The 115,343-nt window shown below is 64.8% G+C and carries 97 protein-coding genes (2 of these 97 cut by a window edge); 82 read left to right on the forward strand and 15 right to left on the reverse strand.

The window, feature by feature from the left end; genetic code table 11:
- Positions 1 to 632 carry the 3' portion of an amidohydrolase gene (locus J2S45_RS03790; RefSeq protein ID WP_307634591.1) on the forward strand. It extends 586 nt beyond the left edge of the window, so only the last 632 of its 1,218 coding nucleotides appear in the window; the start codon falls outside the window, past its left edge; it ends in the stop codon at positions 630 to 632.
- Positions 633 to 635: 3 nt separating this feature from the next.
- The gene (locus J2S45_RS03795; protein ID WP_307634592.1) at positions 636 to 2,225 is read left to right on the forward strand and encodes an MFS transporter; all 1,590 of its coding nucleotides are present in this window, start codon (positions 636 to 638) and stop codon (positions 2,223 to 2,225) included.
- 219 nt (positions 2,226 to 2,444) lie between these two features.
- Here the strand turns inward: J2S45_RS03795 and J2S45_RS03800 are convergent, their stop codons facing one another.
- Positions 2,445 to 3,251, reverse strand: a complete 807-nt coding sequence (locus J2S45_RS03800) for an alpha/beta fold hydrolase (RefSeq protein WP_307634593.1) — start codon at positions 3,249 to 3,251, stop codon at positions 2,445 to 2,447.
- Positions 3,252 to 3,674: 423 nt separating this feature from the next.
- Between J2S45_RS03800 and J2S45_RS03805 the strand changes: the two genes are divergently transcribed.
- Complete coding sequence (locus J2S45_RS03805; RefSeq protein WP_307634594.1) at positions 3,675 to 8,171, forward strand: glycosyl hydrolase family 95 catalytic domain-containing protein; 4,497 nt, start codon at positions 3,675 to 3,677, stop codon at positions 8,169 to 8,171.
- A 100-nt stretch (positions 8,172 to 8,271) separates the two neighbouring features.
- On the opposite strand, the gene mgtE is transcribed toward J2S45_RS03805, so the two are convergent.
- Positions 8,272 to 9,624 (reverse strand): magnesium transporter, encoded by a 1,353-nt coding sequence (gene mgtE / locus J2S45_RS03810; protein ID WP_307634595.1) that lies wholly within the window; start codon positions 9,622 to 9,624, stop codon positions 8,272 to 8,274.
- Here mgtE and J2S45_RS03815 point away from each other — a divergent pair.
- The 7 genes from J2S45_RS03815 to J2S45_RS03845 all read left to right on the forward strand — a co-directional run bounded on the left by J2S45_RS03815 (position 9,623) and on the right by J2S45_RS03845 (position 15,891).
- Positions 9,623 to 9,766, forward strand: a complete 144-nt coding sequence (locus tag J2S45_RS03815; RefSeq protein WP_296929311.1) for a hypothetical protein — start codon at positions 9,623 to 9,625, stop codon at positions 9,764 to 9,766. The two genes, mgtE and J2S45_RS03815, sit on opposite strands and share 2 nt — an antisense overlap.
- Positions 9,767 to 9,978: 212 nt before the next feature.
- On the forward strand, positions 9,979 to 10,947 hold the full coding sequence (locus J2S45_RS03820; RefSeq protein ID WP_307634596.1) for an aldo/keto reductase: 969 nt from the start codon (positions 9,979 to 9,981) through the stop codon (positions 10,945 to 10,947).
- A gap of 158 nt (positions 10,948 to 11,105) precedes the next feature.
- The gene (gene tig, locus J2S45_RS03825; protein WP_296929315.1) at positions 11,106 to 12,665 is read left to right on the forward strand and encodes a trigger factor; all 1,560 of its coding nucleotides are present in this window, start codon (positions 11,106 to 11,108) and stop codon (positions 12,663 to 12,665) included.
- A gap of 188 nt (positions 12,666 to 12,853) precedes the next feature.
- On the forward strand, positions 12,854 to 13,480 hold the full coding sequence (locus J2S45_RS03830; protein ID WP_270974088.1) for an ATP-dependent Clp protease proteolytic subunit: 627 nt from the start codon (positions 12,854 to 12,856) through the stop codon (positions 13,478 to 13,480).
- Positions 13,481 to 13,490: 10 nt separating this feature from the next.
- The gene (locus J2S45_RS03835; protein ID WP_270974089.1) at positions 13,491 to 14,162 is read left to right on the forward strand and encodes an ATP-dependent Clp protease proteolytic subunit; all 672 of its coding nucleotides are present in this window, start codon (positions 13,491 to 13,493) and stop codon (positions 14,160 to 14,162) included.
- A gap of 135 nt (positions 14,163 to 14,297) precedes the next feature.
- The gene (gene clpX / locus J2S45_RS03840; RefSeq protein ID WP_307634597.1) at positions 14,298 to 15,563 is read left to right on the forward strand and encodes an ATP-dependent Clp protease ATP-binding subunit ClpX; all 1,266 of its coding nucleotides are present in this window, start codon (positions 14,298 to 14,300) and stop codon (positions 15,561 to 15,563) included.
- Between the two features lie 31 nt (positions 15,564 to 15,594).
- On the forward strand, positions 15,595 to 15,891 hold the full coding sequence (locus J2S45_RS03845; protein ID WP_270974093.1) for a chorismate mutase: 297 nt from the start codon (positions 15,595 to 15,597) through the stop codon (positions 15,889 to 15,891).
- Positions 15,892 to 15,930: 39 nt separating this feature from the next.
- Here J2S45_RS03845 and J2S45_RS03850 read toward each other — a convergent pair whose 3' ends face one another.
- Together J2S45_RS03850 and valS are read right to left on the reverse strand one after the other, a co-directional pair.
- A complete protein-coding gene (locus J2S45_RS03850; protein WP_296929322.1) occupies positions 15,931 to 17,757 on the reverse strand; it encodes an AMP-dependent synthetase/ligase in 1,827 nt (608 codons plus the stop codon).
- 104 nt (positions 17,758 to 17,861) lie between these two features.
- Positions 17,862 to 20,492, reverse strand: a complete 2,631-nt coding sequence (gene valS / locus J2S45_RS03855; RefSeq protein ID WP_307634598.1) for a valine--tRNA ligase — start codon at positions 20,490 to 20,492, stop codon at positions 17,862 to 17,864.
- 81 nt (positions 20,493 to 20,573) lie between these two features.
- Between valS and J2S45_RS03860 the strand changes: the two genes are divergently transcribed.
- Complete coding sequence (locus J2S45_RS03860; RefSeq protein WP_270974097.1) at positions 20,574 to 21,107, forward strand: hypothetical protein; 534 nt, start codon at positions 20,574 to 20,576, stop codon at positions 21,105 to 21,107.
- Positions 21,108 to 21,134: 27 nt separating this feature from the next.
- Here J2S45_RS03860 and proC read toward each other — a convergent pair whose 3' ends face one another.
- Positions 21,135 to 21,953: a pyrroline-5-carboxylate reductase gene (proC, locus tag J2S45_RS03865; protein ID WP_307634599.1), complete on the reverse strand. Its 819-nt coding sequence runs from the start codon at positions 21,951 to 21,953 to the stop codon at positions 21,135 to 21,137.
- Positions 21,954 to 22,062: 109 nt separating this feature from the next.
- Here proC and J2S45_RS03870 point away from each other — a divergent pair, with 109 nt between their 5' ends.
- The 19 genes from J2S45_RS03870 (at position 22,063) to J2S45_RS03960 (ending at position 47,881) form a co-directional block, all read left to right on the forward strand.
- Complete coding sequence (locus J2S45_RS03870) at positions 22,063 to 23,154, forward strand: alpha/beta hydrolase (protein WP_296929330.1); 1,092 nt, start codon at positions 22,063 to 22,065, stop codon at positions 23,152 to 23,154.
- 10 nt (positions 23,155 to 23,164) lie between these two features.
- On the forward strand, positions 23,165 to 23,434 hold the full coding sequence (locus J2S45_RS03875; protein ID WP_296929332.1) for a hypothetical protein: 270 nt from the start codon (positions 23,165 to 23,167) through the stop codon (positions 23,432 to 23,434).
- A gap of 197 nt (positions 23,435 to 23,631) precedes the next feature.
- The gene (locus tag J2S45_RS03880) at positions 23,632 to 24,366 is read left to right on the forward strand and encodes an SDR family NAD(P)-dependent oxidoreductase (RefSeq protein WP_307634600.1); all 735 of its coding nucleotides are present in this window, start codon (positions 23,632 to 23,634) and stop codon (positions 24,364 to 24,366) included.
- Positions 24,367 to 24,716: 350 nt separating this feature from the next.
- Positions 24,717 to 27,917, forward strand: a complete 3,201-nt coding sequence (ileS, locus tag J2S45_RS03885) for an isoleucine--tRNA ligase (protein ID WP_307634601.1) — start codon at positions 24,717 to 24,719, stop codon at positions 27,915 to 27,917.
- Entirely contained in the window at positions 27,914 to 29,452 is a 1,539-nt protein-coding gene (locus J2S45_RS03890) for a bifunctional folylpolyglutamate synthase/dihydrofolate synthase (protein ID WP_307634602.1), read from the forward strand. The genes ileS and J2S45_RS03890 overlap by 4 nt, the downstream gene beginning before the upstream one ends.
- A 56-nt stretch (positions 29,453 to 29,508) precedes the next feature.
- Positions 29,509 to 30,660 (forward strand): AAA family ATPase, encoded by a 1,152-nt coding sequence (locus J2S45_RS03895; RefSeq protein ID WP_307634603.1) that lies wholly within the window; start codon positions 29,509 to 29,511, stop codon positions 30,658 to 30,660.
- Positions 30,657 to 31,244 carry a hypothetical protein gene (locus J2S45_RS03900; protein WP_307634604.1) on the forward strand — a complete coding sequence of 196 codons (588 nt, stop codon included), beginning with the start codon at positions 30,657 to 30,659 and terminating at the stop codon, positions 31,242 to 31,244. Before J2S45_RS03895 ends, J2S45_RS03900 begins: the two co-directional genes overlap by 4 nt.
- Before the next feature lie 46 nt (positions 31,245 to 31,290).
- Positions 31,291 to 31,704 carry a nucleoside-diphosphate kinase gene (gene ndk, locus J2S45_RS03905; protein ID WP_068538445.1) on the forward strand — a complete coding sequence of 138 codons (414 nt, stop codon included), beginning with the start codon at positions 31,291 to 31,293 and terminating at the stop codon, positions 31,702 to 31,704.
- Complete coding sequence (locus J2S45_RS03910) at positions 31,679 to 32,101, forward strand: hypothetical protein (RefSeq protein WP_307634605.1); 423 nt, start codon at positions 31,679 to 31,681, stop codon at positions 32,099 to 32,101. Before ndk ends, J2S45_RS03910 begins: the two co-directional genes overlap by 26 nt.
- Positions 32,094 to 32,930 carry a hypothetical protein gene (locus J2S45_RS03915; protein WP_307634606.1) on the forward strand — a complete coding sequence of 279 codons (837 nt, stop codon included), beginning with the start codon at positions 32,094 to 32,096 and terminating at the stop codon, positions 32,928 to 32,930. Before J2S45_RS03910 ends, J2S45_RS03915 begins: the two co-directional genes overlap by 8 nt.
- 30 nt (positions 32,931 to 32,960) lie before the next feature.
- Positions 32,961 to 36,536, forward strand: coding sequence for a chromosome segregation protein SMC (smc, locus tag J2S45_RS03920; protein ID WP_307634607.1), 3,576 nt, complete (start codon positions 32,961 to 32,963; stop codon positions 36,534 to 36,536).
- A gap of 127 nt (positions 36,537 to 36,663) precedes the next feature.
- The gene (locus J2S45_RS03925) at positions 36,664 to 37,290 is read left to right on the forward strand and encodes a hypothetical protein (RefSeq protein ID WP_307634608.1); all 627 of its coding nucleotides are present in this window, start codon (positions 36,664 to 36,666) and stop codon (positions 37,288 to 37,290) included.
- A 129-nt stretch (positions 37,291 to 37,419) separates the two neighbouring features.
- Positions 37,420 to 38,880: a C4-dicarboxylate transporter DcuC gene (gene dcuC / locus J2S45_RS03930; protein ID WP_307634609.1), complete on the forward strand. Its 1,461-nt coding sequence runs from the start codon at positions 37,420 to 37,422 to the stop codon at positions 38,878 to 38,880.
- A 12-nt stretch (positions 38,881 to 38,892) separates the two neighbouring features.
- The gene (locus J2S45_RS03935) at positions 38,893 to 40,218 is read left to right on the forward strand and encodes an amidohydrolase (protein ID WP_296930161.1); all 1,326 of its coding nucleotides are present in this window, start codon (positions 38,893 to 38,895) and stop codon (positions 40,216 to 40,218) included.
- Positions 40,219 to 40,627: 409 nt separating this feature from the next.
- Complete coding sequence (locus tag J2S45_RS03940) at positions 40,628 to 42,196, forward strand: thiol-activated cytolysin family protein (protein ID WP_307634610.1); 1,569 nt, start codon at positions 40,628 to 40,630, stop codon at positions 42,194 to 42,196.
- A 119-nt stretch (positions 42,197 to 42,315) separates the two neighbouring features.
- Positions 42,316 to 43,530 carry a signal recognition particle-docking protein FtsY gene (ftsY, locus tag J2S45_RS03945; protein ID WP_307634611.1) on the forward strand — a complete coding sequence of 405 codons (1,215 nt, stop codon included), beginning with the start codon at positions 42,316 to 42,318 and terminating at the stop codon, positions 43,528 to 43,530.
- An 82-nt stretch (positions 43,531 to 43,612) separates the two neighbouring features.
- Positions 43,613 to 45,157: a signal recognition particle protein gene (gene ffh / locus J2S45_RS03950; protein ID WP_307634612.1), complete on the forward strand. Its 1,545-nt coding sequence runs from the start codon at positions 43,613 to 43,615 to the stop codon at positions 45,155 to 45,157.
- Positions 45,158 to 45,371: 214 nt separating this feature from the next.
- Complete coding sequence (locus J2S45_RS03955; RefSeq protein ID WP_307634613.1) at positions 45,372 to 46,814, forward strand: CPBP family intramembrane glutamic endopeptidase; 1,443 nt, start codon at positions 45,372 to 45,374, stop codon at positions 46,812 to 46,814.
- The gene (locus J2S45_RS03960) at positions 46,814 to 47,881 is read left to right on the forward strand and encodes an amidohydrolase family protein (protein WP_307634614.1); all 1,068 of its coding nucleotides are present in this window, start codon (positions 46,814 to 46,816) and stop codon (positions 47,879 to 47,881) included. The genes J2S45_RS03955 and J2S45_RS03960 overlap by 1 nt, the downstream gene beginning before the upstream one ends.
- A gap of 43 nt (positions 47,882 to 47,924) precedes the next feature.
- On the opposite strand, the gene J2S45_RS03965 is transcribed toward J2S45_RS03960, so the two are convergent.
- On the reverse strand, positions 47,925 to 48,869 hold the full coding sequence (locus J2S45_RS03965) for a cation diffusion facilitator family transporter (protein ID WP_307634615.1): 945 nt from the start codon (positions 48,867 to 48,869) through the stop codon (positions 47,925 to 47,927).
- 305 nt (positions 48,870 to 49,174) lie between these two features.
- On the opposite strand from J2S45_RS03965, the gene rpsP reads away from it, so the two are divergent.
- The 12 genes from rpsP to J2S45_RS04025 all read left to right on the forward strand — a co-directional run bounded on the left by rpsP (position 49,175) and on the right by J2S45_RS04025 (position 58,294).
- Entirely contained in the window at positions 49,175 to 49,630 is a 456-nt protein-coding gene (rpsP, locus tag J2S45_RS03970) for a 30S ribosomal protein S16 (RefSeq protein ID WP_270974133.1), read from the forward strand.
- A complete protein-coding gene (locus tag J2S45_RS03975) occupies positions 49,630 to 49,866 on the forward strand; it encodes an RNA-binding protein (RefSeq protein WP_296932071.1) in 237 nt (78 codons plus the stop codon). Before rpsP ends, J2S45_RS03975 begins: the two co-directional genes overlap by 1 nt.
- A gap of 86 nt (positions 49,867 to 49,952) precedes the next feature.
- A complete protein-coding gene (gene rimM / locus J2S45_RS03980) occupies positions 49,953 to 50,492 on the forward strand; it encodes a ribosome maturation factor RimM (protein WP_270974137.1) in 540 nt (179 codons plus the stop codon).
- 1 nt (position 50,493) lies between these two features.
- A complete protein-coding gene (trmD, locus tag J2S45_RS03985; protein WP_307634616.1) occupies positions 50,494 to 51,849 on the forward strand; it encodes a tRNA (guanosine(37)-N1)-methyltransferase TrmD in 1,356 nt (451 codons plus the stop codon).
- A gap of 119 nt (positions 51,850 to 51,968) precedes the next feature.
- A complete protein-coding gene (gene rplS, locus J2S45_RS03990) occupies positions 51,969 to 52,319 on the forward strand; it encodes a 50S ribosomal protein L19 (protein WP_270974141.1) in 351 nt (116 codons plus the stop codon).
- 266 nt (positions 52,320 to 52,585) lie between these two features.
- Complete coding sequence (gene lepB, locus J2S45_RS03995) at positions 52,586 to 53,347, forward strand: signal peptidase I (RefSeq protein WP_307634617.1); 762 nt, start codon at positions 52,586 to 52,588, stop codon at positions 53,345 to 53,347.
- Positions 53,334 to 54,002 carry a ribonuclease HII gene (locus J2S45_RS04000; protein WP_300047249.1) on the forward strand — a complete coding sequence of 223 codons (669 nt, stop codon included), beginning with the start codon at positions 53,334 to 53,336 and terminating at the stop codon, positions 54,000 to 54,002. The genes lepB and J2S45_RS04000 overlap by 14 nt, the downstream gene beginning before the upstream one ends.
- A complete protein-coding gene (locus J2S45_RS04005; RefSeq protein ID WP_270974144.1) occupies positions 53,999 to 54,310 on the forward strand; it encodes a DUF2469 domain-containing protein in 312 nt (103 codons plus the stop codon). The genes J2S45_RS04000 and J2S45_RS04005 overlap by 4 nt, the downstream gene beginning before the upstream one ends.
- A 108-nt stretch (positions 54,311 to 54,418) precedes the next feature.
- Positions 54,419 to 54,778 (forward strand): YraN family protein, encoded by a 360-nt coding sequence (locus J2S45_RS04010; protein WP_270974145.1) that lies wholly within the window; start codon positions 54,419 to 54,421, stop codon positions 54,776 to 54,778.
- Complete coding sequence (locus J2S45_RS04015) at positions 54,775 to 56,298, forward strand: YifB family Mg chelatase-like AAA ATPase (RefSeq protein WP_307634618.1); 1,524 nt, start codon at positions 54,775 to 54,777, stop codon at positions 56,296 to 56,298. Before J2S45_RS04010 ends, J2S45_RS04015 begins: the two co-directional genes overlap by 4 nt.
- Positions 56,295 to 57,395, forward strand: coding sequence for a DNA-processing protein DprA (gene dprA, locus J2S45_RS04020; RefSeq protein ID WP_307634619.1), 1,101 nt, complete (start codon positions 56,295 to 56,297; stop codon positions 57,393 to 57,395). Before J2S45_RS04015 ends, dprA begins: the two co-directional genes overlap by 4 nt.
- Positions 57,392 to 58,294 carry a tyrosine recombinase XerC gene (locus J2S45_RS04025; RefSeq protein WP_307634620.1) on the forward strand — a complete coding sequence of 301 codons (903 nt, stop codon included), beginning with the start codon at positions 57,392 to 57,394 and terminating at the stop codon, positions 58,292 to 58,294. Before dprA ends, J2S45_RS04025 begins: the two co-directional genes overlap by 4 nt.
- A gap of 56 nt (positions 58,295 to 58,350) precedes the next feature.
- On the opposite strand, the gene J2S45_RS04030 is transcribed toward J2S45_RS04025, so the two are convergent.
- Positions 58,351 to 58,854, reverse strand: coding sequence for a M23 family metallopeptidase (locus tag J2S45_RS04030; RefSeq protein WP_270974152.1), 504 nt, complete (start codon positions 58,852 to 58,854; stop codon positions 58,351 to 58,353).
- A 217-nt stretch (positions 58,855 to 59,071) separates the two neighbouring features.
- A complete protein-coding gene (locus tag J2S45_RS04035; RefSeq protein WP_296932096.1) occupies positions 59,072 to 59,797 on the reverse strand; it encodes a trimeric intracellular cation channel family protein in 726 nt (241 codons plus the stop codon).
- A 322-nt stretch (positions 59,798 to 60,119) separates the two neighbouring features.
- On the opposite strand from J2S45_RS04035, the gene rpsB reads away from it, so the two are divergent.
- The 6 genes from rpsB to J2S45_RS04065 all read left to right on the forward strand — a co-directional run bounded on the left by rpsB (position 60,120) and on the right by J2S45_RS04065 (position 65,216).
- Positions 60,120 to 60,947, forward strand: a complete 828-nt coding sequence (rpsB, locus tag J2S45_RS04040) for a 30S ribosomal protein S2 (protein ID WP_307634621.1) — start codon at positions 60,120 to 60,122, stop codon at positions 60,945 to 60,947.
- Between the two features lie 17 nt (positions 60,948 to 60,964).
- Positions 60,965 to 61,804 (forward strand): translation elongation factor Ts, encoded by an 840-nt coding sequence (gene tsf, locus J2S45_RS04045; RefSeq protein ID WP_296932102.1) that lies wholly within the window; start codon positions 60,965 to 60,967, stop codon positions 61,802 to 61,804.
- Between the two features lie 192 nt (positions 61,805 to 61,996).
- Positions 61,997 to 62,749 (forward strand): electron transfer flavoprotein subunit beta/FixA family protein, encoded by a 753-nt coding sequence (locus J2S45_RS04050; protein WP_307634622.1) that lies wholly within the window; start codon positions 61,997 to 61,999, stop codon positions 62,747 to 62,749.
- Positions 62,750 to 63,604: an electron transfer flavoprotein subunit alpha/FixB family protein gene (locus J2S45_RS04055; RefSeq protein WP_307634623.1), complete on the forward strand. Its 855-nt coding sequence runs from the start codon at positions 62,750 to 62,752 to the stop codon at positions 63,602 to 63,604.
- 17 nt (positions 63,605 to 63,621) lie between these two features.
- Positions 63,622 to 64,914, forward strand: a complete 1,293-nt coding sequence (locus J2S45_RS04060) for an FAD-dependent oxidoreductase (protein ID WP_307634624.1) — start codon at positions 63,622 to 63,624, stop codon at positions 64,912 to 64,914.
- An 11-nt stretch (positions 64,915 to 64,925) separates the two neighbouring features.
- Positions 64,926 to 65,216 (forward strand): ferredoxin family protein, encoded by a 291-nt coding sequence (locus J2S45_RS04065; RefSeq protein ID WP_270974163.1) that lies wholly within the window; start codon positions 64,926 to 64,928, stop codon positions 65,214 to 65,216.
- Between the two features lie 47 nt (positions 65,217 to 65,263).
- Here the strand turns inward: J2S45_RS04065 and J2S45_RS04070 are convergent, their stop codons facing one another.
- A complete protein-coding gene (locus J2S45_RS04070) occupies positions 65,264 to 66,754 on the reverse strand; it encodes an MFS transporter (RefSeq protein WP_296932114.1) in 1,491 nt (496 codons plus the stop codon).
- Positions 66,755 to 66,969: 215 nt separating this feature from the next.
- Between J2S45_RS04070 and J2S45_RS04075 the strand changes: the two genes are divergently transcribed.
- From J2S45_RS04075 to J2S45_RS04125, 11 genes are all read left to right on the forward strand, one after another.
- Positions 66,970 to 67,350 (forward strand): RNA-binding S4 domain-containing protein, encoded by a 381-nt coding sequence (locus tag J2S45_RS04075; RefSeq protein WP_270974166.1) that lies wholly within the window; start codon positions 66,970 to 66,972, stop codon positions 67,348 to 67,350.
- Between the two features lie 30 nt (positions 67,351 to 67,380).
- A complete protein-coding gene (pyrH, locus tag J2S45_RS04080; RefSeq protein WP_270974168.1) occupies positions 67,381 to 68,103 on the forward strand; it encodes a UMP kinase in 723 nt (240 codons plus the stop codon).
- Positions 68,104 to 68,110: 7 nt separating this feature from the next.
- Positions 68,111 to 68,668: a ribosome recycling factor gene (gene frr / locus J2S45_RS04085; RefSeq protein ID WP_296932116.1), complete on the forward strand. Its 558-nt coding sequence runs from the start codon at positions 68,111 to 68,113 to the stop codon at positions 68,666 to 68,668.
- On the forward strand, positions 68,668 to 69,552 hold the full coding sequence (locus J2S45_RS04090; protein WP_270974171.1) for a phosphatidate cytidylyltransferase: 885 nt from the start codon (positions 68,668 to 68,670) through the stop codon (positions 69,550 to 69,552). The genes frr and J2S45_RS04090 overlap by 1 nt, the downstream gene beginning before the upstream one ends.
- Before the next feature lie 11 nt (positions 69,553 to 69,563).
- Positions 69,564 to 70,844: a 23S rRNA (adenine(2503)-C(2))-methyltransferase RlmN gene (gene rlmN, locus J2S45_RS04095; RefSeq protein WP_296932121.1), complete on the forward strand. Its 1,281-nt coding sequence runs from the start codon at positions 69,564 to 69,566 to the stop codon at positions 70,842 to 70,844.
- Positions 70,841 to 71,386 (forward strand): cell division protein DivIVA, encoded by a 546-nt coding sequence (locus tag J2S45_RS04100; protein ID WP_296932124.1) that lies wholly within the window; start codon positions 70,841 to 70,843, stop codon positions 71,384 to 71,386. Before rlmN ends, J2S45_RS04100 begins: the two co-directional genes overlap by 4 nt.
- Entirely contained in the window at positions 71,386 to 72,600 is a 1,215-nt protein-coding gene (gene dxr / locus J2S45_RS04105; RefSeq protein WP_307634625.1) for a 1-deoxy-D-xylulose-5-phosphate reductoisomerase, read from the forward strand. Before J2S45_RS04100 ends, dxr begins: the two co-directional genes overlap by 1 nt.
- Positions 72,601 to 73,893, forward strand: coding sequence for a M50 family metallopeptidase (locus J2S45_RS04110; RefSeq protein WP_296932129.1), 1,293 nt, complete (start codon positions 72,601 to 72,603; stop codon positions 73,891 to 73,893).
- A gap of 47 nt (positions 73,894 to 73,940) precedes the next feature.
- Complete coding sequence (ispG, locus tag J2S45_RS04115) at positions 73,941 to 75,101, forward strand: flavodoxin-dependent (E)-4-hydroxy-3-methylbut-2-enyl-diphosphate synthase (protein WP_307634626.1); 1,161 nt, start codon at positions 73,941 to 73,943, stop codon at positions 75,099 to 75,101.
- The gene (locus J2S45_RS04120; RefSeq protein WP_307634627.1) at positions 75,101 to 75,952 is read left to right on the forward strand and encodes a GNAT family N-acetyltransferase; all 852 of its coding nucleotides are present in this window, start codon (positions 75,101 to 75,103) and stop codon (positions 75,950 to 75,952) included. Before ispG ends, J2S45_RS04120 begins: the two co-directional genes overlap by 1 nt.
- A 96-nt stretch (positions 75,953 to 76,048) precedes the next feature.
- Positions 76,049 to 77,836, forward strand: coding sequence for a proline--tRNA ligase (locus J2S45_RS04125; RefSeq protein WP_296932135.1), 1,788 nt, complete (start codon positions 76,049 to 76,051; stop codon positions 77,834 to 77,836).
- Positions 77,837 to 77,848: 12 nt separating this feature from the next.
- On the opposite strand, the gene J2S45_RS04130 is transcribed toward J2S45_RS04125, so the two are convergent.
- A complete protein-coding gene (locus J2S45_RS04130) occupies positions 77,849 to 78,685 on the reverse strand; it encodes a hypothetical protein (protein ID WP_270974183.1) in 837 nt (278 codons plus the stop codon).
- Between the two features lie 39 nt (positions 78,686 to 78,724).
- Here J2S45_RS04130 and J2S45_RS04135 point away from each other — a divergent pair, with 39 nt between their 5' ends.
- From J2S45_RS04135 to J2S45_RS04190, 13 genes are all read left to right on the forward strand, one after another.
- Entirely contained in the window at positions 78,725 to 79,174 is a 450-nt protein-coding gene (locus J2S45_RS04135; protein ID WP_307634628.1) for a ribosome maturation factor RimP, read from the forward strand.
- A gap of 8 nt (positions 79,175 to 79,182) precedes the next feature.
- Positions 79,183 to 80,205 (forward strand): transcription termination factor NusA, encoded by a 1,023-nt coding sequence (gene nusA, locus J2S45_RS04140; protein ID WP_307634629.1) that lies wholly within the window; start codon positions 79,183 to 79,185, stop codon positions 80,203 to 80,205.
- A gap of 82 nt (positions 80,206 to 80,287) precedes the next feature.
- A complete protein-coding gene (locus J2S45_RS11125) occupies positions 80,288 to 80,518 on the forward strand; it encodes a YlxR family protein (protein ID WP_407702465.1) in 231 nt (76 codons plus the stop codon).
- Between the two features lie 127 nt (positions 80,519 to 80,645).
- A complete protein-coding gene (gene infB, locus J2S45_RS04145) occupies positions 80,646 to 83,402 on the forward strand; it encodes a translation initiation factor IF-2 (RefSeq protein WP_307634630.1) in 2,757 nt (918 codons plus the stop codon).
- 75 nt (positions 83,403 to 83,477) lie between these two features.
- Positions 83,478 to 83,963, forward strand: coding sequence for a 30S ribosome-binding factor RbfA (gene rbfA / locus J2S45_RS04150; RefSeq protein ID WP_307634631.1), 486 nt, complete (start codon positions 83,478 to 83,480; stop codon positions 83,961 to 83,963).
- A complete protein-coding gene (truB, locus tag J2S45_RS04155; protein ID WP_307634632.1) occupies positions 83,963 to 84,982 on the forward strand; it encodes a tRNA pseudouridine(55) synthase TruB in 1,020 nt (339 codons plus the stop codon). The genes rbfA and truB overlap by 1 nt, the downstream gene beginning before the upstream one ends.
- Positions 84,979 to 85,767 carry a sensor histidine kinase gene (locus J2S45_RS04160; protein ID WP_307634633.1) on the forward strand — a complete coding sequence of 263 codons (789 nt, stop codon included), beginning with the start codon at positions 84,979 to 84,981 and terminating at the stop codon, positions 85,765 to 85,767. The genes truB and J2S45_RS04160 overlap by 4 nt, the downstream gene beginning before the upstream one ends.
- Positions 85,764 to 86,450: a response regulator transcription factor gene (locus J2S45_RS04165; RefSeq protein ID WP_307634634.1), complete on the forward strand. Its 687-nt coding sequence runs from the start codon at positions 85,764 to 85,766 to the stop codon at positions 86,448 to 86,450. Before J2S45_RS04160 ends, J2S45_RS04165 begins: the two co-directional genes overlap by 4 nt.
- Before the next feature lie 127 nt (positions 86,451 to 86,577).
- Positions 86,578 to 87,984, forward strand: coding sequence for an MFS transporter (locus tag J2S45_RS04170; RefSeq protein WP_296932155.1), 1,407 nt, complete (start codon positions 86,578 to 86,580; stop codon positions 87,982 to 87,984).
- Between the two features lie 34 nt (positions 87,985 to 88,018).
- Positions 88,019 to 90,469: an extracellular solute-binding protein gene (locus J2S45_RS04175; RefSeq protein ID WP_307634635.1), complete on the forward strand. Its 2,451-nt coding sequence runs from the start codon at positions 88,019 to 88,021 to the stop codon at positions 90,467 to 90,469.
- A complete protein-coding gene (locus J2S45_RS04180) occupies positions 90,442 to 91,485 on the forward strand; it encodes an ABC transporter ATP-binding protein (RefSeq protein WP_307634636.1) in 1,044 nt (347 codons plus the stop codon). Before J2S45_RS04175 ends, J2S45_RS04180 begins: the two co-directional genes overlap by 28 nt.
- A gap of 142 nt (positions 91,486 to 91,627) precedes the next feature.
- Positions 91,628 to 91,810 carry a hypothetical protein gene (locus tag J2S45_RS04185; RefSeq protein ID WP_296932164.1) on the forward strand — a complete coding sequence of 61 codons (183 nt, stop codon included), beginning with the start codon at positions 91,628 to 91,630 and terminating at the stop codon, positions 91,808 to 91,810.
- Entirely contained in the window at positions 91,811 to 92,794 is a 984-nt protein-coding gene (locus J2S45_RS04190) for a bifunctional riboflavin kinase/FAD synthetase (RefSeq protein WP_307634637.1), read from the forward strand.
- A 202-nt stretch (positions 92,795 to 92,996) separates the two neighbouring features.
- On the opposite strand, the gene J2S45_RS04195 is transcribed toward J2S45_RS04190, so the two are convergent.
- Together J2S45_RS04195 and J2S45_RS04200 are read right to left on the reverse strand one after the other, a co-directional pair.
- Positions 92,997 to 94,391: an MFS transporter gene (locus J2S45_RS04195; RefSeq protein ID WP_307634638.1), complete on the reverse strand. Its 1,395-nt coding sequence runs from the start codon at positions 94,389 to 94,391 to the stop codon at positions 92,997 to 92,999.
- A complete protein-coding gene (locus J2S45_RS04200) occupies positions 94,388 to 97,549 on the reverse strand; it encodes a glycoside hydrolase family 2 TIM barrel-domain containing protein (protein ID WP_307634639.1) in 3,162 nt (1,053 codons plus the stop codon). The genes J2S45_RS04195 and J2S45_RS04200 overlap by 4 nt, the downstream gene beginning before the upstream one ends.
- Positions 97,550 to 97,687: 138 nt before the next feature.
- Here J2S45_RS04200 and J2S45_RS04205 point away from each other — a divergent pair, with 138 nt between their 5' ends.
- From J2S45_RS04205 to J2S45_RS04220, 4 genes are all read left to right on the forward strand, one after another.
- Positions 97,688 to 98,704, forward strand: coding sequence for a LacI family DNA-binding transcriptional regulator (locus tag J2S45_RS04205; RefSeq protein WP_296931656.1), 1,017 nt, complete (start codon positions 97,688 to 97,690; stop codon positions 98,702 to 98,704).
- A 186-nt stretch (positions 98,705 to 98,890) separates the two neighbouring features.
- Complete coding sequence (locus J2S45_RS04210; protein WP_296931658.1) at positions 98,891 to 99,310, forward strand: hypothetical protein; 420 nt, start codon at positions 98,891 to 98,893, stop codon at positions 99,308 to 99,310.
- A 276-nt stretch (positions 99,311 to 99,586) separates the two neighbouring features.
- A complete protein-coding gene (rpsO, locus tag J2S45_RS04215) occupies positions 99,587 to 99,856 on the forward strand; it encodes a 30S ribosomal protein S15 (RefSeq protein WP_270974213.1) in 270 nt (89 codons plus the stop codon).
- Between the two features lie 166 nt (positions 99,857 to 100,022).
- On the forward strand, positions 100,023 to 102,368 hold the full coding sequence (locus tag J2S45_RS04220; protein WP_270974215.1) for a polyribonucleotide nucleotidyltransferase: 2,346 nt from the start codon (positions 100,023 to 100,025) through the stop codon (positions 102,366 to 102,368).
- Positions 102,369 to 102,424: 56 nt separating this feature from the next.
- Here the strand turns inward: J2S45_RS04220 and J2S45_RS04225 are convergent, their stop codons facing one another.
- Positions 102,425 to 103,123: a hypothetical protein gene (locus J2S45_RS04225; protein WP_307634640.1), complete on the reverse strand. Its 699-nt coding sequence runs from the start codon at positions 103,121 to 103,123 to the stop codon at positions 102,425 to 102,427.
- A gap of 630 nt (positions 103,124 to 103,753) precedes the next feature.
- On the opposite strand from J2S45_RS04225, the gene J2S45_RS04230 reads away from it, so the two are divergent.
- The 3 genes from J2S45_RS04230 to J2S45_RS04240 are packed head-to-tail and all read left to right on the forward strand — an operon-like array spanning position 103,754 to position 108,981.
- Positions 103,754 to 105,052, forward strand: a complete 1,299-nt coding sequence (locus J2S45_RS04230; RefSeq protein WP_270974216.1) for a M16 family metallopeptidase — start codon at positions 103,754 to 103,756, stop codon at positions 105,050 to 105,052.
- A gap of 9 nt (positions 105,053 to 105,061) precedes the next feature.
- Positions 105,062 to 105,805 (forward strand): 4-hydroxy-tetrahydrodipicolinate reductase, encoded by a 744-nt coding sequence (gene dapB / locus J2S45_RS04235; protein WP_307634641.1) that lies wholly within the window; start codon positions 105,062 to 105,064, stop codon positions 105,803 to 105,805.
- Positions 105,802 to 108,981 carry a DEAD/DEAH box helicase gene (locus tag J2S45_RS04240; RefSeq protein WP_307634642.1) on the forward strand — a complete coding sequence of 1,060 codons (3,180 nt, stop codon included), beginning with the start codon at positions 105,802 to 105,804 and terminating at the stop codon, positions 108,979 to 108,981. The genes dapB and J2S45_RS04240 overlap by 4 nt, the downstream gene beginning before the upstream one ends.
- Positions 108,982 to 109,029: 48 nt before the next feature.
- Here J2S45_RS04240 and J2S45_RS04245 read toward each other — a convergent pair whose 3' ends face one another.
- Positions 109,030 to 109,614: a GNAT family N-acetyltransferase gene (locus J2S45_RS04245; protein ID WP_296931092.1), complete on the reverse strand. Its 585-nt coding sequence runs from the start codon at positions 109,612 to 109,614 to the stop codon at positions 109,030 to 109,032.
- 76 nt (positions 109,615 to 109,690) lie between these two features.
- Between J2S45_RS04245 and dapA the strand changes: the two genes are divergently transcribed.
- Positions 109,691 to 110,587, forward strand: a complete 897-nt coding sequence (gene dapA / locus J2S45_RS04250; RefSeq protein ID WP_296931091.1) for a 4-hydroxy-tetrahydrodipicolinate synthase — start codon at positions 109,691 to 109,693, stop codon at positions 110,585 to 110,587.
- Positions 110,588 to 110,632: 45 nt separating this feature from the next.
- Positions 110,633 to 112,309 (forward strand): ribonuclease J, encoded by a 1,677-nt coding sequence (locus J2S45_RS04255; RefSeq protein WP_296931090.1) that lies wholly within the window; start codon positions 110,633 to 110,635, stop codon positions 112,307 to 112,309.
- Here the strand turns inward: J2S45_RS04255 and J2S45_RS04260 are convergent.
- Complete coding sequence (locus tag J2S45_RS04260; protein ID WP_296931088.1) at positions 112,306 to 113,208, reverse strand: NAD(P)-dependent oxidoreductase; 903 nt, start codon at positions 113,206 to 113,208, stop codon at positions 112,306 to 112,308. The two genes, J2S45_RS04255 and J2S45_RS04260, sit on opposite strands and share 4 nt — an antisense overlap.
- A 131-nt stretch (positions 113,209 to 113,339) precedes the next feature.
- On the opposite strand from J2S45_RS04260, the gene J2S45_RS04265 reads away from it, so the two are divergent.
- Positions 113,340 to 115,343: the 5' portion of an FtsK/SpoIIIE family DNA translocase gene (locus tag J2S45_RS04265; protein ID WP_307634643.1), read on the forward strand. 573 nt of this gene lie beyond the right edge of the window; 2,004 of the gene's 2,577 nt are visible here — the first part of the coding sequence; its start codon is at positions 113,340 to 113,342; its stop codon lies beyond the right edge, outside the window.

Genomic DNA, 115,343 nt, shown 5'->3' on the forward strand with positions numbered 1-115,343 from the left:
CTTCAATCAAGGTGACTTTGCACGGCAAGGGCTCCCACGGTTCGATGCCGCACCTGGGCGTGGATCCGGTGGTTCTGGCATCGGCTATCGTCCTGCGGCTGCAGACGGTGGTCTCGCGTGAGATCAACCCGTTCGACATGGCCGTGCTGACGGTAGGCTCGGTTCAGGCCGGATCGAAGTCGAACATTATTCCCGACTCGGCGCAACTCCTGATTAATATCCGTGCTTACGACATGGCCGTTCGTGAGCAGCTACTGGCCGGCATCAAGCGCGTCGTCGTCGCTGAATGCGAAGCCGCCAACTGCCCTCAGGCTCCCGAGTTTGAGCTCTACGATTCCTACCCGCTGACCGACAACGACGTCGAGACTACCGAGAAGGTGACGAAGGCGTTCGTCGATCACTTCGGCGCGGATCGTGTGATGGACTGCGGCGAGGTATCCGCGTCGGAGGATTTCAGTTTCATCCCTGACGCGTTCGGCGTCGACTACTGCTACTGGGGCTTTGGCGGTTTCGAAGCCGGAGCCCAGACCTACCCCAACCACAACCCCGCGTTCGGGCCGGTCATGCAGCCGACTCTGCGCACGGGAACCGAAGCGGCGATTGTCGCGTGCCTGGCATGGCTGAAGGAGTGAATGATGACAACTACGACCGAAAAAACCGGCTACCAGGGCACTGAGAAGCTGCTTTGGGGCATTGTGCTTGCGGTGGTGACGTTCTGGCTGTTTGCCGGTACCGCGGCCACCGTTGCGCCGAACATCATGGCTGACATCGGTACAGACAATATCGATGCGGCGGGCATGAATCTGGCGGTGTCGATCACCGGCCTGTGCTCGGGCCTGTTTATGGTGCTGATGGGCGGCCTCGCCGACCGGATCGGGCGTGTCAAGATTACGCTCATTGGCATTGTGTTGAACGCTACCGGTTCGTTGCTCACCGTCTTCGCCTCGGGTGGCTTGGCGCTCCCGCTACTGCTGTCCGGTCGCGCGATTCAAGGCCTCGGAGCGGCCTGTATCATGCCGGCTTCGATGGCTCTGGTGAAGGCGTATTGGGATGGCCCTGCCCGTCAGCGTGCGGTGTCGATGTGGTCCATTGGTTCGTGGGGTGGCTCAGGCCTGGCCGCGATCTTCGGTGGTTCCGTCGTCAACTTCGTAGGCTGGCGAGGCATCTTCATCGCATCGATCATCATCTCGGCCATTGCGTTCGTGATGATCCTCGGTACTCCTGAAAACAAGGTCGCCGAGCCTACCCACAAGAAGTTTGATGCGCCCGGCCTAGCGCTGTTCATCGTTGGCACGCTTGGCCTGATGATCGTGCTGCTCTACGGTTCCAAGCTGGGCTGGTCCAGCCTCACCACGATTGGCCTGGCGTTGATGGCGGTCGTGGCATACGTCTTGTTCGTCCAGTGGGAGCGGAAGCAATCCAACCCGTTCATCGACTTCGCCCTATTCAAGAACACCACGTTCACCGGTGCCACGATCTCAAACTTCCTGGTCAACGGCACTATCGGCATGCTGATCATCAGCCAGCAGGTCATCCAGCTGGCGGGGCACAAGGCCGACGGGTCCCTGTACACGCCGTTTGATGCGGGTCTTCTCTCGCTTGGCTACGGTGTGTGTATCATCGCTTTCATCCGAATCGGCGAAAAGCTGCTGCAGCGCTTCGGACCGCGCAAGCCGATGATCTGGGGCTGTCTGATCACCATCGTGTCGTGCGTGATGCTGATGATGACCCATCTGCTCATTGGACAGTACGTCATTCTCGCAATCATCGCCTACTGCCTCTTCGGCCTCGGCCTGGCCTTCTACGCGACGCCGTCAACCGATGCCGCGCTGGCAAACCTGCCTGCCGCCCAGGCCGGTTCCGGCGCTGGTATCTACAAGATGGCGTCCTCGCTCGGTGGCGCAATCGGCACCGCTATTTCGCTGGCGGTCTTCTACGGGCTGCAGGGCGCCGAGGTGCCCGAGCTGATTGCCATGACCGGGCGCAGTGACAACGTCTCCCTACGACTCGCCGCGATGGTGGCACTCGGCGTTTCGCTGATATTCCTGTTGACGGCGATCGTCTCCATCACCACCACCGTCCCGAAGGGCGGCGGATCTGCTAACGGACCCGAGGAAACTCCGGATCCCGAACCGCAGGCGGTTCCCGACGACGAGCGTCAAGAGATCCTCGACCGGCTGGCTGAGCTCCCGATTGAGGAGCTCAGGAAGCTGGCTCGTTCCTAGTACGCTCAACACGTATAGATGTCGGGTGCATGAACCTAACAAACGGATTCATGCACCCGACGTCCCATTTACTGAGGCACTCAAGGGGTAGCCTTCAGGCCGCCTCGCCCGAGAATCTCGGGCACGCGAGCATCTTTGACGGCATGCGAGCACCTTTGGCGGCATGCAAGCGTCGTTCACTGCCTGCAACGCTTCATCGAGAGGCGAACTCGTCAACGCCTAGCCCCGCGCCGTCGTGCCGAATTGCGTCAGCCACTCTTCCAACACTCGTTGATACTCTTCAGGTTTACTCAGGCGCACCCCATGGCCAGTTCCGCCAATAACAGCGGTTTCAATACGGGGATTTGCCAGCTCGGCGATTGCCTTGACACCTTGGGTGCCAACGAGCACCTCCTGCGTGTCAGAGGTGACTACTAACGTGGGCACGGTGATAGCTCGCGCAATGTCACGCCACGGCGGTGAAAAACTCACGATGCCAGTGGCGAGTAGACGAGGGTCAACCAAGGCTTTACCGAATGCCCAACCGTAGTGCGAGGCTGCGTCCCAGCCAGGGCGCTGGTCGACATTTCCGGCAACCGTTCCAGCGGCGTCCCTGCGCCACAGATGAGCACTCGTTGCTACCTGTTCAGGGGCGCGCTCCACATACCCCGCCGCCTGTTCCTCATTCAGCCATGCGGGATCCTCAAGGAAAAGACCGCGAATGAGGTCTGGTCTGCTCACTGATAGATACGATGAGATGGCGGCGCCCATCGAGTGGGCAATGACAATCGGCGTCTTTCCATAGAGCGTGCGAAGATGCTCGATCGCACGTTCCAGCTGGTGTGCCGAAGCTTCGCCTGGCTGACGAAGCTCTTCATCTGTGAGGCGGCGGGAAGTGCCGTGGCCGAGGGAGTCGAAAGCGATCACCAGGTAACGGTCGGCGAGTCGATTTATCAGGTCTACCCACGCAACACCCGAATCACACACTCCGTGAACGAGTGCCACCATTGGTGCATCGGGATCACCCGCCGCATAATACGACAGCATGTAGAGACTCCTTTCGCCGGCATACAGCCTCGATGTTTTCGCCTTGTTCTTTCCTATTTTGCACGGCGTCGCCCTCATCGTCCACGCTCACTCGGAGAAACTGAATCCTTCGCAGACCTCGTCTTGCAAGCCTCGGCCGTCGCAGTCGGCGTCGTGGCGGTGCAACCTCGATCGAACCGTCCGCCCTATGACGTTCGCCGGCCTTGCCTAGAGCCGCGCCTCTAGCGGCCCGCGCCTCAAGGCTGGTGCCTAGAGCGACTTGAGCCTCAAGGTCCGAGCCTCGAGGCTCAGGCCCGCGGGGTGAATAGAGCGTTTGCCCTGATCAGATGCACAAAATCGGTGGCGGGTCCGGCGCGATTTCAATAGAGTTGAGCGTACACATGTCATTGGGTTGCATCCACGCAAAGGAGCTGTGAACGCCTCATGCGTATAAGAAGTCGCATTGCCGCAGTCGCAACGATTGCGCTAATACTGAGCGCAGGGAGCCTGCCTGCGCTCGCCGCTACGACCGAGAAGGATCTCTCAGCCGCAGCGGACACCACGTTGCAGGCGTGGGCGTCGGAGAAGATGCAGACAAACGCCGGAAAGCCGTACATCGGTACGTTGCATCCGACGCGCGGGGGAGCCTCGACCCCCAATCAGCCCTACGGGCTCTTCGGTGAAGGATTTGTCTCCGCTGACGTCTCGGATCAGACCGACGCGAAGATGGGGATGATCTCCTTCGACCTGGGCTCGCTTCTCAAGGCCCCGGAGCAGGCAACCCTTCAGCTGACGTACATTGGGCACGTCGTGAACAACTTGCAGGGCACGGAGCAGGCGCAGGTCGGCGTCGCCCTCGTCGATACCGCCACCTGCACGAACGGCGCGACGAACTGCGCGACTGACGCGGCGACGTGGGCAACCCGTCCGAGCTTTACCCTCACCGCCGACGACGTGGCCTACGCCGACGAATTCCCGGTCGCCGCGGCGGGCCGCTACACTTCGGACACAATGACAATCCCCGCGGACAAGCGCAAGGCGGTGACGATCGACGTCACGGACATGGTTCGCTCGGCATTCGAAGCCGGTGACCGCCTTCTGACCTTCGCGATCGGTGAGACGAAGGGGATGGAGCTCCGTTTCGCCTCCACCGAGGGCATCGCGGCCCTGGGCGGGTTGACGGCGGCCGACGCCCCAACCTTGCGCGTGAGCGGCGAGTTCGAGTCCGAGCCGCAGGCGCCGGAGGGCCCGCGCGCGTGGGACGAGCAGGTGGCGGCGATGGCCGACGACGACGTGTTGTGGTACAACCAGCCCGCCTCCGACACCGCCGCGGGCTGGGTTGGCACGGGTAATCACCTTCAGTCGGGCGGCAAGGACGACCGCTGGCAGCGCACCACGCTCCCGATCGGCAACGGTAAGGTCGGGGGAACGGTCTGGGGTGAGGTCGGCTCGGAGAGGATCACCTTCAACGAGGAGACGCTGTGGACGGGCGGACCCGCCAAGGGGCGCACCTACGTGGGTGGCAACGAAGCCGGCCGCGGGCGCAACGGCGCAGCCCTACGCGCGCTCAACCGTGAGCTAGACGGCGGCGCAACTACGGTGGCCAACACGAGTGGTCTCACCGGTGGCTTCGACGCGCGCCAGCAGGGATCCTTCCAGAACTGGGGCGACCTGACGATCACGTCGAACATCCCCGACAACGCTGACGTCTTCTACTTCCAGCGTTCACTCGATCTGACGACGGGCGTGGCAAACGTCCACTTCAACTACGACGGCACGGACTACACGCGCGACTACTTCGTCTCCAACCCCGACGACGTCATGGTCGCCCATCTCGAGGCCGTCGGTGACAATAGGTTGGGCTTCGACGTGGCGTTGCCTTTGAACGAGGGGTGGAGCAAGTCGGGCGCGTCGGTGCGGGTCGACGGCGACACGCTCACCTCCTCGGGTGCGCTCGCCAACAACGGGCTACTCTACAACGCGAAGATCCGTGCGGTCGTCGAAGGAGATGACGCCACGGTCACGCCGTCCGCGGGTAATAACGCGCTGACGGTGTCCAACGCGACGAAGGTCACGCTCTACGTGGCGGCGGGCACCGATTACAAGGCGAGCTACCCGGCATACCGCACCGGGGAAACTGCACAGCAGCTCGATACGCGGCTGGCCGGCGTCGTGAACGCGGCGGCGGCGAAGGGCTACGACGCCGTTCGGGCGTCTCACGTCGCGGATCATTCGGCGCTTTATGGGCGGGTCAAGCTCGATCTGGGGCAGGCGGCAAGCTTCGGCGAGGGCGCCAAGCCCACTGACGCGCTCCTCACCGCCTACAAGCAGGACAGGGCGAGCAAGGCTGAGAAGCGCACGCTGGAGACCCTCGTCTACAACTACGGGCGCTACCTGACGGTGGCGTCGTCGCGGCAGAACAGCCAGTTGCCCTCCAACCTCCAGGGCATCTGGTCCTCCACGGCCGACGACAACGCCCACGGACGCACCCCGTGGGGCGCCGACTTCCACCTCAACGTCAACCTACAGATGAACTACTGGCCGACCTACTCATCCAACCTGGAGAAGTCGGCGCTGCCGCTCCTTGACTACGTGGAGGGCCTCGTGGAGCCGGGCCGTGTCACGGCGAAGGTGTACGCCGGTGCGCAGACGGAGGCAGGGACGAAGATCGGCGAGGGTGCGGGCTTTATGGCCCACACCGAAAACACGGCATACGGTTGGACGACGCCGGGCGAGGCGTTCTCGTGGGGTTGGAGTCCGGCGGCGGTGCCGTGGATCCTGCAGAATGTCTACGAGTACTACGAGTACACGGGCGACGAGGCGGCCCTGCGCGATCGGATCTACCCGATGCTGAAGGAAGAGGCGAACTTCTACGTCAATTACATGCTCAAGAAGGGCAACATTGACGCCGCCGACGGCAAGCCTCGCCTGACCACGGGCGTGGCCTACTCGCCCGAGCACGGCCCGTTGGGCACTGACGGCAACACCTACGAAAGCTCCCTCGTGTGGCAGCTGCTGCAGGACGCGCAGGAGTCCGCGAAGGCGCTCGGGGTGGATTCGGACCTGGTAAATGCGGAGGGGCAGTGCTCGGTGGACAACTGGCGCAAGGACGATTCCGGCGCGTTCGTGGCAGACGCCAACCGCTCGTGGTCGTGTGCTCAGAGCCTACTGAAGCCCATTGAGGTGGGCAATGACGGCCAGATCAAGGAGTGGTTCTTCGAGGGTGGCCTCGGCAAGGACAAGGCCGGCCGGCCGATCTCGGATTACCAGAGTGGCCACCGCCACCTGTCCCACATGCTGGGGCTCTTCCCGGGCGACCTCATCACGGTCGACAACGCCACCTACATGGATGCCGCGAAGGTTTCACTCAACCAGCGTGGCGACGACGCGACCGGCTGGGGCGTTGGTCAGCGCATCAACTCCTGGGCACGCACCGGCGACGGCGACCGCGCCTACCTGCTCATCACCAAGCAGCTGAAGAACGCGATGTATCCCAACCTGTTTGATGCTCATCCGCCCTTCCAGATTGACGGCAACTTTGGCAATACGTCGGGCGTCAATGAGATGCTCGCACAGTCGAACTCGACATTTGAGAAGGACGGAGTGGCCTATCACAACTACATTCACCTGTTGCCGGCGCTACCGAGCGCGTGGGCGGACGGCAGCGTGTCGGGCCTGAAGGCGCGCGGCAACTTCGACCTCGACTTCACGTGGGCCGGGGGCAAGGTGAAGACCGTCGCTGTGACGTCCAACAAGGGCGGCGACGCCGTGCTCGCCTTCGACGGGGCCGACCAGTTTAAGTCCGTGATCGTTGACGGGAATGCGGACTCGGGAGAGCGCATCGCGCTTACAAATCTCGATGCCACCCACGTCTCCTTCGCCACCGAGGCGGGGCATAGCTACACCCTGTCTGCGCTTGACGTCCCGCGCCCGGAGAAGCCGGAGGCGAAGGTTGAGGTTTCGCAGTGGAAGGATACGACCCCGAATGTGGAGGATCGGACGTTTAATCAGGAACGGACGGTGACCACCACCGACTACGTGTGGGACGGTGAGAAGTGGGTTGCCGGTGACCCGGTTGTGACCACTGAGTCTCAGACGCGGCCGATGACGGCGCAGGAGATCGCCAAGCTGGTGCCGGGGCAGTGTCAGGTGATGGATCGTCCGGTGTCGCCGGCGCGCGGGAGTGGCGTGTTGGGTGATGCTACGGGTGATCGTTTTGCTGACTTGTGGTCGGTAGATGAGTCTGGGGCTATCCATTTCTACGTCAACGATGGCACGGGCGGGTTCTACCATAAGGGCATCGTGGGCTGCGCTGAGCGGCCGATCACGGACATCAGCGCGATCCGGGACCTTGATGGTGACCTGCGCGCCGACCTCCTGGTGCGCTACGACAACGGAGACCTGTACTACTTCCACTCGCAAGGTGATGGGTTCTTGACCAAGGGCGTTCAGGCGGGCCATGGCTGGAATGGTATGGACAATATTGTCTATGCCGGCAAGCTTGGTGCTTCGAGGGCGGATTATGTGGTGGCCCGTGAGGTGGCTAGTGGTGACTTGTACCGTTACCAGGTCGGTGATGGTGGCTTGTTTGGGGGGACGAAGATTGGTCATGGCTGGTCGGCGATGACCACGATTTTGGCCCCGGGCCAGTTCGTGGGCAGCTCTTACAGTGACCTGGTGGCGATCAGTGCCGATGGGGTGATGTATGCCTATGCGGGTAATGCTGATGGCGGGGTCTATGGTGTGGGCCAGATTGGTCATGGCTGGGATTCCTTCGTCCAGGCCACCATCCCCGGTGACGTGGATGGTGATGGGCGCCTGGATCTGATCGGTATCCGCGAGGATGGGAAGATGTTTGCCTACAAGAACCAGGCCAATGGCTGGTGGGGTGTTGCCCGCCAGGTTGGTCATGGGTGGTCTGCGATGGTTGCGATCAGTTAGCGGACCGGTGGCAGGGCCCACGAATGGGCCCTACCCGCCATGCTAGATACGTGTGGGCCCGGAGGGAATCCCGGGCCCACACCCACACCCGCCACTCCTATCAGATCCCCAGCACTGCTTTGGCGATGAGGAAGTAGACGATCAGCCCACTGGCATCGACGAAGGTGGAAATGAAGGGGTTGGAGAACACGGCGGGATCCGTCCCGAGCTTCTTGGCGATCATGGGCATGACGCCGCCGATGCTCGCCGCGATCGTACACACGGCCAACAGCGTCAGCCCGATCGTCACGCCGATGGAAAGGCCGAAGATGACGCCGGTGATGACGGCCCCGAGTGTGCCGAGCAATGCGCCGAGGGTGAGTCCCACCGTGAACTCTCGCCCGAGTACGCGCAGCAGATCCGAACCGCGGACGTCGCCGAGGGCGAGCGCGCGCGTGACCGTGGTCGCCGCCTGGTTGCCCGTGTTGCCACCCGTGCCGATCAGCAAGGGCACGAAGAGTGCGAGGGCCGTGACCTGCTCGAGCGTCGTTTCGAAGATGGACAGGACGTGAACGGTCAGGGCGGCCCCGACGGCGAGGACGGCCAACCACACGATCCGGGAACGCACAAGCGAGCACACCGGGGTGGAGAAGTAGGGGCGCCCGAGCGGCTCCACGCCACCCTGCATGGCCGTGTCCTCCGTCTCGGCGTGTTCGATGATACGACCGGCGTCGTCGACGGTGAGGATCCCGAGGAGGCGCCCCTCGCTGTCGACGATCGGCATGGCAAGCAATCGGAGCTCGAAGCAGAGGCGGGCGGCGTCCTCGGCGCAGTGGTAGGCGCTGGCCACGTGGACGGCGGACATGAGATCGCGGATCATCACCTCGGGCGTGGCCCCCAGTAGCTGACGCAGGCCGACGACGCCGACCACGCGCCGTGCGTCGTCGACCACCGGGATTGTGTAGATGGTCTCGGCGTCCTCGAGGCGGCTCTTGATCCGCGCGAGGGTCTGGCCCACGGTGTAGGTCTCCCGGGTGGAGACAACGTGCGGGGACATGCGCCGGCCAATCGAGCCCTTGGGGTAGCCGAGGAGGTCGGTGGTGTGGCGGCGCTTGTCGCCGCTCAGGCCTCTCAGGAGCCGGGTGGAGAGGTTGGCGGGTAGCTCGTCGAGGAGGAGTGCGCGGTCGTCGGGGTCAAGGGAGTCGAAGATTTCCACGACCTCGCGGTTTTGCAGCCCTTTGATGAGGTCGGACTGCTGGCGAGGGCTCAGGATGTCGAAGACGGCGAGGGCGCGGTCCTTGGGCAGAAGCCGGTAGAAGACGGGCTGCTGGCGCTCGGGCAGACGCTCGAGGATGTCGGCGGTTTGGGCCGGGCTGGCGAGGGAGACGTGCTCAACGACGGCAGCGAACTTGCCCGCAGACAGCTCGGGCTGGATCGTTTCGAGGACGGAGTTGACGTCAACGTTCTGGCTCATGGTGCTTCCTTACGTGGAGGAGCCGGTGGCATGGCTCAACTCACCACGTCCCCAGGTGCCGACGATCAGCGGCTGCGGCGCTCAGAACGACGACGCGCGGGAGCCGCCGTCGGGCAGGGAGGACGTGGTCTTGCTTCGGTGACGAGAACTGTCACTGTTCACGGGTCCTCACCTCACTTTCGGCGGTCGGCGTCGGGGCGAGACCAGTGTAGCCGCATTCTCCGGGCTTGGCCATTACCGCCGCCACACCTCGTTTGCGGTGGAGCCGACGCCGGGCCTCGCCTTGCGGCTTCGCTGTCAGCCATGATCCTCGCCCACGTCCCGGGCGCACCGTAGACTGATGGGGAACTCGACATGAGCGGAGGAGACATGGAATGCAGGCGCATGGGGGAGTCGGGGCTGACCGTCTCCGTTTTGGGTTACGGTGCCAACAACCTGGGTCGGGCCGGGACGATGAGCGAGGACGAGAAGGGCGCGGCCGCCGTCGTGAACGCGGCGCTGGAGGCCGGGATCACCTACTTTGATTCGGCCAATGTGTACGGCAAGCGCACGGGACTGTCGGAGAAGTTGCTGGGCAAAGCGCTGGGGGCCCGGCGCGAGGAGGTCGTGATCGCCACGAAGTTCGGCATGCGGCTCAAGGAAGACTCACCGGTCAGCGCGCGCGGTTCGCGCGGGTACATGCTGTCCTGTCTCGAGGACTCGCTGCGCCGGCTCGACACTGACTACATCGACCTGTATTACTATCATTCGCCCGATCCTCGCACGCCCCTCGAGGAGACCGTCGACGCGTTGGAAAGCGCCGTCGATCAGGGCAAGATCCGCTACTACGCCGTGTCTAACATGGCTGGCTGGCAGACGGCGGCCACCGCGCAGCTTGCCAGCCGCGGCAAGCTCGTGGCCACCCAGAACCACTACAACCTCATCGACCGGCGCGCCGAGCAGGAGATCCTGCCAGCTGCCCGCTACTACGGCCTTGGTGTGGTGCCCTACTTCCCGCTGGCTGCCGGACTGCTGACCGGCAAGTACACCGACGCCGTCCCTGAGGGTGGGCGGCTGAAGGCGGGCGATCCCAAGCTGGAGGCGGCGGATATGGACCAGCTGCGCCGCTACCGTGGCTTTTGCGAGGAACGCGGTTTTGCCCAGGCCGACCTCGCCATCGCCTGGCTCGCCCATCAGGACCCGGTGGCCTCCATTATCGCCGGCGCGACCAGGCCGGAGCAGATCGCCTCCAACGCCAAGGCGGTGGACATTGAGCTCGACGACGCCGACCTCGCCGCACTCGACGAGATTTTCCCGCCGGCAGGTAAGGTCGCGCTCTTCTAGGCGCCGTCAGTGCGCGCAACCGCGCCGTTCTGTGGTTCCTTTCATGGTGGGTAATGCGGGCAAGAGCGCGCAGGTGAACTATGATAATCGGTGGTGTGTGCTGTGGGCACACGTGTAGCTATAAACGGACATGTTGTCCCTAACTCGAGTGGAGTACTGTGAAGCAGATCGTAGAGAACATCAGCGAGACCCGCGCCAAGCTGAGCGTGGAGGTCCCTGCCGAGGAATTTGATTCGGATTACGAGAAGGCCGCCAAGGAGCTGTCCAAGCAGGTCGCGATCCCCGGATTCCGTGCCGGCAAGGCTCCGCGCCGCGTGGTCGAGTCGAAGATTGGCCGCGGCTACATTATCGAGCAGGCCATCAATGACAACCTGGACAAGTACTACCAGGCCGCCGTCAAGGAGACGGGCATCGTTCCGATGTCGCGCCCCGAGGTGGAGATCAGCGAGGTCCCGGAGATGAAGGGCAAGGCGGACACCTCGGCCCTGAAGTTTACGGTTGAGGTGGACGTGCGCCCGGAGATCTGGATGCCGAACCCGGCCGACTTCTCTGTTGAGGTCCCGGCGGTCGAGGTGACGGACGAGGACGTTGAGGCTGAGCTCGAGGCTCTGCGCGAGCGCTTCGCCACCCTGACCACGGTTGACCGCGCGGCCGCCGAGGGCGACTACGTCAACATCGACCTCGTGGCCAAGATCGGCGAGGAGGAGGTGGACGACGTCGCTGGCGTGTCCTACCGCATCGGCGACGCCAACATGCTCGAGGGTCAGGACGAGGCGCTCACGGGTGCCACTGCGGACTCGACCGTTGAGTTCACCGCCAAGCTTGCCGGGGGCGAGCACGAGGGCGAAGAGGCGAACGTGACCGTCACGGTTCACTCCGTGAAGGAATCTGTGCTTCCCGACGCCGACGATGACTTTGCGCAGATGGCCTCCGAATTCGACACGATCGAGGAGCTCAAGGTCTCGCTTCGCGAGAGCGCGGCCAAGTCGAAGGCTGACTCGCAGCTCTCGGGTGCCTACCAGGCGCTCGTTGACCAGCTGATCGAGGCCTCGGACTTCCCGCTTCCCCAGGGCCCGATCGAGGAGGAGATCGCCAACCACCTGCGCAACGAGGGCAAGGAGGAAGGCGATCCGCACGGCGAGGAGATCCGCAAGGATGTCGAGGACTCGCTGCGCACCCAGCTGCTGCTCGACACCTACGCCCAGGCCTTCAAGGTCAAGGTGGGCCAGGAGGAGCTGCTCGACTTCCTCATGACGCAGGCCCAGATGTACGGCATGGATCCGAACCAGTTCATCCAGGCCGCCGTCTCCACCGGTCAGCTCAATGCGTTCGCCGGCGAGCTCGCCCGTAACAAGGCTGTCATGGCCGCACTGCGCCTGGCCCAGGTTAAGGACGAGAACGGCAACGCCGTGGACGTGGACGCGATCCTCGGCGAGAAGCCCGAAGACGAGGTTGTTCCCGAGTTCACCGCCAAGCCTGCGAAGGTAGCAGCCAAGGCAGAGAAGAGCGAGAAGTCCGAGAAGAAGGCCGACGCCGATGCCGCGGCCGAGGACGGCGGCGAGGCTCCTGCTGGCGATATCTTCGACCCGGCCGACCACAAGGTTGACGAGGTTCTCGCCTACGTCGAGGGCGCGGACGAGGCCGAGAAGGCTCGCGTGCTCGAGGCTGAGAAGAACGGCAAGGCTCGCAAGACCCTCATTTCCAAGCTCGAGGCTTAAACCATACGCGCGGGGGCGGGAGCGGCCAGGCCGCTCCCGCCTTTGTATGTGCCAACAGCGAAAAGTCGGTGCTTCGGGAATGGCCGGGGGAGCGGGCTTCGTTAGGATCGATTGAGTGAAGCGCGCCGCCGCCACGGGCGGACGCATCTATCATCTACATCCGCCCATGGGGGCGAAGGAGGGGCGTCATGCCACAATCAGCCGGGCCAGGCCAACTCGCACTTGGCGACTCGATCTTTAATCGGCTCCTAAAGGAAAGGATCATCTGGCTGGGTGATCAGGTGACGGACGAGCTGGCGAACATGATCTCCGCACAGCTCCTGCTGCTCGCAGCCGAGGATCCGGACAAGGACATTTACCTTTACATCAACTCGCCGGGCGGCTCCGTCACGGCGGGGATGGCCATCTTCGACACGATGCAGTACGTCAAGCCGGACGTGGCGACTGTGGGCATGGGCCTTGCGGCGTCGATGGGACAGTTCCTGCTCACCGCCGGCGCGAAGGGCAAGCGCTACATTACCCCGCACACCCGGGTCCTCATGCATCAGCCGCTCGGCGGAGTGCAGGGAACTGCCACCGATATCCGCATCAACGCTGACCTCATCCTCAAGATGAAGGAGGAGCTTTCGGCGCTGAACGCGAAGCACACCGGAAAGTCGGTGGAGCAGATCCTCGCGGATTCGGACCGCGATCGGTGGTTCACCGCCCAGGAGGCTCTCGAGTACGGTTTCGTGGACCACATTATCGAAAGCTCGTCGGCCGTCGTCGGCGGCGGCGGCGTGGATCGCGGCGCTTCCACCGCGGCAGAGAACTAAGGAGCGGATTATGTACGGACTTTCACTTCCCTCATCCCAGCTCGCCGGTGGCATGGCTCCGCAGATGCCGTCCAACCGCTACGTCCTGCCCAGCTTCGAGGAGCGCACGCCCTACGGCTATAAGCGCCAGGACCCGTACGCGAAGCTATTCGAGGATCGCATCATCTTCCTCGGAGTCCAGGTCGATGACGCGTCCGCCGACGACGTCATGGCTCAGCTCCTCGTGCTGGAGTCCCAGGATCCGGAGTCGCCGATCACGATGTACATTAATTCCCCGGGCGGCTCTTTTACGGCGTTGACCGCGATCTACGACACGATGCAGTACGTCAAGCCGGAGATTCAGACGGTGTGCCTCGGCCAGGCGGCCTCAGCCGCGGCGGTTCTGCTCGCCGGCGGCTCGCCGGGACGCCGCCTCGCGCTTCCGAACGCGCGCGTGCTCATCCACGAACCCGCGATGCAGGGCGCCCAGGGCCAGGCCTCGGATATCGCGATCATCGCCGAGGAGATGGACCGCATGAACCAGTGGCTCATCGACACCCTCGCTCGCCACACCGGCCAAGAGGCGGCCACGATCGAGAAGGATATCTCGCGTGACAAGATCCTCACGGCCGAACAGGCCAAGGACTACGGGATTGTCGACCAGGTGCTCGTCTCCCGTAAGGCTACGCGCCAGCAGGGTTAAGGCCTTCCTGAGGCTTGGTGCGTGGGGGCGGCGCTTCGGCGCCGCCCCCACGCACGTAGCATGTATGGCGCGCCGCACTGGCTATGTGCGGCGTTTTGGTGTGGAATTGAGGGTATAGAGGAAAGAGGTTGCCAGATGACTCGTACCGCAGACGCGGCCGACATGCTCAAGTGCTCGTTTTGTCAAAAGAGCCAGCGCCAGGTTCGTAAGCTGATCACTGGCTCGGGTGTCTACATCTGCAATGAGTGCATCGAGCTGTGCAATGAGATCATCGCCGAGGAGTTCGGTGCCGCGGACGGTGGCGACCAGCCCCAGGCGGAGCTGCCCACCCCGCGGGAGATATATGACTTCCTCAACGAGTATGTGATCGGCCAGGATTCCGCCAAGCGCACGCTCGCCGTCGCGGTCTACAACCACTACAAGCGCATCCGCTCCCTGACCTCGGTGGCGGACGCGAAGAAGGAAGACCACGTCGAGATCGGCAAGTCCAACATCCTCATCATTGGCCCCACCGGCACGGGCAAGACGTACCTGGCCCAGACACTGGCGAAGATCCTCAACGTGCCCTTCGCGATCGCGGACGCGACTGCGCTGACGGAGGCGGGATACGTGGGTGAGGACGTGGAGAACATCCTCCTCAAGCTCATCCAGGCCGCCGACGGCGACGTGTCGCGCGCCGAGCAGGGCATCATCTATATCGACGAGATCGACAAGATTTCCCGCAAGTCCGAGAATCCCTCCATCACGCGTGACGTCTCCGGCGAAGGCGTGCAGCAGGCGCTGTTGAAGATCATCGAGGGGACGGTGGCGGCCGTACCCCCGCAGGGCGGACGTAAGCACCCTCAGCAGGAATTCATCGAGATCGATACCTCGAACATCCTCTTCATCGTCGCTGGCGCGTTCGCGGGCATGGAAGAGATCGTGTCCTCGCGCACGGGTAAGCGCGGCATCGGCTTCGGCTCCTCCCTCCATGAGGCGCAGGACTCCGGGGCGTTGCTCTGTCAGACCACCCCGGAGGACCTGCACAAGTTCGGCCTCATCCCCGAACTCGTCGGCCGACTGCCTGTCCTCGCCACAGTCAACGACCTGACGGTGGAGGACCTCGTCCAGATCCTGAAGACCCCACGCAACGCGCTGATCAAGCAGTACCAGAAGATGTTCGAGCTGGATGGCGTCAAGCTCGAGTTCACCGACGCGGCCGTGGAAAAGATCGCCTCGGAGGCGATCGAGCGCGGCACGGGCGCACGCGGGCTGCGCTCCATCATGGAAAACCTCCTGCGCGAGCTCATGTTCGACATCCCCTCGCGTGACGACGTGGAGAAGGTCCTCATCGACGCCGACGTCGTGGACGGGACGGGGGAGGCGCTCGTCGTCACCAGCCGGAAGAACAGGACCGCCTAGCACGCCCTCGGTGCAGAGCGAAGGAGAAGCCATGGAGATCCCCGACCAGCTCGGCGTCTACCGCAAGACGATCGACAATCTCGACGCCGCGCTCATCCATATCCTCGCCGAACGCTTCCGCTGTACTCAGCAGGTCGGTCTGCTCAAGGCCGAGCACTCGCTACCTCCCTCGGACCCGGAGCGCGAGAAGCGCCAGGTAGAGCGGCTCCGGCGCCTGGCGGAGGAAGCAGACCTCGACCCGGTCTTCGCCGAGAAGTTCCTCAAGTTCATCGTGGCCGAGGTCATCCGACACCATGAACGCATCGCGGCGGAAAAGAAGGACGCCTAGGCGAGGACGCTCCCACGCGCGGAAGGCAGGGCGGCGGGCTTACTTGGTGTAGATCTCCTCGATCGCTGAGTCGAAGTCACGGATCACGGCGGTGCGCTTGACCTTGAGCGACGGCGTCAGGTAGCCATTCTCAATGGTGAAATCCGCGGGCAAGATCTTGAACTTGCGGATGGACTCGGCACGCGAGACGTGTTCGTTCGTGCGCTTGACGGCGCGGTCAATCGCGGCGATGACCTGCGGGTCGTTGATCGCCTCAGTGACGGACATCGCGGGAAGGCCGCGATTGGACAGCCACTGGGGCAACGCCTCGGCGTCGAGGGTGACGAGGGCGGCGACGAAGGGCTTCTTGTCACCAACCACCACCACCTGGGAGATGAGCGGGTGTGAGCGCAGCCGGTCCTCCAGCTCGGCGGGGGCGACGTTCTTGCCGCCCGCCGTCACGATCAGCTCCTTCTTCCGGCCGGTCACCCACACGAACTCGTCCTCATCCACGCGGCCGATGTCGCCCGTGCGGAACCAGCCGTCCTCCGTGAAGACGGCGGCCGTGGCCTCCGGGTCGTTGTGGTAGCACTTGAAGACGTGGTCGCCCTTGACGAGAATCTCCCCATCCTCGGCAGCCTTGACGTAGCAACCCGGGTAGGCCGGGCCAACCGAGCCAAGGCGGGTCTTATTCACGCGGTTGACCGCGGTGGGGGCGGCAGTCTCCGACAGGCCGTAACCCTCGAGGACCTGGATGCCGGCGCCGGTGAAGAAGGCCGCGAGCCGGTTTCCGAGCGGGGCACCGCCGGAAATGGTGTACTTGACCTTGCCACCCATGATCTCGCGCAGGTTTGAATAGACGAGGCGGTCGAAGATGCGCTGCTGGGCCTTGAGCTGGGCCGACGGACCCTCCGGCGTCTCCAGTGCCCGACCGTAGGCGATCGCCACCTTCGCCGCGGTGCGGAACATCTTGAGCTTGATGCCCCTGCCCGCCTTCGCGTCCGCCGCGTTGTAGATCTTTTCAAACACGCGCGGTACGGCCAGCACGTAGGTAGGCTTGAAGGACTGCATGTCAGCTACCAGGTTGCGCGTGTCCGGGCTGTAGCCGATCTCGGTGCCCACGTAGAGCGCAAGGACGTTGATGAAGCGGGCAAAGACGTGGGCCATCGGCAGGAACAGGAGCGTGCGGGCGTCCTTGCGTGAGACCACGTCCATGAGGCCCTCGTCCACCGGGCCGTTGATGACGACGTGGAGCAGGTTGCGGTGAGTGAGGACCACGCCCTTCGGCCGGCCCGTCGTTCCCGAGGTGTAGATGATCGTCCACACGTCGTCGGCCTTCTGGGCGTCGATGCGCCGGTCGATCTCGTCGTCGTCGTGCAGGGAACCCATGGCGGAGATGCGGCCCTGGGCGTCGTCGGCGATGACGAAGATCTGCTCGAGCACGTCCCCCTTAAGGAGCGGGCTCATCATGGTCTCCATCGCCTGACTCTCGACGACGGCAAAGCGGCAACCGGCGTCGTTGACGATCCACTCGGCCTGGTCGAGCACGGAGGTCTCGTAGATTGGCACGGCGTAGCCGCCCGCGAACTGGATCGCCAGGTCAAACAGCGACCATTCGTAGGAGGTGTGCGCCATGATCGCCACGCGGTCGCCGGGCTTCAGGCCGAGGGCGATGAAGCCACGCGCGAGGGCTCGGAGCTCATCGTAAAGCTGAGACCACCCGACCCCGATCCACTGGTTACCCATGGTCGACTTGCGGTAGAGGGCCGTCTTCTTCGGCATTTCCAGCGCACGACGCCGGATCAGCGCGGGGACCGTCATCTGGTCCGTGACTTCCATCTTGCCGGGGACGAATGACACTCCCTCTTCTTCGATGTATTCGCTCACCGAATCTCCTTCGTATCGACGATAAAGCTACGGTACCGTAGCCGGCGTAAGAAGCGGCGGATTTCAGGCCCACCCGGCCATGAAATCCGCCACTAGGGTGAACGTTACGCGCTGAATTCGAAGGCTGTGACCTGCGGTTCTACCACGTCGGCCTCGACCACCGTCAGCTCGCCTTCGACGTGGGCGGCGGAGAGGATCTCGGCGCGCACCAGCTCGAGCGACTCGGCGGTGCCAGCGGGGATCTCCAGCGTGACGGAGGAGAAGGCTGTGCGCTGGGAGACCTTCTGCTCGGACTTGACCTTGCGAAGCGCCGCCAGCGCGGTGCCGGCCAGTGCTACCAGCTCGGGATCGCCCGAAGTGGCCAGCGACTCAGGCGTGGGCCACGCGGCGCGGTGGACCGAGCCCTCGCGGTACCAAGACCAGACTTCCTCGGTGGCGTAGGGGAGCACCGGGGCGAAAAGACGCAGGAAGGTGTCGACCGCCAGGTTGAGGGCCACACGCGCTGAACGGACCCGCCCCGCGTGCCCGGCGGCGCTGTAGGCCCCGTCACGATCGTAGGCGCGGTCCTTGACCAGCTCGAGGTAGTCATCGCAAAACGTCCAGAAGCAGCTTTCGGTCAGCTCCAGGGCGCGAGTGTGGTCGTAGGCCTCGAAGCTAGCCGTGGCGCGCTCGACGACGTTGGAAAGCCCGGCGAGCATCGCCCGGTCAAGCGGCTCCGTGACGGCGCCAAGGTCAAGATCGACCCGGCCCTGCCCGCCCATGCCAAGCGCGAACTTGGAGGCGTTGAGCACCTTCATTGCCAGGCGACGCCCGATCTTCATCTGCTGCTCGTCGAAAGCGGCGTCCGTGCCGAGGCGGGCGGAAGCTGCCCAATAGCGCACCGCATCCGAACCGTGCTTCTCCAGCAGGCTCATCGGGGTCACCACGTTGCCCTTCGACTTCGACATCTTCTTGCGGTCCGGGTCGAGGATCCAGCCCGAAATCGCCGCGTGCTTCCACGGCAGGCCGCCGAACTCGAGGTGGGCGCGCACCACCGTGGAGAACAGCCACGTGCGGATGATGTCCTGGCCCTGCGGGCGAAGGTCCATCGGGTAGACCTGGCTAAACAGCTTCTCGTCCGTCAACCAGCCGCCCGCTACCTGCGGCGACATCGAGGAGGTCGCCCACGTGTCCATGATGTCCACCTCGCCGACGAAGCCGCCCGGCTCCCCGCGCTGAGATTCGTCAAATCCCGGGGGAGTATCGGAGGACGGGTCAACCGGGAGCATGTCCTCGGTGGGCAACAGCACGGCGTCGTAATCGACGTCGCCCGCCTCGCTCACCTTGTACCACACCGGCAACGGGACGCCGAAGAAACGCTGGCGAGAGATCAGCCAGTCGGTGTTCAGGCCCTCCACCCAGTTGTTGTAGCGCACCCGCATGAAGTCGGGGTGAAAGTCCAGCTGCTCGCCGCGCTCGAGCAGGTTCTCGCGCAACTCCTTGCCATTCGACTCGGTGTAAGCCCGGCCGCCGTTGCGAATGTACCACTGGCGGGAGGGAACGATCTCGAGCGGCTTGTCGCCCTTCTCGAAAAAGTTCGTCATACGGGTGGTCGGCTTGACCTCGCCGATCATCTCTCCCGTCTCCTGCAACGTTTCGACCAGCACCTTACGCGCGGTGAACGTGGTGGCCCCGGCCATCGCGGCGAAGGTCTTCCGGCCAAGATCCGAGGTAATCCACTCCGGCGTCTCGCGCACGAGGCGCCCGTCCTTGCCCAGGACCGTGCGCATCGGCAGGCCAAGCTCGCGCCACCACTGCACGTCGGTCAGGTCGCCGAACGTACAGCACATGACGATGCCCGAGCCCTTGTCGATCTCCGCCATCGGGTGAGGAAGAATCGGCACCTGCACGCCGAAGACCGGCGTGATCGCAGTCTTGCCGAAGAGGTGCTGGTAGCGCTCGTCGTCGGGGTGGGCGATAACGGCCACGCACGCGGGCAACAGCTCGGGGCGGGTGGTCTCGATGGTGACGTCCCCGTCCGGGGTGTGGAACTGGAGCGAGTGGTAGGCACCCGGATACTCGCGCGCCTCAAGCTCGGCCTGGGCAACCGCGGTCTGGAACGTGACATCCCACAGGCCCGGCGCCTGCGCCTGGTAGGCCTCCCCGCGCTGAACGTTGCGGATGAAGGCAGCTTGGGCAACCTTCTGGGCCTTCATCCCGATCGTCTGGTAGTTCTGTTTCCAATCCACCGACAGGCCGAGGTAGCGCCACAGCGCCTCGAACTGCTTCTCGTCAGCCTCGGTCAGCTTCCAGCACAGCTCGATAAAGTTACGCCGCGAGATGGGCAACTGATCGGCGTACTTGATCGACTTGCCGTCCCCGCCGTCGTGCGGGGGAACAAAATCCTCCACATAGGGCAACGACGGGTCGCAGCGCACACCGTAGTAGTTTTGCACGCGACGCTCGGTGGGCAGCCCGTTGTCATCCCAGCCCATCGGGTAGAAGACATTCATGCCGCGCATGCGCTTATAGCGGGCGAGGACATCCGTGTGCGTGTAAGAGAAGACGTGACCGACGTGCAACGAGCCCGATACCGTGGGCGGAGGGGTATCGATCGAGTAAACCGCCTCCCGGGTGGTCTCCGTGTCGAAGGAGTAGGTGCCCTCCTCGTCCCAGGCCGTGCCCCAACGGTTCTCAAGGCCGTCCAGGCTCACCTTGGCCGGCACGTGGGCTGATGTGCGCAGTGATTCAGTCATAACGATATTCTTCCACGATCGGCGAGGCCCGGTCACGTTCGCCGGTGTGAGGTTAGGCGGTGCGGGCGTTATAGTTCGGGCATGACTTCACTGCAGGCCGTGGCGGTACCCGGCATCCCGACACTGACCAGTGGCGACGACGTCGCCGCCGTCATCTCACCCCACCTCGCGGGGCTGACCTGGCCCGACGGCTCGACCGGCTTGCGCGGGGAGGACATCGTGGTCATCGCGGGCAAGATCGTGGCCAAGGTCCAGGGGCGGTGGCACCGGGCGGGTGAAGAGCCCGACGGTTTTCGCACACGCGCCGGCATTCCCGACCAACTCGGCCTCAAGGCGCCCGTCGACCTGAAGAGGGAAGCCGGCCTGATCCGCCGCGGCCTCGCCGCACGCTTCGGCGGCCGCCCCGGTGTCATCATCGCCGGCTCGGCCAGGACCAGCGAGCCGGGAAGGGGAGTGCTCGACGTCGCCCTCGCCGCGGCCGGCATCGACGCGAAGCGGGAGGGCGGGGAATCCGTCATCGACGCGGTGGCCGCGGCCGCGGGCGTGTTGACGAGGCCGGGCTGCCCGGTCGTCGTCGTGCGCGGGGTCACAGACGTGTTGACCTGGGAAGACTAGCGCGGTTGGCGCACAGCGCTTGACGCTTTAGGCGGGCTTGACGCTTGAGGCCTGGCCAAGTTCGGCGTCGCGGGCGATGGCGGCGTTCACGGCGTCGATCACAGCCGGGGTGAAGCCGGAGGCTTCCATGGCGATCAGGCCCGCGATCGTGGTGCCGCCGGGAGAGGTGACCTGGTCGCGCAGGTCGGAGGGCGTGTGGCGGCCAAGCTGGTCAAGAACGAGCTGGGCCGAACCGAGCACCGCCTGGGCGGCGATCCGCCGCGCCTCATCGAGCCGCATGCCGGCCGCAAGGGCGCCGCGGGCGAGGGCGTCGATGTAGGTGTAGGTCCACGCCGGCGAGCAGCCGGCTATGGCGGAGAACGCGGCGAAGTCCTTCTCCGCGATGCGGGCGGTGAGACCCACCGCGGCGAATACCTGCTCCACGGCGGCCAGCTGTTCCTCGGTCACGGCGTCGTTCGCGCACAGCGCACTCATTCCGGCGCCGATCTGGCTGTTGACGTTCGGCATGACCCGGACGATCGGGGACCCTGCGGGGGCGTGGGCAGCGAGCGTGGCCAGGTTCAGGCCCGCCGCCACCGACACGATGACCTTCCCCTTGGGCTTGCCCAGCTCCGAGAGCACCTTCGCCACCGCGTGCGGCTTGACGGCGAGGATCACAATGTCGGCGCCCTCGTAAACCTCTCGCGCGCTGGCGACGAAGCGCGCCCCGGTCTCATGTGCCTGGGCCTGCCCCATCTGTGCGTTTGTGCGGGTGAAAATCACCTCATCGGGGGCGAGGACGCCCGCGGCGAGCACGCCGCGCAAAATTGCCCCACCCATGTTGCCGGTACCAACAAAACCGATCATAGCTACCTCCCGTGTCTATCTCGCAGACTACTACGGATGCCGGCGCGGGGCCCGATACCCACCTACGGTCTGATCGCGAGATCAAGCGGGGGCGATTAGGGTGTGCTCTGTGAATCTTTTAAACGGTTGGGTGGTGCTAGGAATCGCCGCGTTCGCTATCGTTGCTGCCGCGGCTGGCTTCGCCTTCGTATCGATCCCCGGCAAGGGGTTTTGGCGGGGAGCCGCGCGCCTCCTCGTCATCGCTGTCGCGCAAGTGTGCGTGCTCGTCATGTTCGCTACCTTCGTCAACTACCAGTTCGGCTTCTTCCGCAACCTCACCGAGGTGGCATCCTTCGCCAGCGGTAGCCCGGCCGAGGGCAAGGTTGAGCCGGTGAAGACCGACCCGACCACCACGCCATCCGAGCCGACGCCGGACCCGCGCTACGTCCTTTCCTGGGAGGAGTCCTCCGACCCCGGAATGGTTTCCGCGACTCTGGACGGGCCCGAATCCGGCATCACGGCCGAGATGCGAGCCTGGGTGCCGCGCGGCTACCCGCAGCCCGGAGTCGAGTACAACGTCATGCTCCTGTTGCCCGGCACGCCCGGCAACGCATCGGCCATCGCCCCGGCGATCGGAGCGCCCGAGGAGCTTCAGAAGGCCATCGACGACGGGCGGCTTGCACCCACCATCCTCATCACCTCGGACATGAACTTCGGAGGCCGCGTTGCTACCTGCGCCGACGTCGTCGGCGGTGACAAGGCCGAGACCTGGTTTGTTCGGGACGTGCCTGCCGCGATCCGAGCCAACTTTCAGGTCACCGACGACGCCACCGGCTGGAGCGTGGTCGGGCCATCGATGGGCGCCTACTGCGCGGCCAGGATCGGCATCCTCCACCCGGACGTCTACGGCAGCGCGGTGTGGCTTCACGGCATAGACCTCCCGCTGGAGGACTCCTTCCCGAAGACGCCGGGGGTGTTGGAGAGCCAGCGCCTGTCGGCCCTCATCGCGGACGTGCCGCGCCAGGGCAACCTCATGTTCGTCTCTTCCACCGAGGATCCCGGCACCATTGGGGACGCCCAGGCTGTGGTCGACGCCGCACCCGACCCGTCCAAGATTTACCACGACATGCGCACGAGCGGCTCACACGGCTGGGTTGTGTGGGTGAGGGAGTTTCCCGACGTCGTGGACTGGCTATCGACCGTCCAGAACGCAAGCAAGTAAGGAGCAAACGATGTGGGAAGCGGGAAGCCCCTTTGGCCTGACGAGCCTCAAGCTGCTGGCAATCGTGGTCGCGGTCGGGGTGGCGTGCATCGTCGCTCTCCTGTGGCGGGCAAACCGAAGCGAGCGCCCGCGCCGCCGTTCGCAGGCCCTCGACGCCCTGCTCTACACGGGCGCAGTGGTACTGCCGGTGATGGCCGTGTTCATGCTGATTAATCGGCTTGGCGACTTCTATAACTCCTTCTCCGAGTTGGCCAACCAGATCGCCGAGCTCGCCGGGTAGCCCTCGCTTCGAGGGTTCTGTTGTGAGCCTCTGTCGGCGGTTCTCCCGAGGATTTTGCCGAAAAGGCCCTAAAGGCGAACGGGAAACGGCAGGCTCATGCCCCGTGAACGCCCGGTCAGCTCTCGGCGTCGTGTGCCACGGCTCGTCCACGCGGAGGTCTGCCGCGCGGTAGGCTTGCCTTGAGGAAAGGAGTGGCCATGACATCAGCACTGGTGACCGGAGCGTCGTCGGGAATTGGGGCGGCGGCAGTGCGTGCGCTTACCAAGGACGGGCTGCGCGTGATTGCCACCGCGCGCCGTGAGGATCGGCTACGCGCGCTGGCGGAGGAGACCGGCTGTGAGTACGTGGCGGGTGACCTGCTCGCCGACGGCGTGGATGCGATCGGAGCCTACCTGGCCGAGCACGGCCCGGTGGACGTGCTCGTCAACAACGCCGGGGGAGCGCTCGGCACCGACCCCGTCGGTGAGGGCAATGTGGAGGAGTGGCGGCGCATGTACGAACTCAACGTCCTTGCGAGCCTGAAGGTTACCCAGCTTGTGCTGCCCCACATGGAGGAAAGCGGCGGCACCCTAGTCTACATCACGTCGACGGCGGCTCATGACACCTACCCCGGCGGTGCGGGATACACCGCGGCCAAACACGCTGAGCGCATGATCCCGAACACTCTGCGCCTGGAGCTGGTGGGCAAGCCGGTCCGGATCGTCGAGATCGCGCCCGGGATGGTTCACACCGAGGAGTTCTCCCTCAACCGTTATCACGGCGACCAGGCCGCGGCGGACAGAGTCTATGCGGGTGTGGAGGCTCCGCTCACGGCCGAGGACGTGGCGGAGGCGATTCGCTGGTGCGTCAGTCTCCCGCCGCACTTCAACGTCGACTCGATGATCATCCGGCCGGTCGCGCAGGCCTCGAACACGGTGGTGGCACGCACGTAGCACGGTTCTCGCCCGCGCGCCCGCGGAGGGGAGAATCGACGGTGTTCTTTCCCGTGAGAGCAGGCGTACGCGGCCAAAATCACGTCCACCGCCCGGGCGTGACATGGCACCTTTGGGCGTGCCTGACTAAGATTGGTCGTGGCTTTGATCCGGCTATCACCGGGGAGCTTCCGGAAGAACGGCCCGAGCGGGCTCAGTAGAACCGGGCGGGTGGATCCGTCATCGTCCCCAATAAGCGGCGCAGCGAAGACTGTGCAAGCGAGGTGGTACCGCGGCGCAAGTCGCCCTCGCCGAGTAACTTCAGGAAGAACTGGAGTGCGTCGGCGGGCGTGCTCCAGGTGAGGAGAGAAATGACCAGCCGAAAGTACCCCTTGCATCGTGATGGCGAGGCCGTGGCCTCCCCGAATTTCCCCCAGCTTGAGGAAGATGTCCTCGCCTACTGGGAGAAGGATGACACGTTCCAGGCCTCCATCGACCAGCGCACCGGCGACGAGTTCGTCTTTTACGACGGCCCGCCGTTCGCCAACGGCCTGCCCCACTACGGCCACCTCTTGACCGGATACGTCAAGGACGTCGTCGCCCGCTATCAGACCCAGCGGGGCAAGAGGGTTGACCGCGAATTCGGCTGGGATACCCACGGTCTGCCCGCCGAGCTTGAGGCAGAAAAGGTGCTCGGCATCGAGGACAAGTCCGAGATCGAGAAGATGGGCATCGAGAAGTTCAACGATGCCTGCCGAACCTCGGTGCTGACATACACCAAGGAGTGGAAGGAATACGTCACCCGCCAAGCGCGCTGGGTCGATTTCGACAACGGCTATAAGACGCTCGACCCCACGTTCATGGAGTCGGTCATCTGGTCCTTTAAGACGCTATGGGATAAGGGCCTCGTCTACGAGGGCTATCGCGTGTTGCCCTATTGCTGGAACGACCAGACCCCGCTGTCCAACCACGAACTGAAGATGGACGACGACGTCTACCAGGATCGTCAGGATCAGACCGTGACGGTGGGCTTGCGCCTCGAGTCGGGCGAGTTGGCCCTCATTTGGACGACGACGCCGTGGACGTTGCCGTCCAACCTTGCCATCGCCGTCGGCCCGGAGATTGACTACGTGTGCGTGCGCCCCGCAGATGGTCCGCTTGCCGGGCAGGACGTGCTGCTGGCAAAGGCGCGCCTCGCCGCATACGCCAAGGAACTTGGCGAGGAGCCGCAGGTAGTGGCCGAGTACAAGGGCGCTGACCTGCAGGGCAAGAAGTACTACCCGATCTTCGATTACTACACGCGCGAGGGCGACAAGCCGGGGCCGAACGCCTGGCAGATCCGCACGGCGGACTATGTCTCCACCGAGGATGGCACCGGTCTGGTCCACATCGCCCCCTACGGTGAGGACGACATGTTCGTGCTTGCCGAGGCGGACATCAAGGTGGTCGAGACCGTCGACCCGGCGGGCAAGTTCTTCCCCAATATCAGCGACTACGCCGGGCTTAACGTCTTCGATGCCAACCGCCCGATCATGAACGATCTGCGCGATGGCACAGGCTCCCAGGAGCGCATCCCGGCCGAGCGCCGCTCGGTGCTGGTGCGCGAACAGTCCTACGTGCACTCCTACCCGCACTGCTGGCGCTGCCGCAAGCCCCTCATCTACAAGCCCGTAACCTCCTGGTTTGTGGCCGTCACCCAGTTCCGTGACCGCATGGTCGAGCTCAACCAGCAGATTACCTGGCAGCCGGAGCATATCAAGGACGGCATTTTCGGTAACTGGTTGGCTGGCGCCCGCGACTGGTCGATCTCCCGAAACCGCTACTGGGGCACCCCGATCCCCGTGTGGAAGTCGGACGATCCGGCCTACCCGCGCATCGACGTATACGGTTCGTTTGCCGAGCTGGAGGCCGACTTCGGTCGCCTCCCAGTTGGCCCGGACGGGCAGCCGAACCTGCACCGGCCCTACATCGATGAGCTGACCCGCCCCAACCCGGACGACCCCACGGGCAAGTCCACGATGCGCCGCATCCCGGATATCCTCGACGTCTGGTTTGACTCGGGCTCGATGCCGTACGCCCAGAAGCATTACCCGTTCGAGAACCAGGACTGGTTCGAGTCTCACTTCCCGGGCGACTTCATTGTTGAGTACATCGGCCAGACCCGCGGCTGGTTCTACGTCATGCACGTGCTCTCCACCGCTCTGTTTGACCGCCCGGCCTTCACCTCCTGTATCTCGCACGGGATCGTGCTCGGCAACGACGGGCGTAAGGCCTCCAAGTCGTTGCGCAACTACCCCGACCCGATGGAGATGTACGACCAGTACGGTTCGGACGCCGTGCGCTGGATGCTCATGAGCTCCCCGGTGCTTCGCGGCGGCAACCTTGTGGTCAACGAGGAGGGGATCCGTGGGGCGATGCGCCACGTCATCCTCCCACTGTGGAACACGTGGTACTTCTTCGCCCTCTATGCTGGCACGTGCAACAAGGGGGAGGGCTACCTGGCTTCGCCGATCGACGTCAACGACGCCGGGGCGCTTGCGGGCCTCGATGTCATGGACCGCTACCTCCTGTCGCGCACGAAGCTACTGGCTGACGCCGTCAAGGCTGATCTTGATGGTCTGGACATCCCGGCTGCGACGCACAAGGTGCGTGGGTTCATCGACCTGCTGACCAACTGGTACGTGCGCACGTCGCGTGATCGCTTCTGGAACGAGGACACGGACGCCTTCGACACGCTCTACACGGCCCTCGAGACCCTCATGCGGATCGCCGCCCCTCTCTTGCCGCTGGTTGCGGAGGAGATCTGGCGCGGCCTGACGGGCGGGCGCTCGGTCCACATGACTGACTGGCCGCAGTGGCCTGAGCATGTCGTCGACGCGAACCTGGTCGAGGTCATGGATGAGGTACGCGACGTCGTCTCGCACGCCCACTCGTTGCGGAAGGCTCATTCCCTGCGGGTGCGCCAGCCGCTGCGCTCCCTGACCGTAGTCACCGGCCTGGACCTGGCTCCGTTCACCTCACTCATTGCCTCTGAGGTCAACGTCAAGGAGGTCAAGATTCAGACGGCCGAGGAATCGGGCCTCGAGGTGCGAAAGGAGCTCACGGTGCTCCCGCGCGAGTTGGATCCGGCCGTGCGTCGTCACACCTCCGCCCTGTTCAAGGCGGCCCGCGAGGGCGCCTGGGAGCTGGAGGGGGACCGGGCACGCATGCTTGTCGATCCTGTCATCGTGCTCGAGCCGGGCCAGTTCGTGGCCACGACGGCGGTGGAGGCCGCCCCGGGCTCGGTTGCCGAGGTGCTCGACTCGGGTGCGTTCGTGGTGCTCGACACCGTTCTTGACGAGGAGTTGGAGGCGGAGGGCTACGCCCGCGACGTCGTTCGCGCGGTCCAGGACCAGCGCAAGGCCGACGGCCTGCACGTGGCCGATCGGATCCGCCTGACCCTGCGGGTGCCCGATGAGCGAGTGGCGGCTGTTGAGGCCAACCTTGACATGATCGCCTCGGAGACCCTGGCCCGCGAGGCGAGCGTCGCCGGTGGTGGCGAGGGTATCGAAGTGACCGTGGAGAAGCTATGAGCGAATCGGAATTTGATGAGGGTCCTGACCCGTTGACTGGGCAGGAAGCGGGTCAGGAGATCGACGCCGACCTGGAGGCCATCCTGCGCTCTCGGCTCGTCGTCGGCCCGGATCCGTCCGTGCTCGACGACGTGCTGAACGCTCCCGAACCTGACCCGACCCAGCAGCTGGCCGACCAGGTTGACCTCGAGCGGCAGGTGGCCCAGATCTACGCCCAGATCGTGGAGCGCGCCCCGGAGCACAAGGTTCAGCCTTCCATCCAGCGCGTCGCGGACTGCCTGGACATGATGGGTAACCCGCAGCGTTCTTTCCGTGCGGTGCACATCACCGGCACGAACGGCAAGACGTCCACGGCCCGCATGGTCGAGGCTCTGCTGCGCGAGCGGGGGCTCCGTACCGGTCGCTTCACCTCTCCTCATCTGAACTCGGTGCGCGAGCGGATCAGTATCGACGGGCAGGCCATCTCTGCCGCTGCCTTCATCCAGGCGTGGGAGGATGTGGCTCCCTTCGTGGCGTGGGTGGACGAGAAGTCGAAGGCCGAGGGCGGCCCGCGGATGTCCTTCTTTGAGGTCTTCACTGTCATGGCCTATGCCGCCTTCGCGGATGCGCCGGTGGACGTCGCCGTCGTCGAGGTGGGCATGGGCGGCAGATGGGACGCCACGAACGTCGTTGACGCGGAGGTTGCCGTGCTCATGACTGTGGCCCGCGACCACGAAAAGTGGCTCGGATACGAGCTGACTGACATCGCCACGGAAAAGCTCGGCATCCTCAAGCCGGGCGCGACCCTGATCAGCGCCTATCAGGAGCCGGAGGTGCTCGACCTGGTTCACGAGGCGGTGCGCGCCAATCGTGCCGAGTATGTCCAGTACGGCCAGAACCTGCAGGTTCTGCACCGCGAGAACGCGGTGGGTGGGCAGATCATCACGGTTCGCACGCCGGCCGGTGTCTATGAGGATATTCCGCTGGCGATGTACGGCGATTACCAGGCCACCAACGCGGCCGTGGCGCTTGCGGCCGCGGAGGCCCTGTTTGGTGGCGGGGCCTGGAGCGGGGACGTGGTCGAGCACGCGCTGATGGCCACGAACTCTCCGGGCCGGATGGAGGTGGTGCGCAAGTCACCGCTCGTGCTCGTCGACGCCGCACACAATCCTGCCGGTGCCGAGGCGACGGTCGGGGCGCTCGAGGAGAACTTCCCTGGAACTCGCGTTCTCGTCTTCGCCGCGATGGCGGACAAGGACGTGGAGGGCATCCTGTCGGTGGCTGAGCCGCACTTCCACTCGGTGGTCGTCACCTCCCTAGATTCGGAGCGTGCCATGGCGATTGACGAGACCGCGGAGCTCGCCCGCGAGGTCTTCGGCGAGGACCGTGTCGCCGTGGAACCTCATCTGGACGCCGCGATCGTGTATGCGGCTGATGTGGCCGAGAGCGCCGATTCTGAGGAGCTGACCACCCCGCACGTGGTGGTGATGGGGTCGATTGTGTTGGCTGCCAACGCCCGCGCGGTCATGGGCCGGCCGAAGGTGGATGGCTCCTAGGACTTCGCTGACCCCTCGTATACGATGGGAGCACACGGACGTCCCGAGGAGGGAAGATGCGCCTTACTCAACTGCAGGTCAAGAACTGGAGGAATTTTCACGAGATTGACTTCCGCCTAGGTCAGCGGCTGATCATTGTCGGTGCGAATGCTACGGGCAAGTCAAATCTCTTGGATGTTTTCCGGTTCCTGCGTGACATTGCCAGCCCCCAGGGAGGTTTGAGCTCGGCAATCGACAATCGCGGCGGCTTGAGCACAATACGCAACCTGAACGCGCGTAACTTTAACAACGGGCACGTGGAGATCCTCGTGACGATGGAGGATCGTGGTGAGGAGTGGGAATACAACCTTGCAATCCGTCAGGAGTCCGCTGGGCGTCGTCGGCCGGTTGTCGCGAAGGAAGTGGTCAAACGAGGGGGAGAGACGATCCTTGAGCGTCCTAATAAGGCCGACGACGCCGATCCGGACCTACTCACGCAGACGCACCTCGAACAGATCGCAAGCAACACGAGCTTCCGTGCTGTGGCGACGTTCTTTGAAGGGATTCGCTACTCTCACCCCTCTCCGCAAAGCATTCGTCATTCAAGTCCCACCAGGACGTCGAGTGACGCTGTGGGAAACGGACTGATCGCCGAGATCAACGCGACGACGGAGCGAACCCGCAAGTCGCGCCTGCGAAAGATCCAGGCGGCACTCCAGACGGCGGTGCCCAATTTTGAATCACTGAGGTTGGAAATTGACAATGCAGGACAGCCGCATCTGGTTGCGGCTTTCAAGAATTGGCGAAAGAATCCGGCCAACCAACTGGAAACGGAGTTCTCTGACGGGACGCTACGACTCATCGCGCTTCTCTGGGCAGTGCTGTCTCAACCGCGCTCGGAGGGGATCTTGTTGCTCGAGGAGCCCGAGATCTCGCTCAACCGCGAGATCATTCAGCAGCTCCCGTCGACGATCGCGTCCGTCCAGCGCGGCAAGGATATGCAGGTGATCATGACCACGCACTCGCCCGACCTGCTCGACGATGAGGGCGTTGCCAACGAGGAGGTTCTGGTACTGACGCGCGGGGACGAAAACACGCAGGCGCGTTTGCTTTCAGAGTTTCCAAAGGAATCTGGCTTCGTCTGCAGCGGGATCCTAAAGTCGGAAGTGATCTCGAATCTCATCAACCCGACAATCGGCGCGGGTCTCGTCAAAGCGATGCGGCAATGACCGTTCAGGTGCACCTGGTCTACGAGGGAGCGAGCGACCTGCCCTTCCTCATGCGCCTCGTGGAGCATGTAGGCGCTCACGTCGGTGGTCACTATAGGCAGGGAGGGGCGTCGAACCTAGATAGGAAAATCGACGGATACCGGCGCGCGGCTTCGTGGCAAAACGCGGATTTGTGGCTCATCGTGCGCGACTCAGACGGCGACTGCGCCGTCGAGATCCGTGATCGTTTGCTCGGCGGCCCCTGCCCGCCGAACTTTCTTCTGAGGATTGCCGTGCCCATGATGGAGGAGTGGATGCTCGCCGACGTCGAGGGCGCCGCTTCTTTCTTCAGATTGCCGCTTAATGTGTTGCACAATGCACAGCAAAGTGTGCACCCCAAGAAGGAGCTCTTACGGGCCGTCGCTCATTTCGGAACGAAGACGATGAAACAGCGCCTGGTGAGAGACGGCGATCGGCCTGGCCCAGAATTCCAGTCGGTTTACGGTGAGTTCTCTCAGGTGTGGGACATCGACAATGCGATGAAGAATTCCGAGAGCTTACGCCGGGCGCACGACGCCCTGCGCCGCGCACTTTTTCTGTCGTAGCCCAGTTTTTCTCACGCGATGGCGAGGGCGCGACTATCATAGGAACATGACTGAACAGACACTAATTCTTGTCAAGCCTGACGGCGTGGAGCGTGGTCTCACTGGCGAGATCCTGCGCCGCATCGAAGCGAAGGGCTACCGCATCGTGCGGATGCGCATGCTCACCGCCACTGACGATCTGCTGGCCCGTCACTACCACGAGCACACGGAAAAGCCCTTCTACGCGGGCATGACCGCCTACATGAAGTCCGGCCCCATCGTTGCGGCCGTCATCGAGGGTGATCGTGTGATCGAGGGCGTCCGCTCCCTGTCCGGTGCCACCGAGCCGACAGCGGCCGCGCCCGGCACGATCCGTGGCGACCTTGGGAGGGATTGGGGCGACGGCGAGATCCGCAACCTCATCCATTCCTCTGACGGCGCGGAGTCGGCCGCTCATGAGATCTCCGTCTGGTTCGATTAGGTCACGCAGCGCGTTCGCGCTGGTCGCCAGCCTCGCCCTCCTGAGCGGGTGCTCCAGCGACCCGATGAGTGAGGTCATGTATAACCTCGCGCCCTCGGCCACCTACTCGGAGGACGAGGTGCGCGAGGCGGCGGACGCCGTCGTTGATCACTGGGCGGCGGTGTCAGAGGCGCTGGAGGATTTCGAGTCGGTGACGTACACGGGTGAGCTCGACTCCGATTATTGGGCGAGCCAGTACGACGGGGATGAGGCCATCGTGCTCACGGTCAACTTCACCACGAATGACAAGGCTCCCGAGATGGGGCTGAACGACAACCACACGTACACGGATTACAAGGAGATCCTTGTGCGTAATGACGGCGGCCCCTGGAGGGTCGTTGACGGCGGATATGGCTGACCATCTCCCGGCTGAGGGTGAACCCGATCAGCCGGCGCGGCGCGTGTTTACCCGGGTCACGCTCATCGCGGCAGCGATATGGGTGGCCTGCTTTGTGGCGCTGTGGCTGTCCTTCGCCGTGCCGGGCGACGAGCGGGACGCCGTCCTGCTGGGCTGGTGGATCACGGACCCGCTGAAGATCGTGGTCGTCATCGGCGCCGCACCGTTGCTCGCCTGCCTGGGTGGGCTTGCCGCGTGGTGGTGGAAGACGTGGGGGATCGGGGTGGCACTCCTAGCCTGGTTGCTCGTTTTTCCCCTGGCGGGTCTCACGTGGTTAGGCATCGCCCCCGCGATGCTCACCGTGGCCTACCTCGACAACTGGTGTTTCGATCCAGCGGATTGCCGGGATGGCTGGCAGAGTGACGTGGGCGAGTATGAGTCGTTGTCGCCCTTCACCATGCGCCGCAAGCCGGTTGGCGAGCACGTCGTCACCTTGCCAGATAGCCCGCGGTCCCCAATGCCGCCGGGGCCTACGTCCGCGTCGCCGGAGCCCACGCCCTCCCTGCTAACCTGGGCGGGTAGATGGGAGGTGGGCGAGGTGGAGGCCTTCGCCGTCGACGCCGACCATGCGGTCGTCGTCGTGGATAAGGCTGGCCCCGCCAACCGCAACGTCTTCGCCGAGAGGCTGGGGGAGGAGTGGGTGTACGTCAGCAATCTGCCCTCGACGGGGGCGGTGGAGGCCGTCGATGTCGACGGTGGCCGGATTGAGGTGACGTTCGTACGCGTCGACGGGAGCCGTGAGCACGCCGTGTCCACCGACGGCGGCATGACGTGGGCCGCCGATAGCTGAAAATCCGCCCGTCCACGCTAAACTGGGCGCGTGCACTTGAAAACCCTGACCTTGCGTGGCTTTAAGTCTTTTGCCACGACCACTACCCTCAGCTTCGAGCCGGGTATCAACTGCGTGGTGGGTCCGAACGGGTCGGGCAAGTCGAACGTCGTGGACGCGCTGGCGTGGGTGATGGGTGAGCAGGGGGCGAAGAACCTGCGCGGCGGGAACATGGCCGACGTTATTTTCGCCGGAACAGCCAAGCGCCCGGCGCTCGGCCGCGCCGAGGTCACCCTCACGATCGACAACACCGACGGCGCGCTGCCCATCGAGTTCTCCGAGGTCACGATCTCGCGCACGCTGTTCCGTACGGGTGGCTCGGAATACGCGATCAACGGCACGGCGTGTCGCCTGCTCGATATCCAGGAGCTGCTGTCGGATACCGGCATGGGTAAGGAGATGCACGTCATCATCGGCCAGGGCAAGCTCGATGAGGTGCTGACGGCCACGCCCGAGGACCGCCGAGGCTTCATCGAGGAGGCCGCGGGGGTGCTCAAGCATCGGCGCCGCAAGGAGAAGGCGTTGCGCAAGCTGGAGTCGATGCAGGCCAACCTCACGCGCATCGAGGACCTGGCCGGGGAGTTGCGCCGCCAGCTCGGTCCGCTCGCCCGTCAGGCGGCGACGGCGAGGCGCGCCCAGGTGATCCAAGCCGAGGTGTTCGACGCGCGGGCACGCATCCTCGCCGACGACGTCGCCCAGGCTCAGGCGCGTCTGCAGGCGCAGTCGGTCGACGAGAAGAGGCTTCAGCAATCCGCCGCCGAGCTGGTCACGCGTGTGAGGGCGGCCGCGGACGAGGTCGCCGCGCTGCAGGCGGCCGCCGACGCCGCCAGCCCCCAGATCGCTGCGCTGACGGAGAACTGGCAGCGCCTTGGATCGCTGGTGGAGCGTTTTCGGGGGCTGGCCAACTTGGCTACCGAGCGCCAGCGCTCCCTGCTCCAGGCAGGCCCGTCTGCCCACCGTGGGGAGTCACCGGAGCGCATCCGAGAGCGGGCGGGGCAGGCCCGCGCCGAGGAGGAGGGCCTGGGCAAGGAGGTGCGCGCGGCAGAGGACGCACTACGCGAGGTGATCTCCCGGCGCGAGGGCGCCGAGGCGCGCGAGCGCGAGCTCGACCAGGAGCTCGCCACCATCAATCGCTCGGTAGCCGACCGCCGCGAGCTAGCAGCGCGGCTCACCGGCAAGATCTCCACCGCTGCCTCGCGCATTGAGTCGCTGAGCTCCGAGAAGCAACGCGTGCTCACGGCAAAGGACGAGGCCGAAAAGCGGGCGGACACCTCCGAACGGCAGGTCATTGAGCTTGAGGAGCAGGCGGTTGCCCACACCGACGGCGACGACACGCTTTCCATTGCCCACGAGGAGGCGGCCCGCGTGCGTCAGGGCGCTCGCGACGAGGTCGAGGAGGCCCGCAAGGCGGTGGCCAGTGCGCAGTCCGCGGTGGTTGAGTGGCGGACCAAGGCCGATACCCTGGAGCTTTCCCTCGCACCCGAGGACGCCACTGCATGGCTTGTGGAGGAGTACCGCGCGGGCGTGGTTGGGCTCGTCCGCGACGCGGTCAGGATTTCTGCCGGCTGGGAGGCCGCCGCTGAGGCCGCGCTCTCCGGCGTAGCGACCGGCGTGATCGTGCGCGACGTCGACGCCGCCGTTGACGCCCTGCGCGCCGCCCGCGAAGCCGACGCCGGCCACCTCGAGCTGCTGATCGAGTCGGGGGCCCGAGCCGACCGGGACGAGGCCGCTCGCGAGGCGCTCGCACAGGCCGCGCTTCCTGGCGACCAGGCGCGGCTAGCCACCGACGTCGTGGAGGGGGATAGCGCCTCCGCCGGCGCCCTTCGCGCGCTCGTGACCGGGACCGTCCTCGCCGTCGACCTCGCCGCAGCAAAACAGCTCATCGAGGCAGGCGCCCCCGCGGTCGCGACGATGGCTGGCGACGTCCTGTCCGGCACCCACGCCTGGGGTGGCCAGGTGCAGGTGGCGGCGATCCTCGCCCGCCAAGCAGCCTACGATGACGCGCGGGCTCAGACGGCCGATGCGATCGAACGCCTGGCGCAGGCCGAGGATGGACTTGCCCGGGCGCGGACGGCGGCCGCAGCCGCCGACGAAGACTTCGAGCAGATTGCCGCCCAACTTGGCGCCCGCGATTCCCATCTGGCGGCAGTGACCGCCCAGCTCGGCGTACTTCGCCAGTCGCTGTCCGCCGCCCAGCAGGAGATCGAGCGCAACGAGGAGCGGCTGCGCCGCATCGAAGTTGACCTTGATCGGCATGCCGACGAGCTTGCCGTCCTGCGCGAGCAGCAGAACCAGCTCGAGGACGCCCCCGAGGATCTGGCCACGCGCGCGGCCGAGCTGGCGACCGAACGCGACGCGGCACATAAGCTCACCGTGGCGGCGCGCTCGGAGGAAACCGAGGCCAGGCTCAAGCTGCGCACCCGCGAGGAGCGCCTGCGCGCGATCGCCGGCAGGTCCGAGGCGCTCGAGGCGCAGGCCCGTTCGGTCGAGGCGCGCATCGCCCAGGAGGAGCGCGCGGCGGCCCGGCGTCTTGAGGCTGCCGCGGTGGCCGAGCAGGTGGCTCAGGATGCAACGAAAGCGCTCGTCCTCGCCCAAGAGTACCTTGCGGCGGTCAGCGCCGAGCGCGAGGAGGCCGAGGCAAGCCGCTCCACGCGTGAGAGCGAGCTCTCCGCCTCCCGCACCGCCCTCGAGCGGCTCCGCCAGGAACAGCGAGACCTCGACGACCTTGGCCACCGTCACGAGCTCGCACTCGCCGAGCAGCGCCTTAAGTACGAGCAACTTGCGGCCAAGGCTATCGACGACCTGGGCATGTCTGCCGACACGCTCGTTGCCGAGTTCGGCCCCCACCTCATGATCACCGTGGCGCACGCGGAGGGGGAGAAGCCACAGCCGCAGCGGCCCTTCGTGCGCGAGGAGCAGGAAAAGCGCCTGGCCAAGGCAGAGCGTGACCTCGCCCGCTTGGGCAAGATCAATCCGCTCGCCCTCGAGGAGCACGCGGCCCTCGAGGAACGTCAACGCTACCTCACCGAGCAACTCGAGGACCTGCGCCAGTCGCGTGCGGACCTTCTGGGGATCGTGCGCGACATCGACCAGCGCGTCAACGAGGTGATGACGGCCGCGCTCGCGGACGTTGCCCGCGAGTTCGCCACGACGTTTTCCAGCTTGTTCCCCGGAGGCAAGGGCAAGCTCGTGCTTACCGATCCCGACGACGTGCTCGCCACCGGCGTCGATATCGAGGCACGCCCGCCGGGAAAGCGGGTTAAGCGGCTCTCGCTCCTGTCGGGAGGGGAGCGCTCGCTGACGGCGGTCGCGTTCCTTATCGCGATCTTCAAAGCCCGTCCCTCCCCGTTTTACGTCATGGACGAGGTCGAGGCCGCACTTGATGACACGAACCTTTCCCGCCTTCTTGAGCTGTTTGAGGAGCTGCAGGACAATTCACAGCTGCTCATCATCACCCACCAAAAGCGGACGATGGAGATCGCTGACGTCCTCTACGGTGTTGCCATGCGCGAGGACGGCGTCACCAGTGTGATCTCCCAGCGGGTGAAGGACCTCGCGGGCAGCTGACGAGCAACTTACCCGGATCGGGCCGGCTCGCGGCTCGGATCGTTATCCAGATGTGATGGAAACGCCCGGGCTGAAGCGTGCTATTTGGGCGGAGCTGAACTAGAAATAAAGGGTGATGAGCATCCTGGTGAGTGCAGCTGTTGTGGGAACCGTCGGCGGCGGTGCCTACTACTTTGCGCGCGGGCGAAAAGCCGCCGAAGGGCGCGAATGGGTGGAGGAATCGGTCAAGGCGTGGCGTTCGAAGGACCTGGACGGCGACAGGTTCCAGGTACACATCAAGGACGCGCACCTGGCGGACGTGTTCACCACGTTTGACCACGACAATGCTGACCCCTACTACTCCCCGGATGATATTGAGGAGAAGTTCTCCCACGCCATCGGCTCGGCTGCGCCGCGCAAGGCCCTCGATGCGACGGAGCTCGCCGTCATCCGGGTCATGGAGGCGGCCGAGGACGTCAAGCAGGACTACTCGGAGCGCGCTTCGCAGAAGGCCCCGGCCCATTCCACTCGCGCGCAGAAGGCGTGGGCGGCGTGCTTAGCGGGCGCGGGCACCGTGACGCAGGTGGCCAAGCAGGGTGCTCGCGGCTCGGTGCGGCTGAGCAAGGCCCTGTACCGCGGCGCGCGCCGCATCCCGGGGGCGGCGCGGCGTATCCCGGCTGCCGTGCGTCGCGGTCGCTCGCAGAAGCCCCAGCAGGGTGGCGCCGATAACGTATCGTATGCGCGGAATGTCCCCGATCATGGCCGCGCGGAATAGGACCTAAGTCGCGCTTGGTGCAGTGAGTGGCCCCCGTACACTGACACGTCGAGTTTGTGGCGGCGTTTACCCAGCTCAGCAGGCTCGCCCAGACCACGGCCCCTGAGGGCCCCGCTCAAAGGAAAAGCAATGCTAGGTTTCTTGTTCGCCCTCCTCGTCACCGCGGGGGTGGCCTGCCTCATCTTCAAACGCCACAACCCCCAAACGGTTCTCCTCTTTGCGGGCCTGATCATGCTGGGGCTCGCGATCGTGCTCCCCGACACGGCCGTGACCCGGCCCGAGGACTGGCCGAACACGGGCAACGCGCTACTGGATGTCTTTGACCACGTGCGCTACCTGTTTTCCACCACGGGTGCCCAACTCGGCCTGATCATTATGACCGTGGGCGGATTCTCCCTGACGATGGAGCGCATCGGCGCGTCGGAGGCACTGGTCCAGCTCACCACCAGGCCGCTGTCGAAGATCAACAAGCCCTACCTGGTGCTCGCGTGTACCTACATCCTCGCCCAGTGCCTGTGCCTCATCATCCCCTCGGCGGCCGGGCTGGCCTTGCTCCTCATGGTCACGGTCTACCCGCTCCTGCGAGGCATGGGGATTTCGCGCCTGTCGGCCGCCGCGGTGATCGCGACGGGCTCGTGCCTCGATCTCGGCCCGGCGTCGTCGAACGCGAACATTGCGGCCGAGGTCTCCGGGATGAGCGTCCAGGAGTACTTCCTCCAGTACCAGGCGCCGGTGGCGCTCGTGGTGATGGCCGTCGTCATGGTCTCCCACTACCTCACCCAGCGCTACTTCGACCGCAAGGATGGCACGACGCCGGACAAGGCCGACTGGGCGGACATTGAGGCTGAACGCCACGGCACGACGCCGGGCCAGCCCGCCGCCGGCAAGGCGCCGGCCGAGACGGAAGCGAAGGCGGCGACCACGGACACGCCGGCATGGTACGCGCTCCTGCCGTTCACCCCGCTCGTCCTCCTCATCGTGTTCTCCCCGTTCGTCATCAGCTCGATCCGGCTACCGGTGGCCACCGCCATGCTGATCTCCGCCATGGTGGGCGTGGTGGCGCAGATGGTTCGGTACCGCTCCTTCCGCCAGGCGGGGGACGTGTTTAGGGTGTTCTTCGACGGGATGGGCCGCCAGTTCACCAACATCGTCACCCTCATCGTCTGCGCGCAGATGTTCGCCGCCGGCCTGACCCAGCTCGGATTCATCGAGACCATCATCAACGCCGCCCAAGGCGCGAACTTCGGGGCGATTCCTGTCACCATTGTGCTCACCCTCATCATTCTGCTTTCGGCGGTGGTCACGGGTTCCGGCAACGCCCCGTGGTTTGCCTTCTCGCCGCTGGCTCCCGACGTGGCGGCGTCCGTCGGCGTCGCGCCGGTCTTCATGGCGCAGCCGATGGAGCTGGCTTCGGGAATTGGGCGCTCGATGTCGCCCGTCGCCGGCGTCGTCATCGCCGTGGCCGGCCTGGCGGGCGTCAGCCCGATGGACATCGTCAAACGTACGGCGCCCGTCATGGTCGCCGCCTACATCACGATGATTACTGCCTCGATGGCGTGGGACTACATCGCCTCCTCGATCTTCTTCTAAAGAAAGGACATCATGACCGCTATCACCGCCGATATTGCCAGTCGCATCAACGACGCCGCCGCCGACATGACCGACGAACTCGTGGCTTGGCGCCGCGACTTCCACCGCCACCCTGAGCTGGGATTCCAGGAGTACCGCACCACCGCGATCATCCTGCAAGCGCTGACCGACTGGGGCTACGAGGTGCTCTACGGCCCTGACGTGTGTCAGGCCGATGAGCGCATGGGCCTTCCCGGCCCGGAGGAGGACGCCGCCGCCTTCCAACGCGCGCGTGACGAAGGGGCGGATCCGCAGTGGCTGGAGAAGATTAAGGGCCAGTTCACGGGTGCCGTGGCCATCATGAGGAACGGGGAAGGGCCCACCGTCGGCATGCGCTTCGACATCGACGCCCTGCCCATCCACGAGGCGGACGACCCCGATTTCGAGCCGGTCGCGCGCGGCTTCCGCTCGGTTCACGAGGGGACGATGCACGCCTGCGGTCACGACGCCCATATCACCATCGGGCTTGGCACCGCCAAGCTGCTCGCAAGCATGAAGGACGCATGGTCGGGCACGCTCAAGATCATCTTCCAACCCGCGGAGGAGGGTGTGCGTGGGGCGAAGTCGATCGTGGCCAAGGGCCATCTCGACGACGTCGACATCATGCTCGCCCAACATGTGGATGAGAAGTCCCAGGACGGCGATCTGTGCTCCGGCTCCGGCGGCGCGCTCGCGACGACGAAGATGGATGTGAACTTCTTCGGCCGCTCTGCCCACGCCTCCGGGGCGCCGGAGGAGGGGCGCAACGTGGTGCCGGCCGTGGCGACGGCGATCCTTAACCTCTACGCGATCTCGCGCCACTCCCACGGGCCGAGCCGCGTCAACGTCGGCAAGGTGATCGTCGACGGCGGGCGCAACATCATCGCCGATAAGGCGCACCTGGAGATCGAGGTGCGCGGGGAAACGACGCAGATTAACGAGTACATGGAGCGGCGCGCCCGCACGGTTATCAAGGCCGCGGCCGACATGTATGACCTCGAGTATGAAATCGTGCGGATGGGGGAGTCGATCTCGCTCGACTCGGACCGCGAGCTCATGGAGCGGATCGACGCCGTCGCCGCGGACCTGGGCCTGGTGGCGCGCGAGCCGAACTGGATGATGGCATCCGGTTCGGAGGACTATGCCTTCATGATGGACAGGGTCCAGCGCAACGGAGGAAAGGCGACCTTCATCCGTATGCTTACCGCATCCCCGGCGGGTGCGCATAACCGTAAGTTCTGCGTGCAGGAGAAGGTGCTGCCTGCCGGGGTGCGGATTTTCGCCGGCGCAGCGATCGACCTCATGGCTCGACCCGTCTAGCGCGTAGGTTCTCTCGCGTGTAAGTCCGCCGGGAGAGCAACGAGAAAAGGTGCCGCAGCGATGCGGCACCTTTTCATTACCTTTTCGTTAGCTGACCTGCGCCAACGGTCATGTTTGGCAAAGGTTACGCCTATGGTGAATGTAAAAAATATGCGTGCTGTGGCCACGTTTTTCCGGCGGGCGAAAAGAAGCCGCTATCAGTGCGCAGATTTTCCCTGGTAGGGCTCGGGTCGGGGCGGCGTCGCTATCTTAGCAACCGTTATTTTTCGTGTCAGTGAAAAATTCAGATGTCGCTATTTCTGCTGGACAGAGCGTTGCAATGTTCGAAACGGCAGGTTTTTTCGGGTGCATAATGACAACCATCCACAGTACACGTGGTGTTTAACTTCAATGAAGAAAGAAGGGAACCATGCGTAAGGTCATAGCTGCATCTGCAGTCACGACGATCGTTTTTGCCTCCATGCTTCCAACGGCATCCTTCGCGGCCACACTCCCGCCGGACGCGGCGCCGGAGGTCTCCGTGAGCGAGAAGGCGACGGCCGATCAATCCTCCAACGGTGTGGGAGTTGATCGTTTCCTTCGCGGCCTTACCTATGATCCCGTCGGGGTCTTGGCTGTCAAGGGTGAGGCCATCGAAAACGTGCCCGTCACCCGGGACGAGCTGAAGGACGGTACGTACACCGTTTACAAGCACGAGAAGAAGAGTTTCAATAACCTCCAGGCGGACATCTCCGCTTTTGAGGCAAACAACGCCAACGTGTATCCGGGAGCGCTGGTCCTCGCCAACCAGAATCTGTCCAAGGGGAGCCCGGTGCCCTTCGGCGTGGATCGAGCCCCGCAGACGATCAGTGTGGATCTGCCCGGCCTGACCAAGGGGAGCAACCACACGACCATCGATAAGCCGACGAAGAGCACCGTGAGCGCGGGAATCAATAACCTCCTCGATGGCTGGATCGATCGCAACGAGAAGTACCCGGCGCACGCCGCGAAAATGTCCTACGACGAGTCGATGGTCACCTCGGCCCAGCAGCTCGAGGCGAAGTTCGGCCTGGGCTTCGAGAAGGTTTCAAACAAGCTCAACGTTAACTTCGACGCGATCAACAAGAACGAGTCCCAGGTGGCCATCGCCTCCTTCAAGCAGATCTACTACACGGTCAGCGCCGATACTCCGACCAATCCGCACAGCGTCTTTGGCCCGTCGGTGACCGCCGATGAGCTGCGCGAGCGCGGCGTGAATGAGAAGAACCCGCTCGGCTACATCTCCTCGGTCAACTACGGCCGCCAGATCTTCGTCAAGCTCGAGACGACGTCGAAGTCCACTGACGTCAAGGCGGCCTTCAGCGGCGTCTTCAAGGCCAGCTTCGGGGACGTGAAGACCGACGTGGAGACGAAGTACGCGAACATCCTCAACAGCACCCGGGCAACCGTCTACGTCGTGGGTGGTAGCGCGACCAAGGGCGTGGAGGTCCTTACCGGCAAGATCGATGATCTCAAGCGGATCATCAAGGAGGAGAGCACCTTCTCGACGAAGGTCCCGGCTGTCCCCATCTCTTACGTGGTCAACTTCCTCAAGGACAACCAGCAGGCGGCCGTCCGCTCGAGCGGGGACTACATTGAAACGACGGCGACCACCCACACCTCCGGCGAGGTCACCCTTCGCCACGAGGGTGGCTACGTCGCCAAGTTCGACCTCTCCTGGGACGAGGTGAGCTTCGACGAGAACGGCGTGGAGAAGCTGACTCCGAAGAAGTGGTCCGGCAACTGGGTGGGTCGCACGCGTGGATTCCGTGAAACGATCCAGCTTCCGGCCAACGCGCGCAACATCCGGATCATCGCGGGCGAGGGAACGGGACTTGCGTGGGATCCGTGGTGGACGGTCATCGACAAGAAGGACCTTCCGCTGGTGGCACACCGAGAGATCGTCCTTCGCGGAACTACCCTCAACCCTTGGGCTGACAACGAGGTCAAGGAGGCGTAGGTAAAACCGCTCTTTGTGGCGTCATGGCGAGGTGGCAACGGGTCGTTGCCACCTCGCTGTGTTCAACAGCCTTTTCGGTCATTCTTTGAAAACTTGCCAGATTACGCGACACTAGAGGCGTGGATATTCAACAGATCATCATTCTTGTCGTTGGCATTTTCGCCATCCTGGGACTGGCGAGCGCGCTTATCGTGCGCCAGCGTAGGTCCTCGTCGAAGGAGCTGCCCTGGCAGGAGCGACCCGAGCTCGAGGAGCAGAGAAGCCCCGCGGCGCCCGATGGCGCCGGCGCTGAGCCGGAAGCAAAGCCCGAGTCCGGCGTCGTCGACGCGGAGTCGGCCAAGGCCAGTGCCGAACCGTCCCCGGCCGAATCGACCCCTCCGGCAGCCGAGGTCGAGGTGCCGGAGTCGGTGGGCTCGCGCATGGAGCGCCTGCGCGGACGCCTGGCGACGTCGGGCGCGCTCGGCCGCGCCCTGCTCTCGATCCTTTCCCGCTCCGACCTGTCCGAGGCGGATTGGGAGGAGCTCGAGGACACGCTCCTCCTTGCAGACCTCGGCCTGGATGCCACCACCGAACTCATGGACACCCTGCGCGTGCAGACTAAGGTCCGCGGCACCACCGACGTCGAGGAGGTGCGCGCCATCCTGCGCGAGCAACTCCTGCCGCTCGTCGGCCCGGACATGGACCGCTCCCTCAACCTGGAGCCCGTCGTCGCCGACGACGAACGCCACCCGGCTTCCGTGCTCATGGTCGGGGTCAACGGCACGGGCAAGACGACGACGACTGGCAAGCTCGCCCGCCTCCTGGTGGCCGACGGCAAGACCGTGGTGCTTGGTGCTGCGGACACGTTCCGTGCGGCGGCCGCCGATCAGCTCACCACGTGGGGCGAGCGCGTGGGGGTCGACGTCGTGCGCTCTGACCGCGAGGGCGCCGACCCGGCGTCGGTGGCATTCGAGGCGGTCAAGGTTGGGCGCGAGTCGGGGGTCGACGTCGTCATCGTCGATACAGCTGGCCGCCTCCAGAACAAAGCGGGTCTCATGGACGAGTTGGGCAAGATCCGGCGCGTCATGGAGAAGGGCGCGCCGCTGCGTGAAGTGCTCCTCGTGCTGGACGCGACGACCGGCCAGAACGGCATGACTCAGGCGAAGGTGTTCGCTGAGGTCGCGGGCATCACCGGTATCGTGCTGACCAAGCTTGACGGCACGGCCAAGGGCGGGATCGTCGTCTCGGTCCAGCGCGAGCTAGGCGTGCCGGTGAAGTTCGTCGGCTTGGGGGAGGGCGCCGACGACCTGGCGCCTTTCAACCCGGAAGACTTCGTCGACTCCCTGCTGTCCTGACCACCTACCCCGAGGCGCCACCTGGCTGGTGGCGTGCTTGGGGTAGACTTTCGCTTGTCCCACTACGTCCACTGAGGTCTACATGTTTAATTCGCTTTCTGATCGGATCACCGGTTCGCTTCGCAACCTGCGCAAGGCAGGGCGCCTGTCGGAGAAGGACGTCGAGGCGGTTATCGGAGACATTCGCCGCGCGCTGCTGGATGCGGACGTGGCCCTGCCCGTCGTGCGGCAGTTCACTGCCGCGGTCCGTGAGAAGGCGGTCGGAGCGGTGGCGAGCCAGGCGCTCAACCCCGCCCAGCAGGTGGTCAAGATCGTCAACGACGAGCTTGTCGAGGTGCTCGGCGGCCAGACGCGCGAGCTGAATTGGGCCGCCAAGCCGCCCACGGTCATCATGCTCGCCGGCCTCCAGGGCGCGGGCAAGACCACCCTGGCCGGCAAGCTTGGCCGGTGGCTGCGGGAGAACGGTCACCGTCCGCTCCTCGTCGCCTCCGACCTTCAGCGCCCCAACGCCGTGGGGCAACTTCAGGTGGTTGGCGAGCAGGCTGGCGTCCACGTGTTCGCGCCCGAGCCGGGCAATGGCGTGGGCGATCCGGTCGAGGTGGCCCGCAGCTCGATCAGGTACGCCAAGGACAACACCTTCGACGTGGTCGTGGTCGACACGGCCGGCCGCCTCGGCGTGGATGAAGAGATGATGGCTCAGGCCCGCGACATCCGCGACGCCGTTAACCCGGACGAGATCCTGTTCGTCCTCGATGCGATGGTTGGCCAGGACGCCGTCAACACATCCCTCGCCTTCCGCGACGGGGTGGGCTTTACCGGCGTCGTGCTGTCCAAGCTCGATGGCGATGCGCGCGGTGGAGCTGCGCTGTCGGTGCGCGGGGTGACCGGCCAGCCGGTGCTCTTCGCCTCGACGGGCGAGAAGCTGGACGCATTCGAACGTTTCCACCCCGACCGAATGGCCTCCCGCATCCTCGACATGGGCGACCTGCTCACTCTCATCGAGCAGGCCGAGCGCACGTGGAGCGAGCAGCAGGCAGAGGACCTGGCGTCGAAGATGGTGGGCGGGGACTTCACCCTCGATGACTTCCTTGAGCAGCTGAACCAGTTGCGCAAGATGGGTTCGATGAAGAAGCTCATGGGGATGCTGCCCGGCATGGGGCAGTACCGTCAGGCGCTGGAGGACTTCGACGAACGAGAGATCGATCGCCAGGAGGCAATCGTGAAGTCGATGACGCCGGCCGAACGAGCCGACACCCGCATCCTCAACGGTTCGCGTCGCCTTCGCATCGCCAATGGTTCGGGCACCACCGTCACCGAGGTCAATCAGCTTGTGGACCGCTTCGAGCAGGCGAAGAAGGTGATGACCAGCATGTCCCGCGGAGGGATGCCGTCCGTGCCGGGCATGCCGAACATGCCGGGCATGGGCGGGGGCTATACGAAACGGCAAAACAAGAAGAAGCGCAAGACATCGGGGTCGAAGAAGGGCCGCTCGGGTAACCCGGCCAAGCGCCGCCAGCAGGAACTTGCCGCTCAGCGCGAGGCCGAGGCGAAGAAGGGTAGCGCCTTCGGCGGCCCGAAGGCCAAGCCCGAGGTTGACATGGACGAGTTGGCAAGGTTCTTGAAGTAGTCTTGGCGACTACCGGCCGTGTGCGCCCTTGACAGGCCCGCAGCCTCGAGTGACGTATCGGCGCGTCTGTGTGCATGGGAGCTGGAAAGCGGAGCCTGCACACAGAGACAGTTGCGCCGCCCGTAACACGTGATTGAGGTTATAATCCGGTGTCATGATGCGACGTGGGGACGAAAAGACGAGGTACTTGCGGTACTTCTTTTCTCTTGTCCTCATGTGGCCGTACCTGTCGTTCGGAATTGTTCACTTTGTTAAGGTTTTCCTCCCTCATCAAGGACACCTCCTAGGCTGGATTGTCTCTTTCCTGCCGAGCGAAGGTGCATACGCCTTACCGGCAAATCTGCTGTACACGGTGGTGGTATTGCTTTGGCTGTCCCATATGAAGGCTTCGGTTTTGCCTGACGTGGGATCGACGAGCGAGCAGAGCTTACGTCGTGGTCTTTCGCAAGGCACCATGATGTTTTTCGTAGGAGCAACTGCCCAATTGCTTCTCATGCGCATGTCCTCGGTTGTTCTATATCAGGAAGCTGACAGGATCGAGGTAAACGATCTTGATAGTTACGTATCAGGTTTTTCTGAGTTTGCCAGTTGGGGCCCTCGAGAGTCTTTCTGGGCAGCAAAACTGCTAAGCGGTATAGATGGAGCCAACGAAGAACTCGTTCTTGTTGCTTTAGTAATGACCGTGGCAAGAAGTGCTCGCTTTTCATGGAAGAGCGCGCTTATTATCTCGCTACTATTTCGCTGGTCAATTCACCTTTACTATGGCCCGATACACGCATTCTTTCGAGTTGCGCTGTGGGGCACATTTGTCGCGCTCTGGTTTATGAAGAATCGCAACGTTTTCCCGATGTGGGTCGCGCATTTCGTCGCCAATGTCTTTTCCGGCGTGGCCGGCTGGGAAGATACGCCGATTCATCGGATCGTCAGTTGGTGGGTTGAATCAGGTGAGTTGCTTGTCGTCAGCCTTGGCCTCGTGGGGTTGGCGATAGTCCTCGTGAGATGGTCTGGCGTGAGGGACAAAAGCCCGATGTCGCCGAAGCTCATCCCTTGCGCGGAAGCCAAATGGAAGAAGCTTGTGTCTCGTTGCGCCTGGGGAATTGGCAGTTTTAGCGTTTTTGTCGCGACGTTCGCGCTTGGACTGGGGCTTCACCACCATTACAGGTTTGGTATTCCGCCAGCCTTAAAGCGGGGCCAAGCTAACGTCGTCAACTTGAGCGTAGGAGACTCTCTCTGCATCGGTCTCGGTTATGGCCTGATGGAGGTCTTCCTTGCCTTGTTGACATCGTGGCTGATATCCAGGTTGCGCTACCGCCCGACGCGGGTCATGGTCCTCGTCATCGCGATCCGGTTCGTATCCTATATCGAGCTAGGAGTTGCGCAGGCGGCTTTCCTCGCATTCCTGTGGGGCACGCTTGCATTCGTCTGGATCTTTTTGACGGGCCGTTTCGTGCCTGTGGCGATGGCAGCGTTCTACAGTTTTGCGTCAGTGGGATGGAGCTATGCGACGGTCGCTGAGGAAGCGCCGGTGTTGTACTGGTTGAAGACGCAGGCAGAGCCGTGGCTCTTCTTTGTCGCTTTGTCTGCCATACTTATCGGGTGTCTATCTGGGAAGGTCCTCGAGGAGCCTGCGCCCAGAGCTATGTGCAAGGGGTATTGATGGTCATTCGTGTTTCTGGAGCTTTGCGCGGGACAGATGCGAGCCAGGCTTGGATCGTGGACGGCCGCCTCACCTTCGAGGCGCCGCCTCCGGGCGTGCCGAACGAGGAGATAGCCGGGTTTGCCTACCCCGGCCTCCTCGACGTTCATACTCACCCCGGCATGCGCCGAACGCCCGAGCCGCTGCCGGTGGCAGAGATGCGCCGCCGTCTTGAAGTTCTGGCCCGCCACGGGATCACCGCCGTGCGCGATGCCGGGGGACAGCACGACCCGAAGGTCGCCTGGGAGCCGGGGCTCGCCCGCGTCATGCATTCCGGCCAGCACATCGCACGCTTCAAACGTTACGAGCGCTACCTCGCCGTCGACGTCGAGCCGGCCGACCTCCCCGGCGAGGCGCTGCGTCAGCTCCGGCGCGGGGACGGCTGGATCAAGATCGTGGGCGACTGGATCGACCGCGAGGTTGGGGACACCACGCCGCTGTGGCCGCGGGCTGCGCTTATCGACGCAGTCGCCGCCGTCCACGACGCCGGGGGCAAGGTCACCGTCCACACCTTCGCCACCGAGACCGTCGATGACCTGCTGGAGGCCGGCGTGGATGGGATCGAGCACGGGACCGGCATGACCCGTGACCACCTGCTTGAGGCTGCCGCGCGAGGCATCTTCGTCACCCCGACGGTCCACCAGATTAGGCGCTTCCCCGAATTCGTGGCCAAGGGTGCGAGGTTCCCCGCCTACGTGAAGCGGATGATGGGGATGGATGCGCGGCGTCGGGAGCACCTGGCCCTCATGGTCGAGACGGGCACGCACGTCCTCATGGGATCGGACACCGCCGAGAACGTCGCCGAGGTCAACTTGGTTGATGAGCTGATCGACGCCGTCGACGACGGCATGCCGGCCGACCTCGTCATGGCCGCCGCCACCTACGACGGGCGGGCCAGCATCGGTTTTGACGTGTGGGCGCAGGGCGAGCCTGCCGACCTCGTCGTCTATCGGGAAGACCCGGAAGACAACATCGAGACCCTGCGTGAGCCGGTGGCCGTCTTCGCCTCGGGTGTGCGGGTGGTCTAGTCGGCCTCGGGTCGCCCGTCGGGGCGACCCGGGACGTGGCGGCCTAGAACCAGTCCTCGTCGCCGAGCGGAATGAAGCCTTCGGGAATGTCCTCGTAGGAGGCCTCGTCCTCGATCGGCTCGACGTGGATGACAATGTCGGTGTTGTCTAGGCGCGCCTGGATTGAGCGCTCGACCTGCGTGGCGAGGTCGTGTCCCTCCTTGACCGTCCATCCTCCGGGAACCTGGAGGTCGACGTTGATGAAGCGCTCGCGGCCGGCCTGGCGGGTCTGCAGGCCGTGGAAGCTGATCGAGCCGGGCTCCGAGTAGCTGTGCAGGATCTCGACGATGGCGGCGTTCTCGGCGTCGGGAAGGGTGACGTCCATGAGGCCGGCGAGTGAGGTGCGCAGGAGCGCGAGGCCGGTCCAGATGATGTTGATGGCCACCGCGATGGCGATCAGCGGGTCGAGGATGTCCCAGCCCGTCACCATGACCAGGATCAGGCCAGCGACGACGCCGACGGAGGTGATCAGGTCGGTGAGCAGGTGGCGCCCGTCGGCCTCGAGCGTGATCGAGCACTTCCTGCGGCCCACACGGATGAGATAGGCGCCTGTGGCGCCGTTGATGAGGGCGGCAAGGGTGGAGATGGCTAGGCCGATCCCGAGACTCTCCACCGGCTTGGGGTGGGCTAGACGGGTGATCGCGGCGAAGATGATGAGGGCGGCGGCGCCGAAGATCATGGCGCCCTCGACTGCCGCGGAGAAGTACTCGGCCTTTGAGCGTCCGAAGGTGTAGCGCGAGCTGGCGGGCTTGGCGGCCAGCGTGAGTGAGATAAGCGCGATGATCGCGGCCACGAGATTGACCACCGATTCCATCGCATCGGACAGGAGCGAAACAGAGCCGGTGGCGAGGTAGGCACCCGCCTTGAGGGCAATCGTCGCGACGGCGACGCCGATCGAGAGCCATGCGTAGGGGGCGAGGTTTTGCCGTGGCCGAGTATCTTGGGTCATGTTTCTATTGTCACCCGAGCCGGAGCCGATGGAAACTAACAGGTCAGGGACTTTAGGCACACTTCGCTATAATGAAATGGCCGGTTTAGGAGTCGTGAAATCCAGACACGTGACCACCACCACCGCGCAGATGCCGCGCTGGGAGTGCCAAAACGGCGCGAAATCTGGCATTATGGTTCGTTGTACTCAGGCATCGCCAGGTCCCTCTCACCGTGGTGATGTCTCAGTCCGGGCAAAGACCAGACGCATGATTTCCCACGTTTCCGGTTGGCGCCCACCAAACATGAACTAGGAGTGACCGCTAAGTGGCAGTCAAGATTCGTTTGAAGCGTATGGGCAAGATTCGCGAGGCCCACTACCGCGTCGTCGTCGTCGATTCTCGCAAGAAGCGCGACGGGCGCGTCATCGAGGAGATCGGTTACTACAACCCGAACACCGAGCCGTCGGTGATCGACATCAACTCGGAGCGTGCTCGTTACTGGATCTCGGTCGGCGCCCAGCCCTCCGAGCCGGTGCTCGCGCAGCTGAAGATCACGGGCGATTGGCAGGCGGCCAAGGGCCTTGAGGGTGGCTCCACCCTCAAGACGGCCGAGGCCGTGGACATCGCCGCACAGCGCGAAGAGGCCACCAAGGCCGTCCAGGCTGAGGCTGAGAAGCGTCGTGCCGACAAGGCGAAGGCTCGTGAGGAGGCCGAGGCGGCCGCCAAGGCCGAGGCCGAGGCTGAAACCGACGAGGCTCCGGCAGAGGCTGAGGAAGCGTAATGCTTGCTGACGCCTTGGAACACCTCGTTCGCGGAATCGTGGACAACCCGGATGACGTGGAGGTCACCTCGCGCAATACTCGCCGCGGTGAACTCCTTGAGGTTCGGGTCAATCCTGAGGACCTCGGGCGCGTGATCGGCCGCAACGGCCGCACGGCCAAGGCGTTGCGCTCCGTGATCGGTGCACTCGCCACGGAGGGCCCGGTCCGCGTTGACGTGATCGAAACCGATCTGTAATCGCTTCCGTGAGGGACCCGCCAGGCTTGGCGGGTCCTTTGCTATAGGGGCACGATAGAGAACACAAGAGACGAGAAGGGGTAGGCATGCAGCTGACGGTGGCGATCGTGGGCGCGGCCCACGGGCTCAAGGGCGAGGTCAAGCTCGACGTGCGGACGGACGATCCGGAGCGGCGCTTGGCCGTGGGGGCGGCACTGGAGACCGACCCTGCGGACATGGGGCCGGTGACCATCGCCTCCCGGCGCGAGTACAAGGGCGCACAGTACGTGCGCTTCGCCGAGTACTCAGATCGGACGGGCGCCGAATCCCTGCGCGGGGTGAAACTGGTCATCGAATCTGACGAGGACGAGGCCGAGGAGGATGCCTGGTTCCCGCACGAACTTGAGGGTCTGGAGGCGCTCGATCCGGAAGGCTATGAGCTGGGAGTGGTTGTCGGCCTCGAGCCGATGCCCGCCCAGGACCTCCTGGTGGTGCGCGAGCCGGACGGCATCCTCACCCGTGTGCCCTTCGTCAAGGAGATCGTCACCGAGGTCGACCTCGAGGATCACTGCGTCGTCATCGACGCGCCCGCCGGGCTCTTCTCGCCCGATGAGCTCGTCATCTCCGAGGAAACAGAGGGGCACTAACATGCGTTTCGACATCATCTCCGTGTTTCCCGAGTTCTTCTCCGTCCTCGATCTGTCGCTCGTTGGCAAGGCCCGCGAGCGAGGCATCATCGACGTGGACAGTCACGACCTGCGTGCCTGGACCACCGACGTCCACCGCACAGTCGACGACGCTCCCTTTGGCGGCGGCGCCGGAATGGTGATGAAGCCGGACGTGTGGGGGAAGGCGATCGACGACGTCGTCGCCCCGGGTCGCGTCGTGCTTGCGATACCGACGCCGTCGGGCGTGCCGCTCACGCAGCGGGCGTGCTGGCAGCTGGCGGAATCGGATCAGATCATCATCGCCTGCGGACGTTACGAGGGGATCGACGCCCGGGTTGCCGAGCATTACCGCGCGGCCGGCATGGAGGTGGTCGAGTTCTCGCTCGGGGACTACGTGCTCAACGGGGGAGAGGTGGCGGCGATCGCGCTGGTCGAGGCCGTGTCGCGGCTCGTACCCGGGATGGTGGGCAACCCCGAATCCCTGCGCGAGGAATCGCATGGGGAAGAGGGCCTGCTCGAGTACCCGGTCTACACCAGACCCACGAGCTTTCGCGGTATCGACGTGCCAGAGGTTCTCACCTCAGGCGACCACGGGAAGGTGGCGCGCTGGCGACGCGACCGCGCCCTCGAACGCACGGCTGCCCGACGCCCGGACATGATTGCCGCCCTAAGCGCCGACGCGCTCGACAAGAAGGACCGGGCCACGCTCGTCCGGCTCGGCTGGGTGGTCGGGCGAAAGCCCGAGCGCGTCGTCGTGACGCAGGCACAGCCCGAGGAGGCCAAGCAGGTAGCTGAACTGGCCACCCGGCTCTTCCCGGACGCCTGCCCGCCCGACATGAGCGAAGCGGACATCGCGGCCTTTACCGCCGAGAACCTGAGCCGGGAGCGCTTTTCCGACTACATCGCGGACCCGCGCTACCTCACGATGGTGGCGCGGGTGGGCGGGCAGCTTGCCGGTTATTCGCTCTCCTTCTTTCCGGCAGGACCAGAAGACAGGGCCGAGGCACTGGCGGCCGGGGCGCCGGAGCGAGTGGTGCTCGATGGCGTCCCACGCGAGGGCGACCTCGTCTACCTCTCAAAGCTCTACGTGGACGCCCCTTGGCGCGGCAGTGGCATCTTCGACATCCTCATGGGGCAGACACTGGCCGAGATTGGTCGGCGCGCGCAGGGTAACGAGCCCTACGTGTGGCTCGGAACCAACACGGCCAACAAGCGCGCTATCCGCGCCTACAAGCGCTTCGGATTCGTCGTAGCGGGCCAGCGCGAGTTCACGGTGGGTGAGCAGCTCAACAAGGATCTCACTTTGGCGATCCGGGCGCGTGTGGCACAATTGTAGGGCTTGTGTGGGATTTCTGGCCTGCCGCAGGGGGCCCGATCCGGCTGCAAGAACTTTCCGACGAACGGGCACGTGCCCGGAAAGCACTCTGACCTGCGCGCAGGGTGGTTGAGAAGATAATGAACATTATCGACAAGATTAACGAAGCGTCGTTGACCGAGCGTCCCGCCTTCCGCGCGGGTGACACGGTGAAGGTCAACGTGAAGGTCGTTGAAGGTCAGCGTCACCGCATCCAGGTCTTCCAGGGTGTCGTCATCGACCGCAAGGGTGGCAATGGCATCGGCGCGACTTTCACCGTTCGTAAGGTCTCCTTCGGCGTCGGCGTGGAGCGCCGCTTCCCGCTGCACTCCCCGAACGTTGACTCCATCGAGGTCGTCAGCCGTGGCCGCGTCCGCCGCGCCAAGCTGTACTACCTGCGTGACCGTCACGGCAAGGCCGCGAAGATCCGCGATATCCGCACCGACGCTTAAGCGCTGTGGACAGGGAGCACCCGCAAGGGTGCTTCCTTCGTATTCGCTAGTCCCGCAGATGTCACACCGAAAACGGGAAGATGGTGTGGCACCTGCGGGATTAACGTTTCGCGAGGGCAATTGATGGACGGAACGCGGGCCGGGTGTTGGTGTTACGCGCGGTTCGAATGCGAACGCTGTCGGCGAATTCACGCCCAGACACCCCCGCTCCGCACGGACGGCCGAGGGCGCGTGCCGTAGTGTAGACCTCAGCAAGAGGAGGCGCGATGGAGGAAACCCAAGAGACGAGCATGCCGCCGTCGTACCCGCCCGAGAGCCGTGCCGCCCCGAGCCGGACCGAGGCCGCGCAGGTCAGCACCAAGAAGCGGATCGGCTCCGTCGTACTCGAGTTCGCCACGATCATTGCCATCGCCCTGCTCATCTCGGTCGTCATCAAGACCTTCTTCGCGCAAGCCTTCGCCATCCCCTCCGAGTCGATGGAGAACACCCTCATCCCGGGGGATCGGATCCTCGTCAACAAGCTCGCGGACTCGGAGGAAGACCTCAATCGTGGCGACGTCGTCGTGTTCGTTGACCCCGGCAACTGGCTGAGCGATTCGGCCAAGCCGCACTACACGGGCGTCCAGAAGGCTCTCATCAACCTCGGCGAGCTCGTGGGCATCGTCCCACAAAACGTGGGCGACCACCTGGTTAAACGGATTATTGGCCTGCCCGGCGACCACGTGACCTGCTGCAACGACGGCCTCATCACGGTCAACGATGTTCCGATCATGGAAACCTATATCAAGCCCGGCTCAGCGCCCTCAGACACCGCGTTTGACGTCGTGGTGCCCGATGGTCACGTGTGGGTCATGGGAGATAACCGCGACCGCTCGAAGGATTCCCGCTACCACCAGCAAGCTACAGGCTTCGGCTTCGTGCCGATCACGAACATCGAGGGCCGGGCATGGCTCACAATCTATCCGCTCGGTCGGATGGGCACGATCCCCTCGGCTAGCGAGGTGTTCGCCAACGTTGATAGTCCCTGATCGCCAGGTCGAACTCAGCGTGCTGCGTGAGCTGGCGGCCCGCGGTGGGCGCTACCTCGCGGGGGTCGATGAGGTCGGGCGCGGAGCGCTCGCCGGACCGGCCACGGTGGGGATCGCCGTCGTCTCCCTCGACACTCCCGGCGACTTCCCGGCGGGGCTACGCGATTCGAAACTCATGACCCCGGCGGCGCGCACACGCGTCGTCGGGCAGGTGCGCCGATGGGCGGACGCCGTTGCCGTGGGGCACGCCGGTGCCGACGTCGTCAACCGCTGGGGTATTATCGGGGCGTTGAGGTATGCCGCCGCGGAGGCGCTGTCCCAGCTGGACCTGCCTATCGCGGGGGTGCTCCTGGATGGCAGTCACGACTGGTGGACCCCCTCCGAATTGCCGATCGGGCCGCAGCTGCCGGCCTACCCCGTCCACATGGAGGTCAAGGGGGATGCGCGGTGCGCGGTGGTGGCCGCGGCGAGCGTTGTGGCCAAGGTGGAACGTGACGAGCTCATGAGGCGACTCGGGGCCCAGTATCCGGGCTACGATTGGGAACGGAATAAGGGATACTCCTCGCCGTCGCACATCACGGGCCTGCGTGAGCTCGGCGCGAGCGTGCACCACAGGACAAGCTGGAAACTACCTGGATTGGAGTCGGGAAAATGAGTGAGCTGGAGAACTACGAAGCTGACGCCGAGCTAGGGCTGTACCGCGAGTATCGAGACGTGGCGAACCTGTTCCAGTTCGTGGTGGAGACTGAGCGGCGCTTCTACCTGGCCAACGACGTCGACGTCAAGGTTCGCGCCTCCGCCGCCGGAGACGTCTTCTTCGAGGTGACGCTGACGGACGCATGGGTCTGGGACATCTTCCGACCCTCCCGCTTCATCCGGGGTGCGCGTATCGTCACGTTCAAGGACGTGAATGTGGAGGAGCTGAACAAGCCCGACCTCTCTCGCGGGCTCGACTTCGAGTAGCGAGATTCCGCGAAATAAATCTATCCACAGTTCCCCTCGGGTGTGCCTCACCCACATTTGCGGCATTCGCGCAATCTCGAGAATGCGTTTACTGCTGAAATCGTCTCTATGACGAACAACGAACTAGGCGCATGGGGCGAAAACCTCGCCGCAACATATCTGACACAACAGGGTTGGACGATCCTCTCTCGTAACTGGCGCACGCGCGGGGGTGAGATCGACATCGTGGGCTTCGACCCCCTACGCAACGCCATCGTGGCGGTTGAGGTCAAGACACGGCGCACGCACAGGGCGGGCACCCCCGCCGAGGCCGTGACGGCGCTGAAGGTGAAACGCATCAAGAGCCTGCTACTCCAGTGGCTCCTGGATCACCGCTCCTTCGGCACGCAGATCGGCGTGGATGTGGTCACGGTTGACCTGTCCGGCGATCACCACGACCTCACCCACCTCAAGGGGGTGGAGTCATGACGGGTGCGATCGCCGGCACAGTGGGGCGTGCCAACACCCTGTCCGTGGTGGGGGTTCAGGCCGTCCCCATCCTCGTCGAGGCTGTCCAACTCAACGGCCTGCCCAGCTTCCACATTGTTGGGCTTCCCGACGCGGCGGTCAACGAGGCGCGCGAGCGCCTGCGGGCCGGCTTTCACGCCATCGGGATTACCTGGCCCAACCGGCGCCTCACGGTCAACCTTTCGCCGGCGGACGTGCTGAAATCCGGCACCGGCTTCGACCTGTCGATCGCGGTGGCGATTCTCGGCTCGATCGGATTCGAGGTGGGGCGCTCGGCCGTGGTCATGGGAGAGCTCGGCCTGGACGGTTCGGTGCGGCCCGTGCGAGGGATCCTGCCCGCCCTGCTCGCGGCGAAGGGTGCCCAGGTCGCGATCGTGCCGGAGGCGAACCGAGACGAGGCGATGCTCGTGGACGGCATCGAGGTTATCGGCGTTCACCATCTGGCACAAGTTGCGCGCATGTGCGGGGTGCCGGGCGTCCTCGTCCCGCCGCCCGCGCAGCTCAGCGCCGAGACTCTCGAGGTGCCCGAGGCGGTGGCGGATGTTGCCGACGTGTGCGGTCAGGAGGAGGCTATCCTCGCTCTCCAGGTGGCGGGTGCGGGCGGGCATCACATGCTCATGGTCGGTCCGCCCGGGGTCGGCAAGTCCATGCTAGCCCGCCGGATGCCCGGCATTCTTCCCGATCTCAGCCAGGCAGACGCGCTGGAGGTGGCCGCGATCGCATCGCTGACGGGCGCGCGGGTGACCTCTCTTCCCGTCCACCCGCCGTTCGCCGCGCCGCATCACACCGCGACGGCGGTGGCGCTGGTTGGTGGCGGATCGCGGGTACCTCGCCCTGGGGCAATCACGGCAGCCCACCGCGGCGTGCTCTTCATGGACGAGTTCCCCGAGTTCGCCCCTCGCGCGATCCAGTCTCTGCGCCAGCCCCTTGAGGACGGCTGGATCGACGTGGCACGTGCGAAGGCAAGCGTGCGCTTCCCCGCGCGCTTTCAGCTTATCGCTGCGGCCAACCCCTGCCGGTGCGGGCGGCGGCTCGACCCGGGAGCCGCGTGCACCTGCACCTCGCGTGACATCCGCCTCTACGAGGCGTCCCTTGGGGGACCGGTGCGCGATCGGATCGATATCCACGTCACCCTCCGGCGCCCGTCGAAGGCGGACCTTCGCCGGGGCGGGAGCTCCTCCAGCGGGCAGCTGAAGCAGGCGGTGGCGGTGGCCCGGGAGCGGCAAGCGCACCGGCTGGCTGGCCTTGGCCTCGCTCGCAACGCCGACGTGCCCGGATCGTGGCTGCGGCGCCACACACCAATCCAGGGCGTCACGCTCACGCGCATCGACGAGGGTCTGTCCAAGGGCCAGCTCTCGCTTCGTGGCTATGACAGGATTTTGCGGCTGGCCTGGTCGATTGCCGACCTCGCCGCGCACGATCGGCCCAGCGACGACGACATCGCGGCGGCCTTCATGCTCAGCGGGAGGGTGGATTCGTGAACGAGCTACAGGCGCGAATCGAGTGGTCGCGCATGACGGAGGGCGCCGACCCCGCGGCGCACACGCTCATCGAGCGCCTCGGGCCGGTCGGCGCCCTCGAGGCGGTCAAAGACGGGGAGTTTGAGCCGCGCATGCGCGCCCAAGTCGAGCGTTGGCGTCATCGGCTTTCCCGCCAGGAGCCCTTCCACATGCGGGCCCTCGAGGCGAGCGGGGTAAGCGTGGTTGGGCCGGAGGATCCGCTCTGGCCGAGCCAACTCAATGACCTGGGAGCCGAGGCGCCCCTCCTCCTGTGGGTCAAGGGGAACCCGGCGGTGCTTGCCACGCGCTCGGTGGCAATCGTCGGCTCGCGCGCGGCCTCCACCGTAGGCTTGCGCACGGCGCGAGATTTCGCCTTCGAGATATCGGGGGAGGCGACCGTCGTGTCGGGTGGGGCCTTCGGCATCGACGCCGCCGCCCACCAGGGCGCCCTCCTTGCTGGTCACCCCACGGTCATCGTCAGCGCGGGCGGCGCGGACCGCGTCTATCCCCGCTCCCACGAATCCCTTTTCGCCAAGGCGTTGGAGGCCGGGGGTGCGGTGATTTCCGAGTCGCCGCTGGGGGCCGCCCCACAGCGTTTCCGTTTCCTCGCCCGCAACCGGATCATCGCCGCGCTCGCTCAGGCCACCCTTGTGGTGGAAGCGCCGGTGCGCTCCGGCGCGCTCTCGACTGCTCGCCACGCGCTCGCCATCGGCCGGCCCGTCGGGGCCGTCCCGGGCCCGATCGATATGGCCCAGAGCCAGGGTTGCATCGACCTGTTGCGCAACGGCGCCACCGCGATAGGGGCCGTGGCCCACCTGCGAGAACTCATCGGCCCGATCGGAGTTCAGGACCAACTTGCCGCTGACTTCTTTGCCGGCGGGGTGGACGATGGTTTCGACATGCGTGATCAGCGCGCCTTTGACGCGGTGCCGCTTGTGCGCGCAAAGGGCCCGGCCTCGATCGCCGCGACGGCGGGGATGGCGCTGCCGGAAACCCTTGCCGCGCTCGGGCGTCTGGTGCTCGCCGGGCGTGTGGAAGAGCGCGACGGGCGCTACCGGCGCACTAAGGTGAAGGCATGAGCGTCGAGACGATTCTGAACGACTACGCCCGCGATCTGGGCGTGCGCCGCGGCCTGTCCGAGCACACCGTCACCGCCTACACCGCCGAGGCGCGAGCCTTCCTCGACTTCTTGGCGTCCAATTCCGACGATGTGGCGGGCGCGCTTGGCTACATTGAGCTCGCCGACCTGCGTTCCTGGCTTGCCGCCCGCCAAGAGGAGGGCCACGCGCGCGCCTCCATGGCCCGCCACGCGGCGGCAATCCGCAGCTTTACCCGCTGGCTCCACAAGAACGGATACCTCGATTCTGATCCCGGCGTTCGGCTTACATCCCCGAAGGCCGACAACAGGCTTCCCCAGGTGCTCACCCAGTCCCAGGCCAAGCGCCTGGCCGACGTGGCGGCGGCCCGCGCTGCTCAGGAGGGTGGGTTGAGCGTGCGGGACTGGGCCATGGTGGAGCTGCTCTACGCCTCCGGAATCCGCGTCAGCGAGCTGGTTGGCCTGGATGTGGACGCCATCCAGCCAGACATGACACTGCGGGTGGTGGGCAAGGGTAACAAGGAACGCATCGTCCCCTTTGGTCGGCCCGCCCGCGAGGCGCTCTCGCAGTGGCTCGCGGTGCGGGCGGACTTCCTCAAGGGCAAGAATCCGGCGGTATTCGTAGGCAAGGCAGGGCGCCGGATCGACCCCCGCATGGTGCGCACGATCCTCGACCGGCTCACCGACCTGGCCGATCTTCCCCACATCGGCCCGCACGCCCTGCGCCACTCGGCCGCCACTCATCTGCTTGATGGTGGCTCCGACCTGCGCAACGTCCAGGAGATCCTCGGCCATTCCTCGCTCGGGACGACCCAGCGTTACACCCACGTCAGTGCCGAGCGCCTGCGGGCGGCCTTCGGTCAGGCCCACCCGCGGGCCTAGAAGCGCTCGAGCGGCGTTAGCCAGCCCAGCGTCCGGGCCTGTGCCGGGCGCGGCGACTACTCGTAGAGGCGGATAGGGCCCCACAGCAGGGATAGCGGATCGAGGTAATCGTCCTGGCCGCGCTTTGCTCCCCAGTGCAGGCAGGAGGAGGGCGAGCAGTGTTCGCCTCCCACGTGCCCGATAATCGCGCCACGCGAGACGACGTCGCCGCGCACGACGGCGGGGGAGACCGGCTCGTAGGTGGTGCGAATGCCGTCGGCGTGCTCGATCGAGACCAGCTCGCGATCGTTGAGCGTGCCCGCATAGATCACCCGCCCGTCGGCCGCCGCATACACGGGCTGGCCCGCGCCAAGCGCCAGATCCACGCCGCGATGCCCGGCGTTCCAGTTCTGCGCACCGGGTGCGAACGGGCGGAGCACGGGTACCTCCACGCCCGAGGGCCAGGAGTACTCAACGCTGGCTGGAATGGCGGGCGCCACGACTTCAGGGGAGGACGGCTCGCCGAGGGTGAGCGCGCCGCCGAGTGAAACGAGACTGAGTGCAACGATGATCTTCTTCATGCCTCAAGGCTTTCAAATTCCGTGCGCACGAAACGCCGATCAACGCCCAAATGTGGAGGAGTGCCCCGCCTGCGCGGCTGTGGACAAGAAAGCTGGCCCGCCACGAGCCCGCGTTCAGCGCGGCAAGCAGCGTATATCGCGGCAAGCAGCGCCCCGGCGTCGTGGCAAGCAGCGCCCCGGCGTCGTGAAGCCGCGCCCCGGCGTCGTGAAGCCGCGCCTACTTGCCGCCCTTGCGCTTGTCCTTACGCTTGGCATCCTTGCGCCGCGAACGCCGGCGCAAGTTGGTCTTGTGCTCGCGCTTGAGAATGCGCCGGGAGTCAGCCAGGAGGTTCATCTGCCGCACGGGCAGGATCCACCTGAAGCGTCGGGCGGCCAGGCCAAAGACGAGGCACAGGAGGATCGCCAGACCCATCCCTAGCTGGTACATGTTGTGCTGCTGGAACACGACCATGATCCCCGCCGCGGCGATGGAGATGGTGGCGTAGAGGGGATTGGAGCCGAAGATCGCGGGGGTCTGGCGTACAAGCGCGTCGCGCATCACCCCGCCGGCGGTGGCGGTGATGACGCCGAGAAAAATGGAGGGGATCGGGGCCAAGCCCGCAGTGATGCCCTTCGCGGCACCGGTGGCGGACCAGCACCCGAGAGCCAGGACGTCGGCGAGGGTCAGGCCGCGCCGCGCCCACGGCCCGTCAAGGGGAACCAGGTAGGCGAAGGCGGAGGCGCCGATCGCGCCGGCGAGGTACCACGGGTCAGTCAGCGCGACGGGGAAGCCTATTCCAAGCAAGGAGTCACGGATCATGCCTCCGCCGAGGGCGGTGAGGATGCCGAGCGTGAGGTAGCCGATGATGTCGTATTCGAGCGTGCGGGCGAGGGAGGCGCCAATGACGCCGTAGGCGATGACGCCCGCGACGTCCACGAAACGGAAGAGAACCTCGGGATCCACGCCGCACCTTCCTGCAGAGATTGACTATCCGATTCATTGTGCCCCTCCCTCGCGCAGAATGTCAGCTCGGGTCATGGGTCGTGCGATGTAGGCAACACCACCGATCGTGGGCGATTTTGGTCTTGGAGATCACCGGTGGCGCTGGATAAACTGGGAAAGCTGTCATTTATGACAGACTTCGCGTGCTCGCTCGCCGCAAGGCCTTCCGCGCATCGGTCCGATGGTGTGCGTGGAATGGGGCACCAGGGCCTGCCACAGGGTGTGGCGGGCAGATAACCGTAAAACCAAGCGCGGGAAGACCGCGCTGTGAGAAAGGACGACCATGGCAGTCGTTTCCATGCGCCAGCTGCTTGAAGCCGGCGTCCACTTCGGGCACCAGACCCGTCGCTGGAACCCCAAGATGAAGCGTTTCATCCTCAACGATCGTAACGGCATCTACATCATTGATCTTCGTAAGACGGTTGACGACATCAACCGCACCTACGAGTTCGTCAAGGAGACCGTCGCCCACGGGGGCAACATTCTTTTTGTCGGCACCAAGCGTCAGGCCCAGCGCCCGATCCGCGAGCAGGCGGAGCGCGTGGGCATGCCCTACGTCAACGAGCGTTGGCTCGGCGGCATGCTGACCAACTTCTCCACCGTCAACGCCCGCATCCAGCGTCTCAAGGAGCTTGAGCTCATCGACTTCGACGACGTCGCCGGCTCCGGTCGCACCAAGAAGGAACTTCTCATGATGCGTCGCGAGAAGGAGAAGCTGGAGCGCACGCTCGGCGGTATCCGCGACATGGGCAAGGTTCCCTCTGCCATCTGGATCGTCGACACGAACAAGGAGCACCTCGCGGTTGCCGAGGCTCACAAGCTCAACATGTCGGTGTGCGCGATCCTCGACACGAACTGCGATCCCGACGACGTCGATTACGGCATCCCGGGCAACGACGACGCGATCCGTTCCATCGATATCCTGACCCGCGTGGTCGCTGACGCCGTCGCCGAGGGGCTTGTGGCCCGTGGTGGTGGCGCCAAGGACGAGGATCCCATGCCCGAGTGGGAGCGCGAGCTCCTCGAGGGTGACGCCGACGAGGCGGCCCCCGCTCCGGCCGAAGCTGCCCCGGCCGAGGCTGCTCCGGCCGAGACCACCGACAACGCCTAAGCCTAAGGAAGATCAACATGGCAATTTCTGTTGCAGATATTAAGGCCCTTCGTGAGAAGACCGGCGCCGGCATGATGGACGTGAAGAAGGCTCTGACCGAGGCCGACGGCGACACCGCCAAGGCTGAGGAGCTCCTGCGTCTCAAGGGCCTGAAGGTCGCCGCCAAGCGCGAGGGACGCACGGCCTCCAACGGCCTGGTCCTGTCCCACATCGACACTACCGATGCGGGCATGAGCGGCCTCATCATTGAGGTCAACGCGGAGACGGACTTCGTGGCGAAGAACGAGAAGTTCATCGCCTTCGCCGAGGGCATCCTCTCCGCCGCCGTCGAGGCGGGCGCGAAGACGACCGACGAGGTCCTGGCAGCAGCCCACCCCGAGGGCACCGTCAAGGACGCCGTGGACAACATGATCGGCATCATCGGCGAGAAGCTGGGCGTGGGTGCCGTTGAGTACCTCGCCGGCGAGCACGTCGAGGCCTACATGCACAAGACGGCGGTTGACCTGCCGGCCCAGGTGGCCGTCATCGTCGCGACCGACGCGGCTGGCAAAGACATCGCCCACGACGTCGCCGTTCACGTGGCCGCGATGTCCCCGGCATACCTCTCTGAGGAGGACGTGCCGGAGGAGGAGCTCGAGAACGAGCGCCGCATCGCCACCGAGCTGACCATCGCCGAGGGCAAGCCCGAGAAGGCTGTGCCGAAGATCGTCGAAGGTCGCCTCAAGGGCTACTTCAAGCAGGTCTGCCTGCTTGACCAGCCCTACGCTCGCGACCCGAAGATGTCGGTGGGCCAGGTGGCGCAGGCCGCCGGCGCCACGATCACCGGCTTCAAGCGCGTTCGCGTTGGCCAGGAGTAAGGGCTAGTTCACTGGTGTGGGGTGCGATGAAATCGCACCCCACACTGGCTTAACCGGCCCTGTCCGCTCGGAGGCTGCATGGTTGCGCCGGCGGATGGTGCCCGATTAGCTGGCAGATGAAAAGTTGCGCCCGGCGCGCGAGCGCGTGCGACCCGCGCGATAATGAGGGTCTGGAGAAGGGGGAGAACAACGTTGAGTATTGTTGTGGCCTACAAGTATGCGCCCAATCCGCAAGATGCCAAGGTTCTTGCCGACGGCGAGATCGACTGGACACGCGCGAAGGCGGCCGTGTCGGAGTCGGATCCAGTGGCGATGGAGATGGGTCGGCGGGTCGCCGCCGCGGCGGGCACAGAGCTCGTGGGCATCTCGGTGGGCACCTCGCAGGTTGCCTCCCCGATGGCGCGCAAGAACGCAATGTCCCGGGGCTTTGATCGCGGCCTGATCCTCGCAGACGACGCCGTGAGCGCCTGGTCCGCCACGCAGGTGGGTGCGGCGCTCGCCCAGCTGGTGGGCAAGGTTGGCGACGTCTCGCTTGTGCTGACTGCGGATTCCTCGGTGGACGAGGCCGCGGGTGTCACCCCCGCGCTGATTGCTGGTTACCTTGGCTGGCCCGCCATCCTCGACGTGGCAGACGTCGAGGTTGAGGACGGCGGCTTCCTGCTCACCCAGCGAATCAAGGGTGGGACCCGCACGCTGCGCGTGACCGGCCCGGCCGTCGTCGCCACCACCTCGGATGCGACCACCCCGGCCGTGCCGTCGATGAAAGACATCCTCGCGGCGGGTAAGAAGCCCGTGGACGTGCTCACTGGCGCCGACGTGGAGGCCGCCGGAGCCCCGCTGAGGGTCGTCGGCCGTAAGCGCCCCGTCAAGGTGGAGCGCCAGGGCAAGATGTTTGGAACGGCCGCCGAGCTGGTGGCGGCCCTGCGTGAGGACGGGGTGCTGTAGATGACCACCTGGATTGTGACCACTGTTTCTGAGATCTCCACGCTCGTCACGTTGGCGCAGGGGGAGAAGGTCGGCGTCGTCGTCGGGGATGCCCCGGTCGGTGGTGTGGATCGGGTGATCCGTATTGAGACCGGCGGTGCGCCGGCCGAGGCGCTGGCGCTGCTCGTCGTGGAGGCGGTAGACGCTCGGCCGGGCGATCTCATCCTCGTGGCGAATAACCCCGCGGGGCGTTCCCTGGCGGGCGCGCTGTGCGCAGCGAAGAACGTTCCCCTGCTACGCAACGTGCGCGAGCTTTCGGCAACGTCCGCAACGCTGAGTCGCTTCGGCGGCAAGGTCGAAGAGAGCGTGCAGTTCGCCGGCCCGGCCCTCGCCCTGGTGAGCGAGGGCGAGCGAGTCGAGGGCGACGTCGCGGGCGAAACCGTATCGGGCGCGGGCTACGACGTGAGCGTTGTGGCTGAGGACATCCACCCCGGCGCTCAGGTCAACCTGGGAGGGGCCACTCGCATCGTCGGGGTCGGGCGCGGATTTGTGACCCAGGAGGACCTCGAGCTCGCGCGCGAGCTCGCCCGCGCCATTGGAGCGGAGGTCGGGTGTACCCGCCCACTGGTGGAGGGTCACGGTTGGTTCGACCGCGATTCTTACCTCGGCGTCTCGGGACACACCGTCGCTCCCGATCTCTACATCCCGGTCGGCATTTCCGGCCAGATCCACCACACGGCGGGCATCGATGGAGCGCAGACGATCGTCGTCATCAATAACGACGAAACCGCGGCAATGTTCGAGCTGGCCGACTACGGTATCGTCGGGAACCTGTACGAGGTGTTGCCGAAGATGATCGAGGCGCTCAAGGCATAGCGACGAAGGGGGCTGGCATGGACTACGATTTCGACGTCATCGTCGTGGGCGCGGGGGTGGCAGGAAGCGTGGCTGCCACGGCGCTCGCCCGGCAGGGCCACGAGGTGTTGCTCGTTGAGCGCGGCACCGAGCCGGGGGCAAAGAACCTCTCCGGTGGCGTGTTCTACAGTCGGGTGATGGATGAAGTCTTCCCCGGCTTCGCCCAGGCGGCCCCCGTTGAGCGCGTCATCACGCGCAACACGTTGAGCTTCCTCAACGCCGCCTCGGCTGTCAACATCGACTACTGGGATCAGCGCCTAGCCAGCCCCGTCAACGCCGTATCCGTGCTACGCGCCCACCTCGACCCCTGGCTGGCCGAGCAGGCCGAGGAGGCCGGCGTCAGCCTTATCAGCGGCGTCAAGGTCGACCGGCTACTGCGCGGAGATACACACTTTTATGGAATCGAGGCCGCAGGCGAGGAAATGACAGCCAAGGTCATCATCGCCGCCGACGGCGTGAACTCCTTCCTCGCCCAGGGCGCGGGCGTGCGAGCCAAGCAGCCCACGAAGAACCTCGGGCTCGGGATCAAATCCGTCATCCAGATCGGCGAGGACGCCGTGCGGGAGCGCTTTAACCTGACGGGCAGTGAGGGCGCCGCCTACGCCCTGGTGGGGGACGCCACGATGGGCGTGCCGGGCGGCGGCTTCATGTACACCAATAGGGACTCGGTCTCGATCGGCGTGGTCCTCATGCTCGAGCGCCTGACGGCCTCGGGCCTGACGTCCAGCGACATTCATGACCACCTGCTCTCCCACCCGTTCCTCGCGCCCTTCCTCGAGGGCGGCGAGCTCCTGGAATACGGGTGCCACCTCGTGGCCGAAGGCGGGCAGGCGATGCAGGAGGGAATCGTCCACGACGGCCTGATCCTCATCGGCGACGCCGCCGGCTTCACGCTCAACACGGGACTCACCGTGCGGGGGATGGACCTGGCTGCGGGCTCGGCGCTGGCCGCCTCGAAGGCCGTCCACGCCGCCTTGGAGGCGGGGGACTATTCGCGCCTCGCTTTGCAGGCCTATGTGGACGAGTACGAGGCGACGTTCGTAGGAAAGGACATGCACACCTACCGCCACGCCCCCGGCTTCCTCGAGAACGCCCCACTCATGTTCGGCCCGGCTGGCAGGCTCGCGGCGGAGGTTTTCTACGGCGTCTACAACCACGACCTGCGCCCGCGCCGGCACATCGCTAAGGTTGCCCTCGACGCCATGCGAGGCTCGGGCGTCCGGATGAGCGAGCTTGTGACTACCAGCCTTCGCGCACTTCGGGCACTCTAGGGGAGGCAGAAATGGTATTCGAACCGGGTGGCGTGAACGAGCGCCTCGCGAAGAACGTCTTCCACACCGACGCCGTGGCGCACATCGAGATCAACCAGGAGCTCGCCAAATCCACGGGCACGGGAAAGCGGATCGTCGCGATCTGCCCCGCGCACGTGTACCGCGAGGAGCCGGACGGAACCATCTCGGCGGAGTTTGCCGGCTGCCTGGAGTGCGGATCCTGCCTCGCCGTCGCCGCCCCCGGAGCCCTGCGCTGGGTCTACCCCGAGGGCGGGATGGGCGTAGAGTACCGCGAGGGCTAAGCCCACCCCGTTGCACCGCAACGACTCGCACCCGCCGGGATCGACCGCTATGCCTTCGGCGTGCGCCCCTTGCGCCAGAAGATGACGGCCAGCGCCAGGGGGATGATCAGGATGAGGCTGACCAGCGCGTAGGCGAAGTAGATGGCGTGATACCAGCCTGCCTCACCCGCGATGGAGCCCTGGGCGTAGAAGAAGGCCGCGGTGATCATCGCGATGCCGACAGCGGTGGCGATACGCTGGCCGGTCTGCACAATGCCGCCCGCCGTGCCGCCGTGCTCGGGAGGAACGTCAAGCATGGACAGGGTCTGATTAGCCGAGCCGATCGCGCCCTGGCCAAAGCCGAGCACGCTGACCGGGACCATGAGCCACCAGAAGGGCAGGCCCCGGCTGATCGCCCACACCACACCGATCATGCCGAGCACGCCGATCACCATGAGGGCCAGGGAGGCCGCCTGCACGCCACGCCCCTTAACAAGGGCGCGCTTGCCTGCCCAGATGGCGGAGTAGGCCGAGACCAGCGCGTTGGGCAGGGTCACGAGCCCGACCTCGAGAGCCGAGACATCAAGCCCGCGCTGGAGGAAGAGGGCGAGGACCACGAAGATCGACGTCATGCCGAGGAACTGGAAGGTAGCGATCGCGGTTGCCCAAGAGAAAGTCGAGATAGAAAAGAGCTCGAGGTCGACCATCGGTTCCCGGCCGATCTTCTTGTAGTGGGATTCCCAGGCCACCCAGCCAATGAGGATGAGGATGCCGGCGGGCAGGAGAGTCCAGGCGTAGTCCCAGCCGGTCGACATAAAGGGAAGCATGATGCCGACCACGGATAACGCCAGGAGAATCATGCCCACTGGATCGAGGTCGATCTTGGGGCGCTTGTAGAAGCGGCCCTCCTCTTTCTGCATCTTGATGTACTCGCTGCGGGCCTTGGCGCGGTGCGGACCGACGTGGCGGCGTTCCTTACCGAAGGGCAGCCACATGAAGGCCAGGACGAGGCCGATGATGCCGATGGGGAAGTTGATGATGAAGGACCAGCGCCAGCCGGAGCTCTCGCCGAGAATCCCGATCAGCGCGCCGGACATCAGCGGTCCGGCCGCCACGGACATCGCCACAACCAAGCCGAACATCGCGAAGGCTTTCGCGCGCGCCTGACCCACGAAGTAGCGCTGGATGAGGCCGGTGGTCTGCGGCGAGAGGATGCCCGCGCCGGCGCCCTGGAGAACGCGCATGAAGTTCAAGATGGTGGCGTTCGTCGACAGGCCGACCAGCAGCGAGGCCAGGGTGAAGAGCGAGAAACCGACGACGAAGGCCGAGGAACGGCCGAACATGTCGCCTAGGCGCCCAGCCGGGACGAGCGCGATTCCAACGGCGAGCGCGTAGCCGGAGAGGACCCACTGTAGCTGCGAGTCGGAGGCCCCGAGGGCGTTTCCGATCGAGGTCAGAATGTTGTTGACGGAGGAGACCTGTAGCAGGGTCATCATCAGCGGGACGAGCAGCACCACGAGGAGCTTATTTCGGTCATAGACCCTGTCCGATCCAGCCACGCGGAAATGTCGCGGGTTTGAATCGGACTGGTTCGGTTGCCTTTTCGCGTTATCTACCATCGATTCCTCACAAACAAAAAAGGGGTGCGCCAAGCACCATAAATAAAAAGGGTGCACCGGGCACCGTTGTCTGATGTTAGTGATGAAAGTCCCGGGTGGTCTGTTGCCCAGGTCACCGAATGAAGGTGGTGCGCGACACCGACTAGACTTGCGCCATGGACAGTGTGCGCATCGATCAGTGGCTGTGGGCCGTCAGACAGACGAAGACCCGCTCGGCGGCCACCGCCGCGTGCCGCGCCGGCCACGTGCGGGTCAACGACGAGCCGGTCAAGGCAGCCGCGAAGGTCAAGGTGGGCGACGTCGTGCGCTACCGCGTCCAGGGCTGGGACCGGATCCTCAAGGTCAAGCAGCTCCTGGTCAAACGTGTGGGCGCCCCGGTTGCCCGCGAGGCGTACGAGGATCTCACGCCGCCGCGACCGAAGGTCTACGTGCCGGTGGCACGTCGGGAGCCCGGTACCGGGCGTCCTACCAAACGCGAGCGGCGCGAGCTCGACCGGCTCTTCGGGCGTGATTCGAACTACGGTCGAATGCGCTAAACTGTTCACGACCCGACGAAAGGTTTTTCCATGTCCGACTCCCACGCTAGACGCCGCGTCCTACTCAAGCTTTCCGGAGAGGTTTTCGGAGGTGGGGAAGTTGGACTCGACACCTCGGTTTTGACGCGAGTGGCGGGGGAGATTGCCGCGGCGGTGAACGACGGCGTCCAGGTCGGCGTCGTCGTTGGAGGCGGGAACTTCTTCCGGGGAGCGGAACTGCAGGAAGCGGGCATGGATCGCGCCCGTGCCGACTACATGGGCATGCTGGGAACGGTCATCAACGCCGTGGCGCTGCAGGACTTCCTCGAAAGCGCGGGTGTGCCCTCCCGCGTTCAGACGGCGATCACGATGGCGCAGGTCGCGGAGGCGTATATCCCGCTGCGAGCGATCCGCCACCTGGAGAAGGGACGCGTGGTCATCTTCGGCGCCGGCGCCGGCATGCCCTACTTCTCCACCGACACGGTCTCAGCCCAGCGCGCGCTCGAGCTACGTTGCGACGAGCTGCTCGTGGGCAAGAACGGGGTGGACGGCGTCTACAGCGCCGATCCGCGCACCGATCCCGCGGCCGTCAAACTTGACCACCTCACCTATGACGAGGCGTTGCGCGAGGGCCTGCGTGTGGTAGACGCGGCCGCATTCTCGCTGTGTCAAGATAATGGAATGACAATGCGCGTCTTTGGCATGGTCACACCTGGAAACGTCACCCGTGCACTGCGCGGCGAAAATATCGGAACACTCGTAACAAAGAACTGAGGACACCATGATTGAAGAAGCACTGCTTGAAGGCGAAGAGATGATGGAGAAGGCGCTGGGCGCCCTGCGCAACGAGTTCTCCAAGATCCGCTCCGGTCGCGCCAACCCCGAGCTGTTCACCTCGCTCATCGTCGACTACTACGGCTCGCCCACCCAGATGCAGCAGATCGCCTCGGTGACGGTGCCCGAGGCGCGCACCGTCATCATCTCCCCCTATGATCGCACCGCGATGAAGGACATCGAGAAGGCGATCCGCGACGCCGACCTGGGTGTCAACCCCACCGACGACGGCCAGGTGCTGCGCATTAACCTGCCGGCGCTCACGGAGGAACGGCGCAAGGAATACGTCAAGCTCGCCCGCACGAAGGCGGAGGAGTCGAAGATCTCGGTGCGCTCGGCGCGTCGTAAGGCCAAGGACGCCCTCGAGAAGATCAAGAAGGACGGCGAGGCTGGCGAGGACGAGGTCGAACGCGCCGAGAAGGAGCTCGAGGCCCTGACCAAGCGCTTCACCGACCAGGTCGATGTGCTCCTTGACGGCAAAGAGAAAGATCTCATGGAGATCTGATGCCCTCAGATTCCCCGCAAGCCGCGATTGTCTCGCGGCTTGCTCCACGTCCACCCAAGCCACCCGAGGAATCCCATTCTCGGGCTGGCCGCAACCTCAAAGCGGCTGTCCCCACCGCGCTGATCCTGCTCGCTATCGTGGCGGCGTCGATCTTCATCCGCATCGAGGTGTTCGTGGCGCTCGCGGTTGTCGCACTCGGGATCGCGCAGTGGGAGATGGCGGGAGCGCTGCTGGCGCGCAACTTTAAGGTTCCCCTGGTTGTGCTCCTGCTCGGACAGACCGCGATGCTGGTGGGCACCTGGCTCTTCGGCCTTCAGTGCGCGGTGCTCATCTACCTGGTCACCTCCGTGGTGGCGCTGTTAATCAACGGCTACGTGCGCACGCGGGGTGTGACGGACGCGCTGGCCGGCTGCTTCTCGCTGGGGTGGATCGGGCTCATGGGGAGCTTCGCGGTGGCGATGGCGGGCATGCCCAAAGGCGCGTGGGCGATCACGGCCTTCATCCTGCTGCCGGTGGCGAACGACACGGGCGGCTGGCTGGCCGGCATCCTGTTCGGCAAGCACCCGATCGCGCCGTCAATCTCGCCGAAGAAATCCTGGGAGGGTTTCGCCGGCTCGGTGATCGCCTGCCTCCTGGTGGCGTGGTTCTTCGTCGGCCACGTGCTCGACCTGTCGTGGCCGTGGGTCGCGGCCTTTGCGCTGATCACGCCCGTCTTGTCGACGGCGGGGGACTTCTCTGAGTCCCTCCTCAAGCGCGACCTGACGATCAAGGACATGGGTTCGATCTTCCCCGGCCATGGCGGCATGCTCGACAGGATCGACTCCATTCTCTTTTGCGCCCCCGCGTGCTATCTCTTGTTCGCTGGCGGCTTCGGATTGCTATAGTGCAGGCAGAGATGATGAACGAAGTGCAGCCCAAGCAGGTACAGCCCCGAGTGGAGAGCGGTCAGCGCCCCGCGTTAACCTTCCAGCAGAAGCGCCGCGGCAAGCCGCCGCGCCACCTGGCCGATCTTGACCGTGCCCAGCGCCGCGCCCTCGTGGCGGACATGGGCTACCCGGCCTTCCGTGCCGATCAGGTCTCGCGTCACTATTTTGATCACCGCACGATCGACCCGGATCAGATGTCGGACCTGCCCCAGAGCCAACGCGAGGCGATTGTTGCCCAGCTTCTTCCGCCGCTGGTGGAGAAGGTTTCTGAGCAGTACGCCGACGGCGGGCGCACCCTGAAGGTCCTGTGGAAGCTCTTCGACGAGGCGGTGGTCGAGTCCGTCCTCATGGCATATCCGGATCGGGCCACGCTGTGCCTGTCCTCCCAGGCGGGTTGCGGGATGGCGTGTCCGTTCTGCGCGACCGGCCAGGCCGGCCTGACCCGCAACCTGTCCACCGCCGAGATCGTTGAGCAGCTGCGGCTCAACATGGCGTTGGCCGAGTCGGGTGCGCTGGGCGAACCCGTGAAGGTGACGAACGTGGTGTTCATGGGCATGGGCGAGCCGATGGCGAACTATCCGGCGGTGCGCGCTGCCCTGCACCGGATGATTGACCCGTCCCCGGAGGGCTTCGGCATCGCCGCCCGCCACGTGACCGTCTCTACGGTGGGACTGGTCCCTGCGATCCTCAAACTGGCCGAGGAGGGTCTGCAGGTCACGCTCGCCGTCTCTCTCCACGCACCCGACGACGGCCTGCGCGACGACCTCATCCCGATCAACTCCCGCTACAAGGTGGACGAGCTGCTGGACGCCGCGCGGCACTACTTCGTTCGCACCGGCCGGCGCGTCTCGATCGAGTACGCCCTTATTAAGGACATGAACGACCACGCGTGGCGGGCGGAGCTGCTCGCCGCGGAGCTGAACTCGCGCGGGCGCGGGTGGGCCCACGTCAACCCCATTCCGCTCAACCCGACGCCGGGTAGCATCTGGACGGCGTCGACGCACGAGGCGACACGCACCTTCGTTCAGACCTTGATCGACGCCGGGATTTCGACGACGATTAGGGACACGCGAGGGTCTGACATCGACGGCGCATGCGGGCAGCTCGCCGCCGAGGTGGTGGATCGGGACAACGTTGCGCGTCGCGCAAAGAAGGCTCAGGAAGCGGTGGAGGCGCGCCTCGCCGAACACCGCGCTGAGCCTGCCGAATTAGCTGATCAACTCGCCGTGATGGAACAGGGGAGAAAATGACGGACACATTCAAGCGGGTAGGCGGCCTTACCAATGGCTACAGCCCGGAGCAGGTTGACGAGTTTCTCGAGCAGGCCAAGCTGGCCTACGCCGGGGACGAGACGATCGACATTGACGAGACGACCGTTCACGGCGTCGCCTTCGACTGGGTCCGCAAGGGCTACGTGCCCGAGCTGGTCGATGCCGCCCTGGACCGCCTTGAGTCCGCCTTCGTCCAGCGTCGCCGTGCGAAGGTGATGGAGGCTGAGGGGGAGGAGGCGTGGCTTGCCGCCACCTACGAGCAGGCCCAGGCTCTCTACCCACGTCTGCTACGCCCGGCGGGGGAGCGCTTCGCCGACGCCGACGGCCAGGGATACAAGAAGGCGGACGTCGATAGGCTCCTCGACCGGCTCTCGGAGTACTTCGCCGGCAAGGCGACACTGACCTCGGGCGAGGTGCGCGGAGCGACGTTCGGCAAGGCGCGCGGGGATGGGGCCTACAGCGAGCCGGTGGTCGACGTCTACCTCGACCACGTGGTTTCGGTTCTGCTGGCGGTGGAGTAATGCGCGACGTCGTCCTGCTCGGATCTACCGGATCGATCGGAACTCAGGCCCTCGACGTCATCTCCACCCACCCGGGTCGCTTCCGCGTGCGCGGGTTGGGTGCCGGCGGTTCTCACCTCGATCTCCTCGCCAAGCAGGCCTTCGAGCACGACGTCGAGCGGGTCGCTATCGCCTCCGAGCGCGCCGAGGAATTCGACGCGGCCTGGAAGAACGTGGCGGGAGACGCCCCCGCGCCCGAGGTGGCCTGCGGGGATGATGCGATGGTTGACCTGGCCGGCTCTCTGGCCGGTACGGCGGAGGACTCAGGAGTGGTCCTCAACGGCATCACGGGCTCGATCGGCCTGCGCCCCACCCTGGCGGCCCTCGCCTCCGGCGCCACGCTGGCGCTGGCAAACAAGGAGTCCTTGGTGATCGGCGGCGGCCTCATCGAGGAGGCCATGGCCTGGCCCGGCCAGATCGTGCCGGTGGATTCGGAGCACTCGGCGCTCGCGCAGGCCCTGCGTTCGGGTCGCCACGAGAAGGGGCTGACAAGCCCGGTGGTGACCGGCAGGAGCGAGGTGCGTCGACTCGTGCTCACGGCGTCGGGCGGCCCGTTCCGCGGGCGCACGCGGGAGCAGCTGGCGCAGGTCACGCCCGCGCAGGCGCTCAACCACCCCACGTGGGCGATGGGCCCGGTGGTGACCATCAACTCATCTACGCTCGTCAACAAGGGCCTCGAGCTCATTGAGGCGGCACTTCTTTTCGACGTCGACCCTGCCGACATCACGGTGGTGGTTCACCCCCAGTCCGTCATCCACTCGATGGTGGAGTTCGTTGACGGCTCCACCCTGGCCCAGGCATCACCGCCGGACATGCGCCTGCCCATCGGGCTGGGCCTGTCTTGGCCCGCTCGCCTCGAAGAGGTGGCGCGCCCGTGCGCGTGGGACACTGCGGCGTCGTGGACATTCGAGCCCTACGACGCCGAGGTATTTCCCGCGATCGACCTGGCCCGCGCCGCCGCGGCCGCCTCTGCGCTTCACCCCGCCGTCCTCAACGCCGCCAACGAGGTGTGCGTGGAGGCGTTCCTCGCCTCCCGGATCGGCTACCTCGACATCGTTGACACGGTCGGGGCTGTCCTGGAGTCCTTCGACGGCGCCGGCGAGGTCTCGCTGACCGGGGTGCTGCGGGCCGACGCCTGGGCGCGCCGCGCCGCCCACGAGCGGCTGGGAGTCTAAGTGGCCGCAATCGGCATCGTCTTCCTCATCGTCGGCCTGCTGGCATCGGTGGGCATCCACGAGCTCGGCCACCTGGTGCCCGCCAAGCGCTTCGGGGTGAAGGTCAGCCAGTACTTCATCGGCTTTGGCCCCACCCTGTGGTCCACGACCCGGGGCGGGACAGAATACGGCATCAAGGCGATCCCGCTCGGCGGCTTCGTGCGGATCGCGGGCATGCTCGCCCCCGCCAGGGCCGGCACGCCCGTGGAGAAGAACGGCCAGGTCACGCTCGCCGAGGAGGCTCGCCGCGCGTCGGCGGCGGAGCTCGGTCCGGGTGAAGAGCACCAGGCGTTCTGGCGTCTGCCGGCCGCCAAGAAGCTCGCCGTGATGTTCGGCGGGCCGCTGACCAACCTCGTCCTTGCCACGCTCCTGATCGGCGTGGTCATCTCGGGCATCGGGGTGGCTCAGCCGACGACGACGGTCGGCGCCATCAGCCCGTGCGTGGGCGAGGTCGAAGCCGATCAGTGCGCGGGCAAGCCGGAAAGCCCGGCATCACGCTCGGCGCTGCGCGTGGGCGACGTCGTCGTGTCCTGGGCCGGGCGTCAGGTCACCACGTGGCCCGAGCTGTCCGCGGCGATCGCTGAGGGTGGAACCGGGCCTGTCACGGTCGGCGTCGTGCGCGGGGGCGAACCGGTCGACGTCCTCATCACCCCCATCCCCGTCCGGCGAACCGTGGTCGATGGGGGCCAGGCGGTGCTCGACGAGTCAGGCCAGCCGCTGACGCGGGAGGTTCCGTATGCGGGCATCTCCCCGGCTTACGAGCGCCAGCGCCAACCGCTCACGCGCGCTGCGGCAGTGACCGGCAACGTCGCTGTTGGCACGGCGAAGGTGGTTCTCACCCTCCCCACCCAGCTATGGAACATGGCCACCGAGCTCCTCACGGGTGGGGAGCGCGACCGGTCCGGGGTGGTCGGGATCGTCGGCGTGGCGGACATCGCGGGGAACATCACCTCCTCGAGCGCCGCACACTACACGGCTGTCGACCGCCTCGGGGACCTGACGATGCTGCTCGCCGGGCTCAACATGTCGTTATTCGTCTTCAACATGATCCCGCTGCTGCCGCTCGACGGCGGCCACATCCTCGGCGCGCTGATCGAGGGCTCCCGGCGTCGCCTCGCCAAGATCCGCGGCAAGGCCGATCCGGGCCCCTTCGACACCGCCCGCCTCCTGCCGCTGAGCAACGTCGTCTTCTTCGCGCTCATCGCGATGACGGTGTTGCTCGTGGTCGCCGATATCGTGAACCCCGTCGTGTAGCGTGCCTTCGGTGGGGAATCTCGCCTGGAAGTGCGATAATCGTGTTCGTGAATAAACCAGTTGCTCTTGGAATCCCATCCGTGCACGAGGCCCCCGCGCCGCTCAGCCCGCGCAAGAAGACCCGCCAGATCAAGGTCGGCGACGTCCTCGTGGGAGGCGACGCGCCCGTGACCGTGCAGTCGATGACTACCACGAAGACGCACGACGTCGGTGCCACGCTCCAGCAGATCGCCGAGCTGACCGCCGCTGGTTGCGACATTGTGCGCGTGGCCTGCCCCACCGACAAGGACGCCGACGCGCTGAAGGTCATTGCCCGCCAGGCCACGATCCCCGTGGTCGCCGACATCCACTTCCAGCCGCGCTACGTGTTCGCCGCGATCGACGCCGGCATGGGCGTGCGCGTTAACCCGGGCAATATCAAAAAGTTTGACGACCGCATCCCGGAGATCGCGGCCGCTGCGAACGCCAACGGTACTGCCATGCGAATCGGCATCAACGCCGGCTCTCTCGACCCGCGCCTGCTGAAGAAGTACGGCAAGGCCACCCCGGAGGCCCTCGTGGAATCCGCGGTCAACGAGGCGCGCCTGTTCGAGGACGCCGGCTTTTACGACTTCGCGATCTCGGTCAAGCACCACGACCCGGTCACAATGGTCCGCGCCTACGAGCTGCTCTCGGAGGCGGGGGACTGGCCGCTGCACCTGGGCGTGACGGAGGCCGGCCCGCAGTTCCAGGGCACCATCAAGTCGTCGGTCGCCTTCGGTGCCCTGCTATCGGAGGGCATCGGGGATACGATCCGCGTCTCCCTGTCTGCACCGCCGGTCGAAGAGGTGAAGGTGGGCGAGGAAATCCTGCGCTCGCTCGGCCTGCGTCCGCGCAAGCTCGAGATAGTCTCCTGCCCCTCCTGTGGGCGCGCTCAGGTGGACGTCTACGAGCTGGCCAACAACGTCTCCGAAGGCCTCAAGGACATCACCTTCCCGCTGCGTGTGGCCGTCATGGGTTGCGTCGTTAACGGCCCCGGAGAGGCGCGCGAGGCGGACCTCGGCGTCGCCTCTGGCAACGGCAAGGGGCAGATCTTCGTGCGCGGTAAGGTGGTTCAGACGGTGCCCGAGGAGGACATTGTTGAGACCCTCATCGGGCGGGCCAGGATCGTGGCCGAGGAACTGGGGCTCGCCGAGGATCCGGAGTCGCACGTCGAAGTGATCGTCTAGTGCGCTGGTTGCGCAGGCCGGGGCGGCTGCGCAGGCTCGGCCCCACCGATCGCCAGGCGGCCCTCGACCTGCTTGCCACGGACCCCGTGCAGAGCATCCTCGCGCGCGTTCCGATCGAGGAGGGCTGGGCCCGGCCCAGTCACGCGCTCGGGCTTGTCGACGACGCCGGGCGGCTGACGGCCGTGGCGTGGAACGGCGCGAACTTGGTACCTTTCGGTTTTGACGACGCCGGACTGGACCTGCTGGCCGATCACGTGCTTTCCACGCGTCGCATCTTCTCCTCGCTGGTCGGCCCGCGCGAGCAGGTCATGCCGCTGTGGGAGCGGATTGAGGCCGGCGTAGGCCCGGCGCGTGAGGTGCGTGAGAGCCAGCTGTCGATGGTTTATCGCGGTGGGGAGGTCGTGGCGCCGGACCCGCGGGTTCGGCCGGCACGGATCGGCGAGGGTTCGCTCGTGTTGCCGGCGTCGGTGGCGATGTTCACCGAGGAGGTTGGCTACAACCCGCTTGCCTACGGGACGGGGTACTCCCACCGCGTCCACAGTCTCGTGCGCGCTGGCCAGACCTTCGTGAGGATGGGGATCGGTGCCGACGGGCGCGAACGCGTCGAGTTCAAGGCCGATATCGGTGCGCTGGCCGGTGGAGTGGCACAGATTCAGGGGGTGTGGACGGCGCCCGACCTGCGCGGCCAGGGGATCGCGACGGCGGCGATGGTGCAGGTGGCGAGGACGGTCCGGGAAACGACGGCGCCCACCGTTTCTCTCTACGTCAACGATTACAACGTGCCCGCCGTGCGCGTGTATGAGAAAGCGGGATTCGTGACCGTGGGGGAGTATTCGACGATCCTGCTCTAGGCCGCCAGCGCGCCGGGGCGCGTTTGCCGGATCTGGCGCGGCTCGACATGGTGGCCGAGTACGGAAATGACGGCCCGGCCATATACACTGGGGACTGTGCTAAGAATGTCTCACCTTTTTGTTAAGACCCTTCGCGAGGATCCCGCCGACGCCGAGGTCGATTCCCACAAGCTGCTGGTGCGCGCGGGCTACATCCGCCGCGTCGCCCCCGGTATCTACACCTGGTTGCCGCTTGGCCTGCGGGTGCTGCGCAAGGTTGAGCAGATCATCCGCGAGGAGCTGGACGCCGCAGGCGCCCAAGAGATGCTCTTCCCGGCGCTGCTCCCGCGCGAACCGTACGAGGCCACAAACCGCTGGGAGGAGTACGGTGCGAACCTCTTCCGGCTCAAGGACCGCCGCGATAACGACTATCTGCTGGCCCCCACGCACGAAGAGATGTTTACCCTCGCTGTCAAGGATCAGTGCAGCTCTTACAAGGACCTGCCGCTGAACCTGTACCAGTTCCAGACGAAGTACCGCGACGAGGCGCGCCCGCGCGCCGGCCTCCTGCGCACGCGCGAATTCGTCATGAAGGACGCCTACTCCTTCGACATCGACGATGCCGGCTTGGATGCCTCCTACCAGATTATGCGCGATGCATATGAGCGCATCTTCACCAGGCTTGGCCTGCCCTACGTCATCTGTGCCGCCACTTCCGGCGCCATGGGCGGCTCGCGCTCCGAGGAGTTCCTCTCGCCCACCGCGGTGGGGGAGGACACGTTCGTCGTCTCGGACGGTGGGTACGCCGCCAACACGGAGGCCGTCACCACTGCGCCCCTGCCTGAGCTTGACTATGCGGGCGTGCCCGCGCAGGAGGTCCTGCCCACGCCCGATTGCAAGACGATCGAGGCGCTCGTCAACCTTGCCAACCAGGTCAAGCCGCGCGAGGATCGCCCGTGGGAGGCCTCGGACACGCTGAAGAACGTTGTTGTCGTGGCCATCCACCCGAACGGGGAGCGCGAGCTCGTCGTCGTCGGCATGCCGGGCGACCGCGAGGCCGACCTCAAGCGCATCGAGGCGAACCTCGCCCCGGCCGAGATCGAGATGGCTAGCGCCGAGGATCTGGCCGCCCACCCCGAGCTCGTGCCCGGTTACATCGGCCCGAATCGGATCGGCCCGAACTCGCCGCAGCGAGTGGTTGGTGAGGACGGCGCGATCTCCGGCTCCGTGCGCTACCTCCTCGACCCGCACGTGGTGCGCGGGTCGGCCTGGATCACCGGAGCGGACGTCGAGCAGCACCACGCCTTCAACATGGTCTACGGGCGCGACTTCGAGGCTGACGGATTCGTCGAGGCTGTCCAGGTGCGCGACGGCGACGACGCCCCCGACGGTTCCGGCCCGCTTCGTATTGAACGTGGCATGGAAATCGGCCACATCTTCCAGCTGGGACGCAAGTACGCCAAGGCACTCGACCTCACTGTCCTTGACCAGAACGGCAAGTCCGTGGTGGTGACCATGGGCTCCTACGGCATCGGTGTCTCGCGCGCGGTTGCCGCCCTCGCCGAGCTCAATCACGACGACGCCGGCCTGGCCTGGCCCACGCACGTCGCCCCCGCCGTGGTCCACGTGCTGGCCACCGGCAAGGAGGAGGAGATCTTCGAGGCGGCCGAGCGGATCGCCTCGAAGCTGGATGACGCCGGTGTGGAGGTCATCTACGACGACCGGCGCAGGGTTTCGGCGGGCGTGAAGTTCAAGGACTTCGAGCTGATTGGCGTGCCCTACGGCGTCGTCGTCGGGCGGGGTTTGAAGGACGGCAAGGTCGAACTTCGCGACCGGCGCAGTGGCGAGCGGCGCGAGCTGGAGCTCGCCGATGCGGTGGCCGAGATCACCGCGATGCTGGCCTAGCGTGACGCTGGGCTAGCGTGCCGCTGACGCGCTCGCGGCTTCGATCCCCGGCAGCGCCTCGATGAGGGGCGCGTCCGGGGCCTGCGAGAAGCGGCACACGAAGGCCGCGATTGCCTGCTTGCCCGCCTGGTCAGCTTGGGTGGCGGAAAACGCCAGCTGGTCGATCAGCAGGCGGTAGGAATCCTCAACATAGTTCCCGCCTTCCGGCTCGGGGGCGATGACGGGGCGGTCGTCGGGCGCGCCGGCGGCGAGCTGGGCGTCGAGAAGATCGGATAGCTCGTCGATGCGGGCGAGTTCGGCGTCGCGCTGGCCGCGGGGGAGCGTGGCGGCGTGCCACTCGAACCACTGGCGTGCGGTCTCGATGTTCTCCACGGCCACCCCGGTGGTGAGGGATCGGGCCAGGTCGGTCAGCTCGTAGTCGCCGCACTGGTCGGCGTCCGTGGCTCCCAGGGCGAGGGAGGAGATCCCGATCGAGGTGGCAACCGGTCCAAGCGAGGAGTCGAGGGCGGCTTTCGACAGTTCGATGAGCTCCTTGTGGACGTCGGAGCTGGCGGTGTAGGGGGCGCTAGGATTGGTGTAGCCCTCGGGGGCGCCCTCGGGCCACGGCACCCAGACTCCGCCGAGCGCCTCGGTCCACTGCCCGGCGGCCTGCGCAAACTCCGCGTCCTTCGCGATGGCGGCTGCGCGGCCGGCGAGACCCTGGCGGGCGACCTCGGCCTCCGAGGCCGGCGCGGGTGAGACGTCCCGGTCGAGGCGGGCGCCCATGACGACCATGACGAGCGCGAAGATCGCCACGCTCAGAAGTAGCGCGCCGCTGAACGCGAGTGTGGAGCCTTGTCGATGTGCCATAACTTTATCCTGCCACACGGCGCGGGTAGAATTTCCACCATGTCAAAGGTATCTGAAATCGCCGAACTCATTCGGCCCGGCGTGGAGAGCCGGGGGCTCTTCCTGGAGGACGTCTCGCTTACCCGCGCGGGCAAGCATTCCGTGCTGCGCGTCACCATCGACCTTCCGGACGGGCCGGGGAACGTGGACTCGGAGCAGCTGGCGGATGCCACGCGTGTGGTCTCCGCCGCGCTTGACGAGTCCGACCCGATCTCAGGGGCCTACACGCTTGAGGTCTCCACGCCGGGGGCGGAGCGCAAACTGACGCAGCCGCGCCATTTTATGCGCGCACAGGGGCGGCTTGCGAAGGTGGTGCTCAAGAGTGGGGAGGCGCTCACGGGCAGGGTGATGGGCGTCGAAGATGATAACGTAACACTTGCTCTGGATGGCGCACAGCGCGTGATTGCGCTGGAGCAGATCGCTAAGGCCAACGTCCAGATTGAGTTTTAGGAGGAACCGTGGACATCTCGATTAATGAGCTCAAGATTGTCGAAAGCGAGCTTGGGGTTGATCTGGATATCTTGCTCGGCGCGATCGAGGAGGCCCTCCTGCACGCATACAACCGTGCGCCCGGCGCGATCCGGGGCGCGCGCATCGAGCTGAACCGCTCCACTGGCGTGGTCACGGTGTGGGCGCCGGAGGTGGACGAGGAGGGCAACGTCATCGGCGAGTTCGATGACACCCCGAATGACTTCGGCCGTATCGCCACCTCGACCGCGCGTTCGATCATCGCCCAGCGCCTGCGCGACGCCGAGTCTGCTCGTATCCTGGGTGACTTTAAGGGCAAACAGGGCAAGATCGTGGCCGGCACCGTCGACTCGGCGGCCGGCTCGGGAGGCGTGTCACGCGACATGTTCGTGGAGCTGGGCGACAACCGTGGCCTGCTCCGGGCGGAGGAACAGGTACCCACAGAGCACTTCAGGCACGGCGACCTTATTCGCGCCCTCGTGCTCGACATCAACGTTGGCCCCCGGGGCGCCTCGATTCGCCTGTCCCGCTCGCACCCGGATTTCGTCCGCGAGCTGTTCGCCACCGAGGTTCCCGAGATCGAATCCGGGGTGGTGGAGATTGTGGCGCTTGCGCGCGAAGCTGGCCACCGCTCCAAGGTCGCCGTGTGGTCGAACGACCCGACGGTGGCAGCGAAGGGCGCCTGCATCGGGCCGAACGGGCAGCGTGTGCGGGCGGTGACGCAGGAGCTGCAGGGGGAGAAGATCGACATCGTCGACTACGACGACGACATCGCGGCCTTCATTGCCGCAGCCCTGTCTCCGGCCAGCGTGATCCGGGTTGACGTCCTCAACCGGGACACGCGCCAGGCTCGGGCCATCGTCCCCGATGACCAGGCCTCGCTCGCGATCGGCAAGGAGGCACAGAACGTGCGGCTCGCCGCGAAGCTGACCGGGTGGTCGATCGACATCCGTAAGGCCTCGGAGGATACGCGGTCTTCCTCGCAGGATTCCGCCTCGCAGGAGTTGAGGTAACTCACCTACGCTGGCCGTGTTGCGCTCTTCGCGGGTGAGATAGACTGTCCGAGGTATGTCATCACACTCTCGCTCCGTTCCCATGCGCACATGCATCGCGTGCCGAGGTGTTGTACATTCCCACGAACTTCTTCGTATCGCGCTGAAGGACGGGGTTGCGTGCCCCGATCCGGACCACGTTGCGGGAGGGCGTGGGGCGTGGGTTCATCCCACCCCCGAATGTGTCAAGTTGGCGTTGGCTAAACGTGCACTGAACCGTGCCTTTCGGCGCGAGGTCGGTGATCAGGCGATGCGGGCTTGGCTCGAGAAATGACCGGTGGGCGCAAGCCCAAGAGATGAAAGCGGGTAGAAAGCCGATGGGCACCCGATGAGTACCCAGCGATGAGCTGTCTGCAAGAGGTCTGACGCCGGAGTGCGCGGACCAAAGAATAAGGAGAACTGTGGCAAAGGTCCGCGTACATGAACTCGCCAAGGAAATCGGCGTGACATCCAAGAAGCTCTTGGAAGTGCTGAAGAAGAATGGCGAATTTGTAACCTCGGCGTCCTCGAGTATCGAGGCGCCCGTCGTGCGTAAAGCACGCGAATATTTTGAAAAGCATCCCGAGGAAGTAAACAAGTCCTCCAAGAAGGGCGCGAAGAAGGCGCCCGCCAAGGCGGAGGGCTCGACGCCCTCGGCCGCAAAGCCCGCCGATAAGGCCACGCACGCCCAGCCTGCGCGGCCCGAAGGGGCGAAGTCTGCCCCGACCCCGGCGGCGATGGCTCCAAAGCCCGTCAAGCCTTCCAAGCCGGCCCCCGCCCCGCGGGCCTCCGCCGACGCGCAGGAGGCTCCCGCCGAGAAGGCTGCCCCGAAGCCGGCAGAAAAGGCCGCTCCGAAGCAGGCCAAGCAGCGTACGATCGCGACGCCGGGCGAGGCGGCGAGGTCCGCCAAGGCTGCCCGCGAGGCCGCTCCGCCGCGCCCCCAGCCGCGCCGCGGCGGTCCGCGCCCCGGCAACTCCCCGTTTGCTTCCAAGCAGGGGATGGGGCGCCCGCGCCCCGGCAACTCCCCGTTTGCCCCCAAGCAGGGCATGCGCTCCGATTCGGCCAAGAAGACCCCGAAGCCCGCCGGCGGCTCGCGCCCGTCGCCGAACATGATGCCCGAGCGGATCAAGACTGATGCGAACCGTAGCCGTGGCCGCGGCAGGCCCGCCGGCACCGGCAACACTTTCGGCTCCGGCAACAACCAGCGCGGGGGCGGCTTCGTCCGCTCCGGAGGCAAGGCTCGCGGCGGCTCCACGGCCGGCGCGTTCGGTAAGCGCGGAGGCGGTAGCCGGCGCAAGTCGCGGCGGATGAAGCGCCAGGAGTGGGAGGAGCAGCAGAATCCGATGGTCGCCGGCATCTCGGTGCCGCGCGGCAACGGCCAGACCGTGCGCGTGCGCGCGGGCTCCTCGCTGGCTGACTTCGCCGAGCGCATCGACGCCGATCCCGCGGCGCTCGTGACAGTCCTGTTCCGGATGGGTGAGATGGCCACGGCGAACCAGTCCCTTGACGAGGACACGTTCCAGCTGCTCGGCGCCGAGCTTGGCTACGACATCAAGATCATGAGCCCGGAGGACGAGGATCGCGAGATCCTTGAGGCCTTCGACATCGACCTAGAGGCCGAGCGCGAGGATGCCGACCCGGAGGATCTGCTTCCCCGTCCGCCCGTCGTCACCGTCATGGGCCACGTCGATCACGGTAAGACCAAGCTGCTCGACGCCATCCGCAACGAGGACGTGGCGCTCGGCGAGGCCGGCGGCATCACCCAGAACATCGGCGCCTACCAGACGCACGTGGATGTTGAGGGCGAGCGCCGCGCGATCACCTTCATCGACACCCCCGGCCACGAGGCGTTCACGCAGATGCGTGCGCGCGGCGCGAACATCACCGATGTGGCCATCCTCGTGGTGGCCGCGAACGACGGCGTCATGCCACAGACGGTTGAGGCGCTCAACCACGTGCAGGCGGCGAACGTTCCGATCGTGGTGGCCGTCAACAAGATTGACGTGGAGGGGGCCAACCCGGCCAAGGTCCGCGCGCAGCTGACCGAGTACGGCCTGGTGGCGGAGGACTACGGCGGAGACGTCCCGTTCGTGGATATCTCGGCCAAGCAGCGCATCAACATCGGTGAGCTCCTGTCCACCGTCGTGGCGACTTCGGACATCCTCGTGGAACCGAAGGCCGACCCGAACAAGCCCGCGCGCGGCGTCGCCATCGAAGCCAAGCTCGACCAGGGCCGCGGCTCGGTCATCACGGCTCTCGTCCAGGACGGCACGCTGCACATCGGCGACTCGATCGTGGTGGGCACGGCCTACGGCCGCGTGCGTGCGATGATCGACGAGAACGGCAACAACGTGGAGGAGGCCGGCCCGTCCCGCCCCGTCCAGGTGCTCGGCTTGACGTCCGTGCCGGGCGCGGGCGACCAGCTCATCGTTGCCGACGACGACCGCACTGCCCGCCAGATCGCCGAGCGTCGCGAGGCGGCCAAGCGTGCCGCCACGCTCGCCAAGCGCCGCAAGCGGATCTCGCTTGAGGACCTCACGGCCGCGATCGAAGAGGGCAAGGTTGAGACCCTCAACCTCATCATCAAGGGCGACTCCTCCGGTTCGGTCGAGGCCCTCGAGGCCAGCCTCCTCGACATCGAGGTGGGCCAGGGCGAGGTCGAGCTGCAGGTCATTCACCGCGGCGTGGGTGCCGTCACCCAGTCGGATGTGGACCTGGCGAGCGTGGACAACGCCGTCATCATCGGCTTCAATGTTCGCCCCGCCGAGCGGGTGCAGGAGCTGGCCGAGCAGGAAGGCGTGGAGATGAAGTTCTACAACGTCATCTACTCCGCTATCGACGAGGTGGAGGCCGCGCTCAAGGGCAGGCTCAAGCCGATTTACGAAGAGGTCGAGGTGGGCACCGCGGAGATCCGCCAGGTGTTCCGCTCGGGCAAGTTCGGCAACATCGCAGGCTCTATCGTGCGCAGCGGCACGATCAACCGCGGCCACAAGGCGCGCCTCGTGCGCGACGGCGTGGTGGTTGCCGCAGACCTGACGATCGAGTCCCTGCGCCGCGAGAAGGATGACGTGACGGTGGTTCGTGAGGGCTACGAGTGTGGTATCACGCTCGGCTACAACGACATCGCCGAGGGTGACATCATCGAGACGTGGGAGATGCGCGAGAAGGCGCGCGACTAGCCAGCGGGGGGCGCCGCTCGGGCGGCGCCCCCGCGGCACCCGCCCGCGCGCAAGAGCAACAAGCAAAGGAAAACCATGGCCAATACACGCGTTGATCGCGTAGCTGACCAGATCCACCAGATCGTGGCCCGCCTCATTGATACCAAACTCAAGGACCCGCGCCTGGGGATGGTGACGGTGACGGACGTGCGGGTGACGGGCGACCTCCAGCACGCCTCCGTGTTCTACACGGTGATGGGCTCGGAGGAGGAACGCCGCCAGTCGGCGCGCGCGCTGGAGTCGGCCAAGGGCATGATCCGCTCGGCGGTAGGTAAGCAGCTGGGCCTGCGCCTGACCCCGACGATCGAGTTCATTCTTGACTCCCTACCCGAGACCTCCCGCACGATGGAGGACCTGCTCGCCGCCGCTCGCAAGCGCGATGAGGAGATCCGCAAGCGAGCCGAGGGGGCCGTGCCGGTGGGCGGGGAAAACCCCTACCGCAGCGCTGCCGAGGCCGAGCAGGCCACCGCGGACGAGTCCGACGGAAGAAGCGCCGAAGCGGCCGGAGCCGAGGGCGAGTAGTGCCCAAAGGTCGGGAGCGAAACCGGCAGCGGGCTATCGCCCGCCTCGCACGGCCGAAGCCGTGGGGCGAATTGCCCCGCGGCCTCGAGCCCTGCGAAGGTTTGCTCCTCATCGACAAGGACCAGGGCGTGACCTCCCACGACATCGTGGGCGCCCTGCGCCGCCTGGGCGCCACGCGCCAGGTCGGTCACGCCGGAACGCTCGACCCGATGGCCACAGGCCTGCTCATTCTTGCCACGGGGCGCCTGACCAAGCTCATCCAGTACCTCGTGGGTGCGGAGAAGACCTACGAGGCACGCATTTGCCTCGGCGTTGGATCAACCACCGACGACGCCGAGGGCGAGCTTTCGGCCGCGGCCCCCGCCACCGCCGACGACCGCGCGATCGACGCCGCCCTCGCATCGCTCACCGGCGACATCATGCAGGTGCCGGCCACCGTCTCGGCCATCAAGGTCGACGGCAAGCGCGCCCATGACCTCGCCCGCGAGGGTGAGAGGGTCGAGCTCGATGCGCGCACCATCCACGTGGCGCGCTTTGCGCGGACCTCGCCCGTGACCCGCGGCGTGACCAAAATCGGCCATGCGGAGGTGCAGGTGGCAGAGTTCGACGTCGTCGTCAGCGCCTCGAGCGGAACCTACGTGCGGGCGCTCGCCCGCGACCTCGGCGTGGCCCTCGGCACCGAGGCCCACCTGACGGCGCTGCGCCGCATTGAGGTCGGGCCGTGGAACGTCACAGACGCGCGAAGCGTCGCCCAGCTGAAGGAATTCGTCGAGGCCGGCCAGGCGCTCCCCGCCACACCGATGGGAGAGGTGTGCCGGCAGATCTTTCCCGTTGTCGAGATCGACCAGGCCGAGGCGCGCGCCCTGCGCAACGGCCTGTTCATTGACAAACGCTCGCCCATCTCGGCAGGCATCCGGAAAGACGTGTGGCCGGCGGCGGCCTTCGCGGGCGATGAGCCGGTCGCGCTCGTCTCGCCGCGGTCGGGCAAGCTCAAGCCAGATTTGCAGCTGAGACGATGATTGCGATCATCACGGGTATCGTCGCGGCGGGCGGGATCGCGTGGCTTGTTGTCCGCAACCGCTCCCTCACCGCCGAGCTGGCCACGGCACGCGCCGAGATCGAGCGCTTCGAGAGCCAACCAGCCATCGTCGCCCATGAGATACGCACGCCGCTCGCCCTGATCGAGGCCTCCGCGGAGCTGCTTGTGGCGCAGAGCCCCGGGCCGCTGAACGACACGCAGATCGGATTCGCCAACACGATCTTCGATAACGCCCAGCAAGCTATCGGGATCGCCGAGAACTCCCTCGTTCAGCGGCGTCTGAAAGACGGTAAGATCCCGCTGCGCTCCGACCTCGTCGACATCCGGGACGTCATCGCCGACGCCGCCCAGTCGCTTCGTCGTACCACCACGGTCCCGATCCTCGTCGACGTGCGAGGCGGGATACTGCCGCTGTACGCGGATGAGCAGCTCATCCGCCAACTCGTGTGGAACCTCGTCAACAACGCCATCCGTCACTCCGAGGGGGAGGACGGCGTGCACGTGCGCGTCTCGCAGGCCGAGGACGGGGGCGCCCTCCTCGAGGTGACCGACCACGGTAACGGCATGGACGACGCGGATCTGGAGCGCTTCTTCACCGCTTTCGCCACCGGCTCGAGCCGCCGGCCGGGGTCCGGCATCGGCATGCTCGTCTCCCAGGAGATCGTCGCCGCGCACGGCGGAAAACTCATGGTTGACACGCGCCCCGATATCGGAACGACTATCGTGGTACTGCTACCGCAGGGGCACCCGGGAGGAGAGGAATGATCACGCCGCGCGTACTCGTCGTCGACGACGAGGCACAGATGCTCGCCATCGTCACCTTCGCCCTCGAAACAAAGGGCTTCACGTGCGTGACGGCCTCGACGGCGGCCGAGGCGTGGAGCAAGCTCATCACCTACGACTTCCACCTGGCCATCCTCGACATCATGCTCCCGCACGGTTCCGGACTTGACCTCACCCGGCGCATCCGCGCGCAGATCGGCGACCTGCCAATCATCCTTCTGACGGCGCGCTCGGACGTGGAGGACCGGATCAAGGGGCTGGAGGCCGGCGCGGATGACTATCTCACCAAGCCCTTCTCTCCCCAGGAACTCGCCCTGCGCGCCCAGGCCCTCCTGCGGCGAAGCTTCCCGGAGGACGACGCGCGTGAAAGCATGGGCGACCTCGCGGTCAACATGGACTTCCTCGAGGCAACATGGCGCGGGCGAAAGCTCAACATCTCCGCCACCGAGGTCCGCCTGCTCGCCACCCTCATCCGTCACGACGGCGAGGTGGTCACCCACCGTCAGTTGCTCAACGAGGCATGGGGCGTGACCGAACAGGCCGGTGGGCGCGAAATGATTAAGACGGCGATTTATCGTGTCCGCAAGACGCTGGAGAAGGCCGAGGTCGGCGTCGTCATTAGGTCACACCGCGCAGAGGGATACTCGCTCGCTCTCGAAAGCTAGACCCCGCGTGAGGGAGAAAAGTAACAACGCTGTCACCAAGCGTGACTTTCGCGCGCCGCGGGCGTTACTGGCGCCCCTTTAGCATGGCTTCATCACCGCAACGATGCGTTTTTGTGAAAGGGAAACCATGGCAAACACCTCCCGCGCTTTGGGAGTGCTCTCCGCACCCCCGGCCGCTCCGCGCCTTCCCGAAGATCGAATCGCGCCAACCTACAGGCGCCTACGCTTCCAGGTCTTCATGGGCATCTTCATCGGCTACGCCGCCTTCTACCTCATCCGTAACAACGTCTCCCTCGTCTCGGGTCTGCTCAAGGAATATGACCTGATGAACACCGTGGGCATCGGCATCGTGGCTAACGCGGTGCTGTTCTCCTACGGCCTGTCGAAGTTCTTCATGGCGATGCTCTCCGACCGAGCAAACGCCCGTTACTTCATGCCGATCGGTCTAGCGCTGTCGGCCATCATCAACATCATCATCTCCTTCGTTCCCTCCATCGTGGGCACGGTGGGTATCTTCGCCACCGTCATGTTCATCAACGGCTGGGCCCAGGGCATGGGCTGGCCGCCCTCGGGCCGCGTCCTCGTCCACTGGTTCTCCACCACCGAGCGCGGCTGGATGACCTCCATCTGGAACACCGCCCACAACGTTGGCGGCGCCGGCCTAGGCTTCCTCGCCGTGTGGGCACTCGATACCTTTGCTACCTCTGACCAGGATTGGACCCCGGCCTTCCGCTACCCCGGATACGTCGCCATCCTGATCGCGATCCTCATCTTCTTCATGATTCGTGACAGGCCCGAGGCCGTTGGCCTTCCGCCGATCGAGGAGTACCGCAACGACCCGGCGAAGGTCGAGTCCACCGAGAAGGGTCTGTCCTGGAAGACGATGCTCTTCAAGCACGTGCTCACCAACCGCGTGATCGTGCTGCTGGCGCTTGCCAACGTCTTCGTCTACACCCTGCGCTACGGCGTGCTGTCCTGGATCCCGGTTTACCTGACCGACGTCATCCACGGCGCCAACATCAAGGATGGCATCATCGGATTCGCCATCTACGAGCTGTCCGGTATTGTCGGCACGCTCCTGTGCGGCTGGCTCTCCGACAAGGTTTTCAAGGGCTGGCGCTCCGGTGCGGGCATGCTCTTCCTCGCCGGCGTGGGCATCGCGCTCGTTGCCTACTGGCAGCTTCCCACCACCGCCCCGATGTGGATGTTCTACGCCCTCATCGCCGTCATCGGCGGCCTTATCTACGGCCCGGTCATGCTGATCGGTCTGCAGGCCATCGACCTCTCCCCGCGTGAGGTGGCGGGCACGGCGGCTGGCTTCACCGGTCTGTTCGGTTACCTGCTCGGCGCTTCCCTCGCCTCCACCGGCGTTGGTCTGCTCATCCACAACTTCGGTTGGAACGTCACTTACGCGACGCTCACCGGCGTGGTCGTTGTCGCCTTCATCCTCATGATGATCGTTGGCAAGGACGAGCGCAAGATGATGGAAGCGCGCGCCGAGCTGCTACGTCTGGAGGGTCGTTCCGAGAACTAAACACCCCTCACTTGCCACATCGCGTGGGGAGAGCATGGCTGTCACTTCGGTGGCAGCTATGCTCGTGTTTATGAACTCCCGCTGGCTGCGCCGTCACTTGTGGTTGATCGTGGTGCCCATCATCGTGGTGGGCATTCTCGGCGTGCTACTGGCCGCGCGCGACCCCGTGCCGGACCTGACGGTCCTGTGTTCGAACAAGGCTGAGGCGTGCGAAGCGGTGGCGGAAGAGTTCGAGGCGACTCGCGGCGTCGACGTCCTCGTGGTCCGCATGCCCACCTCCCAAGCCCTCGCCCGCATTTCCTCCCGGCAGGTCCGCGGCGAGTTTGACCTTTGGATGGGCGGTCCCGCCGAGGCCTACACAGAGGCTGCCCGAGCTGGCCTGCTGCGACCGGTCAGCGTCGAGCCCGCCAACTCCATTCCCGCCGGCTGGAAGGATCCGCAGTTGCGCTGGTTCGGGGTTTACGGCGGCGTGCTCAGCCTGTGCGTGGCCAACGACGCCGTCGCCCCGACCAGCTGGCAAGATCTCACCAACCCCAGGTACCGGCACGCGATTGCGATGCCTAACCCGTCGACGTCGGGAACGGCGGCCACCTACCTGTGGAGCCAGTTCGAGCGGCTCGGTTCTCTGGACGCGGCGCGGGCATACTACACCGCGGTGGGTAAGAACGTAGGCACCTACACCAATTCGGGCACCGTACCGGCTCAGCTCGTGGCGGGTGGTCGGCTCCCCGTCGCCGTCACGTTCGATCCGTATTGCCTGGCCGAGCAGGGGGCCGGCAAGCCCGTCCACCCCGTCTACCTCGACGGCGTCGGTTTCGAGATCGGCTCGGTCGGGGTGCTGGAAGGCACCAAGCGAGCCGAGCTAGCCGAGGCCTTCCTCGCCTACGCGATCTCCGATGACGGCCAGCGAAAGAGCGCTTCCGCCTCCCTCCAGTATCCGACCTCAGCGACGCTTGAGGGTAATCTCCGCACCAGACTCGATGGCTTCGCCACCCCGATTTTTGGTGAGGATATCGCCAGAGCTGGCCGGCACCGGGCGGAGCTGATCGCGCTGTGGGAGAGGGTCTACTTTGGCGGCGACCAGCCCTATGTGGCAAGCCTTCCCCGCAGCGTGGCGATCTCCCTTGCGGCGGGCGCGATATCTGCGGCCTCGGGCATGGCGATGGCTCTCGGATACCGTTTCGGCCGCTTCCGGCGCCTGACCACCCTGCTCGCCCTCGCGCCCTTCCTCTTCCCGCCTGCCACCTGGGCGCTCGCGCTGACCTACCCGCCCTTCTCCCTCGACGCGGACGGCACCGCCATCATCCTCATCGCCAACTCCATCTCGATGGCACCCATCGCCTTCGCGGTTTCGGCGCTCGCGCTGTCCGCCGTCAGCGACCGCCACCTCATCGAAGCCCGTGCTTTGGGGGTGCGCCCGGGCTCGATCCTCGCCAGACTCATCGCCCCGCAGGTCGCCCGCGGCTTTGCCATGGCCACCGCGGTGGTGGGCCTGCTCGCCCTCACGGACCCCTCGCTCACTCTCATCTTCGGCGGAGCCCACCAGTATTTCGCCTCCGAAGTACTCACCGGAATGCAGACTTCCCGGGCGGGGACCGCGGCGGCGGCTCTCCTCATCTCCATCGGCATCGCGGCTCTCGTCTCCCTCCCGCTCAGCCGGGCATTGACGGCGCGCATCGGCCGCAGCGACGTCGTCTCGCTCCCATATCGTCCGACCACCGGCGTGGGGGCCATGCCGCTCGCGCTCGCGGTGCCGCTCGTCGCGCTCGTCGCCATCGTTGCCGCTCACATGGAGTCCCTGAAGCCCTCGCTGACCGTCGCTTCCACGACGACGATTCTCATCCTCGTCGTCACCGCAGCCCTGATCCTCGCCGGACTCGTCGTCATCGCCGTCCGTATTCGGGCGCGGAGCCTGCGCATCGTCGTCTATGTTGCCCTCGTGCTCTTGCTGTCCGCGCAGACCGCCGGGGGAGTGCTCGTCTCGGCGCCGCACCGGGGGTGGCTGGAGTTCGCTGGAACGAGCCTCGCCCCGCCGATCGTGGGTGTGGACTCCGTCTACCAGGGTTTCTTCGGTGTGGCTTTGGCCTACCTGCTCTTCGCTCTCCCGCTGGCCATCCTCGCAATGATCATCATCCGCCTGCGCATTGATCCGCTTGTGACCTCCATGCACGACGCGGGCGCCTACCGTCTGCGTATCGCCGGCGAGCTCTTGCCGGTGGTCGTCCCGTCTATGACTATCGCAGTCGCGCTGCTGACCGGGTTGGTGCTCACCCGCAGCTCGCCGGCCATCTTCATCGACCTTGGCGGCAGGCTTTCCCTGACGCCGCTGATTATCCTAGATCACGTGTCGGCCGCCGAGGACGGCCAGGCCTTTACCCTGAGTATCCTGACCGGGTTGCTCATCGTTGCCCTCGTCGCCGCCGCGGGTGTGCTGTGGGTCCAAGTGAGGAGAAAGCTGTGGAAAAGCTCGTCATTGAACGTCTGAGCGTGGCGCCGATCCTGGCTAACATTTCGTTGACAATTGAGCCGGGGAAGGTCCTCGCGATCGTTGGGCCTTCGGGGTGCGGAAAGTCGACCCTCGTCCACGCCATCGCCGGCGTCGTGCCCTCTACCGGAAGCATCGTCATGGGCGAGGAGCTCAACGGGCTTCCCATGCACCGTCGGCCCACGGGTACGGTCTTCCAAGACTCGGTCCTCTTTCCGGACCACGACGTGTGGGATAACGTCGCCTTCGGCCTCGACGACGCCCGCATGAAGGACTCCCAGCGCCGCGACCTGGTGGATCTCACCCTTGCCCAGCTCAACATCCTCGGTCTGGCCCACATGAACGTCGAGCATCTCTCGGGCGGCCAGGCCCAGCGCGTCGCGCTCGCCCGTACGCTCGTCCGCCGCCCGCGCATTCTCCTCCTTGACGAGCCGCTCGTCCACGTCGATCCCACCCTGCGCGCCTCCATCCAGACCGACATTATCGAGCAGGTTCGCCGCCACCGTCTCGCCACGCTCTACGTCACCCACGACGTCGAGGAGGCATGCCGCCTTGGCGACGTCATGGCGATCATGGATCGGGGCCGAATCCTCCAGTGTGCGAGCCCCGCCGAGCTCTATCGCCAGCCCGCCTCCGCCTTCGCCGCCCGCATGATGGGCATCCCTAACATCCTGTCGGCGAAGATCAACGGTGCCGATCGCGGCGCCGTCCACGTTGAATTCGGGCGGACTTGGCTGACTCTGCCGACCGTCCAGGCGCTTAGCCCCGGCCGGGCCGACGTCGTCGTTCCGCCGGAGACGATCGAGCTCACAGACGCGGGGAAGGGACAGCTCGCGGGTCGCGTCATCAGGTCGATTTTTGCGCGCACGCACATGGAGTACGAGGTCGAGACCCCGGTGGGGACGGTCGTCGTCACCGAGCCGGAGACGACGCACCCGCGTGCGGTGGGCGACGAGCTTGGGCTGAACCTGACCTACTGCTGGTTCATCGCGGATAGCTCTGCGGCCACGACATGAACGGCGTCGTGGCCGGGACGGGCGCGACCGCCTCGAGGATCACGCCTCCAGGTAGCGCCGGCGGCGACGGTGGCCGCTCCCGCCCACGGCAGCCCACGCCCCGGTGGGCGATTTGGTGGCGCAGTCCGCTAGGATAGTGCCCATGAGTGAACATGGATGCGGATGTGGCGGCAAGGGCCATGGCGGGCACGGCCACGGCGGGCACGGTGGCTGCGGATGTGGCGGCAAGGGCAAGCACCACGGCGTGCGCACGGCCAACACCCCCGCGGAGGCCCCGGACGATCGTTCCGAGGGCCGCAACCAGCTGGGCTTGCGCGGGAAGTAAATGAAAGTGTTTCATGGGGCCGAGGACTACGACCTCGGCCCGTCAGTTGTGACTATCGGTATTTTCGACGGCGTTCACCGCGGCCACCACGCGATCCTTTCGGAGACCGTGCGCCAGGCTGAGGAGCGCGGTGTGGTCTCGGTGGGGCTCACCTTTGATCCCCACCCCCTCAACGTCCACCGTCCCGACCTCGACCTCCCGCTCATCTCCACGCTTGAGGACCGCCTCAACATGCTGGAGGCCGCGGGCCTGGACGCCGTCGTCGTGCAAAAGTACGACCTGGACTATTCCATGACGGCGCCCGAAGACTTCATCGACGACGAACTCATCGGCAAGCTCAAGGCGGTCGCCGTCGTCGTCGGACAAGACGTGCGTTTCGGCAAGAATAACACGGGCGATGGCGCACTGCTGTGCGAGTACGGGGCAGATCGCCTCGATGTCACGCTCATTGACGACCTCGGGGGAGCCTCCGGGCGGCGCTACTCCTCGACGTGGGTGCGCGAGCTACTCGAGGCGGGCAACGTGCGTAAGGCAGCGAAGATCCTCGGGCGCCCGCACCGGCTGCGCGGGGTGGTCGAACACGGCTTCAAGCGCGGGCGCGAGCTCGGCTTCCCGACGGCGAACCTGCCCGGCTCGGGGGTGGGCGAGGTGCCGCGCGACGGCGTCTACGCGGGCTGGGTGGTGCGACAGGTGCCGGGCTCGACGGCAACTGTCCACCTGCCCGCCGCAATCTCGATCGGTACGAACCCCCAGTTCGACGGCGAGACGCGTACGGTCGAGGCTCACGTGCTCGGGCGAGCCGACCTCAACCTGTACGGTGAGGAGATCGCGATCGACTTCGTCGACTACGTGCGCCCGATGCTGAAGATGGATTCGGTGGAACAACTGCAGGCCCAGATGGACGAGGATCTGCGCAAGAGCGCCGAAATCCTCGGCGTGCCGGTCTCCTATCGGGTGGACCCGAAGGACGTTACTGCGCGATAACGCATGTGTTGGACCTATTACTGATTCCTGGTCTTCCTAGGTTGGTCGTGTATCGGAGCTTTGGGGGCGCTCCGGGGAACGGAAAGAGCCGGAGCCTTTCAATGATGGAAGCGCCGAGTTTCGGTGCCCTTCTATAGAAATCATCTATCCGATTTTGAAAAGTGGCCCGGTCGCCTTTCTACCTGCGCGACCGGGCCACTTTTCAACTGTCACTGGCAGCAGATGTTGATGATTCCCGTGCGGGGCCTGCCTGCCGCAATCTCTCGTTAACCTTCTCGACGTTGAGCAAGAACAGTAGCCCAAGAATGGCAAGGTTGGCGATAGTAGGGATCCACAGATACATAAACGAAATCATATTCAACGCTGATTGCGTCTGCTCCTGAGCTTGGCCATCATACCCCGATCCGGCAAGGAGCCACCCTGCCACAGCGGTGCCAAACCCGGAACCAATCTTTGTACCGAGCGATGACGCCGAAAACATCATGCCGTCGATCCGCTTCTTCGTGCGCAGATACACGTTTTCGGAAATCTCCGCAATGAGCGCGTTTAGCGTACCCTGCAACGGGCTCATGCCCAGCGAAGCTACACCGGAGAAGAAAAGCATGAGCGGAATCGATCCCATCGCTGCTCCCAGCACAACGCCAAGACGACCGAGCACCGCCACGATATATCCCACAATAGCCACTGGCTGCATACGGCCCACTCTTGCCACCACCATTGGGGTGATCAGAAGCCCAACTATAAGCGGAATGTTGATCGACCACGCGAAAGGTCCGAGCAGATTCGGATCGTCCAAAATGTAGGTCATGAAATAGATGCCGATATTGAGCGTTGCAGTGAAGAATTGCATGAGCACAAAACACACCACAATAATCACGAAGTATCGGTTACCGAGTAGCTTCAGCGATTCTCCGAAGGATAGCTGATCGTCTTTGGAGCTGAACGTGGGATCATCGTTAAGTTCCTCGGGCGGGAGCTCGTGTACAGAGGCCACCGACAGGGTGTTGAAGATAATTCCGACAATTGCATAGAAGATGGCGATGGTGCGCCATGCATCAGCCCCGCCCCCGAGCCACTGGACCATCCCCACGGTCACTGTTTGAATTGTAAGCGACGTGCCGAATGCAAACATGAAGCGGATAGAACCCATCTGCACGCGCTCGGCGCGATTCTTTGTGATCAGTGCAGTCAGAGCGGCGTAGGCAATGTTGTTAGCCGTATAGAATACGGCGTTGAGCGCAGTATAGGCTATGAAGAACCACACGTATTGCGCCGTTTCTCCCATTGAGGGTGGAATAGCGAAAATCGCCACGAGCATGATGGCGCACCCAAAGAATGCGCCAAACATCCACGGTCGAGCCTTCCCCCAGCGTGTCTGGGTCTTATCCATAAGGCGGCCAAAGAATATATCTGAGACGCCATCGAAAATTCGTGCCACCATCATCAGCGTTCCGATAATCCCGGCGTTTAAGCCAACAGTATCGGTGAGATAAATCATCACGAATGCCGAGAGAAGGGCATACACTACGTTTCCAGCGATATCGCCCGATCCGTAGCCGATCTTATTGTACCACTTAAGATAGCGTTTTTCGTTCATCGTTGAACCTTTCCAAGGGTGTTGATGCTCAATACGAGCGCCATATCGAGGTGCCGGGGCACTCGAGAGGCGGGAGCTAGAGACGGGCCACACGATCCTGAGCCAATACCAGCCATCGCGGAATCGATGCACAGCACTGTGCATCCAGCGGGGCGAAGCTCAGTGTTGTGTGTGCATCGGGTGAGTTCTTCTTGAGTGAAGTGTGAGGCGTTGAAAGAAAAGAGATGGTTGCTGGCCACGGCCAAGTTGAGGTCTTCGTGGATCCCTTGAATTTCAAGGTAGTCCACGGAAGAACGCGAGCCGTTTTCTTGGGGCATGATGTAGTCTTCGTGAAGCTCCCCAATCGACATCTGGTAAACCCCGTGTCGCGCTGCCTGGCTCTTATCGATGTAGTTTTCCTGCGGCCCAAGGCCAGCCCACAAAACGCGATCACCCTGCTTAAGGAACATGCGAATTCCAAAGCGAGGCAGATCGGGGAAGTTCTCAGAAACGTCCCCAACGAAACTCAACTCAAGCGAACCATCAGGGCGGACAATCCACGTGAGTCGCCCGCGGATAATCGGCTGAATGGTTGGTGCGACCACGGCGATCTCGGCGGTGAGGCGAATGCCGTCCGTCGTGCGGTCTGCCGTGAAAGAATATGCGTGCGAATAAGCGAGGTGGTATTTGGCACGTATCCACTGCGACTTGACGTACATATCGTTGTCCGTGGGAGCCCGCCAGATATTGAGCTCCATCGGTTTGGAACAAAGATCCTCATCGCGGTAACGGATACTCTCGATCAGACCCGTATCTCGATCGAACTGATAGTGCAGATCCCCGGCGCGCACGGAACAGAATCGTCCCCGGGTTTCAAGAATCGGCTGCTTGTCTCCCGTTTCGGGTGCAACGGCCGAGGGCTTGCTTTTGACCTTCGGTGCACACAGCTCCAGAGCCGCGCGCGTGTGCGCAGTGGCGTTCGGTAAGGCAAACTCGTCAAACCCGAGGCAATGGCCTTCTGATACCAGTGGGGCATCATGAGCTAAAACGCTGAAAACGCGCAGGAAACATCGGCCTACTTCGGGCACGGTGAGAGGGAGCTCCATGCGCGCCGAGGTGCGCGGGGCGATTGATGGACACTGAAGAGCACCGTGTTCCACCACCACGCCATCGCAGATGACCTCATAGCGAAGCCTCGCGAAGTCGGCCGCGTTGAGGTGGTTAGCAGTATTCGTGAGCGTGAGTACCCCTTGACAATAGTCTGCCCTGATCGGACGGTGCACATTCCAGGCCTCGAGAAGCCCGGTGTGTGGCGTTCGATCGGGGCCGACAAGGCCATCGATGCAGAAATTGCCATCGTGAATCTCTTCGCCATGATCGCCGCCGTAGAGATAGGCACCGGCATCCGTTTGCACGGCGTGATCCGCCCATTCCCAGATGAATCCGCCGCACATCCGCTCTTCACGCAGAATCATCTGCCAGTAATCCTCAAGATCTCCTGGGCCGTTACCCATGGAGTGGCAGTATTCTACGAGCAAGAACGGCTTGTCGCCCCAGGTGAGATACTCGGTGATATCCGAAAGCGGGGGATACATGCGGGCGTATACGTCGATGTTGGAGTAGTCGTATGAGCGGTCGGGCGCTCTGTAATACGCCGATTCGTAGTGGGTAAAGCGAGTAGGATCAAGCTCTTTCATCCGCGCGAGGCCAGCTTCGAGCGTTTGACCGTAGGCACACTCGTTTCCAGCAGACCACGAGATAATCGACGGGCGATTCTTCTCAGAATGGATCATCAGCTCAATACGATCCACCACGGCCTCGGTCCACGCGGGATTATCAGCAATGGGCTTGTTCCACTGATGGAAGACATTGGGTTCAGTTTCATCGGCGAGCAGTTGAAGCTGAGTGCCGTGGCTTTCGTTATCTGCCTCGCTCATCACGTAGAAACCGTATTCGTCGCACAGGTGATAGAACTGCGGGCAGTTTGGATAGTGCGATGAGCGGATAGCGTTGATGTTGTGCTCGCGCATCAGTTTCAAATCTCGGCGAATATGATCGAGATCCACCACGGGGCCAGTGCGAGGGTCAGAATCGTGTCGATTTACGCCCTTGATCTTGATGGGGTCGCCATTGACTTTCAACACAGCGTCGGCAATCACTACTTCTCGAATGCCCACCCGATCCGTAATGACTTCGTTAGCGGTGTGCATAATGAGGGTGTAGAGGGAGGGAGTTTCTGGAGTCCACTCGTAGGGCTGGGTGAGATCGGTGTGCCACGTGTGATCGAGGGAGTGAGCCCGAGCGGCAGATCCAGAGGAGCCCGGGGTGAATCGGCCGTGCGCTACAGGCGCGCCCTTCGGATCAATCAGCGTGACGTCCACGCTTCCGGGATCGCCATAGAACCTAGCGTCCACCGTCACTCGCGCTCCATTTTCGGTGAATGAGGTGGTGACGAGGTAATCCTCGACGCCGGCCGCGGCCCTGCTCAGGAGATAGACGTCGCGAATAATGCCGGTGGTGCGAAACTTGTCTTGATCTTCAAGGTAGGTGCCATCGCACCATTTCAGCACGAGCACGTCGAGAGTGTTGGTGCCCTCGATCAGCGCATCGGTGATATCGAATTCGCTTTGCGCGTGGGTTACCTGCGAGTAGCCCACGTACGTGCCATTGATCCAGAGGTAGAAAGCGCTATCTACCCCTTCAAACATGAGATGCGTGCGAGGTGCTGCGCCCTGTTTGATGGAGCGCCTTTCGGTTTGATCTGCGCTAGAAGTCGCGGCGTGCGTGGGCGCATACGTAAACTTCGTGCGGTAGTGGCCAGCGGGGTTTCGTTTTGGCACGTGCGGCGGATCGAGCGGAATGGGATAGCGGATGTTGGTGTATTGGTGCTGGTCGAAGCCGTTGTATTGCCAGGTTCCCGGAACGGGTATCGTGGTGGCAAGCTCCGGGATGGCAAACACGTCTCTATCCAGATCTTGCACGCTTGGGTAGTAGGTGAACTCCCACTCGCCATTGAGTAGCCGGAACCTATCCGACCGGGTGCGCTCGATGTTAATCCTGCCGGCAAGATCGGGTTCGCGCGCGTAAAACTCGGGAGAACATGGGATGTAGTAGGCGCGCGGAGGAAGGGTCTCCTCGTGGAGCACCGCCAGATTGTCGTGGTGTGTGAGCATCTGCATAACAATCACCTTTGATTAAGCGGCACCGTTGCCACTTTGCGACTAGTAGATGGTGTCGTTCACAATAATGCTAACGATAACATTTTGCAAGTTCCTGCACGATTCACGGGGGCTTGAGCGGGTTGATAGAGTCGAATAGTGAGTTTAAGACGCGATTCGGCAGGCGGCACGTTGTTTGATGTGGCTCGTCTCGCAGGGGTATCCGCACAGACCGTTTCGAGGGTGGCGCGCGGAGAAGCGAACGTGGCGCAGCATACGCGCGAGAAAGTGCTTACAGCGATGGCAAGCGTTCAATATCGCCCCAATCGTGCCGCTCGCGCACTACGTACGGGTAGGTTCGGGGTGATCGGCCTGCTCACCCAGCACATCTGGCGCACAGGAGAGGCCTATACCTCCGACGGCGTGGTGGATGAAGCGGCGAAACTCGGATACTCAGTTTCTCTTGTGCAGGTACACAATCCCATGTCGGCTGATGTGCACCAGGCCGTAGCGCGGCTTTCCCAGCAAGAGATTGACGGTTTAGTGATTGTGCAGGCCGGGTTGGCCAGTAGCGAGCATTTGGCTTTGCCCGAAGGCTTGGCAGTGGCCAGTGCAGATTTAGGTTCTAACGCCTACCCGCTGGTGGTATCGGATCATCAGCAGGGAGTGCGTGCCGCAGTCCATCATCTGCTGGCGTTGGGCCACCCCACTGTCCATCACATCACGGGTGCGTCCGATTCTCGCTCGGCTCATCGCCGCCAGCGTTTGTGGGAAGACGCGCTGCGAGAGGCGGGTGCGCCGATTCCGGCCCCCATCCCCGGTGATTGGACCGCACATTCGGGCTACGAGGCGGGGATTCGTATTGCTGATCGGCGTGAGGTTAGTGCAGTCTTTGCCGCCAACGACGAGGTGGCACTCGGCCTGATCCGGGCGTTCACTGAGCGAGGTATTGGGGTGCCCGACGAGATCTCGGTAGTGGGGTATGACGGCATTGAGCTTGCAGAGTTCTCGGCGCCGCCGCTTACCACGGTACGTCAAGACTTCCACCGCGTGGGCACCGCCATGGTCCAACTGATCCATCAGCAACTTACGAGTGAGCTCACTACTTCGCAAGTTATCGTTCCCACCGAGCTCATCGTGCGGTCGAGCACCGGACCGTGGCGGCCGCGCGGTTAACTGGGCAAGCCAACTGACTAGCGCAAGCGCAATAGAAGTCAGTGAAGCAAATTCGGAGACCTTCGATTCTTGCTGTTGAGGTGATCAGTTCCTTTTCGGTTACGGTACGGCGCGAGTTGATTTGGCGGCAGTGGTATCATTTATGTCACATCGTAGTGTCTTGTTGGCTTAGGTGAGGTGGTGTCGGTGCGATTAGAGGTGATGGAGAATCGTGGCTTGCTCGTTGTCACTCTTGCTGTGCAACAGGCGCTCACTGTCATGAGCACGTCGTGGCACGCGAGATCCTTTATGCCGGACTACCTGCGCGGTGATTCGTTGGAGGGGCTTTATCCATTGGCGGCTGTAGCAATACTTGTGTGGGCTACGCTCCTTGTGGTTCAAATGAGACTCATGCCTTCAGATGTGACGCAAGCGCGGCGGGCAATCATGATTGTCTTGTGTGTTGCCGTGCTGAGCGCGGTCGTCGTCATCGTCAACTTTAGAAGCCTCTTTTTGCAGTACCCAGTCCTCTACATGGGCTCGTGGATGGTGCCCTTGATCGTGTTAACGGGCGGTCTGTATCCCCACAAGACCCACCATCCCCGAAAGGAAGGGAATCTTACATAAGAGGCTGCAGTCGTGAGTGCGGCGTACCGGTGGTGCATTTGCCCCGGTTGCCGGAGGGGCCTCGCTGTCTACTCTTGAATTGTTTGAGCGCTGGAGGCCACGGCCGACGACCCACAGGTGGCGACGCCTCCCGCAGGGAGTGATATCTCACCGAGGCGGGGCGATTCCTCATCGTTGGGCCGTGCTAGACTGGCTGAGCCGTTCGATCGGCCGCGGAGCGTCATCGCTTGGGAGAACATGCCCCAGGCTCCGCGCAACGAGTAGAAGGAGAATCGTATGGCTCTGTCCAAGGAGCGTAAGGACGACATCATTAAGGAATACGCGACTCACGAGGGCGATACCGGCTCTCCCGAAGTGCAGGTTGCCCTGCTTTCGGCTCGTATTTCCGAACTCACGGAGCACTTCCGCACCCACAAGCACGATCATCATTCGCGCCGCGGGCTGATGCTCCTCATCGGTAAGCGTAAGCGTCTTCTTTCTTACCTACAGAACGAAGACATCGAGCGTTACCGTTCGCTGATTAAGCGTCTCGGCCTGCGCCGCTAGACGCCCGATCGGCTCGCTCCCCACGGAGCGGGCCGATTGTTCGTATCACCCGCAGTTGGGCAATACGAATTGTAGAAGTACCTCCCGTCGGTCCTCGGTTGTGGTTGCCGCTTGGTTCAAGCGTTGATGACAATCGATGGCCGCGGGGCAGAAGAAAAGGAGATCCATGGAGGGTCCAGACGTTAAGTTCGCCGAAGCCGTTATCGATAACGGTCGTTTCGGCACCCGCACCATCCGTTTCGAGACCGGCCTGCTTGCCCGCCAGGCTGCCGGTTCCGCACTTGCCTACCTCGACGGCGAGACGACCGTCCTGTCCGCCACCGCCGTGTCTTCGCAGCCGAAGGAGCACTTTGACTTCTTCCCGCTGACCGTCGACGTCGAAGAGCGCCAGTACGCCGCCGGCCGTATTCCGGGTTCGTTCTTCCGTCGAGAGGGCCGCCCGTCGACCGATGCGATCCTGGCCTGCCGTCTTATCGACCGCCCACTGCGCCCGGCATTCGCCAAGGGCCTGCGCAACGAGGTTCAAATCGTTGCCACCGTCTTCACCATCCACCCGGATGACGCCTACGACGTCGTCGCGATGAACGCCGCGTCGATGTCCACCCAGATTTCCGGCCTACCCTTCTCGGGCCCGATCGGCGCCGTGCGCCTGGCTCTTATTGACGGCCAGTGGGTTGCCTTCCCGCGCTACTCGGAGCTGCCGGATGCCACCTTCATCATGGTGGTGGCGGGCCGCATCGTCGGCGATGACATCGCCGTCATGATGGTCGAGGCCGAGGCTGGCGACGAGGCGCTCGATAACGTGGCCAAGGGCGGCACGAAGCCGACCGAGACCTCGGTTGCCGAGGGACTTGAGGCCGCTAAGCCCTTCATCCGCACCCTGTGCGAGGCACAGCTTAAGCTTGCCGAGCAGGTGGAGAAGGAGCCGCTGGATCTTCCGCGCTACCTGCCCTATGAGGACGAGGAGTTCGAGGCGGTTGGACAGCAGATCAACGGCCGCTTCGAGGGTCTGTGGGGCATCGTGGACAAGCACGAGCGTGACGACGCGCTCAACGAGCTGACCCAGACCATCGTCTCCGAGCTGTCGGATCGCTTCGAGGACCGGGAGCAGGCTCTCGCCCTTGCCGTGAACCAGCACTGGAAGGAAGAGATGCGTCACCGCGTGCTCACCGAGGGTGTGCGCATGGATGGGCGCGCTCCGGCGCAGATCCGTACAATCACGGCCGAGGTGGAGGTTCTCCCGCGCGTTCATGGCTCGGCGCTCTTCCAGCGTGGCGAGACTCAGATCCTGGGCGTGACCACGCTCAACATGCTCAAGATGGAGCAGCAGCTGGACAACCTCTCGCCGATGACGGCCAAGCGCTACATGCATCACTACAACTTCCCGCCCTACTCGACGGGTGAGACGGGTCGCGTGGGCTCGCCCAAGCGTCGCGAGATTGGCCACGGAATGCTCGCCGAACGTGCTCTGGTCCCGGTTCTGCCCTCGCGTGAGGAGTTCCCTTACGCTATCCGCCAGGTTTCCGAGGCCCTCGGTTCCAATGGCTCGACGTCGATGGGGTCGGTTTGTGCCTCCACCCTCTCGCTTCTTAACGCTGGTGTGCCGCTCAAGGCGCCGGTCGCCGGCATCGCGATGGGCCTTATTTCCGGCGTCGTCGAGGGCGAGCAGCGCTACGTGGCTCTGACCGACATCCTCGGCGCAGAGGATGCCCTCGGTGATATGGACTTCAAGGTCGCCGGTACCCGCGACATGGTGACGGCACTTCAGCTCGACACCAAGCTCGACGGTATCCCGGCCGCAGTCCTCGCTCAGGCTCTGACTCAGGCGCACGAGGCCCGCCTCGCCATCCTCGACCTGATCGAGGAAGCGGCCCCGGGTCCGGACGAGATGGCAGAGACAGCCCCGCGCATCATCTCCATTAAGATCCCGGTGGACAAGATCGGTGAGGTCATCGGCCCGAAGGGCAAGATGATTAACCAGATCCAGGAAGATACTGGCGCTGAGATCTCGATTGAGGACGACGGCACTGTCTACATCGGCGCCAGCGATGGCCCGTCGGCCGAGGCCGCCCGCCAGACGATCAACGCGATCGCTAACCCGCAGATGCCGGAGATCGGTGAGCGTTTCGTCGGCACGGTCGTCAAGACGACGACGTTCGGCGCGTTCATCTCGCTCTCCCCGGGCAAGGACGGCCTCCTGCATATTTCGCAGGTCCGCCGACTCGTGGGTGGTAAGCGTATCGACGCTGTCGAGGACGTGCTCAACGTCGGTGACAAGGTTGAGGTCGAGCTCGCGGAGATCGATCCGCGTGGCAAGCTCTCGCTCCACGCCGTTCTGAGCGAAGAGCAGCTCGCCGCTGAGGCGGCGGCCAAGGACAACGGTAAGGATGAGGACGATCGTCCGCGCCGTCGTGGTCGCCGTGAGGATGGTGAGAAGCGCAGTGGCGAACGTCGTCGCCGTCGCACTCGCACCCGCGAAGAAAGTGACTCGGAGGAGTCCGCTGACGAGTAGTCGGTAAACGCGCGAGGGGGCCAGTCCGGATGGGCTGGCCCCTCCCGTTATCTCTCCTAGGTCTGAGAAGACTGGGAGTGCTCCGCAAACGCGGCCGAGACGAGGCCGAGCCACGCGGGGGCTGGTGTCCCACTGGGGTGGGTGTAGGCGTCGGTGCCTGGGGCCCAGTAGGTCCAGCGGCCATCCTGCACGAGTACAGTGGCATGGCTGAGGGCGGGATATTCCTCGCTTAGCACGCCGAAGAGTCGATAGATTGGTTCGTATTCGTCATCTCGGGGGACCTCGCGCTCGAGTAGACGATACATCGTTCCGCCGAAGTTGACATGAACCGTGAGGTAGTTGTGTACCTCGACGATAGCCACCTCGCCTTCTGGCAGGTCCACTTTGGGTGCGCGCAATCCTTCCGCCAAGACAGAACAGGCGCGGCGAGTGAAAGCGGCCCACGATCCATTAGGTTCGTCGATCCATCGACCGTCGCGGACTGAGTATTGACCGAGGAGCTGATCATGTGCCCAGGGCGCATGCAGGGCGGCGACGGATATATCGCCGTCGTCGTTTAAGCAGATGTCGGGTTCGAGGCGGCTGCCATTGACGCCGTCGAGCCGGCCCCAGACTTGGAAATAAAACAGGATGTCCGGGTCGAACCACTGGATGGATGTGCTTCCGTCAGTGAGCGTGGTGACGAGGGCTCCGGCGCGCGGCCGACCCTGCGGGGTCTGGGGAAGCGTGGGCCAGGGAATGAAATGTGGGTGCATACGCGGTCCTCAGTAGATACTTGCGTTACGAATTCTAAACCTGTAATCATTAGTTAACGATGCGACTCTCCTTCCAGAAGGGTCTATGAGCTTCCAGCCTGTACCATGTCTTCCGTAGTCCTTGGAAATCTTCCAAGCCTGGCCACGTGGTTCTCTCCACGCTGTTTCTCCTCGAACTTTTACTGAAAATGCGTTCCTGTTAATCTTGGTCCCGCCTGCTGCGAGAAGGCGTAAGGGTATTGAGCCTCCAGATGGTCCGTCGAGGCACATTTTCGAAATGCAGTTAAACGGTTTAATCTCATCTCGATCATTATTTGTGATCAGAGAGCTTAACACCGAAGACTCTGGCCCGTCCGGAGATATGGGAAGTATTGGTACAGCTGAACCAATACTCACAGATACTAAACCAACTAGAAAAGACACTCGAGTGAGGTTCATGAATTCTCATTTCGTAGGTAGATGGGTGATGTTGCAGTTATGAATAGTAGTTGTGGGCGCTCTCGAGTTAGTGGGTATGTATGAATATTGGGACTGATTATGTCGTCTCTGTCGTTCTTGCATGAAGGCTCCAGAGCATCCGGTTGCGACAGGTGGTGCGTTCGTGCCGGCAAAAGTAGGATGGACTTCCTTATGGCACTACAACTACCACTAGATTTTCCGGGCACTCTCGAGTTCGACGACGACGGGATCCCCACCAAGCGAACACTCCTGCCCAGCGGGATTCGCGTGCTCACCCAGCACGTGCCCGGCCAGCGTTCGGTGGCGCTGGGATTCTTGGTCGGGGTGGGCTCGCGCGACGAGGCGCAGGGAGCGGAAGGCTCGACACACTTCCTCGAGCACCTGCTCTTCAAGGGCACCCACACCCGCACGGCGGCCGAGATCTCGGCGCTCGGAGATGCACTCGGCGGCACGATGAACGCCGCCACTGCGCGCCTGTACACCTGTTATTACGGCCACGTCTTCGCCGGCGACCTGCCTGAGCTTGTGTCGCTGCTCGTGGACATGTTCTGCAACTCTCGGCTCGACCGGGGCGACATGGAGCTCGAGCGTGGGGTTATCCTCGAGGAGCTCGCCGCCGCCGACGACGACGTGTCGGAGGTCGCCTCCGACGCGATCCTCAAGCTCGTGATGGGCTCCCATCCGTTGGCGCGACCAATCGGCGGCACGTTCGAGACGGTGGCGGCGCTCGACCACGATCACTTACTCAAGCACTACCAGTCGAACTATCACGCGGGTGAGCTCGTCGTGACGGCGGCGGGGGAGGTTGACCATGACTCCCTCATCGACCTCCTCGTCAAGGAGCTGGCGGGCGTCGGGTGGGACCTGGCCGACCGGGCACCGGGGCCGAGGCGACGCGGGCAGGACGTGGCCTATACCGCCGGAGGCGAGGGATTCGCGGAGCGCCCCGGGCGGCAGGCCTCCGTCGTGGTCGGATATCCCGGGCTTGCGCTCCTGGACGAGCGGGAGGAGACCCTCACCGCGCTCGAGACCATCCTGGGCGGGGGACAATCCTCGCGACTCTTCCAGGAGGTGCGCGAGCGGCGCGGCCTGGCCTACTCCACCTATGCCTGGCAGGCTGGCTACCTCGAGGGTGGCCTTGTGGCGATGGAAGCCCTGTGCTCGCCCGCCCACACCCGGGCGGTGGCGGAGATTATGACCGACTGCCTACATGACATCGCGGAGAACGGGGTAAGCGAGCGAGAGGTCGACATCGCCTTCCGTCAGCGTCGGGCAAGGCTTGTTTTCTCTTCTGAAAGCAACCCGTTTAGGCGCTCGCGGCTGGGCGCATCCGAGCTGGTCGGGCGCCTGCGCTCACTTGAGGAGGTGTTCGCGGCTGCGCGGGCAGTGACGGGGGAGCAGATCCAGGAACTTGCCGGCGAGATTGCCCGCTCGCCGAGATCGCTCATGATTGTCGGAGCGGCGTCTTAGACTTGGGGCATGGGAGGAAAGATGAAGGTTGCAGTAGTCGGCGCCGCAGGGCGCATGGGAAGTTCAGTGTGTGAGGCGGTTCTGGGAGCCGACCTCGAACTCGTGGCGCGACTGGACGCGGGCGATCCGATCACGGCGGAGTCGCTGGCGGGTGCGGACGTCGTCGTCGAGTTCACGGTGCCGAGTGCGACGGACGCGAACGTGCACGCCATCCTCGACGCGGGCTCACACGTCGTCATCGGCACCACGGGGTGGACGCCGGAGCGGCTGGAGGCGGTGCGCGAACACGCCCTGCGCGTGGGCAAGAATGCGATCATCGCTCCGAACTACGCGCTGTCGGCGGTTTTAGCTATGTCATTTGCGGAGAAGGCGGCGGCGATGTTCGAGTCGGTGGAGGTCATCGAGCTCCACCACCCGGACAAGGTCGATGCGCCCTCTGGCACGGCCACCACGAGCGCGCAGCGTATCGGGGCGGCGCGCAGGGCAGCGGGGCTGGTGAGCCCGGATGCCACGCAATCCGATCCGCTTGGCACGCGCGGTGGTCAGATCGATGGGGTTCATGTTCACGCCGTCCGCCTGCGCGGCCTGTACGCGCACGAGGAAATCCTGCTGGGCAACCCGGGCGAACAGCTGACGATCCGCCAGGATTCATTCGGGCGGGAGTCCTTCATGCCGGGCGTGCTACTTGCCGTGCGGGAGGTGGGCAAGCGCCCGGGGCTCACCTATGGACTTGAACCACTTCTGGATCTATGAACTACGGCGGACTGGAACGATTCGTCGATTCCGGCTCTTTGGCGCGTGGCCTGCTCTATGCCCTTGACTCCAAATCGGCCATCAACGTTGCGACGGATCAAAAGATTGAGGCGGTCTCGGCCGGGTCGAACGGGGAGATCTACACGGAGTGGATCGACTACGAACGTGAGGGCGGCGAGTTCGTCTACTTCTCCGGCAATTGCACCTGTCCGGTGGGATACAACTGCAAGCACTGCGTGAGTGCCACACTGATGGCGCTGGACCTCCTGCCGGCGTCGCTCATGCGGGCCTCGCAGCTCCCGCCTCGCACCGATGCGAACTCGGGCTGGCGCAGGACGCTTACCCACATGCTCGGCCTCGGGGCGACGGGTGAAGAGCCCATCGCGCTCGGTTTCAGCTTCACGGCGCCGCGACCGCCCATGGCAGGAATCCCCGCCTGGAAGCAGCAAGCCCACGGCCGGCTCGAACTCGACGCGATGCGCAAGGGCAAGCGCGGAACCTGGATCAAGACGGGTATTTCGCTTGTCAACCTGCGCCAAGGCATCGGTCAGGAATTCGACTCGCGCCAGCTGCGGGCGGTGCGCGATTTCCTCACCGCCTGCGAGCTCAATTCGGGTGGGCTGTTTAGGATACGCGATCCATTGTCGATGCTGATGGTTAACTCGCCAATCCTCGGGCACTACCTCAAGGGGTGCATCGATGCCGGGGTGGAGCTCATCGATGCGGTGGCGAAGAAGCCGATCGTGATCGAATCTGAGCCGGCAGTGCCGGCCATCGAGCTCGTGAACACGGGTGAGTTCATCGACGTCGTGGCGGAGCTTAAGCATCCGAGCGATCCGCACAACTACCTGCTCGTCGGCAAACCGAACCAGCTGGTCTTCTGGGACGATGGCAGGCTCCACATGGCCTTCCTCGAGCCGGTCGCGAGCGAGGAATGGACCTACCTGCGCCCGAGGGAAGTCCGTGTCCCCGCCTCCGAGCAGGAGGATTTCGAGCGTGACTTCCTTCCGGCGCTACGCTCGACCGGCAAGCTCGACACGATCGGATACGAGCTGCCGGCGCCGCCTCAACCGTCCCTGCGCCTCACGCTCACATCGACGGGCGAGCAGTTCCCGGTGGTGAGCGCGAACTGGGAATGGATCTACTCCGACGAGCGCGGCCACGTGAGCGGCAGCTACCCACTGTGGAGCCCGCCGGCCGGCGGTCGAAACATGGAGGCCGAGCAGGAGATCCGGCGCCAGGCGAGCGACGTGGTGGAGCGGGTGTGCCCGGCGATGATGGTCGGCGGGCGGCTGGGCTGGATCAAGCTCCAGGGAGAGAACCTGCTCTCCCTGGGAGACCTGACGCGGGAGCTGACCGCGATCGGCGTGGACGTTGTCCAGCAGACCCCGGCCTTCCGCCGCGCCGAGGATGTCCAGGTGGACGTGGACGTGGAGGAGTCGCGTGACTGGCTGGACCTGAAGATGCGAGTGATCGTAGACGGGCAGCCGGTGGAGCTACACGAACTGCTCAGCGCGCTGACGCTGGGGAAGAAGTTCACCTTTGTGGGCGGCTCGTATGTGGATCTGGGCAGCCCGGATCTGGCCAAGTTGAAGGGCCTGATCGAGGAGGCGCGTCTGCTCGGGGACGGGCGTCGCTCCGAGCTACGGGTACCGAAGATTCGCCAGTCCTGGTGGCAGGACCTGCTGGACCTGGGGATCGTCAAGGCCGCGGAGAACCGCTGGCTGGAGGCTGTGCGCAACGCCCCAGACCCCGAGCCGGCGACAGTCCCGGCCACGCTGAACGCCACGCTGCGTTCCTACCAGGAGGTCGGATTTAGCTGGCTGAGTCATCTACGCGACGCCGGGCTCGGCGGCGTGCTCGCCGACGACATGGGATTGGGCAAGACCGTCCAGATCTTGTCCATGATCCTCCGGGACCGCGAGCGCAACCCCGGCTCGCCGTGGCTGGTGGTGGCACCCACCTCGGTGGTGGCTAACTGGGTGAGCGAGGCGGCACGCTTCGTGCCGTCGCTGAAGGTGGTCGGAATCGAGGCGACGGAACGCATCCGCGGCACAAGCCTGGCGCAGGAAACGAAGGGGGCGGACGTCGTCGTCACCTCCTACACGCTGATGCGCTTGGAGGCGGACGACTACCGCAGCCTTGGGGTGACGGGGCTGGTGTTGGACGAGGCGCAGAATGTAAAGAACGCCAGGTCGAAGGGGTTTGCTGCCGCCGCGAGCCTCGGGGCGGCCACCGTCTTCGCCGTGACGGGCACGCCGATCGAGAACAACCTCGGGGAGCTGTGGGCGATGTTTGCGCTGACGGCACCCGGCCTGCTCGGTTCAGCGGAGAAGTTTAACGACGCCTTTCGTAAACCGATTGAGAAGGCGGCCTCGAGCGCTACGGGAGGCGGCGAGGAGCTCATGTCCACACTCCGGCGCCGGATTGGCCCGTTCCTTTTGCGGCGCACGAAGCAGTCCGTCAGCCTCGACCTGCCGCCCAAGCAGGAGCAGGTGCTACGTGTGGAGCTTAAGGGCGCCCACCGGCGCATGTATGACGTGCAGCTCGAAAAGGAACGCCAGCGGGTGCTCGGGCTCTCGGAGGAGGACCGGATCGAGATCCTGTCCTCCCTCACGCGACTACGCCAACTGGCGATCGATCCGCGGCTTGCGGACGAGGATTCGACGGCGCCGGCATCGAAGCTGGACGAACTGCTTGCGCTGGTCGAGAACCTGGTGGCCGAACAGCATTCGGCGCTCGTCTTTTCGCAGTTCACCCGCTTCCTGAAGCTGGTGGCCGAGCGGCTGGATGAGGCCGGAATCCGCTACCTCTACCTGGACGGTTCTACGCGCGGCAGGCCGGCCCTCATCAAGCGCTTCGCGGCGGGGGAGGCGCCGGTCTTCCTCATATCGCTGAAGGCTGGCGGGACAGGGCTGAACCTGACGATGGCGGACTATGCGATCCTCACCGACCCGTGGTGGAACCCGGCGGCCGAGCAGCAGGCCGTGGATCGGGCGCATCGCATCGGGCAGACCCGTCCGGTTCATGTCTACCGGCTGGTGTCCAAGGGCACGATCGAGGAGAAGGTCGTGGCCCTCCAGGATCAAAAGCGCCGCCTGCTGGGAGTGCTCAGTGAGGACGGCGGGGCTTCCGGCAAGCTCTCCGCGGCCGAACTGCGGGCGCTGCTCGACTAACACCTAGGGTCGCGGGCGGGCAACGTGGCCGCGTGCCGGCATGCTGGTTTAGCCCTCCCGGTCGAGGGTGGTCCACCACAGGTGCTCGCGGATTTCTTCCCCGTCCACCTCGGCATGGCGGCGGAGCGGGCGTGGCGCGAAGCCGGATGCATCCAGCAAATGGGTGAACTGGTCGTGGCCAGCGATCGCCCACGTGTGAAGTTCTGTGGCGTCGGCGCAGATGTCGGTGATGGCGGCGAGCAGGCGGGCGTCGTGACCGGCGCCGCCCACGCGCAGCGGCACGCAGAAGCTCGTGATCTCGTAGGCTACGCGTGGCTGGCCCGTGGCGGCGTCGAGCCCGGATTCGTCGTCGCCGCTGAGGATGACGGCGGGGGAGGGGGCGACTGCGGCGAAGCCCTCCACCACGTCGCCTGCCACGGCCACGAGTACGTGGTGGCGCTCGGAGGGAAGGTTTTCGATGGTGGCTCGCCACGCGGCGGCGAGTGAGCCGACCTCGAGCTGGGCGCCGACGACGGTGCTCGCCCGGTGTTCGAGACCGGCGGAGATAGCCTCCAGCATGGCCTCGCGCTGAACCTGGGCGATGGCCAGCGCGTCGGAGGGGCGGGCGGGGCGTACGGATTTGACAACGTTCACCACGCCATTGTGTCAGGGAAACGTCCAGATGACGAAAGATGAACCCGAAAGGGGAAGCGGCGTATAGGGTAGTGCCATGAGTACTCCTTCGCGTTCCTTTGGTTCAGTCTCCGTCGCCATGGTCACGCCGTTTAACCCGGACGGCTCAATCGACATCGACGGCGCGTGCAAGGTGGCCCGCAAGCTCGTCGATGACGGGTGCGACGCCCTCGTCCTGTCCGGTACCACCGGCGAATCGCCCACCACCCACCAGCCGGAGAAGAACGAGCTCGTGCGTCAGGTCAAGGCCGCCGTCGAGGGCCGAGCAATGATCGTGGCGGGAGCAGGCTCGAACGACACCGCCCACGCCGTGCGTATCGCGAAGGGTGCGCAAGACTCGGGCGCCGACGGCCTGCTCGTCGTCGCGCCCTACTACAACCGTCCCTCCCAGGAGGGCGTCTACCAGCACATCGTTGCGGTGGCCGATTCCACCGACCTGCCCGTCATGGTCTACGACATCCCCGGCCGCACCGGCGTGGCGATCTCGGACGCCACCCTCGACCGGCTCGCCAAGCACCCGCAGATCAAGGCGGTCAAGGACGCTACCGGCAACGTGGCCCAGGGTTTTGATCGCATCAATCGCACGGGGCTCGAATACTACTCGGGTGACGACTCGCTCAACTTCGCCTGGCTGGCCCACGGCGCCTCCGGCGTTGTGTCGGTGGCCGGCCATCTCATCGCCTCCGGGTTGCGCGCGCTCGTCACCGAAGTCGACGCCGGGGATCTACCCGCCGCGCGGGCCGAGTTCGCCAAGCAGGCCACGATCATCGACGCGATCATGGGCGGGGGACAGGGCGCCGTCATGGCCAAGGAGGCCCTGAAGATGGTCGGCGTCATCGACTCGGCCACCGTCCGACTGCCGCTCGTGGGCGCATCCGAGGCTGAGCTGGCCAAGCTGCGCGTTGCGCTACGCGCCGAAGGCCTGGTCGAGTAGCACCGCGCCAGCGCAGGCTAGGCTCAAACGTGCGATAATGGTTGGGTGAGTAAAACTAAGCTTCCCCCATCCATCAAGAACGGCACCCTCCGTATCGTCCCGCTCGGCGGAATCGGCGAGATTGGGCGCAACATGACGGTCTTCGAGATCGACGGGCGCATGATCGTGGTCGACTGCGGCGTGCTCTTCCCCGAAGAATCCCAGCCTGGCGTTGACCTCATTCTGCCGGATTTTGACTACATCAAGGATCGCCTCCACCAGATCGACGCGATCATCCTCACCCACGGGCACGAAGACCACATCGGTGGCGTTCCCTACCTGCTTAGGCTCCGCGAAGACATCCCGATTATCGGCTCCCAGCTGACGATCGCCCTGGTCGAGGCCAAGCTCGCCGAGCACCGCATCAAGCCCTACACGCACGTCGTCGAAGAGGGCGACATCGAAAACCTCGGCAACTTCGAGTGCGAGTTCATCGCGGTCAACCACTCCATCCCTGACGCGCTGGCCGTGTTCATCCGCACGAATGCCGGAACCGTCCTGCACACGGGCGACTTCAAGATGGATCAGCTGCCCCTCGACGGGCGCATCACCGACCTGCGCTCCTTCGCCCGCGTGGGCGAGGAGGGCGTGGACCTGTTCATGTGCGATTCCACCAACGCCGAGGTCCCCGGCTTCGTAGCCTCGGAGGCGAACATCGGCCCGGTCATCGAGTCCGTTTTCGCCCAGGCCCACGGCAAGATCGTGGTGGCCTCCTTCTCCTCGCACGTCCACCGCGTCCAGCAAGTCCTGGATGCGGCCTACAAGTTCGAGCGCAAGGTGTGCTTCGTGGGTCGCTCGATGGTGCGCAACATGACTATCGCCGAGGAGCTGGGATACCTCTCCGTCCCTGAAGACACGCTCATTGACCTGAAGAACGCCGACTCGTTGCCCGACGACGAGATCGTCTACATGTCCACGGGCTCCCAAGGTGAGCCGATGGCCGTGCTCTCGCGCATCGTCGCCGGTAGCCACAAGTCCATCACGGTCGGTCCTGGAGACACGGTCATCTTCGCCTCCTCGCTCATCCCCGGCAACGAAAACTCCGTCTTCCGGCTCATCAACGGCCTGACCAAGCTGGGCGCCAAGGTGGTCCACCAAGGCAACGCCAAAGTGCACGTCTCCGGGCACGCCGCAGAGGGCGAGCTACTGTACTGCTACAACATCCTCGAGCCCGAATACGCCATGCCGGTCCACGGCGAAGTGCGCCACCTCGTGGCCAACGGCGCCATCGCGGTCAAGACGGGCGTGCCGGCCGAGAACGTTATCCTGGCCGAGGACGGCTCGGTCATCGACATGGTCGACGGCCACTGCTCGATCGTCGGTGAGGTGCCCTGCGGGTATGTCTACGTGGACGGATCCTCCGTGGGCGAGATCGGCGAGGCCGAGCTCACCGACCGGCGCACGCTGGGCGAGGAGGGCTTTATCGCGATCTTCGCCGTCATCGACGCTCAGGAGCGGAAGGTGCTCACAGGCCCGCACATCCAGGCCCGCGGCATGGCCGAGGACGACTCCGTCTTCGAAGAGATCCTGCCTGACGTGCGCACGGCTCTCGACCAGGCAATCGCGAACGAGTCCGCCAACACCTACCAGATGCAACAGGCAATGCGGCGCGTCGTGGGACGGTGGGTGGCTCGCAAGCTGCGCCGCAAGCCAATGATCATCCCCACCATCATCGAAGCCTAGTTGACGCGGTTCTCCACCGGCTCGGCCTTCTCCAAGTGGGCGATCTGCCGGTGGAGAAGCGCCTCCAGGCGCGGCCACAGCGCGTCCGCATACCCACCCAGGTGCGGGGTGAAGAAGACATTCGGATGCGTGTAGAGCGGGTGACCCTCCGGTAGCGGCTCGGGATTAACGACGTCGAACGCGATCCTCAACCGGTCTGCATGGCGCACGAGCGCGTCGGTGTCCGCCACCGACCCGCGCGCCATGTTCACCAGCAGTGCCCCATCCTTCATCTTCGACAGGAACGCATCGCCGACCATGTTGTTCGTCGACGCCGCACCGGGGACGATCACGATGACAATATCCATCTCGGGCAGGAGGCCGGGCAGATCCTCGGGGCCGTAAATTGTTCCGCGTTCGTCTTCGCGATGCCTCGACGCCGCCCGATACAGGTCGACCTCGAAGGGCTCAAGGCGCGTCGCGATCGCCTTACCCACCCCGCCGTAGCCAATGAGGAGTACCTTCTTGTCGGCGAGCCCCGGGGCGAAGAAGAGATCCCACTTACCGGCCTCCCGGGAGTGAACGGCCCGCTGAAGTTGGCGCTGCATGACGAGCAGGAGGCCGAGGGTCAGCTCGGCGGTGGCGGTCTCGTGAACCGTGGCGGCATTCGCGAGCGGGATGGCACCGACGTGGCCGATGATCTGGTCGAAGCCGATCGACGTCGTCTGGATCAGCGAGGCGTCCACGCCCTCCAGGAAGCGGTAGTCGGGCTTATAGGTGACGAACGGGGTGATGACCATGTCGATGTGACGCTGGGGCGCGGGGCTCTTGATATCCCACTCGATAATCTCTACCTCGCCGGCGTAGCTCTCGAGGAGGGGACGCAGGTCAGGTTGGGGGATGCTCACAGAAATACTCATGGGCCGAGTCTAATGAATCGGCCATCCGTGGATGGCAACAAGTCACATTTGGGCCACGTGTGCGCGTGCCTGTGGTCGCATCCGGGGCCCGGCCGTTAGGCTCAAACTGAATCTTGCACGAAAGAGGAGACATGGCTCGGACGAACAAGTCTGCCAATTCACACAAACCCAAGGTTGGCGAGGAAGACACCACGCCGCGCGGATATGAAGGCTTGGCCTTCATCATGCTCGCGCTGGCGATCATCGTGGCGCTGCGCGAGTGGTTCTCCCTGTCCGGCCTGCTGGGCGCTGTCATCCATCACGCCACGGCTGGCGTGGTCGGGGCGCTGTCGATCTTCGTCCCGGTCATGCTGATTGGCGTCGCGGTGAAGCTGTTCCGCCGCTCGGTGGGCAACACGAACCGCCGCTTCGTCGTCGGGATGACCCTGCTGACCCTGTCGATCACCGGCATCTTGCACGTGGCGATGGGCCAGCCGGCCATCTCCGCCGGATTCGAGGGCCTTGAGGCCGCCGGCGGCATTGTCGGCCTCGTCTCCGGGGGACTGCTCGCTCTGCTTGTGTCGGTGTGGGGAGCCATCCCGCTCCTGGTGCTCCTCGGCGTGTACGCCATGCTGTTCTCGGCCAACACCTCGGTACGCGACATCGTCGACTGGGTCAGGGCTCGCCGGGCCGCACGCAGGGAGGAAGCTGCCGACGAGGCCCCCACCGTCGCCATGTCCGAGCCCGTGCGCTCGCGGGTGCGCCGGGGAAAGAAGGCGCCGGCCGAGCCCGCCGAGATCGAGCCGACGAAGGTCGCCACCGTCCAGCCCGAACCGGCAAGCGGCGCCGGCTCCGACGACGCCGCCCAGGCCACCGAGCGCTCCGAGCAGGCGGAGCCCGCACGCCCCGTTCGCAAGCCGATCGTGAGGAAGGCCCCGAAGCCTGAACCGCTGCCGCCTCGCGTCGAGCAACTCGAGCTGTCCTCGAACATCACCTACACTCTGCCGCCCGCCGACCTGCTGGTTGAGGGCCCTCCGGGCGTCGAGCGGTCGGAGGCCAATGAGCACGTCGTCGAGGTTCTCACCCGCGTCTTCAACGAGTTCTCCGTCGACGCCGAGGTGGTCGGTTTCTCGCGCGGCCCGACGGTCACCCAGTATGAGGTTGAGCTTGGCCCGGGCGTCAAGGTCGACCGCATCACCTCGCTGTCGAAGAACATCGCCTACGCGGTGGCCTCGGCCGACGTGCGCATCCTTTCGCCGATCCCCGGAAAGTCGGCTATCGGCATCGAGGTCCCCAACACCGACCGCGAGACCGTCATGGTTGGCGACGTGCTACGTAGCTCGGCGGCCCGCAAGCAGAATCACCCGCTCGTCGTTGCCATGGGTAAGAGCGTGGGTGGGCAGTTCGTCGTCGCGAACCTTGCCAAGATGCCCCACCTGCTGGTCGCGGGCGCCACCGGAGCCGGCAAGTCCTCGTTCATCAATTCGATGATCACCTCCATCATGATGCGCGCCACCCCCGAGGAGGTGCGCATGATCCTCGTCGATCCCAAGCGCGTGGAGCTGACCATCTACGCCGGCATCCCACACCTGATCACGCCGATCATCACCAACCCCAAGAAGGCTGCCGAGGCCCTCGAATGGGTGGTGCGTGAGATGGACCAGCGCTACGACGACCTGTCTCACTACGGCTTCAAGCACATCGACGACTTCAACGACGCCGTCCGCTCGGGCAGGGTCACCGCCACGCCGGGCTCGGAGCGAAAGCTGCAGCCATACCCCTACCTGCTCGTGGTGGTCGACGAGTTGGCCGACATGATGATGGTGGCCCCGCGTGACGTGGAGGCATCTATCCAGCGCATCACCCAGCTCGCGCGCGCCGCGGGCATCCACTTGGTGCTCGCCACGCAGCGCCCGTCGGTGGACGTGGTCACGGGTCTGATCAAGGCCAACATTCCCTCACGCCTGGCCTTCATGACCTCCTCCCTGGCCGACTCGCGTGTCATCCTCGACTCCTCGGGCGCCGAGAAGCTTATCGGTATGGGAGACGCCCTCTTCATGCCCTCGGGGGCCTCGAAGCCGATGCGCGTGCAGGGTGCGTGGGTGACGGAGGACGAGATCGCGGCGGTGGTGGGGCACGTCAAGGCGCAGATGCAG

The organism is Trueperella abortisuis (assembly GCF_030811095.1).
GTDB classification, from domain to species: Bacteria; Actinomycetota; Actinomycetes; order Actinomycetales; family Actinomycetaceae; genus Trueperella; species Trueperella abortisuis.

What these genes read in the sequence shown, in the direction of transcription:
- J2S45_RS03955 (WP_307634613.1), top strand. Translation starts at nt 45,372, where the DNA reads ATGTGGCCGTACCTGTCGTTCGGAATTGTTCACTTTGTTAAGGTTTTC.
- rplS (WP_270974141.1), top strand. Translation starts at nt 51,969, where the DNA reads ATGAACATTATCGACAAGATTAACGAAGCGTCGTTGACCGAGCGTCCC.
- J2S45_RS03800 (WP_307634593.1), bottom strand. Translation starts at nt 3,251, where the DNA reads ATGCTGTCGTATTATGCGGCGGGTGATCCCGATGCACCAATGGTGGCA.
- J2S45_RS04230 (WP_270974216.1), top strand. Translation starts at nt 103,754, where the DNA reads ATGGCACTACAACTACCACTAGATTTTCCGGGCACTCTCGAGTTCGAC.
- J2S45_RS04025 (WP_307634620.1), top strand. Translation starts at nt 57,392, where the DNA reads ATGAGCGTCGAGACGATTCTGAACGACTACGCCCGCGATCTGGGCGTG.
- J2S45_RS04060 (WP_307634624.1), top strand. Translation starts at nt 63,622, where the DNA reads ATGGACTACGATTTCGACGTCATCGTCGTGGGCGCGGGGGTGGCAGGA.
- J2S45_RS03960 (WP_307634614.1), top strand. Translation starts at nt 46,814, where the DNA reads ATGGTCATTCGTGTTTCTGGAGCTTTGCGCGGGACAGATGCGAGCCAG.
- ffh (WP_307634612.1), top strand. Translation starts at nt 43,613, where the DNA reads ATGTTTAATTCGCTTTCTGATCGGATCACCGGTTCGCTTCGCAACCTG.
- rpsO (WP_270974213.1), top strand. Translation starts at nt 99,587, where the DNA reads ATGGCTCTGTCCAAGGAGCGTAAGGACGACATCATTAAGGAATACGCG.
- J2S45_RS04240 (WP_307634642.1), top strand. Translation starts at nt 105,802, where the DNA reads ATGAACTACGGCGGACTGGAACGATTCGTCGATTCCGGCTCTTTGGCG.
- J2S45_RS03975 (WP_296932071.1), top strand. Translation starts at nt 49,630, where the DNA reads ATGCTTGCTGACGCCTTGGAACACCTCGTTCGCGGAATCGTGGACAAC.
- J2S45_RS04170 (WP_296932155.1), top strand. Translation starts at nt 86,578, where the DNA reads ATGGCAAACACCTCCCGCGCTTTGGGAGTGCTCTCCGCACCCCCGGCC.
- lepB (WP_307634617.1), top strand. Translation starts at nt 52,586, where the DNA reads ATGGAGGAAACCCAAGAGACGAGCATGCCGCCGTCGTACCCGCCCGAG.
- ndk (WP_068538445.1), top strand. Translation starts at nt 31,291, where the DNA reads ATGACTGAACAGACACTAATTCTTGTCAAGCCTGACGGCGTGGAGCGT.
- J2S45_RS04100 (WP_296932124.1), top strand. Translation starts at nt 70,841, where the DNA reads ATGACGGACACATTCAAGCGGGTAGGCGGCCTTACCAATGGCTACAGC.
- pyrH (WP_270974168.1), top strand. Translation starts at nt 67,381, where the DNA reads ATGTCCGACTCCCACGCTAGACGCCGCGTCCTACTCAAGCTTTCCGGA.
- J2S45_RS03900 (WP_307634604.1), top strand. Translation starts at nt 30,657, where the DNA reads ATGACCGTTCAGGTGCACCTGGTCTACGAGGGAGCGAGCGACCTGCCC.
- J2S45_RS11125 (WP_407702465.1), top strand. Translation starts at nt 80,288, where the DNA reads ATGCGCACATGCATCGCGTGCCGAGGTGTTGTACATTCCCACGAACTT.
- J2S45_RS03965 (WP_307634615.1), bottom strand. Translation starts at nt 48,869, where the DNA reads ATGACCCAAGATACTCGGCCACGGCAAAACCTCGCCCCCTACGCATGG.
- J2S45_RS04165 (WP_307634634.1), top strand. Translation starts at nt 85,764, where the DNA reads ATGATCACGCCGCGCGTACTCGTCGTCGACGACGAGGCACAGATGCTC.
- rbfA (WP_307634631.1), top strand. Translation starts at nt 83,478, where the DNA reads ATGGCCAATACACGCGTTGATCGCGTAGCTGACCAGATCCACCAGATC.
- J2S45_RS03820 (WP_307634596.1), top strand. Translation starts at nt 9,979, where the DNA reads ATGAGCGGAGGAGACATGGAATGCAGGCGCATGGGGGAGTCGGGGCTG.
- J2S45_RS03795 (WP_307634592.1), top strand. Translation starts at nt 636, where the DNA reads ATGACAACTACGACCGAAAAAACCGGCTACCAGGGCACTGAGAAGCTG.
- J2S45_RS04160 (WP_307634633.1), top strand. Translation starts at nt 84,979, where the DNA reads ATGATTGCGATCATCACGGGTATCGTCGCGGCGGGCGGGATCGCGTGG.
- J2S45_RS04090 (WP_270974171.1), top strand. Translation starts at nt 68,668, where the DNA reads ATGCCCTCAGATTCCCCGCAAGCCGCGATTGTCTCGCGGCTTGCTCCA.
- J2S45_RS04130 (WP_270974183.1), bottom strand. Translation starts at nt 78,685, where the DNA reads ATGGCACATCGACAAGGCTCCACACTCGCGTTCAGCGGCGCGCTACTT.
- J2S45_RS03875 (WP_296929332.1), top strand. Translation starts at nt 23,165, where the DNA reads ATGTGGGAAGCGGGAAGCCCCTTTGGCCTGACGAGCCTCAAGCTGCTG.
- J2S45_RS03915 (WP_307634606.1), top strand. Translation starts at nt 32,094, where the DNA reads ATGGCTGACCATCTCCCGGCTGAGGGTGAACCCGATCAGCCGGCGCGG.
- J2S45_RS03835 (WP_270974089.1), top strand. Translation starts at nt 13,491, where the DNA reads ATGTACGGACTTTCACTTCCCTCATCCCAGCTCGCCGGTGGCATGGCT.
- J2S45_RS03845 (WP_270974093.1), top strand. Translation starts at nt 15,595, where the DNA reads ATGGAGATCCCCGACCAGCTCGGCGTCTACCGCAAGACGATCGACAAT.
- J2S45_RS04195 (WP_307634638.1), bottom strand. Translation starts at nt 94,391, where the DNA reads ATGAACGAAAAACGCTATCTTAAGTGGTACAATAAGATCGGCTACGGA.
- proC (WP_307634599.1), bottom strand. Translation starts at nt 21,953, where the DNA reads ATGATCGGTTTTGTTGGTACCGGCAACATGGGTGGGGCAATTTTGCGC.
- dapA (WP_296931091.1), top strand. Translation starts at nt 109,691, where the DNA reads ATGAGTACTCCTTCGCGTTCCTTTGGTTCAGTCTCCGTCGCCATGGTC.
- J2S45_RS04030 (WP_270974152.1), bottom strand. Translation starts at nt 58,854, where the DNA reads ATGAAGAAGATCATCGTTGCACTCAGTCTCGTTTCACTCGGCGGCGCG.
- valS (WP_307634598.1), bottom strand. Translation starts at nt 20,492, where the DNA reads ATGACTGAATCACTGCGCACATCAGCCCACGTGCCGGCCAAGGTGAGC.
- J2S45_RS04220 (WP_270974215.1), top strand. Translation starts at nt 100,023, where the DNA reads ATGGAGGGTCCAGACGTTAAGTTCGCCGAAGCCGTTATCGATAACGGT.
- rimM (WP_270974137.1), top strand. Translation starts at nt 49,953, where the DNA reads ATGCAGCTGACGGTGGCGATCGTGGGCGCGGCCCACGGGCTCAAGGGC.
- J2S45_RS04075 (WP_270974166.1), top strand. Translation starts at nt 66,970, where the DNA reads ATGGACAGTGTGCGCATCGATCAGTGGCTGTGGGCCGTCAGACAGACG.
- J2S45_RS04055 (WP_307634623.1), top strand. Translation starts at nt 62,750, where the DNA reads ATGACCACCTGGATTGTGACCACTGTTTCTGAGATCTCCACGCTCGTC.
- mgtE (WP_307634595.1), bottom strand. Translation starts at nt 9,624, where the DNA reads ATGAGCCAGAACGTTGACGTCAACTCCGTCCTCGAAACGATCCAGCCC.
- J2S45_RS04225 (WP_307634640.1), bottom strand. Translation starts at nt 103,123, where the DNA reads ATGCACCCACATTTCATTCCCTGGCCCACGCTTCCCCAGACCCCGCAG.
- dapB (WP_307634641.1), top strand. Translation starts at nt 105,062, where the DNA reads ATGGGAGGAAAGATGAAGGTTGCAGTAGTCGGCGCCGCAGGGCGCATG.
- J2S45_RS03895 (WP_307634603.1), top strand. Translation starts at nt 29,509, where the DNA reads ATGCGCCTTACTCAACTGCAGGTCAAGAACTGGAGGAATTTTCACGAG.
- J2S45_RS04135 (WP_307634628.1), top strand. Translation starts at nt 78,725, where the DNA reads ATGTCAAAGGTATCTGAAATCGCCGAACTCATTCGGCCCGGCGTGGAG.
- J2S45_RS04065 (WP_270974163.1), top strand. Translation starts at nt 64,926, where the DNA reads ATGGTATTCGAACCGGGTGGCGTGAACGAGCGCCTCGCGAAGAACGTC.
- frr (WP_296932116.1), top strand. Translation starts at nt 68,111, where the DNA reads ATGATTGAAGAAGCACTGCTTGAAGGCGAAGAGATGATGGAGAAGGCG.
- clpX (WP_307634597.1), top strand. Translation starts at nt 14,298, where the DNA reads ATGACTCGTACCGCAGACGCGGCCGACATGCTCAAGTGCTCGTTTTGT.
- dxr (WP_307634625.1), top strand. Translation starts at nt 71,386, where the DNA reads ATGCGCGACGTCGTCCTGCTCGGATCTACCGGATCGATCGGAACTCAG.
- ileS (WP_307634601.1), top strand. Translation starts at nt 24,717, where the DNA reads ATGACCAGCCGAAAGTACCCCTTGCATCGTGATGGCGAGGCCGTGGCC.
- dcuC (WP_307634609.1), top strand. Translation starts at nt 37,420, where the DNA reads ATGCTAGGTTTCTTGTTCGCCCTCCTCGTCACCGCGGGGGTGGCCTGC.
- rpsB (WP_307634621.1), top strand. Translation starts at nt 60,120, where the DNA reads ATGGCAGTCGTTTCCATGCGCCAGCTGCTTGAAGCCGGCGTCCACTTC.
- rlmN (WP_296932121.1), top strand. Translation starts at nt 69,564, where the DNA reads ATGATGAACGAAGTGCAGCCCAAGCAGGTACAGCCCCGAGTGGAGAGC.
- J2S45_RS04175 (WP_307634635.1), top strand. Translation starts at nt 88,019, where the DNA reads ATGGCTGTCACTTCGGTGGCAGCTATGCTCGTGTTTATGAACTCCCGC.
- J2S45_RS03935 (WP_296930161.1), top strand. Translation starts at nt 38,893, where the DNA reads ATGACCGCTATCACCGCCGATATTGCCAGTCGCATCAACGACGCCGCC.
- J2S45_RS04010 (WP_270974145.1), top strand. Translation starts at nt 54,419, where the DNA reads ATGACGAACAACGAACTAGGCGCATGGGGCGAAAACCTCGCCGCAACA.
- J2S45_RS03860 (WP_270974097.1), top strand. Translation starts at nt 20,574, where the DNA reads ATGACTTCACTGCAGGCCGTGGCGGTACCCGGCATCCCGACACTGACC.
- J2S45_RS04015 (WP_307634618.1), top strand. Translation starts at nt 54,775, where the DNA reads ATGACGGGTGCGATCGCCGGCACAGTGGGGCGTGCCAACACCCTGTCC.
- J2S45_RS04185 (WP_296932164.1), top strand. Translation starts at nt 91,628, where the DNA reads ATGAGTGAACATGGATGCGGATGTGGCGGCAAGGGCCATGGCGGGCAC.
- J2S45_RS04005 (WP_270974144.1), top strand. Translation starts at nt 53,999, where the DNA reads ATGAGTGAGCTGGAGAACTACGAAGCTGACGCCGAGCTAGGGCTGTAC.
- J2S45_RS03805 (WP_307634594.1), top strand. Translation starts at nt 3,675, where the DNA reads ATGCGTATAAGAAGTCGCATTGCCGCAGTCGCAACGATTGCGCTAATA.
- J2S45_RS03880 (WP_307634600.1), top strand. Translation starts at nt 23,632, where the DNA reads ATGACATCAGCACTGGTGACCGGAGCGTCGTCGGGAATTGGGGCGGCG.
- J2S45_RS04200 (WP_307634639.1), bottom strand. Translation starts at nt 97,549, where the DNA reads ATGCAGATGCTCACACACCACGACAATCTGGCGGTGCTCCACGAGGAG.
- J2S45_RS03890 (WP_307634602.1), top strand. Translation starts at nt 27,914, where the DNA reads ATGAGCGAATCGGAATTTGATGAGGGTCCTGACCCGTTGACTGGGCAG.
- J2S45_RS03940 (WP_307634610.1), top strand. Translation starts at nt 40,628, where the DNA reads ATGCGTAAGGTCATAGCTGCATCTGCAGTCACGACGATCGTTTTTGCC.
- J2S45_RS04190 (WP_307634637.1), top strand. Translation starts at nt 91,811, where the DNA reads ATGAAAGTGTTTCATGGGGCCGAGGACTACGACCTCGGCCCGTCAGTT.
- trmD (WP_307634616.1), top strand. Translation starts at nt 50,494, where the DNA reads ATGCGTTTCGACATCATCTCCGTGTTTCCCGAGTTCTTCTCCGTCCTC.
- tsf (WP_296932102.1), top strand. Translation starts at nt 60,965, where the DNA reads ATGGCAATTTCTGTTGCAGATATTAAGGCCCTTCGTGAGAAGACCGGC.
- J2S45_RS03910 (WP_307634605.1), top strand. Translation starts at nt 31,679, where the DNA reads ATGAGATCTCCGTCTGGTTCGATTAGGTCACGCAGCGCGTTCGCGCTG.
- J2S45_RS03830 (WP_270974088.1), top strand. Translation starts at nt 12,854, where the DNA reads ATGCCACAATCAGCCGGGCCAGGCCAACTCGCACTTGGCGACTCGATC.
- J2S45_RS03815 (WP_296929311.1), top strand. Translation starts at nt 9,623, where the DNA reads ATGGTGCTTCCTTACGTGGAGGAGCCGGTGGCATGGCTCAACTCACCA.
- J2S45_RS04260 (WP_296931088.1), bottom strand. Translation starts at nt 113,208, where the DNA reads ATGAGTATTTCTGTGAGCATCCCCCAACCTGACCTGCGTCCCCTCCTC.